The organism is Pseudomonas sp. NCIMB 10586 (genome assembly GCF_023127895.1).
Taxonomy (GTDB): domain Bacteria; phylum Pseudomonadota; class Gammaproteobacteria; order Pseudomonadales; family Pseudomonadaceae; genus Aquipseudomonas; species Aquipseudomonas synxantha_A.
Map to the genome: position 1 here is coordinate 1 of NZ_SPKQ01000006.1, position 115,343 is coordinate 115,343.

The 115,343-nt window shown below is 60.2% G+C and carries 99 protein-coding genes; 44 read left to right on the plus strand and 55 right to left on the minus strand.

From position 1 onward, the window contains the following. The first annotated feature begins 546 nt into the window (after window positions 1-546). The 5 genes from hsdR to E4P01_RS01525 all read left to right on the plus strand — a co-directional run bounded on the left by hsdR (window position 547) and on the right by E4P01_RS01525 (window position 9,618). The gene (hsdR, locus tag E4P01_RS01505; RefSeq protein WP_216092198.1) at window positions 547-4,011 is read left to right on the plus strand and encodes a type I restriction-modification system endonuclease; all 3,465 of its coding nucleotides are present in this window, start codon (window positions 547-549) and stop codon (window positions 4,009-4,011) included. Between the two features lie 93 nt (window positions 4,012-4,104). Then, window positions 4,105-5,616 (plus strand): RNA-binding domain-containing protein, encoded by a 1,512-nt coding sequence (locus E4P01_RS01510; RefSeq protein ID WP_216092113.1) that lies wholly within the window; start codon window positions 4,105-4,107, stop codon window positions 5,614-5,616. A gap of 66 nt (window positions 5,617-5,682) precedes the next feature. Next, window positions 5,683-7,224: an N-6 DNA methylase gene (locus E4P01_RS01515; RefSeq protein ID WP_216092114.1), complete on the plus strand. Its 1,542-nt coding sequence runs from the start codon at window positions 5,683-5,685 to the stop codon at window positions 7,222-7,224. Then, the gene (locus E4P01_RS01520) at window positions 7,221-8,657 is read left to right on the plus strand and encodes a restriction endonuclease subunit S (RefSeq protein ID WP_216092115.1); all 1,437 of its coding nucleotides are present in this window, start codon (window positions 7,221-7,223) and stop codon (window positions 8,655-8,657) included. The genes E4P01_RS01515 and E4P01_RS01520 overlap by 4 nt, the downstream gene beginning before the upstream one ends. A 25-nt stretch (window positions 8,658-8,682) precedes the next feature. Next, complete coding sequence (locus tag E4P01_RS01525; protein ID WP_216092116.1) at window positions 8,683-9,618, plus strand: restriction endonuclease; 936 nt, start codon at window positions 8,683-8,685, stop codon at window positions 9,616-9,618. A 344-nt stretch (window positions 9,619-9,962) separates the two neighbouring features. Here E4P01_RS01525 and E4P01_RS01530 read toward each other — a convergent pair whose 3' ends face one another. The 7 genes from E4P01_RS01530 to E4P01_RS01560 are packed head-to-tail and all read right to left on the minus strand — an operon-like array spanning window position 9,963 to window position 16,260. After that, window positions 9,963-11,333 (minus strand): ATP-binding protein, encoded by a 1,371-nt coding sequence (locus E4P01_RS01530; RefSeq protein ID WP_216092117.1) that lies wholly within the window; start codon window positions 11,331-11,333, stop codon window positions 9,963-9,965. Then, the gene (locus tag E4P01_RS01535; protein ID WP_216092118.1) at window positions 11,333-11,992 is read right to left on the minus strand and encodes a response regulator; all 660 of its coding nucleotides are present in this window, start codon (window positions 11,990-11,992) and stop codon (window positions 11,333-11,335) included. Before E4P01_RS01535 ends, E4P01_RS01530 begins: the two co-directional genes overlap by 1 nt. 11 nt (window positions 11,993-12,003) lie before the next feature. Then, complete coding sequence (locus E4P01_RS01540; protein ID WP_216092119.1) at window positions 12,004-12,648, minus strand: tetratricopeptide repeat protein; 645 nt, start codon at window positions 12,646-12,648, stop codon at window positions 12,004-12,006. Further along, window positions 12,645-13,454, minus strand: a complete 810-nt coding sequence (locus E4P01_RS01545; protein WP_148854382.1) for an SDR family oxidoreductase — start codon at window positions 13,452-13,454, stop codon at window positions 12,645-12,647. Before E4P01_RS01545 ends, E4P01_RS01540 begins: the two co-directional genes overlap by 4 nt. After that, window positions 13,441-14,115 (minus strand): iron-containing redox enzyme family protein, encoded by a 675-nt coding sequence (locus tag E4P01_RS01550; RefSeq protein WP_078822361.1) that lies wholly within the window; start codon window positions 14,113-14,115, stop codon window positions 13,441-13,443. Before E4P01_RS01550 ends, E4P01_RS01545 begins: the two co-directional genes overlap by 14 nt. Next, window positions 14,112-15,593 carry an AMP-binding protein gene (locus E4P01_RS01555; protein WP_216092120.1) on the minus strand — a complete coding sequence of 494 codons (1,482 nt, stop codon included), beginning with the start codon at window positions 15,591-15,593 and terminating at the stop codon, window positions 14,112-14,114. Before E4P01_RS01555 ends, E4P01_RS01550 begins: the two co-directional genes overlap by 4 nt. After that, on the minus strand, window positions 15,583-16,260 hold the full coding sequence (locus E4P01_RS01560; protein ID WP_216092121.1) for a thermostable hemolysin: 678 nt from the start codon (window positions 16,258-16,260) through the stop codon (window positions 15,583-15,585). Before E4P01_RS01560 ends, E4P01_RS01555 begins: the two co-directional genes overlap by 11 nt. Window positions 16,261-16,449: 189 nt before the next feature. Here E4P01_RS01560 and E4P01_RS01565 point away from each other — a divergent pair, with 189 nt between their 5' ends. The 4 genes from E4P01_RS01565 to E4P01_RS01580 all read left to right on the plus strand — a co-directional run bounded on the left by E4P01_RS01565 (window position 16,450) and on the right by E4P01_RS01580 (window position 20,770). Then, window positions 16,450-16,998, plus strand: a complete 549-nt coding sequence (locus E4P01_RS01565; protein WP_078822364.1) for a cytochrome b — start codon at window positions 16,450-16,452, stop codon at window positions 16,996-16,998. A 277-nt stretch (window positions 16,999-17,275) separates the two neighbouring features. Beyond that, window positions 17,276-17,794: a cysteine hydrolase family protein gene (locus E4P01_RS01570; protein ID WP_216092122.1), complete on the plus strand. Its 519-nt coding sequence runs from the start codon at window positions 17,276-17,278 to the stop codon at window positions 17,792-17,794. Between the two features lie 400 nt (window positions 17,795-18,194). Continuing rightward, window positions 18,195-19,220, plus strand: a complete 1,026-nt coding sequence (locus tag E4P01_RS01575; protein WP_216092123.1) for a hypothetical protein — start codon at window positions 18,195-18,197, stop codon at window positions 19,218-19,220. A 116-nt stretch (window positions 19,221-19,336) separates the two neighbouring features. Continuing rightward, entirely contained in the window at window positions 19,337-20,770 is a 1,434-nt protein-coding gene (locus E4P01_RS01580; protein WP_216092124.1) for a glycosyltransferase family 39 protein, read from the plus strand. A gap of 15 nt (window positions 20,771-20,785) precedes the next feature. On the opposite strand, the gene E4P01_RS01585 is transcribed toward E4P01_RS01580, so the two are convergent. Further along, a complete protein-coding gene (locus E4P01_RS01585; RefSeq protein ID WP_005791582.1) occupies window positions 20,786-21,274 on the minus strand; it encodes a TIGR00645 family protein in 489 nt (162 codons plus the stop codon). Between the two features lie 162 nt (window positions 21,275-21,436). On the opposite strand from E4P01_RS01585, the gene E4P01_RS01590 reads away from it, so the two are divergent. Next, window positions 21,437-23,260: a hypothetical protein gene (locus tag E4P01_RS01590; protein WP_216092125.1), complete on the plus strand. Its 1,824-nt coding sequence runs from the start codon at window positions 21,437-21,439 to the stop codon at window positions 23,258-23,260. A 6-nt stretch (window positions 23,261-23,266) separates the two neighbouring features. Here E4P01_RS01590 and E4P01_RS01595 read toward each other — a convergent pair whose 3' ends face one another. Together E4P01_RS01595 and E4P01_RS01600 are read right to left on the minus strand one after the other, a co-directional pair. Continuing rightward, window positions 23,267-23,584 carry a hypothetical protein gene (locus tag E4P01_RS01595; protein WP_005791586.1) on the minus strand — a complete coding sequence of 106 codons (318 nt, stop codon included), beginning with the start codon at window positions 23,582-23,584 and terminating at the stop codon, window positions 23,267-23,269. A 299-nt stretch (window positions 23,585-23,883) separates the two neighbouring features. Beyond that, the gene (locus tag E4P01_RS01600) at window positions 23,884-26,322 is read right to left on the minus strand and encodes an ATP-binding protein (protein ID WP_032879413.1); all 2,439 of its coding nucleotides are present in this window, start codon (window positions 26,320-26,322) and stop codon (window positions 23,884-23,886) included. Between the two features lie 265 nt (window positions 26,323-26,587). Here E4P01_RS01600 and E4P01_RS01605 point away from each other — a divergent pair, with 265 nt between their 5' ends. From E4P01_RS01605 to E4P01_RS01625, 5 genes are all read left to right on the plus strand, one after another. Continuing rightward, entirely contained in the window at window positions 26,588-27,076 is a 489-nt protein-coding gene (locus E4P01_RS01605) for a DUF3015 domain-containing protein (RefSeq protein WP_003194274.1), read from the plus strand. A gap of 92 nt (window positions 27,077-27,168) precedes the next feature. Further along, window positions 27,169-29,022, plus strand: a complete 1,854-nt coding sequence (locus E4P01_RS01610) for a DUF4105 domain-containing protein (RefSeq protein WP_216092126.1) — start codon at window positions 27,169-27,171, stop codon at window positions 29,020-29,022. Window positions 29,023-29,191: 169 nt separating this feature from the next. Further along, entirely contained in the window at window positions 29,192-29,497 is a 306-nt protein-coding gene (locus E4P01_RS01615) for a chorismate mutase (protein ID WP_032879411.1), read from the plus strand. Between the two features lie 92 nt (window positions 29,498-29,589). Further along, a complete protein-coding gene (locus E4P01_RS01620; protein WP_032879410.1) occupies window positions 29,590-29,946 on the plus strand; it encodes a hypothetical protein in 357 nt (118 codons plus the stop codon). A gap of 70 nt (window positions 29,947-30,016) precedes the next feature. Next, on the plus strand, window positions 30,017-30,514 hold the full coding sequence (locus tag E4P01_RS01625; RefSeq protein WP_032879409.1) for a GreA/GreB family elongation factor: 498 nt from the start codon (window positions 30,017-30,019) through the stop codon (window positions 30,512-30,514). On the opposite strand, the gene gdhA is transcribed toward E4P01_RS01625, so the two are convergent. Both gdhA and ettA read right to left on the minus strand, forming a co-directional pair. Further along, complete coding sequence (gdhA, locus tag E4P01_RS01630) at window positions 30,511-31,848, minus strand: NADP-specific glutamate dehydrogenase (RefSeq protein ID WP_032879406.1); 1,338 nt, start codon at window positions 31,846-31,848, stop codon at window positions 30,511-30,513. The genes E4P01_RS01625 and gdhA overlap by 4 nt on opposite strands. Before the next feature lie 348 nt (window positions 31,849-32,196). Next, window positions 32,197-33,861, minus strand: coding sequence for an energy-dependent translational throttle protein EttA (gene ettA, locus E4P01_RS01635; RefSeq protein WP_005791601.1), 1,665 nt, complete (start codon window positions 33,859-33,861; stop codon window positions 32,197-32,199). Between the two features lie 284 nt (window positions 33,862-34,145). Here ettA and E4P01_RS01640 point away from each other — a divergent pair, with 284 nt between their 5' ends. Both E4P01_RS01640 and glyA read left to right on the plus strand, forming a co-directional pair. Continuing rightward, a complete protein-coding gene (locus E4P01_RS01640; protein WP_216092127.1) occupies window positions 34,146-37,997 on the plus strand; it encodes a bifunctional diguanylate cyclase/phosphodiesterase in 3,852 nt (1,283 codons plus the stop codon). A 229-nt stretch (window positions 37,998-38,226) separates the two neighbouring features. Further along, window positions 38,227-39,480 (plus strand): serine hydroxymethyltransferase, encoded by a 1,254-nt coding sequence (gene glyA / locus E4P01_RS01645; protein ID WP_078822372.1) that lies wholly within the window; start codon window positions 38,227-38,229, stop codon window positions 39,478-39,480. 177 nt (window positions 39,481-39,657) lie between these two features. Here the strand turns inward: glyA and yjiA are convergent, their stop codons facing one another. The 3 genes from yjiA to E4P01_RS01660 all read right to left on the minus strand — a co-directional run bounded on the left by yjiA (window position 39,658) and on the right by E4P01_RS01660 (window position 43,086). Then, window positions 39,658-40,617: a GTPase gene (yjiA, locus tag E4P01_RS01650; protein WP_032879403.1), complete on the minus strand. Its 960-nt coding sequence runs from the start codon at window positions 40,615-40,617 to the stop codon at window positions 39,658-39,660. Between the two features lie 189 nt (window positions 40,618-40,806). Beyond that, window positions 40,807-41,004: a YbdD/YjiX family protein gene (locus E4P01_RS01655; RefSeq protein ID WP_003194308.1), complete on the minus strand. Its 198-nt coding sequence runs from the start codon at window positions 41,002-41,004 to the stop codon at window positions 40,807-40,809. Between the two features lie 15 nt (window positions 41,005-41,019). After that, window positions 41,020-43,086, minus strand: a complete 2,067-nt coding sequence (locus E4P01_RS01660; RefSeq protein ID WP_005791609.1) for a carbon starvation CstA family protein — start codon at window positions 43,084-43,086, stop codon at window positions 41,020-41,022. A gap of 173 nt (window positions 43,087-43,259) precedes the next feature. Between E4P01_RS01660 and E4P01_RS01665 the strand changes: the two genes are divergently transcribed. Beyond that, the gene (locus E4P01_RS01665) at window positions 43,260-43,628 is read left to right on the plus strand and encodes a PilZ domain-containing protein (protein WP_216092128.1); all 369 of its coding nucleotides are present in this window, start codon (window positions 43,260-43,262) and stop codon (window positions 43,626-43,628) included. Between the two features lie 143 nt (window positions 43,629-43,771). On the opposite strand, the gene radA is transcribed toward E4P01_RS01665, so the two are convergent. From radA to katB, 3 genes are read right to left on the minus strand one after another with little or no spacing between them, the layout of a single operon-like run. Then, complete coding sequence (gene radA / locus E4P01_RS01670; RefSeq protein WP_005791613.1) at window positions 43,772-45,139, minus strand: DNA repair protein RadA; 1,368 nt, start codon at window positions 45,137-45,139, stop codon at window positions 43,772-43,774. Window positions 45,140-45,174: 35 nt separating this feature from the next. Continuing rightward, the gene (locus E4P01_RS01675; RefSeq protein ID WP_078822375.1) at window positions 45,175-45,714 is read right to left on the minus strand and encodes an ankyrin repeat domain-containing protein; all 540 of its coding nucleotides are present in this window, start codon (window positions 45,712-45,714) and stop codon (window positions 45,175-45,177) included. A 57-nt stretch (window positions 45,715-45,771) separates the two neighbouring features. Beyond that, window positions 45,772-47,313 carry a catalase KatB gene (gene katB, locus E4P01_RS01680; protein WP_216092129.1) on the minus strand — a complete coding sequence of 514 codons (1,542 nt, stop codon included), beginning with the start codon at window positions 47,311-47,313 and terminating at the stop codon, window positions 45,772-45,774. Between the two features lie 287 nt (window positions 47,314-47,600). Between katB and mscL the strand changes: the two genes are divergently transcribed. Then, a complete protein-coding gene (mscL, locus tag E4P01_RS01685; protein ID WP_005791618.1) occupies window positions 47,601-48,020 on the plus strand; it encodes a large-conductance mechanosensitive channel protein MscL in 420 nt (139 codons plus the stop codon). Window positions 48,021-48,060: 40 nt separating this feature from the next. Here the strand turns inward: mscL and E4P01_RS01690 are convergent, their stop codons facing one another. Next, a complete protein-coding gene (locus E4P01_RS01690) occupies window positions 48,061-48,837 on the minus strand; it encodes a ferredoxin--NADP reductase (RefSeq protein ID WP_032879395.1) in 777 nt (258 codons plus the stop codon). Between the two features lie 458 nt (window positions 48,838-49,295). Between E4P01_RS01690 and E4P01_RS01695 the strand changes: the two genes are divergently transcribed. Together E4P01_RS01695 and E4P01_RS01700 are read left to right on the plus strand one after the other, a co-directional pair. Then, on the plus strand, window positions 49,296-50,006 hold the full coding sequence (locus tag E4P01_RS01695; RefSeq protein ID WP_216092130.1) for a LuxR family transcriptional regulator: 711 nt from the start codon (window positions 49,296-49,298) through the stop codon (window positions 50,004-50,006). A gap of 144 nt (window positions 50,007-50,150) precedes the next feature. After that, a complete protein-coding gene (locus E4P01_RS01700) occupies window positions 50,151-51,275 on the plus strand; it encodes a class I SAM-dependent methyltransferase (protein ID WP_216092131.1) in 1,125 nt (374 codons plus the stop codon). Window positions 51,276-51,341: 66 nt separating this feature from the next. Here the strand turns inward: E4P01_RS01700 and E4P01_RS01705 are convergent, their stop codons facing one another. From E4P01_RS01705 to E4P01_RS01715, 3 genes are read right to left on the minus strand one after another with little or no spacing between them, the layout of a single operon-like run. Further along, window positions 51,342-51,509, minus strand: a complete 168-nt coding sequence (locus E4P01_RS01705) for a DUF2474 domain-containing protein (RefSeq protein ID WP_078822377.1) — start codon at window positions 51,507-51,509, stop codon at window positions 51,342-51,344. A gap of 12 nt (window positions 51,510-51,521) precedes the next feature. Next, entirely contained in the window at window positions 51,522-52,529 is a 1,008-nt protein-coding gene (gene cydB / locus E4P01_RS01710) for a cytochrome d ubiquinol oxidase subunit II (protein WP_005791627.1), read from the minus strand. 1 nt (window position 52,530) lies between these two features. Continuing rightward, window positions 52,531-53,970: a cytochrome ubiquinol oxidase subunit I gene (locus E4P01_RS01715; RefSeq protein WP_005791629.1), complete on the minus strand. Its 1,440-nt coding sequence runs from the start codon at window positions 53,968-53,970 to the stop codon at window positions 52,531-52,533. 316 nt (window positions 53,971-54,286) lie between these two features. On the opposite strand from E4P01_RS01715, the gene E4P01_RS01720 reads away from it, so the two are divergent. Then, window positions 54,287-55,525 (plus strand): MFS transporter, encoded by a 1,239-nt coding sequence (locus tag E4P01_RS01720; RefSeq protein WP_005791631.1) that lies wholly within the window; start codon window positions 54,287-54,289, stop codon window positions 55,523-55,525. Window positions 55,526-55,662: 137 nt separating this feature from the next. Here E4P01_RS01720 and E4P01_RS01725 read toward each other — a convergent pair whose 3' ends face one another. From E4P01_RS01725 to E4P01_RS01740, 4 genes are all read right to left on the minus strand, one after another. Further along, the gene (locus E4P01_RS01725) at window positions 55,663-57,846 is read right to left on the minus strand and encodes a xanthine dehydrogenase family protein molybdopterin-binding subunit (protein WP_216092132.1); all 2,184 of its coding nucleotides are present in this window, start codon (window positions 57,844-57,846) and stop codon (window positions 55,663-55,665) included. Then, window positions 57,843-58,832: a xanthine dehydrogenase family protein subunit M gene (locus tag E4P01_RS01730; protein WP_078822380.1), complete on the minus strand. Its 990-nt coding sequence runs from the start codon at window positions 58,830-58,832 to the stop codon at window positions 57,843-57,845. The genes E4P01_RS01725 and E4P01_RS01730 overlap by 4 nt, the downstream gene beginning before the upstream one ends. Next, window positions 58,829-59,353 (minus strand): (2Fe-2S)-binding protein, encoded by a 525-nt coding sequence (locus E4P01_RS01735; RefSeq protein WP_005791634.1) that lies wholly within the window; start codon window positions 59,351-59,353, stop codon window positions 58,829-58,831. The genes E4P01_RS01730 and E4P01_RS01735 overlap by 4 nt, the downstream gene beginning before the upstream one ends. Before the next feature lie 96 nt (window positions 59,354-59,449). Then, complete coding sequence (locus E4P01_RS01740) at window positions 59,450-59,896, minus strand: DUF4879 domain-containing protein (RefSeq protein WP_005791635.1); 447 nt, start codon at window positions 59,894-59,896, stop codon at window positions 59,450-59,452. A gap of 188 nt (window positions 59,897-60,084) precedes the next feature. Between E4P01_RS01740 and E4P01_RS01745 the strand changes: the two genes are divergently transcribed. Together E4P01_RS01745 and trmA are read left to right on the plus strand one after the other, a co-directional pair. Continuing rightward, a complete protein-coding gene (locus E4P01_RS01745) occupies window positions 60,085-61,380 on the plus strand; it encodes an NCS2 family permease (protein ID WP_216092133.1) in 1,296 nt (431 codons plus the stop codon). Continuing rightward, on the plus strand, window positions 61,377-62,456 hold the full coding sequence (trmA, locus tag E4P01_RS01750; RefSeq protein WP_078822381.1) for a tRNA (uridine(54)-C5)-methyltransferase TrmA: 1,080 nt from the start codon (window positions 61,377-61,379) through the stop codon (window positions 62,454-62,456). The genes E4P01_RS01745 and trmA overlap by 4 nt, the downstream gene beginning before the upstream one ends. 70 nt (window positions 62,457-62,526) lie before the next feature. Here the strand turns inward: trmA and E4P01_RS01755 are convergent, their stop codons facing one another. From E4P01_RS01755 to E4P01_RS01795, 9 genes are all read right to left on the minus strand, one after another. Further along, window positions 62,527-62,982, minus strand: a complete 456-nt coding sequence (locus E4P01_RS01755) for a DUF2442 domain-containing protein (RefSeq protein WP_078822382.1) — start codon at window positions 62,980-62,982, stop codon at window positions 62,527-62,529. Beyond that, window positions 62,979-63,407: a DUF4160 domain-containing protein gene (locus E4P01_RS01760; RefSeq protein WP_216092134.1), complete on the minus strand. Its 429-nt coding sequence runs from the start codon at window positions 63,405-63,407 to the stop codon at window positions 62,979-62,981. The genes E4P01_RS01755 and E4P01_RS01760 overlap by 4 nt, the downstream gene beginning before the upstream one ends. A 135-nt stretch (window positions 63,408-63,542) precedes the next feature. Further along, the gene (locus E4P01_RS01765) at window positions 63,543-64,871 is read right to left on the minus strand and encodes a TolC family outer membrane protein (RefSeq protein WP_216092135.1); all 1,329 of its coding nucleotides are present in this window, start codon (window positions 64,869-64,871) and stop codon (window positions 63,543-63,545) included. Then, window positions 64,868-66,193, minus strand: a complete 1,326-nt coding sequence (locus E4P01_RS01770; RefSeq protein WP_216092136.1) for an HlyD family type I secretion periplasmic adaptor subunit — start codon at window positions 66,191-66,193, stop codon at window positions 64,868-64,870. The genes E4P01_RS01765 and E4P01_RS01770 overlap by 4 nt, the downstream gene beginning before the upstream one ends. After that, window positions 66,190-67,938, minus strand: a complete 1,749-nt coding sequence (locus tag E4P01_RS01775) for a type I secretion system permease/ATPase (RefSeq protein WP_216092137.1) — start codon at window positions 67,936-67,938, stop codon at window positions 66,190-66,192. Before E4P01_RS01775 ends, E4P01_RS01770 begins: the two co-directional genes overlap by 4 nt. Window positions 67,939-68,108: 170 nt before the next feature. Continuing rightward, window positions 68,109-68,729 carry a heme acquisition protein HasA gene (locus tag E4P01_RS01780; protein WP_032879376.1) on the minus strand — a complete coding sequence of 207 codons (621 nt, stop codon included), beginning with the start codon at window positions 68,727-68,729 and terminating at the stop codon, window positions 68,109-68,111. 81 nt (window positions 68,730-68,810) lie between these two features. After that, window positions 68,811-71,468, minus strand: a complete 2,658-nt coding sequence (locus E4P01_RS01785) for a TonB-dependent receptor (RefSeq protein WP_216092138.1) — start codon at window positions 71,466-71,468, stop codon at window positions 68,811-68,813. A gap of 222 nt (window positions 71,469-71,690) precedes the next feature. After that, window positions 71,691-72,689, minus strand: coding sequence for a FecR family protein (locus E4P01_RS01790; protein ID WP_103734833.1), 999 nt, complete (start codon window positions 72,687-72,689; stop codon window positions 71,691-71,693). A 63-nt stretch (window positions 72,690-72,752) separates the two neighbouring features. Next, entirely contained in the window at window positions 72,753-73,274 is a 522-nt protein-coding gene (locus E4P01_RS01795) for an RNA polymerase sigma factor (protein ID WP_032879370.1), read from the minus strand. Between the two features lie 205 nt (window positions 73,275-73,479). Here E4P01_RS01795 and aroQ point away from each other — a divergent pair, with 205 nt between their 5' ends. Together aroQ and E4P01_RS01805 are read left to right on the plus strand one after the other, a co-directional pair. Beyond that, window positions 73,480-73,926 carry a type II 3-dehydroquinate dehydratase gene (aroQ, locus tag E4P01_RS01800; protein ID WP_216092139.1) on the plus strand — a complete coding sequence of 149 codons (447 nt, stop codon included), beginning with the start codon at window positions 73,480-73,482 and terminating at the stop codon, window positions 73,924-73,926. After that, entirely contained in the window at window positions 73,923-74,774 is an 852-nt protein-coding gene (locus E4P01_RS01805) for a shikimate dehydrogenase (protein ID WP_216092199.1), read from the plus strand. The genes aroQ and E4P01_RS01805 overlap by 4 nt, the downstream gene beginning before the upstream one ends. Window positions 74,775-74,854: 80 nt before the next feature. Here E4P01_RS01805 and E4P01_RS01810 read toward each other — a convergent pair whose 3' ends face one another. Together E4P01_RS01810 and quiC are read right to left on the minus strand one after the other, a co-directional pair. Then, on the minus strand, window positions 74,855-75,520 hold the full coding sequence (locus E4P01_RS01810; protein WP_032879366.1) for a TetR/AcrR family transcriptional regulator: 666 nt from the start codon (window positions 75,518-75,520) through the stop codon (window positions 74,855-74,857). Window positions 75,521-75,595: 75 nt separating this feature from the next. Then, window positions 75,596-77,497 (minus strand): 3-dehydroshikimate dehydratase QuiC, encoded by a 1,902-nt coding sequence (quiC, locus tag E4P01_RS01815; RefSeq protein WP_032879364.1) that lies wholly within the window; start codon window positions 77,495-77,497, stop codon window positions 75,596-75,598. Window positions 77,498-77,723: 226 nt separating this feature from the next. On the opposite strand from quiC, the gene E4P01_RS01820 reads away from it, so the two are divergent. After that, complete coding sequence (locus tag E4P01_RS01820; protein ID WP_032879362.1) at window positions 77,724-79,058, plus strand: MFS transporter; 1,335 nt, start codon at window positions 77,724-77,726, stop codon at window positions 79,056-79,058. Between the two features lies 1 nt (window position 79,059). Here the strand turns inward: E4P01_RS01820 and E4P01_RS01825 are convergent, their stop codons facing one another. After that, window positions 79,060-79,938 (minus strand): DMT family transporter, encoded by an 879-nt coding sequence (locus tag E4P01_RS01825; protein WP_005791650.1) that lies wholly within the window; start codon window positions 79,936-79,938, stop codon window positions 79,060-79,062. Between the two features lie 184 nt (window positions 79,939-80,122). Here E4P01_RS01825 and E4P01_RS01830 point away from each other — a divergent pair, with 184 nt between their 5' ends. Genes E4P01_RS01830 through E4P01_RS01840 form a run of 3 tightly spaced genes read left to right on the plus strand, consistent with a single transcriptional unit; the run spans window position 80,123 to window position 82,441 of the window. Then, window positions 80,123-80,533 carry a membrane lipoprotein lipid attachment site-containing protein gene (locus tag E4P01_RS01830; protein ID WP_032879360.1) on the plus strand — a complete coding sequence of 137 codons (411 nt, stop codon included), beginning with the start codon at window positions 80,123-80,125 and terminating at the stop codon, window positions 80,531-80,533. A gap of 45 nt (window positions 80,534-80,578) precedes the next feature. Then, entirely contained in the window at window positions 80,579-81,466 is an 888-nt protein-coding gene (locus E4P01_RS01835; protein WP_078822392.1) for a neutral zinc metallopeptidase, read from the plus strand. Further along, on the plus strand, window positions 81,467-82,441 hold the full coding sequence (locus E4P01_RS01840) for an alpha/beta hydrolase (RefSeq protein ID WP_216092140.1): 975 nt from the start codon (window positions 81,467-81,469) through the stop codon (window positions 82,439-82,441). A gap of 132 nt (window positions 82,442-82,573) precedes the next feature. On the opposite strand, the gene E4P01_RS01845 is transcribed toward E4P01_RS01840, so the two are convergent. Genes E4P01_RS01845 through E4P01_RS01855 form a run of 3 tightly spaced genes read right to left on the minus strand, consistent with a single transcriptional unit; the run spans window position 82,574 to window position 84,635 of the window. After that, on the minus strand, window positions 82,574-83,161 hold the full coding sequence (locus E4P01_RS01845; RefSeq protein WP_078822395.1) for an HAD family hydrolase: 588 nt from the start codon (window positions 83,159-83,161) through the stop codon (window positions 82,574-82,576). Continuing rightward, window positions 83,158-84,027, minus strand: coding sequence for an acyl-CoA thioesterase II (gene tesB, locus E4P01_RS01850; protein ID WP_005791655.1), 870 nt, complete (start codon window positions 84,025-84,027; stop codon window positions 83,158-83,160). The genes E4P01_RS01845 and tesB overlap by 4 nt, the downstream gene beginning before the upstream one ends. A 38-nt stretch (window positions 84,028-84,065) precedes the next feature. Continuing rightward, a complete protein-coding gene (locus tag E4P01_RS01855; protein WP_078822396.1) occupies window positions 84,066-84,635 on the minus strand; it encodes a GNAT family N-acetyltransferase in 570 nt (189 codons plus the stop codon). 76 nt (window positions 84,636-84,711) lie between these two features. Between E4P01_RS01855 and E4P01_RS01860 the strand changes: the two genes are divergently transcribed. Together E4P01_RS01860 and E4P01_RS01865 are read left to right on the plus strand one after the other, a co-directional pair. Then, the gene (locus tag E4P01_RS01860; protein ID WP_005791657.1) at window positions 84,712-85,632 is read left to right on the plus strand and encodes a histone deacetylase; all 921 of its coding nucleotides are present in this window, start codon (window positions 84,712-84,714) and stop codon (window positions 85,630-85,632) included. A gap of 171 nt (window positions 85,633-85,803) precedes the next feature. Then, window positions 85,804-87,030: a TIGR03862 family flavoprotein gene (locus E4P01_RS01865; protein WP_216092141.1), complete on the plus strand. Its 1,227-nt coding sequence runs from the start codon at window positions 85,804-85,806 to the stop codon at window positions 87,028-87,030. Window positions 87,031-87,150: 120 nt separating this feature from the next. Here E4P01_RS01865 and E4P01_RS01870 read toward each other — a convergent pair whose 3' ends face one another. Beyond that, a complete protein-coding gene (locus tag E4P01_RS01870) occupies window positions 87,151-88,485 on the minus strand; it encodes a DEAD/DEAH box helicase (protein ID WP_078822399.1) in 1,335 nt (444 codons plus the stop codon). 48 nt (window positions 88,486-88,533) lie between these two features. After that, a complete protein-coding gene (yedA, locus tag E4P01_RS01875) occupies window positions 88,534-89,430 on the minus strand; it encodes a drug/metabolite exporter YedA (protein WP_005791660.1) in 897 nt (298 codons plus the stop codon). Between the two features lie 161 nt (window positions 89,431-89,591). Between yedA and E4P01_RS01880 the strand changes: the two genes are divergently transcribed. Continuing rightward, window positions 89,592-90,053: an Lrp/AsnC family transcriptional regulator gene (locus E4P01_RS01880; protein WP_005791661.1), complete on the plus strand. Its 462-nt coding sequence runs from the start codon at window positions 89,592-89,594 to the stop codon at window positions 90,051-90,053. Window positions 90,054-90,143: 90 nt separating this feature from the next. On the opposite strand, the gene E4P01_RS01885 is transcribed toward E4P01_RS01880, so the two are convergent. Beyond that, window positions 90,144-90,407, minus strand: coding sequence for an acyl carrier protein (locus tag E4P01_RS01885; RefSeq protein WP_078822400.1), 264 nt, complete (start codon window positions 90,405-90,407; stop codon window positions 90,144-90,146). Then, a complete protein-coding gene (locus tag E4P01_RS01890; protein WP_216092142.1) occupies window positions 90,397-90,963 on the minus strand; it encodes a hypothetical protein in 567 nt (188 codons plus the stop codon). The genes E4P01_RS01885 and E4P01_RS01890 overlap by 11 nt, the downstream gene beginning before the upstream one ends. A 489-nt stretch (window positions 90,964-91,452) precedes the next feature. Here E4P01_RS01890 and E4P01_RS01895 point away from each other — a divergent pair, with 489 nt between their 5' ends. Next, a complete protein-coding gene (locus E4P01_RS01895; RefSeq protein WP_216092143.1) occupies window positions 91,453-91,764 on the plus strand; it encodes a DUF3077 domain-containing protein in 312 nt (103 codons plus the stop codon). Between the two features lie 140 nt (window positions 91,765-91,904). Here the strand turns inward: E4P01_RS01895 and E4P01_RS01900 are convergent, their stop codons facing one another. From E4P01_RS01900 to E4P01_RS01910, 3 genes are all read right to left on the minus strand, one after another. Then, the gene (locus tag E4P01_RS01900) at window positions 91,905-92,516 is read right to left on the minus strand and encodes a 3'-5' exonuclease (protein WP_032879341.1); all 612 of its coding nucleotides are present in this window, start codon (window positions 92,514-92,516) and stop codon (window positions 91,905-91,907) included. A 31-nt stretch (window positions 92,517-92,547) separates the two neighbouring features. Beyond that, on the minus strand, window positions 92,548-93,024 hold the full coding sequence (locus E4P01_RS01905) for an NYN domain-containing protein (protein ID WP_005791666.1): 477 nt from the start codon (window positions 93,022-93,024) through the stop codon (window positions 92,548-92,550). 120 nt (window positions 93,025-93,144) lie between these two features. Next, a complete protein-coding gene (locus E4P01_RS01910) occupies window positions 93,145-93,870 on the minus strand; it encodes a DUF2076 domain-containing protein (RefSeq protein WP_078822404.1) in 726 nt (241 codons plus the stop codon). A 183-nt stretch (window positions 93,871-94,053) separates the two neighbouring features. On the opposite strand from E4P01_RS01910, the gene E4P01_RS01915 reads away from it, so the two are divergent. Together E4P01_RS01915 and E4P01_RS01920 are read left to right on the plus strand one after the other, a co-directional pair. Then, window positions 94,054-94,713: a YciC family protein gene (locus E4P01_RS01915; protein WP_005791669.1), complete on the plus strand. Its 660-nt coding sequence runs from the start codon at window positions 94,054-94,056 to the stop codon at window positions 94,711-94,713. A 41-nt stretch (window positions 94,714-94,754) separates the two neighbouring features. Next, complete coding sequence (locus E4P01_RS01920; protein WP_032879337.1) at window positions 94,755-95,843, plus strand: endonuclease/exonuclease/phosphatase family protein; 1,089 nt, start codon at window positions 94,755-94,757, stop codon at window positions 95,841-95,843. A 3-nt stretch (window positions 95,844-95,846) separates the two neighbouring features. Here the strand turns inward: E4P01_RS01920 and E4P01_RS01925 are convergent, their stop codons facing one another. Then, the gene (locus tag E4P01_RS01925; RefSeq protein ID WP_216092144.1) at window positions 95,847-96,614 is read right to left on the minus strand and encodes a TIM barrel protein; all 768 of its coding nucleotides are present in this window, start codon (window positions 96,612-96,614) and stop codon (window positions 95,847-95,849) included. A gap of 189 nt (window positions 96,615-96,803) precedes the next feature. Between E4P01_RS01925 and E4P01_RS01930 the strand changes: the two genes are divergently transcribed. The 4 genes from E4P01_RS01930 to E4P01_RS01945 all read left to right on the plus strand — a co-directional run bounded on the left by E4P01_RS01930 (window position 96,804) and on the right by E4P01_RS01945 (window position 102,440). Beyond that, entirely contained in the window at window positions 96,804-97,706 is a 903-nt protein-coding gene (locus tag E4P01_RS01930) for a GntR family transcriptional regulator (protein ID WP_005791674.1), read from the plus strand. A 219-nt stretch (window positions 97,707-97,925) separates the two neighbouring features. Then, entirely contained in the window at window positions 97,926-100,382 is a 2,457-nt protein-coding gene (locus E4P01_RS01935) for a membrane-bound PQQ-dependent dehydrogenase, glucose/quinate/shikimate family (protein ID WP_216092145.1), read from the plus strand. Window positions 100,383-100,714: 332 nt separating this feature from the next. Then, window positions 100,715-101,452: a TSUP family transporter gene (locus E4P01_RS01940; protein WP_005791677.1), complete on the plus strand. Its 738-nt coding sequence runs from the start codon at window positions 100,715-100,717 to the stop codon at window positions 101,450-101,452. Window positions 101,453-101,483: 31 nt separating this feature from the next. Further along, entirely contained in the window at window positions 101,484-102,440 is a 957-nt protein-coding gene (locus E4P01_RS01945) for a TauD/TfdA family dioxygenase (RefSeq protein WP_216092146.1), read from the plus strand. Window positions 102,441-102,524: 84 nt separating this feature from the next. Here the strand turns inward: E4P01_RS01945 and hrpB are convergent, their stop codons facing one another. After that, on the minus strand, window positions 102,525-105,035 hold the full coding sequence (gene hrpB / locus E4P01_RS01950; RefSeq protein WP_216092147.1) for an ATP-dependent helicase HrpB: 2,511 nt from the start codon (window positions 105,033-105,035) through the stop codon (window positions 102,525-102,527). Window positions 105,036-105,289: 254 nt separating this feature from the next. Between hrpB and E4P01_RS01955 the strand changes: the two genes are divergently transcribed. Further along, window positions 105,290-105,709: a hypothetical protein gene (locus tag E4P01_RS01955; RefSeq protein ID WP_005791686.1), complete on the plus strand. Its 420-nt coding sequence runs from the start codon at window positions 105,290-105,292 to the stop codon at window positions 105,707-105,709. Between the two features lie 9 nt (window positions 105,710-105,718). Then, a complete protein-coding gene (locus tag E4P01_RS01960; protein ID WP_103734846.1) occupies window positions 105,719-106,612 on the plus strand; it encodes a cation diffusion facilitator family transporter in 894 nt (297 codons plus the stop codon). On the opposite strand, the gene E4P01_RS01965 is transcribed toward E4P01_RS01960, so the two are convergent. Continuing rightward, window positions 106,609-107,565 (minus strand): DUF6515 family protein, encoded by a 957-nt coding sequence (locus tag E4P01_RS01965; RefSeq protein ID WP_216092148.1) that lies wholly within the window; start codon window positions 107,563-107,565, stop codon window positions 106,609-106,611. The genes E4P01_RS01960 and E4P01_RS01965 overlap by 4 nt on opposite strands. A gap of 416 nt (window positions 107,566-107,981) precedes the next feature. Between E4P01_RS01965 and E4P01_RS01970 the strand changes: the two genes are divergently transcribed. Next, window positions 107,982-108,461, plus strand: coding sequence for an Lrp/AsnC family transcriptional regulator (locus tag E4P01_RS01970; RefSeq protein WP_003194418.1), 480 nt, complete (start codon window positions 107,982-107,984; stop codon window positions 108,459-108,461). A gap of 193 nt (window positions 108,462-108,654) precedes the next feature. Continuing rightward, entirely contained in the window at window positions 108,655-108,864 is a 210-nt protein-coding gene (locus tag E4P01_RS01975; RefSeq protein ID WP_025999909.1) for a DUF2788 domain-containing protein, read from the plus strand. Here the strand turns inward: E4P01_RS01975 and E4P01_RS01980 are convergent. The 4 genes from E4P01_RS01980 to E4P01_RS01995 all read right to left on the minus strand — a co-directional run bounded on the left by E4P01_RS01980 (window position 108,859) and on the right by E4P01_RS01995 (window position 115,237). After that, a complete protein-coding gene (locus E4P01_RS01980) occupies window positions 108,859-109,491 on the minus strand; it encodes a pseudouridine synthase (protein ID WP_248129878.1) in 633 nt (210 codons plus the stop codon). The two genes, E4P01_RS01975 and E4P01_RS01980, sit on opposite strands and share 6 nt — an antisense overlap. 71 nt (window positions 109,492-109,562) lie before the next feature. Next, window positions 109,563-111,035 carry an AMP nucleosidase gene (gene amn, locus E4P01_RS01985; protein WP_164699529.1) on the minus strand — a complete coding sequence of 491 codons (1,473 nt, stop codon included), beginning with the start codon at window positions 111,033-111,035 and terminating at the stop codon, window positions 109,563-109,565. Between the two features lie 75 nt (window positions 111,036-111,110). Next, window positions 111,111-112,769: an acyl-CoA dehydrogenase family protein gene (locus tag E4P01_RS01990; protein WP_078822411.1), complete on the minus strand. Its 1,659-nt coding sequence runs from the start codon at window positions 112,767-112,769 to the stop codon at window positions 111,111-111,113. A 68-nt stretch (window positions 112,770-112,837) separates the two neighbouring features. Next, window positions 112,838-115,237, minus strand: coding sequence for a hybrid sensor histidine kinase/response regulator (locus tag E4P01_RS01995; RefSeq protein WP_078822412.1), 2,400 nt, complete (start codon window positions 115,235-115,237; stop codon window positions 112,838-112,840). Window positions 115,238-115,343: the final 106 nt, after the last annotated feature.

Genomic DNA, 115,343 nt, shown 5'->3' on the forward strand with positions numbered 1-115,343 from the left:
AAAGCGTTACGCAATGAGCTTGAAAGGTGTCTAGAAAATCCGGGGCGATTCAACATATAAAAAAATCTACTTAAAACAATAGTTTATTTAAATATTTTAAATCCCCCCGGCTCCACCAATTGAACGAAAAAAGACGCCTGAGAGCGTCTTTTTTTGTGCCTGGAATCCAGGAAATACGAGGACTTCAGCCTTCTTAGGTTTTTGGCATCCACCGAGTCCTGACCATTCGAGTATTCCAGCCCCTCCGGGGCTAATCGCAGGAATACCAAAACCGTGCCTGAGACCTCCCCTAGCTGTCACGAGCAAATACACGAAAGAGCGTGTCGAAGCGCGCGAACTGCTCGCGCAAGGCCTCAGACCCAAGGGCAGCGCAATGTGCTAATGAAGCCATGCGGCCCGAGGAAGCAGCCACCACACGGTAGACCGATAGCTGATAACGCTGGATCGACGACACGCAGTTATACACGCACGCCGCTTCGTCTGGCATTATGCCCTTATAGTGCCACCACTCTCGAAATGGTTGGTGACGAACTCAAGGGATGGAACATGGCCGAGAACAGCAACTTCGCCTTTTTCAAAGAACACGATCCGGTTTTTTTCCAACTTGCCAATGCGGCCGAGCGAGTATTTTCCAGTGATCCCAACACAACGCTGATCAAACTGCGCCAACTGGGCGAAGCGCTCGCCCAGGATCTGGCGGTAAGAGCAGGCATTGAGTTCGACGCCACCACGTCCCAAGCTGATTTGCTATTCCGCCTGAGCCGTGAAATCCAGCTCGACGGCAACATCCGTAACCTACTCCATACGCTGCGTATCGAAGGCAATAAGGCTACCCACGAATTCCGCACCCAGCATCGTGAGGCACTGGACGGGCTGAGGGTCGCACGCGCTTTGGCGATCTGGTATCACCAGTCATTTGGCACGGGCGGCAACACCTTCAAGCCTGGGCCATTCATGGTTCCGCCCGATCCGAGTGAGCCTCTACGTGAGCTGCAGGGGCAGATCGAAAAACTTCGTGCAGAGCTGGGCGACAGTCGCCAGCAATTGGAGAACAACCACCAATTAGCCGAGCTACTGGCGCAAGAAAAGCATGAGCAAGCCAGTCTTGTTGGGCAGATGAACGAGGAAGCTCGCGTCTACGAGCAGATTGCCCTTGAACGCGAGGCAGAACTATCGAAGGCCCGAGTCGATTTCGAGGCGCGGCTGAAAGTGCTGCAACAACAGCTTGAAGATCAGCCGCAAGCTGCCCAGCAGGTCACGCGTAAAACTCAGCAGGCAAGCAGCCAGTTCGACCTCAATGAAGACCTCACCCGTATTCTCATCGATCAACAGTTGAACGATGCCGGCTGGGAAGCCGATTCGCTCGATCTTACTTACAGCAAGGGCGCTCGGCCCGAAAAGGGCAAGAACAAGGCCATCGCCGAATGGCCAACCAGCAAGCCGAAAGAAAACGCTGATTACGTGCTATTCGCCGGCCTAATCCCAGTCGCCATCGTCGAAGCAAAGCGCAAGCGTGTCAACATAGCGGACCGCATTCCCCAAGCTGAGCGCTATTCACGTCAACTGATCGTTACCGACAATCTACAACCGGCCAGCCATAACACGGACTGGGCCGATGGCCAGGGCAGCCACTTCAAAGTCCCGTTTGCCTTTGCCTGCAATGGCCGGCCCTTCATTAAGCAGCTCGCTGAGCTGTCTGGCATCTGGTTTCGTGACTTGCGCAGCCCGGCCAACCTGCGCCGACCGCTGCAGGACTTCCACACGCCGGGCGGCCTACTCGACCTGCTCAAACGCAGCCGTGAGGACGCCGAGACGAAGCTACAGCAGGAAGGCTTCGCCTATCTCAAACTGCGTGACTATCAGGAAAACGCCATCCGCGCCGTTGAGCAGGCCCTAGCCGCCAATCGCCGCAACTGTCTGCTGGCCATGGCGACCGGGACCGGCAAAACGCGCACTATCATTGGCTTGATGTACCGCCTACTGAAGGCCGAGCGCTTTCGCCGTATTCTTTTTCTGGTCGATCGAAGCGCCTTGGGGGAACAGGCCATCGAAGCCTTCAACGAGGCGACGCTGGAACAAAACCATACGCTGGCGCAGATCTACGACGTCAAAGAACTAGGCGACATGGCTGCCGAAGCTGAAACACGGGTTCAGGTCGCCACTGTGCAGGCCATGGTCAAGCGCATCTTCCAGTCGGACACTCCTCCGCCCATCGATGCCTTCGACTGCATCATCGTCGACGAAGCCCACCGCGGTTACACCCTCGACCAGGAAATGACTGAAGGCGAGCTGGCAGTACGCGACTTCAACCAGTACCTGTCGCAGTATCGTCGCGTACTCGACTACTTCGATGCTTGCCGCATCGGGCTCACTGCTACGCCAGCCAAGCACACCAGCGAAGTCTTCGGGGCTCCGATATACACCTACAGCTACCGTGAAGCCGTAGCAGACGACTGGCTGATCGATCACGAACCGCCAATCCGTTATCAGACTCTGCTGAGCCAGAATGGCATCCACTTTGCCAAAGGCGAGAGCGTCAGCGTCATCGATACGAGTACTGGCGAAGTGGATGTCGCCGAGCTTGAGGACGAACTCGACTTCGAAATCGAGTCCTTCAATCGCCGCGTGATTACGCCCGGCTTCGACAAGGTCATCTGCGAGCAACTGGCACAAGAGCTCGACCCGTCGGGCGACGAAAAAACGATGATCTTCTGCGTAAACCAGGCCCATGCCGAGCGAGTCAAAAACCTCCTTGATGAAGCCTTCAAGGACGTTCACGGCGATGATTACAACCAGGCGGCTGTACAGATCATCACCGGGCAAAGTGACAAGGTCAAACAACTGATCCGCCAGTACAAGAACGAGCGCTACCCGAGCATTGCCATCACGGTCGACCTGTTGACCACCGGTATCGACGTACCGCGCATTTGCCACTTGGTGTTTATGCGCCGGGTGCGTTCGCGAATCCTGTACGAACAGATGAAGGGCCGCGCGACTCGCCGCTGCGATGAAATCGGCAAGACGGTATTCAAGATCTACGACCCTGTTGATCTGTACGCTGCCCTCGAACCAGTAGATACAATGAAGCCGCTAGTGAAAGACCCAAGCATTAGCCTCGAACAGCTGGTCAGCGAGCTAAACAACCCAGCCAGCCTCGATGCTCCTGGTAACCAGCCAGACACTAGTCATGCCCACGACGTCCTGGACCAGCTCAGCCAGCGGATCATGCGTATTCTGCGCAAGGCCAGCCATAAGGCCGAGCAAAATCCAACCCTAAAGGCCAGGCTCGCCGAGCTGGAAGACACCTGGGGAGTAGCCCCGGACAAACTGCATCAGCACCTGCACCAGCTCGGCCCACAACAAGCTGCCCGGTTCATCCAACAGCATGCCCAACTGCTCGATCAGCTCGCCACGGTCAATGCCCTGCTGGGATCGCTGAACTACCCAGTGATCTCCACTCACAAGGACGAACTGATGACCCGTGAGCAGAACTACGGCGATTACCCAAAGCCCGCGGACTATCTGGAAAGCTTCAACGACTTCATCAAAAATCAGTTGAACCAGTCGGTGGCCCTCGGTGTAGTGGTCAACCGCCCGCAAGACCTGACTCGTGAACAACTGCGCGAAGTACGCCTGCTGCTCGACGGGCATGGCTACAGTGAGGTGAACCTGCAAAGCGCCTGGCGCAACCAGACCAACCAGGAAATCGCTGCCAGCATCGTCGGTTTCATCCGCCGCGCCGCCCTCGGAGAGGCCCTGCTGCCATTCGAGCAGCGCGTAACCAAGGCGATGGAGACGATTTATACCCTGCAGCCTTGGACTCAAATTCAGCGTAAGTGGCTGGACCGCCTGGCCAAGCAGCTGGTGCACGAGGTCGTTATTGACAAGAAGCAGATTGGTGAAGCGTTCAAGAGCGATGGCGGCAGCACGCGGCTGGACAAAATGCTCGGCGGCAACCTGGGCGTAGTGCTGGATGCCCTGAATGACAACCTTTGGGCACAAACGGGATGAAATCGATCTACGCCGGATTGGCCAGCGCGCTCGTTCATAAGGGATAATGCCCCAGCTATACGACTTATCGGCCGCGATACCTAGAGACGCCTCATGACCCCTGCTGAGCTTCATCAGATCCTTGCCCGTGGTGAAGACAGTCGCCATCAGTTCAAGCGCGATTTCAGCAATATCGATGCCTTGGCAGCCGAGTTGGTGGCGTTCGCCAATACATGCGGTGGATATCTGCTGATTGGCGTAGACGACTCCGGCACGGTTAGCGGGCTGAGCAGCACCGACGTTGCGCGGCTCAATCAGTTGCTCTCCAATGCGGCCTCGCAGAATGTCCGCCCAGCCATTAACCCACTGTCCAGCAACCTTCAGACCGAGCACGGGCTTGTCATGGTGGTGACAGTCGAACAAGGGCTGAATAAACCCTATGTCGACAACCAGGGTCGCATCTGGGTAAAGAACGGCGCCGACAAGCGTCGGGTCACGGCCCGTGAAGAATTGCAGCGTTTGTTCCAGCAGGCAGGGCTGGTGTGCGCCGATACGGTACCGGTCGCAGGCAGCAGCGTGGCGGATATCGACGCCAAAGCACTTGGCGAGTACTTTCAAAGACGCTTTCGGCAGAGCCCAGAACAGATAGGTTTGGCAACCACCCGCATCCTGGAAAATCTTGGCCTCGCCAGTGGCGACACACCCAATTTGGCTGGTTTGCTGCTCTTCGGCCTGACGCCACAACGTCTATGCCCAGCGTTCGACATCAAGGCCGTGGCGTTTCCGGGTACGGTTCTGCATGACCGCCACTATCTAGACAGCGAAGATATCGACGGCAATCTGCAGGAACAGTACCGACGCAGCCTTGCCTTCATAAAGCGCAACCTACACCACGTGCAGCGCCAGCAGGGCTTCAATACCCTAGGCCAGCTGGAAGTGCCGGAGGAAGTGTTTGAAGAACTGCTGGTCAATGCCCTGATCCACCGCGACTACTTTGTCAGCGCCTCCATCCGGATCATGATCTTCGCCGATCGCATCGAACTGATCAGTCCCGGGCACCTGCCTGACGTGCTCGATACCGAAAAAATTCGATTCGGTCTGTCCAACCGCCGCAACCCGACGCTCACCTCCCATGCTGTGCACATCCTCCCCTATCGCGGTTTGGGCACCGGCATCCCGCGCGCTATCGATGCTTGGCCAATGATCCGGCTGGAGGACGACCGGCAGAGTAATCAGTTCAAGGTAGTGATTCAGCGCGCCGTTGAAAAAGGGCCTCTTTCGGGCCCAAGTGGGGACCAAGTAGGGACTGAGTCGGGACCAAGTAGCGACCAAGTAGGGACTGAGTCCGCTGCCGAGGGAGAACAAGCCGAAACTCGCCTGTCTTTGCAGCAAGAGCAGGTAACGCTGCTGTGCAAAATGACAGGTGATCACACTGCGTCAGAGCTAATGACCTTCGTCGGGCGCAGCAACCGCAGCAAGTTCCGCGAGCGAGTTTTGGCCCCACTACTGGTGCTTGGCGTGGTCGAGATGACCATTCCAGACAAGCCCAACAGCAGCAAGCAACGCTATCGCCTGACGGCGGCCGGCCGGGCGCTAAAGGCCGAACAACGCTCCTCGGACGACTGAGCCCAGATAACCATTTTTTTGCGCCAGCGCAATCTGGTGCTTCATACACTTCACCACAGGTACCCCATGACCAACTCCGATATCGTCCAGAAGCTCTGGAACCTCTGCGACGTCCTGCGCGACGATGGCATCAACTACAGCGACTACGTCACCGAGCTCGTGCTTCTGCTGTTCATCAAGATGGAATTCGAACAGGTGCAGAACAACGACAGCTTCGGCCACAAGCTGCCCGAAGGCGCGCGCTGGCCAGACCTGGCTGGCAAGTCCGGCGTTAACCTGCTCGATCACTACCGGCAGATGCTGCTGGACCTTGGCAAAAACCCGGACCCGCTGATCGCCGCCATCTACGCCGACGCTCAGACTCGTCTCAAGGAACCGCGCCATCTCGAGCAACTGATCAAGAGCCTCGACGGTATCGACTGGTTCAGCGCCCGCCAAGACGGCCTCGGCGATCTTTATGAAGGCCTGCTGGAAAAGAACGCCAGCGAGACCAAGTCCGGCGCCGGCCAGTACTTCACCCCGCGCCCGCTGATCGACAGTATCATCCGCTGCATTAAGCCGCAGCCGGGAGAGACTATTCAGGACCCGGCCGCCGGTACTGCGGGCTTTTTGATTGCTGCTGACGCCTATATCAAAAGTCAAACCGACGATTACTACGACCTCGACGCCAAAGCCCAGGCATTCCAGCGCAATCGCGCCTTTGTTGGCGTAGAACTGGTGCCCGGCACTCGCCGCCTGGCGCTAATGAACACCTTGCTGCATGGCATGGAAGGCGACGAGGAAGGTGTGGTGCACTTGGGCAACGCCCTCGGCCAGGCCGGCGCCAGCCTGCCCAAAGTGGACGTGATTCTCTCCAATCCGCCGTTCGGCACTGCCAAGGGTGGCGGTGGCCCGACTCGTGATGACCTCACCTACCGTACCAGTAACAAGCAGTTGGCCTTTCTCCAACACATCTACCGTGGCCTCAAGCCGGGCGGCCGCGCCGCCGTGGTGCTGCCGGACAACGTGCTGTTCGAGGCCGGCGTCGGCACCGAGGTACGTCGCGACCTGATGGATAAGTGCAACCTGCACACCATCCTGCGTTTACCAACCGGCATCTTCTATGCTCAGGGCGTGAAGACCAACGTGCTGTTCTTCCGTAAGGGCAGTGCCGACAATCCCCGCCAGGAAGAAGGCTGCACCAAACGCGTCTGGATCTATGACCTGCGCAGTAACATGCCCAGCTTCGGCAAACGCACCCCCTTCGGCCCCGCCCACCTCAAGCCGTTCGAAGATGCCTATGGTGAAGACCCGAACGGCGCAAGCCCGCGCGCTGAGAACGTCGAGGGCATTGGCGACGCCAGCCGCTTCCGCTGCTTTACCCGCGATTACATCCGCAATGAACGTGGTGACTCGCTGGACCTCAGCTGGCTAAAGGACGATAGCAGCCTGGATGCCACCGACCTGCCCGCTCCGGAAGTTCTGGCAGGTGAGGCCATGGCAGAACTGACCGAGGCGCTGCGTGAGTTGGAAGAGCTGATGAAGGCGCTAGGGGCGGGGGATGAGGTGGGGGCGCAGAAGCGGCTACTAGCAGAAATCATGGGTTTTTCTAGCGAGGAAGACGCATGACTAGTACTGATATTCCCGCAAACTGGTTAATCCTTGGATTCGACGAAGTATTTAGTCAGATCTCGATTTCCGGAAAAAAAGTAAAGTCAGCTGACGTTCTGACTGAGGGAAAGTTCCCCGTCGTAGATCAAGGACGAAACTTCATTTCCGGCTATTTGGATGATGCCAACCTTGTGGTATCTGAAAATAAGCCACTGATAATTTTTGGCGATCACACTCGCGAAGTTAAATGGATAGACTTTCCATTTATTCCAGGTGCAGATGGCGTGCAGGTTCTAAAGCCGCACCCTGAAATGGATACACGCTTCTTGTATTTCTTTCTGCGCAACCTTCCGATTGAAAGCAGAGGGTACGCAAGGCATTTCAAAATCGTGAAAGATGCAGCGTATCTGGTTCCACCGTTCGCCGAACAAACTCGCATCGCCGCCAAGCTCGACGAACTAATAGCTCAGGTCGATAACTTGAAAGCCCGCATCGATGGCATCCCTGCACTGCTCAAGCGCTTCCGCCAGTCTGTCCTCGCCGCCGCCCTTTCCGGCCGGTTGACGGAGGAATGGCGATCAAAAAATCTTGTACCGCGCGAGACGGGAATTCAGCTGATGGCGGAAACAGCCGACCGCAAGAGGGATTGGTCTGAGGACAATAAATCGCATAACGAAGTAGCTCGTGTGAAGAAACGTCTGTCTGAATTCGCGGAAAAAGAAATGGATCAGAATGATCTTCCTGCTTCTTGGTGCTGGGCAGAACTCGAAGATGTATCGCTGCTAATAGCTGACTGCCATAACAAAACCGCTCCATATGAGAAAGATGGTATTCCACTCATAAGAACAAGCAATATTCGCGACGGTAGTTTTCTATGGACAGACCTTCGTTATGTAAATGAAGACACCTATAGGTTTTGGTCTCGCCGCTGCGTTCCAGAGCCTGGAGATATTGTGTTTACCAGGGAGGCCCCTATGGGCGAGGCAGCAATAATCCCAGAAGGTAAAATAATCTGCCTAGGGCAGCGGACCATGCTTATTAGATGCATTGAAGAGTGCACCTCAGCAGAGTTCGTTCTTCTAGCCCTGCGCGACCCGAAGTTCAAGGTGCGTTCTGAGAAGCTTGCCGTCGGCACGGGAGTTAAGCATTACAGGGTCGGCGACGTAAGTGACTTATTGATCCCGGTTCCAACAAAGGCGGAGCAAACCGAAATTGTCCGCCGCGTCAAGAAACTATTCACCTTCGCCGACCAACTCGAAGCCCGTGCCAAAGCCGCGCAGACGCGCATCGACCGCTTAACCCAAACCATCCTAGCCAAGGCCTTCCGAGGCGAACTGGTGCTCCACGACCCGAATGACGAACCGGCCAGCGTGCTGCTGGATCGCATCAAGGCACAACGCGCCGCCGCGCCCAAGGCAAAGCGCGGTCGCCGAGCTGCTACGTTAGGCTAACCCTTTATCAGGAATAGAAAGAGCCATGTCCGTCCCGACCTACGACCAGTTCATCGAGCCCATCCTGCGTTTTCTAGCCGCCCACCCTGAGGGTGCCATTGCGGGCGAGGCCCACGAAGCGGCCGCCGTCACGCTTGTCCTAAGCGAGGCACAGCGGCAGGAAACCATCGCCAGCGGCCAGGCTACTTACAAGAACCGTTCCGGTTGGGCGCATGACCGGCTCAAGCGTGCCGGCTATTCCAGCAGCGCAAAGCGTGGCTACTGGCAGCTGACCGACACCGGCCGCGCATTCGCCCAAGCCAACCCGGCCCCGTTGAGCCCAGAGCAGGTCGAGCATCTAGCTGTGAACTTCATGAGCGTAAAGCTGAAGGCGGCGCCGGACGCCGCCTCGCTGGATGAAAGCAACGACACGTCAATGCCAATTGTCCAGACCGACCTCGCCACTAGCAGCCCGCAGGAACGCTTGAACCAAGCCATCCTCGAGCTGCGTACCAGCGTTGCGGGCGACCTGCTGGACAGCCTGCTGCAAGCGAGCCCGACGCGCTTCGAGCACATCGTACTCGATGTGCTGCACAGCCTTGGCTACGGCGCGAACCGTCAGGCGCTGCAGCAAGTCGGGGGTAGTGGCGACGGCGGCATTGACGGCGTGATCTCGCTGGACGCATTGGGGCTGGAAAAAGTCTACGTGCAGGCCAAGCGCTGGCAGAGCACTGTAGGCCGCCCCGATTTGCAGGCATTCTATGGCGCCCTGGCAGGGCAGAAAGCCAAACGTGGTGTATTCATCACTACCTCTGGCTTCACTGCCCAAGCGGTCGAGTTCGCGCTATCGGTTGAAGGGCTTGTACTGGTCGACGGTAAACGCTTGGTCAATCTGATGTTGGATCATGAGGTCGGAGTCAGCTCGCAGCTTTACAAGGTACCTAGGCTCGACAGCGATTACTTTGACGAGTCGCTCGGCTGAGTTCAAAAAGCACCATTCCATTTAAAGCCAGATCAACCAGCATTCCATCTGGTATTCCAAGCCATATATCTGATTGATTATTAGCCAGCAAAAACAGATGGGTACGGTATATTTTCAGCGCCTTCCGGCCCTACACTTCATCATCTAAAGACACCCCCAGACGTCTTTTTCCATCCCTAAAACCCAGTCCCCACAAGATTTTCACAGCTACGATAAACTTTGAAACCGTCCCGCATCCCAGCCGCTTCGTTATCCCAAGCGCCCCCCCCAACCTGCCCCCCCCCGCCCCGCAACATGTTTCACCGCCTATACAAAACAAAAATAATCGGCTGGATGCTTTGCAATTATTCCGTAGCTGGAATTGATAACGTCGCCCTCAACCCCCCTTCTGCCCGGTTTGCCAGTTCGATACGTCCATTCAAACGCGTGGCGATGGTGTTGACGATGGTTAGCCCTAACCCGGCTCCCTGCGCCGTGCCACGGCTGTAGAAACGCTCAAACAATCGCTCTCTAGATGACTCATCAATTCCCGGCCCCTGGTCGTCGACGGTCAAATGACAGAAGCCATCCGCCTGGCTCAGTTGCACAGTGATTGCGCCGTGTTCGGGAGAGAAATTGGCTGCGTTGGTGATCAGGTTGTTCAGCGCGATGTCGATGGCGGCGGGGTTGGCGAATACGTGAAAGGGCTGGTCGCTGACGTCGAATATCAGTTCAAGGTTTTTGCTCAATAACCACGGTGACAGTTGCACGAGGCTGTTGCGCACGGTTTCGCTGAGGTCGATGCGCTGCAGCGGTGACGGATTGGATTTGGGTTCCAGTCGCGCCATGGTCAGTAACTGGTTGACCAGTCGGCTGGTGCGGTCAACGCCTGAGATAAGGAATTCCAGCGATTCTCGACGCTCCTGTTCTGTGCCTGCCTCCAGCAGGTTTTGCGCGTGTACTCGCAGCACGGCGAGTGGTGTACGCATTTCGTGGGCTGCGTCGGCGATGAAGCGTCGTTCGCGGCCAAGCACTTCTTGAATCTGCGCGAGCATGCGGTTGAGCGCCGCTTGCATGGGCTCAAGTTCGCTGGGCAACGGTGCCAGTTGCAATGGCTCCAGTGAACCGCTGTGGCGGGCACGCAGGGTCTCGGCCATGTTTGCCAAGGGCTTTAAGCCCCAGCCTATAGCGAGCCAGACCATCGCCGCGAGCAGTAAACTGCCGACGATGTTCGGCCAGAGCGTATGACGCACGATGCGGTCGACCAGATCCGCGCGCACATCATCGCGCTCGCCAACCCAGATGCGCATGCCGTTTTGTGGGTCTTCAAGGAGGAAGGCGCGCCAATGTCGATGGTTCAAATCCACCACATCACTGAAACCCGGTTGCGTCGGCGGTGAACTGAAGGCGGGTGCGCTGGCGGTGTGCACCAACACCTCCCCGCCGGGGCTCCACACCTGAAAAGCAATTTTTCGTTCGTATGGATGACCATCGCCGCGCGGCACCGCTTCGCCCAGTGCGGTATTGAAGGCCCGGTACAGTTCGGCGTGCTGCTTGCTCGCCATTGGCATGCGCATCACGCCTTGCAATAAGCGCGCGTTCTGCGCCAGTTGAGCATCGTAAACCTCGGCGATTTCATGATTGCTATCGTGCAGGTTAAAGACGCTCAGCACCGCCAGACCGGCCAGCAGCAAACCAATGATCAGCGTTAATGTACGGCGGCGGATCGAAGTCATCAGCGCTCCTCCACCAGATAGCCCACACCTCGAATGGTACGGATCAGCTCAGTAGAGAACTTTTTGCGCAGGTGATGGATGTGCACTTCCAGGGTGTTACTTTCCGCTTCTTCATTCCAGCCATAGAGCAGTTGAATCAGTTGGTCTCGAGTCATCACCCGGCCCGGAGGTGAGAGCAGTTCATGCAGCAACTGATACTCCTTGGGCGTCAGTGCTACGAGATGGCCCTGGTAGCTGACCTGCTGGGTGCCGGGGTTGAGGATGATGCCGGCATGTTCGATCAGCGCTTGCGCGCGTCCGGCACTGCGCCGCAATAACGCTCGCAATCGCGCCTTGAGTTCGGCCAGGTCGAACGGTTTGATCAGGTAGTCGTCGGCACCGGCATCCAGGCCCGCGATGCGATCTTCGGTTGCATCGCGGGCGGTGAGAATCAACACCGGCAGGTTCGAGCCGCTGTCGCGCAGGCGCCGCAGTACTTCGAGACCGTCCATGCGTGGCAAACCGAGATCCAGCACAGCGACATCGAACGTTTCGCTGAGCAGGGCATGCAGCGCGCTGCTGCCGTCCTTGAGCCAATCGACGGTGTAGCCTTCGCGCCCCAGCGCTTGATGAATGCCTTCACCTAGCGCCACATCATCCTCAATCAGTAATAAACGCACGCGGACTCCTGTCAGTCGAGTTTCTTGTTGACGTCCACCAGCACAGTGGCGATCTCTTTGCGACGTCCCGCATCTGCCGTTTCACGGCCGGGACGCGGCGCCGCTTGCAGGGCTTTTTGCAGCGCTGCCTTAGCTTCAGCGTAGTGTTTCTGACGGTAGAGGTGATCGCCCCAGAAGTACAGGCTGTCGATGCCATCGGGGTTGAGTTGCAGCGCCTGCTTGAGCAGTTGTTCAGCTTTGTCGCTGTCGCCGAAACCGATGGGCCAGCCGGGCACACGATCATACAGCGCCGCCAGGCTGGTATAGGCCGAGCCTTGCAGAGCCTTGGGGTCGAGGGTCAGGGACTTCTCCAGGTCGGCCTTGGCTTCCTTGGCTTTGCCCAGCGCTCCGAGCCCTCCTTGGGCTCCGGCCCAACTGCTGGTGACAATGCCTTTCCAGATCCAGGCTTCGGCCACCAATGGGCGCTGCGCAGTGAACGACTGGGTTTCGCTGGACAACTGCTCGAACGCGGCGGCGCGCTGTTTTTCCGCCACTTCATATTGGATATGCGCCCAGCTTTGTTGAATGCTGCTCAGGCGTTGCTGGTCAGCGGCCTCCAGCGCCCAGACGCTTTGGCTGAGGGTGGCGATCAACAGGCACGCGAAGATTTTTTTCATGGCTTGAGGGTCTCGTTGTCAGTTTTTTCGCTAAAGCGCCGGATCAGGGGCAACTGCTTTCGCAAACCTCGATCGACCAGATGCGGCAGTAGATGGTTGAGGCGCACAAAGAAGCGTTCGGGCCAGCCCAGATACAGATCACGGCGGTCACCGGCAATTGCGTGCATCACCGCCGCGGCCACGGTTTGCGGATCATCGACGTTGGCCTTGAGCGCATCGTTGAGGGCTTGCGCCGCCGCGCTGTTCATCGACGTGCGGGTGGCCCGCGGTGCGACGTAGAGCACGCTGACCCGGGTGTCGGCCAGCTCTCGGCGCAACGCTTCGGAAAACCCGCGCAGGGCAAACTTGGTCGCGCAATAGCTGGCATAACCGGCATAGCCGATCGAGCCATAGGTCGAGCCGACGTTGACTACCATGGCGCTGTCGGCTTGCTTGAGTAACGGCAGCAGTAGCTTGGTCAGGCAGATCGGCGCGCTGATGTTCACCGCCAGCATCGTATTGATGTCACTGTCGTCGAGCTGTTCGAGCATGGCGAAGTGATTCACCCCGGCGGCGTTGATCAACAGATTGACTCCGCCAACCGCTTCGGCGGCAGCGAGTACTTTGCGTCGGTCGCTGAGAAACGTCAGGTCAGCCGCGACCCAGCACAGGGTGTCGGGGTAGCGTTTGAGCAGCGCAGCCAAGGCTTCCTGATGCCGCGCCACGGCCAATACTCGCGCACCCGCGGCGCACAGGGCTTCAGCGATAGCCATGCCGATACCGCCACTGGCACCGGTCAACACCACGCGCGCGTTACGCAGCTGCATGTTCAGCCTCCGCGCCACGCGGCAGGCCACGAAACATGTCGGTGTACAGTCGGTACACGACTTTTGATGCATGAATCACTGCCGCTTGATCCAGAGGATCGTCCAACTGGTTCATCAGGCGGCGGTAGGTTTGCATGTGTTCGATGTCGAGCGAACCGTGAGAACTCAGGTAACTGAAGGCGGTTTCCGGCAACGACAGATGCTCCCGAATGCTCCCTGCCGCGTGTGTGGCCAGGGCAATGCTGGTGCCTTCGAGCACATTGACCATGCCGAACAGCCCCACCGGGTTGCCTCGGGCGATCAAGTCATAAAGGTAGCTCACCATCAGCTCAATCGGCAGCGAGGGTTGGCCATCATGCACGGCCTTGCGATCACCTCCGCAGGCTGCAATGTCGTTGAGCACCCACTGTTCATGGCCGTATTCGTCTTCGATGTACTCGCACACCGCTTTGCGCAGCCATTCCAGACGTGTCGGTAAACGTGCGCCGCACGCCATCATCAACGGCACGGTGTGGCGCACGTGATAGTAGGCCTGTGCGAGAAAAGCCCGATAGCTGTCGAGGCTGACCTTACCGTGCAGCGCATCGAGGATGATCGGCAGGTTAAACAGCTCGTGGCGTTCATGCTGTGTGGCTTCTTGCAGGGTGTCGAAAAAACTCATGATGCGGATTCCTCCCGGACAACGGATTCGGTCAATTGGGCGTGGTACTGCGCGACGATGGCGTCGCGGCGTGGGCGGCCATTGGCGGTTAGAAAGCCATTGGCTGCGGTGAAGGGGTGCGGCAGGCGCGTCCACTGATGCACCTGGGCGTAATCGGGCAACGCCTCGTTGGCTTCGGCGACGGCAGCGGCTAGTTCGGCATCGGTGCAATCCGGGCGATGCGGCCAGAGCAAGGCGTGATTGCGCGGCATAGACTCGCCGTAAACGAACGCCTGGGCGATGTGGCGGCGCTGGGTCAGCTCGGACTCGACCCATTCCGGGTTGACGTTGCGCCCGTAACTGGTGACGAACTGATGCTTCTTGCGGCCCTTGAGATAAAGAAAACCCTGCGGGTCGAACTCGCCCAGGTCGCCGCTCGGCCACCACTCATCGGCGTACGGTGCTTCCCCTAGATAACCGAGCAGCATCGAGCCCTTGATCAGCACTTCACCGTCCTCTGCCAACCGCACTTCGACATGGGGCAGTGGCCGACCGACGCTGCCGAGGCGGTGCGCACCGGGGCGATTGAGGCACACCACCGAGGCGCATTCAGACAAACCGTAACCTTCAAAAACCGGTAAGCCGACCTGTTGTGCACGGTGCAGCAAGTCTTCGGACACACGTGCACCACCGACCGCCGCAAAGCGCAGGGTTTGCGGGGCAAAGGCTTGCTGTTCGGCGGCGCTGACCAGCATCAATAACAACTGTGGCACCAGAATAAGGCTCTGCGGCGCACGCCCGGCGAGATAACCCAGCAGGTGCGGGACATCGACGCCACTGGCGCCTTGGATGCCGAGGGTTTTCTGGCTCGGCAAACTGAGCATTGCACCGGCATACAGCGCGGCATAACAGCCCAGGTTCTCCAATAGAATGGCCAATGGCAGCAGTGCCAGGTGATGTTGCGGGCTGCTGGTTTCGCTCGCCTGATCCAACTCACGTGCGACCCGTAACAGGCTGTCGGCACTCAGGCAAACACCTTTCGGCGTGCCGGTGGTGCCAGACGTGAAGGTCAGCTTGGCGGTGCCCATCGGTATGCGTCTTTGGCCACTGAAGGCGCGGCACCAGAACTCGCCGCGTTGCTCATAGCCGGCAGCGCGCAGTTCGGGCTCCAGCTCCGGTTCGGCAATCACGCGTTCGGCCTGACTCTGCTCCAGACAATGGGCGCGTTGTGCCGCGCTGAAAAACGGCGGCAGCGTTACGCAGGTCAACCCTTCGAACAATACCGCCAGATCCCAGAGCATTGCGTCGACGCCGTTGTCCAGCGCCAGGGCGACGACTTGCACCTGCTCATCGCGCAGGCGCTCCTGGCGATACAGCACTTCTGCATACAGGGTGGCGTAATCGAGCTTCAGCGTATCGCCCCACAGCGAGGTCGCGTTGTCATTGCGCCGGGCATGTTCGCGCAAGGTTTCCTGAAAGCGTTGCAGTTCAAGCGACATGGCAGGCTCCTTCAATCGGGATCGGCAAACCCAGGCGGCTGAACAGGCCGATATTGCGCAGGTGGACGAACCCGGCGCGGATGTCGCCGACGTGCACCCAGGGTTTGCTCTCGTAATAACTGCCCCAATGTTGACGCTCGTCACCCAGTCGATCCGGATCAGCGGCGCACAATGTCACCGGTTTCAGGCCGAGACGACGGAAGCTGTTAACCAGCCCGATGTTGCCGGTGAACGTCACCCATTCCAGGCCACCCATGGCCAGTAGATAGGTGATGGCGATGATGCTCAGGCGCGCGCTGCCGGTATCGCTGGCCGCCAGGTTGCCAACCTCGACAATGGCATTTCGGTCTACCGCGTGATCAGCCGCCGCGCTGATCAATGGCTCGATCGGTTCGTCCAGATACCGCTCCAGAAACAGCGGCTCAAGGTGCGCGCGACGCACGCCGGCCACTGCGCACAACTGGCCTTCACCGTTATTCATACCGAACAGCTCGGGCATGAAGTGGCGGATGTCGGCGCCGTGGGCCTTGCGGAAACGCTGCTGGATAAAGGCTTCGAACTTCGCTCGCAAAGCGTCGTCCGGCAACGCACCCGTCAGGGTCAACGGCGGCGTTTCAGCTTGGCCGAAATGCAACGGCAGGGGTATGTTCCAGTCAAAATCGGGCATGGGCCGAACGCCTCCCTCAATGGGTTTGAGCGAAGTATCCAAGCCATTTCTTAACGAAGTCTGAAGGTGAAAGAAGGTCAACCTGAGAGTCGATCTTCAGACTCTCTTAAGACAGCACGAGCAGGGTGACGTGGCCGGTTCAAGGCAACCGGATCGACCGTCCATCACAATAATCAAGAGGCGCTTTTTATGACCCGCGACACCGTCGTCACCCGATATGGAAAGCTTTCAATAACCCTGCACTGGCTGATGCTGGCGCTGTTCATCGGCGTTTATGCCTGTGTCGAAATCAAGGGTTATCTGCCCAAAGGCAGCGAAGCGCGGGGTTTGCTCATGGGGTTTCACGGCTTGTTTGGTACAAGCATTTTCGCCCTGGTCTGGGTTCGTCTGCTCGGGCGCCTAAGCCCACGGCCACCGATCACCCCAAAACCACCGGCCTGGCAGACCGCTCTCGCGCATCTGACACACCTTGCGCTCTACGGGCTGATGATCGCCACGCCTATTCTCGCCTGGCTGATGCTCGCCGCTGGCGACAAACCGTTCCCGTACTTCGGCTTTCACGTGCCGGCACCGGTAGCCGTCGACCCGGACTTCGCCAAACAGCTCAAGTACTGGCATGAGCTGATCGGCACTACGGGGTATTGGTTGATTGGTTTGCATGCGGCAGCGGGGCTGTTCCATCACTATTGGATGAAGGACAACACGCTGGAAAGGATGTTGATTGAGCGAAAGTCATGACGAACCGCCGCGAGGTGCCTGATCGTACACGGCTGGCCTATTCAGATTACCCCGGTGCCCCGCCCAGGTTTCTGCCTTGTCAGCCCGCGGCGATATTGCTAGTGTCGATGCATGACTACCTCTTGCCTCACCTCGACAACCACCACCACGACCGCTTCAAGCGGAGCGTGCGAGGTTTCGTGAGCCACTAGCAAACGAATTTCAAAGGCCCGCCAGCGATGGACAGGGCCTTTTTTATGCCCTTGTGTCGCTGGTTCACACGCAAGGAGATGCACCCATGTACGCCCTGTTGATACTGGACATCCAAGTCGGACTCATCCACGGCCCGGAGAAACCCTGGCGCTGCGACGAGCTGTTGGAAACGCTCAACACCCTGATGGGCAAGGCCCGTAGCGCAGGCGCGCCGATTTTTCTCGCTCGCCACATCGGCCCCGCTGGCTCGCCAATCGAACCAGGCAGCCCGCTTACGCTGATTGCAGAGGAACTGAAGTTGCAGGGTGAAGAAGTGGTGTTCGAAAAGCGCCGGCCTAACGCTTTTGCAATGACTGACCTGGCTGACCATCTGCGCTCCAGCGGCGCCACCGGCGTGGTAGTCACTGGGATGAAAACGCAATACTGCGTCGACAGCACCTGCCGTGCCGCGCGTGATCTTGGCTTCGATGCGGTGCTTATCGCCGACGGTCATACCTGTTCTGATACGCCCTTGATGAAAGCCGAGGCCATCGTGGCTCATCACAATGCCACGCTCAACGGGCCGTTCTGCCAGTTGGTTCAGGCTGAGGACTGGAGCTTTTAACAGAGCCTGACGACGGGGAGGTCAACAGGGCCGGGCTTCGGAACTTTCCTGCAAGATGCCGCGCTGTCGGTGAACTGGCGCACCCCAACCAACAAGCCTAGCCTTCCCCTGTCGCTGCAAAATCAGCGACCGGGTTTAGCAGCTCGGTTGATATCAAGGCCTGCAAAGCCACCATCCGTTCGAGCGATGCTTTCAGCATCCGCTGGTTCGTATCATGGCGGCTGTGCGTGGGGCACTTTCGGGTGCGCCGGGCTCCTTGATTCCTGGTCTGCTAACCCGCGTACGGTCGCCACCCTATAAAAAGGGCGAGAAGCCTCAACGCCCACCTCGCCCGCTGGCATCCCCTCATACTTCCCATTACCCTGACGGCCTTTATCAGACAATCGGAAGTCAGATACCCGTGCTCAAGCCTTTCGCCGTCATCGCCCTCGCCTTCATCCCTTCATTCGCCACCGCTGCCGAGCTGGATGGGGTCTGGCAAGGCACCTTGGGCAAGTCCGCTATCACCGTCTGTTTCAACGGCGCCGACGGGGAGCATGGCAGTTATTACTACCAGCGCATCCGTACCCCGATTCAACTGACCCAGGCCAACGACAACGCCCCTTGGGTAGAGGAAGGAAACACCGGTTTCTGGGCCCTGCAAAAACCTCAGGCCGATACCCTTTCGGGTGCCTGGAGCAAAATCGATGGCGGTACGCCGCTGCCACTGGCCCTGCGTCGCATCGGCACGGACGGCTGCGGCAGCGATGCCTATAACGCGCCCATGGAAGCCGCGCCGCTGCCGATCAAGACTGAGAAGAAGACTTTCCACAACCATCCCTACCTGCTCAAGACCCAAGGCCCCCGCGTCACGCTCAAGCTGGAGGGTGACAGCCCGGCGGTGCAGAAGATCAACCAGCAACTCGCCGCTCTGGCCGTCAATGACGAAGATCTAACCGACTATTTTTATGAGCGGCGTGAATACCTGGGTCGAAACGGCTCGGTCTATACCAGTGAGATCGAGGTTGAGCCCGCCTATTGGTCATCGCAATTTCTCACCGTGCGGTTCTACCGCTGGGCCGCAGGCCAAGGCGCCATGGGCATCAGTTGGGGCCTGCACTCCTGGAACCTGCAAACCGGTGAATCGGTTGACCCATGGACCTGGCTCGGCGGCCATCAGCAATGGTATGACGCCTATTCCGGCCACTTGAAGCTGCCGGCCGCCTTCAGTACCTGGCTGGCCAAGCAAACCACCACCGACGAGGGCTGCCCCGCGATCACCGATTACTCCAACTTTCACCTCAGCTTCAACACCCAGGGCCTGCAACTCTCGACACCTGCCAATGGTGACGGCTGCGACAACGACTTGGCCTTTACCTGGGAGCAGTTGGAGCCGGTGCTGACCGCACAAGGCAAAGCGGCAGTGCCCAGCTTGAAACTGCCTTGATCCGCCGGAGAAAAACCCCACGGCCGTTCACCAAAGGTTAAGAATCGCGCTCGTATACTCCCTGACTACCCATGACCGGTCGCCCGATCGGTCTCATGCCCCGGTAGCCAGATTCCATGACGCGTCCCGCTCCCCTGCTGCTCCTGCTTGCTGGTCTGTTGTTCTTCTTCGCCCTTGGCAACCACGAGCTGCAAGGCTCCACCGAGGCCCGGGTGTCCGGGATCGCCATGGCAATGCACTTGGACGATGACTGGGTGGTGCCGCGCCTGTTTCGTGAACCCTTCCTGGAAAAACCACCCCTGAGCCTGTGGCTGGATGCCGGTGCGATTCGCTTGTTCGGCGCCAGCACCGGGGCGGTGCGCCTAGCGTCGGCGTTTGCCGGGTTGTTCAGCGTGATGCTGCTGTACGGGATGCTGCGTCGCTTCAAGCGGCCGCAGACGCTGGCGTTCAGTGCCGCACTGATTCTGGCGACCATGGCCAGTTACTGGGGCAATGTGCGGGGGGTGGGTGAGGATTCGTTGCTCAGCCTCGGTGTGACCATGGCATTGCTGGGGTTCTACCAGGCTGTGCGGCCCGAGCGCGACAGCTCCAGTGTGTGGGCGTGGGCGTTGTTTACCGCTGGCATGGTCATCGCCACCCTGAGCAAGGGTGTGTTGGGCCTGGCGCTGCCGGGGATCGTGATCTTTGTGTACCTGCTCAGTACCAGTCTGATGGATAAACGCCTGCGCATCGGCGACTGGCTCAAGCCGGCACTGTTCACGCTGCTGGCCTTGGTGCCGCTGTTGATCTGGCTGGGGTTTCTGTTTCAGCGCGGTGGGATGCAGGCGGTGGGCGAGGTGTTGTGGACCAATAGCGTCGGGCGCTTCAGCGGTTCGTTTGTCGAAGCCGGGCATTACGAACCGTTCTACTATTACCTCGCGAAACTGCCCGAGGCCTTCCTGCCCTGGAATATCCTGGTGTACCTGGGCTTGTGGCATTTCCGCAAAAGCCTGGTGCGCAACCGCTACCGCCTGTTTTTCAGCGTGTGGCTGGTGGCGCAGTTCACCCTGCTGACCCTGGCTTCCAGCAAACGCACGGTGTATTTGATGGCGCTGACGCCAGCCGCGGCGGTGTTGGCCGCCGAATATGCGCGGGTGCTGCTGGAGTGGGCCAAAAACCGCAAGCCGGCGCTGTACCGCTACCACCGCCAGATCATCGGCGGGTTTTTCACCCTGGCCATCGCCTGCTACCTGAGCGCAGCGTTCTGGTTTGCACCAAAAGCCGATGTGCGCCAATCATTCGTACCGGTGATCAGCCAGGTCCAGACCCTGCAAGACGAAGGCCGAACGGTGGCGATGTTTCAGCCCAACGAGCGGATCGCCGGCGCCAGCGTGTTCTACCTGCAAGCCTACCTGCCGATCCTCAAGACCGAACCCGAGTTGCGCGCCTTCCTCACCGCCAAGCCCGGCAACGTTGCGCTGACGGACCACACCGACCGACTGAAAGAGCCGGTCACGGTGATCAAGCAAATGGCGATCAACCGCCAGCCTTACTACTTCGTCGAGCAGTAAGGCCGGCGCGGGGCATCAGTGCTTGGTGAGCTTGTCCAGGTAGCCCATGGCAAACGCCGAGACCACGAACGTCATGTGGATGATCACGTACCACATCAGGTGCTGTGGATCGACGTTCTTGGCGTCCATGAAGATGCGCAGCAGGTGGATGGAGGAAATCGCCACGATGGAAGCCGCCACTTTCATCTTCAGCGACGAAGAGTCCATGGTGCCCAGCCAGTTGAGCTTTTCCTTGTTTTCATCGATATCCAGCTGCGAGACGAAGTTCTCGTAGCCGGAAATCATCACCATCACCAGCAAGCCGCCAACCAGGGCCATGTCGATCAACGACAGCAGCAACAGGATCACTTCCGCTTCCAACATGGTGAAGATGTTGGGAATCACGTGAATGATTTCCTGGAAGAATTTCAGCGCCAGTATCAGCAAGCCCAGGGACAGCCCCAGGTAGATCGGCGCCAGCAGCCAACGCGAGGCGTACATCGTATTTTCGATAAAGCGTTCCATTGAATCTCACACAGCTTGGCTAAAAATGGCGCCGAGTATACCAGCCGCCACCCGGCCCCTGTCACCGCGAGAAAACTGACCCAAGTGGCATCTGTAAGAGAATTTTTCTGCTAGTGTCGAGGCCATTAACTCGGCTCGATGATGTCGGACAGGAAAACTCAGATGATGGATGTGCGATCCCCTTTGGCCACTCTCGGCCTGTGTGCGGCGTTGCTGATGGCCAGCGGCTGCTCCCCCAAAGAAGAGCAGAAGCAGGCGACCCTCGAAGAGAAAACCGCGAAGTTCGAACAGTCCCTGGACACCATCCAGGACCCCAAGCTGCGCGATGCCATCGCGGATCTGGGCGGCTCGCTGCTGTTGCTGGAACGTGCGCGCCTCAAGCTCGCCACCAAGCCCATCGAGGCCGAGTACGGCGAAGACACCCTGGCCTTGCTCAAGCACTACCCCACGCCCCAGGCACTGGTGGATACCTATATCAATGGCCTGTTCGTGCTGCGCAAAAGCTCTCATTCGGACTATCTGACGGATTTACAACCGGTCTTCCCGTTCAATTTCAACGCCCCTGACCAGTTCCCCTTCCCCCATGGCCTGGAATGGCAGTCGGTGACACTGAGCAACAACAAAGTCATTCCCTTCCAGCCGGAATGGTCGGAAACCGACCCGGGCATCCAATTGAGCCCCAGCAGCTCCAACCTCACCAACCCCGATGACCTGACGGTGACCTACCCGTTTATCGAAGGCATCGAGACGGAAAACAAAAGCCAGCCGCAGCCCGTCAGCCTCAAGGGCGCGGTTGAAGTGATCACACCGGGCAAGGTGCTGACCTTCGACCTGAGCAAAAAGGACGTGGGCCATAAACGCACCGAGGGCAACATCACCCTCAACCTGCTGACGCTGGAAAAGAACTACGCCGAGATCGAGCTGACCAACAGCGCCCCCCTGGCCGCAGACGTGGGCGACGAATCACCGAACCCTTTGCTGGTGCAGGCGCGGGACACTACCGGGCAATTTCTGACCCGTTCGGGCTCGATCAACGAGAGTGCCGCGCAAGTGGCGTTCTACGAGAAGCAACTGGCTGAAATGCACAAGCAAAAAGCCTGGTCCGACGCCTTCGAGAAACAGCTCACCGATGAGCAAAAAGCCTTCGAACACAAACAAACCAGCCATTACGCCAAGGTGTATTTCAACGGGCTGATCGACAACCTGCAGGTCAATGTCCTGGATTTCTCCCAGGCCACGGTTACCCACAGAGACCTGGATCTGCCGGTATTACGCTTCGACAGGAACAGCCTGCAAACCACGGTGCAGGCCCTGCCGATGCCGGTCACGGTGTATGACGACGGCGCCGCCAGCTGGCTCAAAGATGCCTCGATGACCGAGGACCAACTCAAAAGCAGCGTGACCATCAGCCAATCGACCGAAGACGCCAGCGCCGCGAAAATCATCTTTGACCACCCTTTCACCTTCAACGACGACCTGGTCGGCGCCGAGCGTAACAACAGTGATGCGCCTATCACCTTCTTCACCGCCGATGACAAGGGCGAGCGCGGCGAGCCCATCGAGCTGCCGACCGAGGCTTTCGAGCTGAACGCAGTAAACGGCACACTGACTTACGACCTCAACCTGTTCCCGGAAACCCCGGCGTTTGTGGTGGGCTCGGTGCCGCTGTTCCTGGCGACTATCGAGAAAGCCGTGATTGATGTCGCCAAGCTGCCCAAGGGCCTGTCGCTGAAGGACAACGCGCTGATCGTCGATCAAAAGGACTTCCCCTCCGACAGCTGGCGCTTCTACGCCAAGGACGCCAGCGGCAATTACCTCAAGGAAATCCTCAATGTCAGCCACCGCGCCGAGGAGTACGGCACCGCGCTGTTCGACGTGCATTACTTCTACGGCCAGCCGACTACGCTGGAGAGTTACCAGCGCACCGACCTGAGCACCGTGCAGTACGGCTTCGAGGTCAAGCTGGACAAACCAGAGAGCAAATAGCCGGCGCTAAAGGGCCAACTGCTCCTGGCCGCCATTGAGTTGGCGCAGATGAGCTTGCAGGTGCAGGCACCAGATCTGCGGCTCGTCCATTTGCTCGTAGCCATGCAAGGTCAGGCTATCAACGATGGTGCCCAGCATTCTTTCGGCCACGAAGGGCCCATGGAACGGGCCCTGGGATTTGATGGTGGAAGGCTGCTCGCCCGACATCCCGGCGGCAAACAATAGCGTCCACATGCCGTTATCCCCGGCGAGGGGGCGAATGGAGCATTCGATACGGGTGACCAGGCCCAAGCACTGGCGGGTAAGGCAAAGGTTGCGCGACATGGCGGCGCCCCTCGGTAGATCGGTGTTCAGCCCCAGCGCAGGGCGAGGCTGTTTCTATCCTGCGACTCCTGTGGATATCCCTGACTCTGAGAATAGAAGAAAAACACCACAAACCAAGGTTGTAGGGACCAACGGACGTCGGTCCCCGAGAATGGAGTCAATTTTGTGGCATAAACAATTCTAAATGTGGGAGGGGGCTTGCTCCCGATTGCGGTGTGCCAGTCTAAGTAATTTTGACTGACCCACTGCTATCGGGAGCAAGCCCCCTCCCACATTTGATTCCCATTGAGCTTCAGGGATCAGCTTGGCTTGGCTTCTGCCAACGCCTGCTGCGCCAGCTCTTTCTCCGCCTCCTTCAGATCTTCTTCGCTGATCATCTCGGCAATCGCCCGCAAACGCTCCACCACCCGCGCATTCACGGTGCCTTCCGGAAATTGCCCCTCGGCGTCCGGCTCACCGGCATCCTCGCCCACCAACAGGCTCAACGCCTCATCGGCCTGGCGTACCGCATAGATGTGGAATTGCCCGGCGCGCACGGCCTGCAGCACCTTCTCGTCGAGCATCAACGTCGCGACGTTGGCCTGAGGGATGATCGCACCCTGCTCACCGGTCAGCCCGCGTGCTTCGCAAAGGCGGAAGAAACCTTCGATCTTCTCGTTGACCCCGCCCACCGCCTGCACTTCACCAAACTGGTTGATCGAGCCGGTGATGGCAAAACACTGCTTGAGTGGCGTCTTCGACAAGGCCGAAATCAAGGTGCACGCCTCGCCCAGGGAGGCACTGTCGCCGTCCACATAACCGTAGGACTGCTCCAGGGCGATACTCGCGGAGATCGCCAGCGGGAATTCCTGGGCATAACGGCTGCCCAGGTATCCGGTGAGGATCATCACGCCCTTGGAGTGAATCGGCTGGCCGAGGTTGACTTCACGCTCGATGTCGACAATGCCGCTGCCCCCCGGGTACACCGTGGCGGAAATCCGCGCCGGTACGCCGAATGCCGAGTCGCCGACCTCCAGCACCGTCAGGCCGTTGCACTTGCCCACAGCGGCGCCGGCGGTGTCGATCAGGATGACGCCGGCGAGCATGTCGTCGAGAATCCGCGCCGACACGCGACCGGTGCGTGTGGCTTTGGCCTTGAGGGCGCGCTCGATATGCCCGGCATCGGTCATTTCGTCGCCGGCCAGGTGGCGAATGAAGTCCGCCTCGCTGACCAACTGGAACAGGTCGCCAATACGCGCCGACAAGCGGCCCTGATGTTCGGCCAGGCGTGCGCTGTAAGTCGCCAGGCGCGCGACCGCATCCGAGGTCAGCGGCGCCATGCCTTCTTCCGAAGTACGAGTTTTGAGCAACTGGGCGAACTGCTCCAGGCTTTCGTCGACCATGGGGATGTCTTCGTCGAAGTCCACCAGTACGCGGAACATCTCCTGGAAGTCCGGGTCGGCGTCTTGCAGCGCGTAATACAACTGGCGCGAGCCGATGATGATCACCTTCACCTGCAAGGGGATCATTTGCGGGTTGAGGGTCACGGTGGCCAGGCGGCCCAGTTCGCCCAGGGGCGACTCCATCTTCAGCTTGCGCGATTGCAGGGAACGCTTGAGCGCATCCCATACAAACGGCTCGCTGAGCATTTTTTCGGCTTCCAGAATCAAAAACCCGCCATTGGCGCGGTGCAAGGCGCCCGGACGCAACTGGCGATAGGTGGTGTAAAGCGCGCCCTGGTCGGTGCTGTATTCGATACGGCCGAACAGGTTGTCGTAGGTCGGGTGGGGTTCAAACACCACTGGCGCACCACCGTTGACCGGGTGACCCACCACCAGGCTCGGGCAGTACTGCTCTTCAAGCAGCTTGCGCGCCTGGGCGTCGGTCTTGGCGTCGTCCACCAGTTGCTCGACCACGGTTTTAAGCAGGTACACCTGCATCGCTTGCAGATAGCCGCAAACGCCGGCGTTTTCTGCATACTTTTCCGACAACGGTGCCAGCAACGGCTGCAGGGCCAGGGTGATGGTTTCTTCGTTGAACTGGCGCAGCTGGTTGTTGGACTCGCGCTTCCACTGCGGCAGGCTGGCCAACTCTTCGTTGAGGCGCTCTTCCAGCTCGGAAATATCGTTATGGAAACGCTCGCGATCGGCTTCCGGCAGCTGCGAAAACTCGGCTTCGTCCAGCGCCTTGCCGTCGAGCATCGGCGTAAAGGCGATGTTGGAGCTGTCGCGGTACAACGCCACGTCTTTTTCCAGCGCCAGGCGTTCGATCACATCCAGCGCCTTGTCGTAGCGCTGGTTGAAGGCCCGGTCGATGGCGCTTTTGCGCTGTTGATAAGTGGGGTGTTCAAACACTGCCGGAAAGGTGGCTACGAGGTTGTCGACCAACCCGTTGATATCGGCGATAAACGCCGCGGCGCCGCCCCCCGGCAATTCCAGGGCGCGGGGCTCGCGTGGCTCATCGAAATTATTCACATAGACCCAGTCCGCCGGGGTCTGCAGGCGTTTGCCTTCGGCTTTGAGGTAGCGTTTGACGAACGAAAAGCGGCCGGTGCCGGGCTCGCCCATCACAAACACGTTGTAACCGGGGCGTGGCATGGCCACGCCGAACTGCAAGGCTTCAACCGCACGTTCCTGGCCAAGCACACCGCGAAAGGGCTCCAAATCATTGGTGGTCGAGAAGCTGAACTGTTCAGCGGAGAAAGGGCGAGTCAGCGCTTCGGGCGCTAGACGCAAGCTGGCAGCAACAGGATCAGGCATCGGGCTTCCTTACATCAGGCGGGGCAGATGGGGGCATTCTGGCTCCGGGTTGAGCGCTCTGGCAAGGCGCGCTTTCGGGAAAGCATAGCCACCGCACGCGTCCTACAAAAAAATCGCCTGAGACTTAATGTTTATAAAAAAACACGGAACCCTAGGAACGTGCCTAAACTCCAAACTGCGCGGGTTGGACTAATAACTGGCCCCTAGGGTGCTGAGAAGCACCTGAACCCTTGTCCATTGGTTTGCACACAAAGAGAACAAAGCTATGAAACGGATCCTTCTTGGTACTCTCTTCACCGTCGTCTCCCTCAATGCAATGGCAGAAGCACCAGGTGGCCCGAACTGCGGTTGGGGCAACATGTTGTTCGAAGGCCAGCGCGGTACTCCGGCTCACTTCCTCGCTTCCACCACCAACGGCACCTCGGGTAACGCCACCTTCGGCATGACCTCGGGCACCAATGGTTGCAGCACCAACAGCGCCCTGACCTACGGCGGCAAGTCCTGGATTGCCATGAATGGCATGATGAACGAGCTGTCCGAAGACATGGCCAAAGGCAACGGCGAAGCACTGACCACCTATGCCGTGGTACTGGGTGTTGCCCCGGAAGATCGCGATCACTTCGCGGCCGTGACCCACGAGCACTTCCAGCAGATCTTCAGCAAGGCTGACGTGACCGCTGACGACGTGCACAACAACACCATTGCTGTACTGAAAAGCGATGCCCGTCTGGCGAAATACGCTACCCAGGCTTAAGCTCGACCCGCCCGCGTCTTTCGAGGCGCGGGTTTTATTTTTTCGACCTGCCCCCCTTGGGTCTTTTTTTCAGTCCGACTTAAGTAGCCCCCATGCTCAAACGCCTCGCTTGCCTGGCTCTCTTCGCCTGCGCCCCGCTGCATGCGGCACCGCACCTCGACGATCAACGTTTGCAGCAACTGGCCAATGATCCGTTCTGGCTGTCGCTGGGGCATTACGAAGCCGGCAAGATCAGTGGCTGGCGCAGCTATGTCAGCGACAAGAAATTCTTCCTCGCCGCCGACGGCGCCCATCACCCGGACGCCGAACTCAAGGCCACCGTGCAAGCGCTGTATGCACCGGCCAGCCTGGGTGAGAAGCACGCCCAGTGTGTGTACCCCGCACGTACCCGCTGGCTCAAGGATCAGTTGCACCTGACTGACCTGCCCGCCCTGGACTGCAAAGAATTCACCCAATGGTTCAAGGACGTCGCCCCCCATAGCGCGGTGATGATCTTCCCCGCGGCCTATCTCAACAGCCCGTCGTCGATGTTCGGCCACACTTTGCTGCGGATCGACCAGGCAGATGTGCAAAGCAACAACACTGCGCTGCTCAGCTACGCGATCAACTTCGGCGCCTATATCGAAGGCTCCGACAACAGCATCCTGTATGCCTGGAAGGGCCTGATGGGCGGCTACCCCGGCCTGTTCGCCCTGGTGCCCTATCAGGAGAAACTCTCCGAATACCGCAGCCTGGAAAACCGCGACCTATGGGAATACCGCCTGAACCTCACCGAGGTCGAGACCAAGCGCATGGTCGAGCACGTGTGGGAGCTCAAGCAGATCCAGTTCGACTATTTCTTCTTCGACGAAAACTGCTCCTATCGCCTGCTGGAACTGCTGCAAGTGGCCCGCCCCGGCCTGCGCCTGACCGAGCAATTCCCGCTCACCGCGATCCCTACCGACACGGTCAAGGCCGTCAAGGAAGCGGGCTTGGTGGAGAAGATCGACTATCGGCCCTCCCGTGAACGCGAGTTGCTCGAACGCGCTAAACCTTTGGATAGTGATGAGCAGCAATGGGTACTGAAAATCAGCGACGATCAGAAGCAACTGCAAGAGCCGGCCTTCAAGGCTCTGGCGCGTGATCGCCAGGCACTGATTGTGGATGCCGCCTATCGCCTTGGCCGCTACCGCGCCAACGGCCTGGAGCGTGACACCGCACGCTCCCAACGTAGCTTCGAACTGCTGCGCGCGATCAACCAGAACCCTGCGCCAGACCTCAAGATCACGCCGCCTGGTTTGCCGGAAAACGGCCACCAGTCACGCACCTGGCAAGCCGGCATCGGCACCCGTGGCGACAAAGCTTTTGGTGAATATGGCCTGCGCATGGCCTATCACGACCTTAACGACAACGCCGAAGGCTTCCCCCTGGGCGCCCAGATCGAAATCCTGCAAATGAAACTGCGCCAGTACGAAGGCAATCACTGGCAGTTGCAACAACTGGACCTGGCCACCATCCGCTCGCTGACGCCGCGTAACGCGCTGCTGCAACCCTGGTCATGGCAAGTGACTGGCGGCCTGGAACGGGTACCGGGCAAGCACGACGACGAAACCCTGGTCGCCCACGTCAACGGCGGCGCCGGCGGCACCTGGCAACTGAGCGACGACACGCTCGGCTTCGCCCTTGGCACCGTGCGCGTGGAACACAACAACGATTTCAGCGAAGCCATCTCGCCCGCCGCCGGCTTCAACACCGGCGTGCTGTGGAAAAACCCACTGGGCAACCTGAGCCTGGAAGCCAAGGGGGATTTCTTTACCAATGGTGAAGTGCGGCGCAGCATCAGCCTCAACCAGCAGTGGGAACTGTCGCGCAACCTGGGCCTGCGCCTGAGTGCGCAGCGTGAATACAGCCACTTATCCACGCCTGTGAATGAAGTGATGCTTGAAGTGAAGTGGTACCACTACTGACATAGGCCTGGCGAAGATCAAAATGTGGGAGGGGGCTTGCTCCCGATGGCAGAGTGTCAGTCACCGAATACGAGGCTGAAACAACGCTATCGCGGGCAAGCCCGCTCCCACACTTGACCGCATGCTTTCAAAACCATCGCGTTGCCTGTCCAATAGGAGCTCTATCAACATGGCCGTTAATTGCACCACCCTCGAAGAAGTCCGCGAAAACATCGACCACCTTGACCAACAAATCGTCACCCTGCTCGCCGAGCGAGGCCACTACGTATCTCAAGCAGCGCGCTTCAAAAAAGATTCGGATAGCGTCAAGGCGCCGCAACGAGTTGAACAGGTGATCGCCAAGGTGCGGGGGTTGTCCGAGGTAGTAGGCGCTAACCCAGAGGTAACTGAGCAGGTGTATCGCGCGATGATTGCGGCGTTTATCCAGCAGGAGTTGGCTGAACATGCCGCTCTGACGGTCAACGAGGCCTTTTAACCCAACACATTTCTCACCGTCCTTTCACACCGCCCCCACAAATCACTGACTAGACTCCCCTTATCAGCCGTGAATCGGCCAGGGAGTACGCCATGTGGCGGTATGCGGTAATGCTGTGTGCAATGGTGTGTTTGTCAGGCTGCCAATCCACTCACCAAGAGTTGCTGGCCAAGGGTTATCCACCCGCCTTCGCTGACGGCTTTGACGACGGTTGCAGCAGCGGTCGCCAGGCCGCTGGGGTGATTACCGGGGAGTTTCGCAAGAACGTTCCACGCTATTTGAAAGACCGGCAATACGCCGAAGGCTGGGAAGACGGGTTTCGCCAGTGCAAAGCCATGCGTGAGAACGAAGAACTGCGCGACTACCAGGAAAACCGCAACAACGACCGCGAGCGCGAGTGGCAGCAGGAAAAAGACCGCGATGCGGCCAAGGCGTATCGCTCGCAGTAGGTCGTTTGCAGACATCCATCGAAACTAAAGCACGGCGAACATGGCCCAAATGCCATAAAGGGAGAACACCATGAGCCGAGCTTTTGTAAATGAAGACAACGCCGCCGCCCAGGCCGATCAGCCGGTGGAGCGTCAGGTCAGCGAACAGCCCAACCGCCTGACCGCGCAAGGGTTGGCGCAGTTGCAAGCCAAGGTGGCGCAATTGCAGCTTGAGTACAGCGCCGAGTCCGCCAAGGGTGAGCAGGCCGATAAGCAGCGCCAGGCGGATCTTGAGCGGGACCTGCGTTACTTCAACCAGCGGGTGCAAAGCGCTCAGGTGGTCGCGCCGGCGACAGCCACCGACAAGGTGCAGATCGGCAGCTGGGTCACGTTCGCCAATGAGCAGGACGAGCAACAGCGCATTCAATTGGTAGGTGAGGATCAAGCCGACGCCAACGCCGGTTTGATCAACTGGGGCTCGCCTCTGGGCCGCGCCTTGTTGGGGGCCCAGGTGGGCGACGAGGTGCTGTGGAAGCGCCCCGTAGGCGATCAGTTGATCGAAGTGCTGAGCATCGAGCCCGAGGTTTAGACGATGCCCTGGGCCAGCATCGCGTCAGCCACTTTCACGAAGCCTGCGATGTTGGCGCCCTTGACGTAGTTGACCCGGCCGTTTTCCTCACCGTAATGCACGCAGGCATGGTGAATCGACTGCATGATGTTGTGCAGTTTGCTGTCCACTTCCCCGGCGGTCCACAGCAGGCGCATGGCGTTCTGCGACATTTCCAGGCCGCTCACTGCCACACCGCCGGCGTTGGACGCCTTGCCAGGCGCAAACAGGATGCCCGCGTCGATGAAGATATCCACAGCCTCCAGGGTGGTCGGCATGTTGGCGCCTTCGGCCACGCAAATGCAGCCGTTGCGCAACAGCGTGCGTGCGGCTTGGGCGTCGAGTTCGTTCTGGGTGGCGCATGGCAGCGCGATATCGCACGCCAGCTCCCAAGGGGTTTGGCCTTTGCGGAATTCCAGGCCGAAACGTTCAGCCAGTTCACTGATACGCCCGCGCTGTACATTTTTCAGCTCCAGCAGGGCCGACCATTGTTCTTCGGTCAAACCACTTTCGGCGTACAGGGTGCCTTCGGAGTCCGACAGGGAAACCACCTTGCCGCCCAGGTCCATGACCTTGCGCGCCGCGTATTGCGCCACGTTGCCGGAGCCGGACACCGCCACCCGCTTGCCTTCGACCCGCTGACCTTGGCGCTTGAGCATTTCCTCGGCGAAATACACACAGCCGAAACCGGTGGCTTCCGGACGAATCAGGCTGCCGCCATAAGTCATGCCTTTGCCGGTCAGCACTGAAGTGAATTGATTGCTCAGGCGCTTGTACTGGCCGAACAGAAAGCCGATTTCCCGTGCGCCCACACCGATATCGCCGGCCGGCACGTCGACGTCCGCACCGATGTGGCGGTACAACTCGCTCATGAACGCCTGGCAGAAGCGCATCACTTCGGCATCGCTCTTGCCCTTGGGGTCGAAGTCCGAGCCGCCTTTACCGCCGCCCATGGGCAGCGAGGTCAGGGAGTTTTTGAAGGTCTGCTCGAAGGCGAGGAATTTCAGCACGCCCAGGTTGACCGAAGGGTGAAAGCGCAAGCCACCTTTGTACGGGCCGATGGCGCTGTTCATCTGGATACGGAAACCGCGATTGACCTGAACCTTGCCGTGATCATCCACCCACGATACCCGGAAGGTGATGGCGCGTTCCGGTTCGCAAATGCGCTCCAGAATGCCCGAGGTCAGGTAGTGGGGGTTGGCTTCAAGAAAGGGCCACAGGCTGCGCAGGACTTCTTCTACAGCCTGGTGGAATTCCGGCTGGTCGGGGTCGCGTTTCTTGAGGCGGGCCAGGAAGGATTCGACGGATTCGATCATGAAAAGTCTCGGCAAATTGATTGTTGTTAAACAGAGAATGAGCCGGACTTTATCAATTCATTTCGCACCGTGACAGGGCAAAATGTCGCTTTTGTGAATTTAAATGGTGCATTGGATATAAATAATCAGGATTTTTGCCCTCTAACAGGGATTTCAACGCGAGATATGCACCAATAGTTAAACCGCTATCGCAGGCAAGCCAGCTCCCACATTGGACCGTGTCGTAGCAGAGGTACTCGATCTAATGTGGGAGCTGGCTTGCCTGCGATGAAGTCGCCTCGGCCCACCTGAACAGCGCCAAAAAAAAAACGGAGCCCGAAGGCTCCGCTTTTTTCAAACCAGCCCGAATCAGGCCAGTTTTTTGTGACGCACACGGTGCGGCTGGGCAGCTGCTTCGCCCAAGCGCTTTTTACGGTCGGCTTCGTACTCGGTGTAGTTACCTTCGAAGAACACCGCCTGGGAGTCATCTTCGTACGCCAGGATGTGGGTCGCGACGCGGTCAAGGAACCACCGATCGTGAGAGATCACAATGGCGGCGCCCGGGAAGTCCAGCAGGGCTTCTTCCAGGGAACGCAGGGTTTCAACGTCGAGGTCGTTGGACGGTTCGTCGAGCAGCAACACGTTGCCGCCCTCTTTCAAGGTCAGGGCCAGGTGCAAGCGACCACGCTCACCACCGGACAGGTCCTTGACGAACTTCTGCTGATCGCCGCCCTTGAAGTTGAAACGGCCGACATAGGTGCGCGACGGGATTTCATAGTTGCCGATACGGATCTGGTCGGAGCCGTCGGAGATCTGCTGGAATACAGTCTTGCTGCCGTCGAGGTCGTCGCGGCTCTGGTCTACACAGGCCAGTTGCACGGTGTCGCCGATCTCGATGCTGCCGGAGTCCGGCGTTTCCTTGCCCATCAACATGCGGAACAGCGTGGACTTACCCGCACCGTTACCACCAATGACGCCGACGATCGCGCCTTTTGGCATGGAGAACGACAGGTTGTCGATCAGCACGCGGTCGCCATAGCCCTTGGATACGTTCTTGAACTCGATGACCTTGTCACCCAGGCGCGGACCGGCCGGGATGTAGATCTCGTTGGTTTCGCTGCGCTTCTGGAATTCCTGCGACTGCATTTCTTCAAAGCGTTGCAGACGGGCCTTGGATTTGGACTGGCGGGCCTTGGCGCCTTTGCGCACCCACTCCAGCTCTTCCTTCATGGCTTTTTCGTGGGCCGATTGCTGCTTGGATTCGGCGGCCAGACGGTCGGACTTGGCTTCCAGCCAACCGGAGTAGTTGCCCTCGTAAGGGATACCGGCGCCGCGGTCGAGCTCGAGGATCCAGCCGGCAACGTTGTCCAGGAAGTACCGGTCGTGCGTGATTGCAACCACGGTGCCCGGGAAATCGTGCAGGAAGTGCTCCAGCCAGGCGACGGAATCGGCGTCCAGGTGGTTGGTCGGTTCGTCGAGCAGCAGCATATCGGGAGCCGACAGCAGCAGGCGGCACAGGGCCACACGACGTTTTTCACCACCAGACAGGTGCTCGACCTTGGCGTCCCACGCCGGCAGGCGCAGCGCATCGGCGGCGACTTCCAGTTGGCGCTCCAGGTTGTGACCGTCGCCAGCCTGCAGGATGGCTTCGAGCTTGGCCTGCTCGGCGGCCAGCTTGTCGAAGTCGGCATCCGGTTCGGCGTAGGCGGCATACACCTCGTCGAGGCGCGCCTGGGCGTCCTTGATCACGCTGACGGCCTCTTCAACCACTTCGCGCACGGTCTTGGTCGGATCCAGGATCGGCTCTTGCGGCAGGTAACCGATATTCAGGTCCGGCATCGGGCGGGCTTCGCCTTCGAACTCGGTATCGACGCCGGCCATGATTTTCAGCAGCGTGGACTTACCCGAGCCGTTGAGGCCGAGCACGCCGATCTTGGCGCCTGGAAAGAAGGACAACGAAATGTTTTTCAGGATTTCCCGCTTCGGCGGAACAACTTTTCCCAGCCGATGCATGGTGAAGACGTATTGAGCCATGGTGAACCTAGCGTCAGTTACTGATGAATTAAGCGGACGAAGCCCGTGCCAGGCCATGCGCCGCGCGGGCCTTTGACTATCATCAATGCCTGCGTGGGGAAAAAGCCTGAATGTCTGGGGCTGGAACGCCCCCGCGTAACCGGCAAAGCTACCTGAATGCGCTGGGGCAGTCCAGCCAGGGAGGACTGGCACTTTGCCACAACTCAAGGCATGCTAGCCGCCCTCCGGGCGTCCGGCTTATAGTGCACGTCGCGCGCCAGTCCAGCCAACCGCAGGATCACAGCTTGTCCAAAGTCACGCCGCCCACTCCCTTGCGCGCCGCTCATATTGCGCCGGGAGCGCCCCTGCACGGTACCTTGAAGGGCGCATTGGCGACGCTTGTGCTGATGTTGCTCGCGTTATTGTTCTGGCAACTGCTTGACCAGTTGCAGCAAAACCAGAAAAACCAGCAGCAATACACCATCGACTACAGTGCTGACTTGGCCGAGCAGATCAGCCAGAGCATGGCACTGAGCGCGCAGATCGCCCTGAACCTGCTGCCCATTGTCGAGCCGCCGCGCAATGCCGAACAGCAGCAGGCCTTGATGCGCACGTTGCAGCGCTCGTTGCCGGACCTACGCAGCTTCGCCCTGCTCACCCCCAACGGCGCACTGATCAGCGACACTGCCGAAGGCAGCCAAGACAGTGCCCTGCTCGAAGACCTGGTCAAGCGCAGTCACGCCCAGTCTTACTACCTGAGCAACGACAATGACGGCACGGTCATCTATCTGTTGCTGCACCAACCCAGCGGTGGCTCCAAGGTGTACTGGGCCTTGCGCCTGGCCCCCAATTACCTGGCCAACCTCACACGGCAGGACATTCAGGGCCAGCGCCCGATGTGGGCGATCGAGAACAGCCTGAACCATCGTGTGGTCAGCCGTGACAGCGGGATGCCCGCGCAGTGGCCCAGCGCCCTGACGCCGGAAGAATTGAACCGCAGTGTGCTGGTCACGCCCTTGAGCAAAAGCGACTGGCAACTGCGCGGCCTGTTTGACCGCAGCGCGGTGCTGGAACAACTGCTGCCTGCCTTTATCGGCAAGTGCCTGCTGGGCCTGGCATTTTCGCTTGTCCCGGTGATCGTGCTGCTCAACATGCGCCGCCGCCAACGCCAGGTGAATGAAGGCCGGCGACGCTATCAGGACATCTTCGAAGGCACAGGCGTGGCCTTGTGCGTGCTTGACCTGGCGGGGCTCAAGGCGTTTTGCAACAAGACCCAGGTACAAAGCCGCGAACAGTTGCACGCCTGGTTGCAGGCCAACCCCGCCGAGCGCAAGCAACTGCTCAGGGAGTTGCGCGTCACCGAGGTCAACCAGATGGCCGTGCGCCTGCTCAACGTCGCGTCCTGCGAGCAGGCGTGGGAACGCCTGATCGATGATTGCCCGCGCAATGCCACGTCCATCGGCTATCAGGTGCTGGAAGCTGTACTGACCCGGCAAAAACAGCTGGAGCTGGAAATCCAGCTCAACGACGTGGCCGGCAACGAACAGTACCTGTGGCTGGTGATGCGTTTGCCGGAGCAGCAGGATGACGTCAAGGCCGTGATCCTCAGCATCAGCGACATCACCAGCCGCAAACTGATCGAGTTGTCGCTGGTGGAGCGCGAGAGCTTCTGGTCGGATGTGGTGCGCACCGTGCCCGATCACCTGTATGTGCAGGACGTGATCAGCCAGCGCATGATTTTCAGCAACCATCATCTGGGCCACACCCTGGGCTACAACAAAGCCGAACTGCAGCAAATGGGTGAGTACTTCTGGGAGATCCTGCTGCACCCCGAAGACGCCGAGCACTACCACGACTCGCGTGAACAGCAACGCCAGGCCGCTTACACGACCCAGTTGCACTGCCAACTGCGCTTTCGCCACCGCAATAACCAATGGCGCCGCTTCGATATTCGCGAACAGGCCCTGGCCCGGGATACGTCCACGGTGGTCACTCGGATCATCGGTGTGGCCAAGGACATTACCGACCAGATCGAAGCCAGCGAATCCCTGCGCGACAGCGAACAGCGCTACCGCATGTTGGCTGAAAGCATCAGCGACGTGATCTGCTCTACCGACAGCCAACTGGCTCTGAATTACATCAGCCCATCGGTCAACACCGTGCTGGGCTATGACGTGGATTGGGTGTTCAAGCATGGCTGGCAGTCGATCGTTGCCAACCCGCAACAGTTGACCGGCATTTATAGCCTGATGGAACAGGTCAGTCGCGCCCTCGGCAACCCCGAGGAGTTGAACACCTTGCGCGATGAAGTCCAGACCCAACTGTTCCTGTTCGACTGCCTGCGCGCCGACGGGCGCAAAGTACCGATCGAACTGCGCCTGGTGCTGGTGTGGGATGAACATGGCGCCTTTGAGGGCATCCTCGGCGTGGGCCGCGATATCAGCCAGCAACGCCGCGCCGAAAAAGACCTGCGCATGGCGGCCACGGTCTTCGAGCACTCCACCTCGGCGATCCTGATCACCGATCCGGCCGGCTATATCGTGCAAGCCAACGAGGCGTTCAGCCGGGTCAGCGGGTATGAAGTGGCGGACGTGCTCGACCAATTGCCGAACATGCTCACCGTCGACGAGCAGCAGGAAGCCCACCTGCGTTATGTGCTCAAGCAACTGCACCAGCACAGTACCTGGGAAGGCGAAGTGTGGCTCAAGCGCCGCAACGGCGAGCATTACCCGGCCTGGGTCGGCATTACGGCGGTGTTCGACGATGAAGGCGACCTGGCCAGCTATGTGTGCTTCTTCAGCGATATCAGCGAGCGCAAGGCCAGCGAACAGCGCATCCACCGCCTGGCCTACTACGACGCCCTGACCCACCTGCCCAACCGCACGCTGTTCCAGGACCGTCTGCACACGGCGTTGCAATCGGCAGAACGGCAGAAGTCGTGGGTGGTGTTGATGTTCCTCGACCTCGACCGCTTCAAGCCGATCAACGACTCCCTCGGCCACGCCGCCGGCGACCGTATGCTCAAGGAAATGGCGACGCGCCTGCTCGGTTGCGTGGCCGAAGACGACACCGTGGCGCGCATGGGCGGCGACGAGTTCACCCTGCTGTTGCAACCACGGGTCAGCCGCGAAATGGCGCTGAACCGCGCGATTCATGTGGCCGAGCAGATTCTGGCCAGCCTGGTGAAGCCATTCGTGCTCGAAGGCCGCGAGTTCTTCGTGACCGCCAGTATCGGCATCGCCCTCAGCCCCCAAGACGGCAACGAGCTGAGCCAACTGATGAAAAACGCGGATACGGCGATGTATCACGCCAAAGAGCGCGGCAAGAACAACTTCCAGTTCTACCAGGCCGACATGAACGCCAGCGCCCTGGAGCGCCTGGAGCTGGAGAGCGACCTGCGCCACGCCCTGGACCAGAACGAATTCGTGCTGTATTACCAACCGCAATTCAGCGGCGACGGCAAACGCCTGACCGGCGCCGAGGCCCTGCTGCGCTGGCGCCACCCGCGTCGCGGGCTGGTGCCGCCGGGGGATTTCATTCCGGTATTGGAAGAACTCGGGCTGGTGGTGGACGTGGGCGATTGGGTGATCAGCGAAGCCTGTCGCCAACTCAAGACCTGGCACCAGAACAAGGTGCGGGTGCCCAAAGTCTCGGTGAACATCTCGGCGCGACAGTTCTCCGACGGCCAGCTGGGCACGCGCATCGCCACCATCCTCAAGGACACTGGCCTGCCGCCAGCGTGCCTGGAGCTGGAACTGACCGAAAGTATCCTGATGCGCGAAGTCAACGAAGCGCTGCAAATCCTCGCCAGCTTGAAGAACCTGGGCCTGAGCATCGCGGTAGACGACTTTGGCACTGGCTATTCATCGCTTAACTACCTCAAGCAATTCCCCATCGACGTGCTGAAGATCGACCGCACCTTCGTCGATGGCCTGCCCTCCGGTGAGCAGGACGCACAGATCGCCCGGGCGATCATTGCCATGGCCCACAGCCTGAACCTGGCGGTGATCGCCGAAGGTGTGGAAACCCACGAGCAATTGGACTTTTTGCGCGAGCATGGCTGTGATGAGGTCCAGGGTTACCTGTTCGGGCGGCCGATGCCGGCGAATCGGTTCGAGGCGCAGTTCAGCAATGATGCTCTCTTCATGTTCGACTGACCTGCTGTTGTGAAGCTTATGGCTCCATCGGGAGCAAGCCCCCTCCCACCTTTGAACTGTGAATACCTTCGAATGTGGGAGGGGGCTTGCTCCCGATGAGGCCAGCACAGTCACCACTCATCCCCAGATGAGCCCCACTTGTCCGCGACATGATGTCCTTTCATATGCCATCCAAAACCCATTGGGTTAGAATGCCCTCCTTTTCTGCCCCCGATCCTTGAGGACCGCCATGTTCAGCCGTGATTTGACTATTGCCAAGTACGACGCCGATCTCTTCGCCGCCATGGAGCAAGAAGCCGTGCGCCAGGAAGAGCACATTGAGCTGATCGCTTCGGAAAACTACACCAGCCCTGCGGTGATGGAGGCTCAAGGTTCGGTTTTGACCAACAAGTACGCCGAAGGCTACCCGGGCAAGCGCTACTACGGTGGTTGCGAGTACGTCGACGTGGTTGAGCAGTTGGCCATCGACCGTGCCAAGGAGCTGTTCGGCGCCGATTACGCCAACGTCCAGCCACACGCCGGCTCCCAGGCCAACAGCGCCGTGTACCTGGCCCTGCTGCAAGGCGGCGACACTATCCTGGGCATGAGCCTGGCCCACGGCGGTCACCTGACCCACGGCGCCAGCGTTTCTTCCTCCGGCAAGCTGTACAACGCCGTCCAGTACGGTATCGATGCCAACGGCCTGATCGACTACGACGAAGTCGAGCGCCTGGCGGTCGAGCACAAGCCAAAAATGATCGTGGCTGGGTTCTCTGCCTACTCGCAGATCCTGGATTTCCCACGCTTCCGTGAAATCGCCGACAAGGTCGGTGCCTACCTGTTCGTCGACATGGCCCACGTGGCCGGTCTGGTGGCAGCGGGCGTGTACCCGAACCCAGTGCCTTACGCTGACGTGGTGACCACCACTACCCACAAGACCCTGCGCGGTCCACGTGGCGGCCTGATCCTGGCTCGCGCCAACGCCGAGATCGAGAAGAAGCTCAACTCCGCGGTATTCCCCGGCGCCCAGGGTGGCCCGCTGGAGCACGTGATTGCCGCCAAGGCGATCTGCTTCAAGGAAGCACTGCAGCCTGAGTTCAAGACCTACCAGCAACAAGTGGTGAAGAACGCCCAGGCCATGGCATCTGTGTTCATCGAGCGCGGTTTTGACGTGGTGTCCGGCGGTACTGAAAACCACCTGTTCCTGCTGTCGCTGATCAAACAGGACATTTCCGGTAAAGACGCTGACGCCGCCCTGGGCAAAGCCTTCATCACCGTGAACAAGAACTCCGTGCCGAACGACCCACGTTCGCCGTTCGTCACCTCCGGCCTGCGCTTCGGCACCCCGGCTGTGACCACCCGTGGCTTCAAGGAAGCAGAGTGCAAGGAACTGGCCGGCTGGATCTGCGACATCCTGGCTGACCTGAACAACGAAGCCGTGATCGACGCGGTACGTGAGAAGGTCAAGGCCATCTGCAAAAAGCTGCCGGTTTACGGCGCTTGATTGCAGTTGCTTGAATGAAAAGCCCGGCTCTTGAGCCGGGCTTTTTTATTTCAATTTGAAATGCATTCAATTGTGGGAGGGGGCTTGCTCCCGATAGCAGTGTGTCAGTCACTTATATGTTTACTGACCCACCGCAATCGGGAGCAAGCCCCCTCCCACAGTTGATCGCATTTCAAGTCAGGCTTGGTAGACCTTGGCAAAACCTTCGCGGATCTTGTCCTCCGGCAACTCATCGGCAATAAACACGATTACACTCTCCCGCGCCTCGCCCTCGGCCCATTCGGTGTCCCAGTCAAAACCATAGAGTTTCAGCACGCCCTGGAACACCATGCGTCGATCCTCCCCGGCAATATTCAGCACGCCCTTGTAGCGCAGCAGCTGCTTGCCGTGGTCTTCCAGCAGTTCGTTCATGAACTCACTGAGGCGGTCGATATCCAGCGGTTGGTCGGTGCGCAGCACCAGGCTGGAAATACGGTCGACCGATGGCGCAGCGCTGACCGGGCGCAGGCTCATGCCGGCATTGAGGTTGAAGCCGCGCACATCCAGCAACTCAGCCAAGTCGATCTTGCCGTGATCCACCACACGGATCGGCGCACGCCGGTTGATACGGGTCAGGCGCTGACTGAGGGCGTCGAAGGTGGCGTTGTCCACCAGGTCGCGCTTACTCACCAGCAGGCGGTCGGCAAAGCCGATCTGGGCCTGGGCGATGGTCTGGGTCAGGTGATGCTCGGCGTGGGCGGCGTCCACCAGGGTAATGATGCCGTCGAGGATGTAGCGCTCGCGCAGTTCTTCGTCGATGAAAAAAGTCTGGGCCACTGGTGCCGGGTCGGCAAGGCCGGTGCATTCGATCACCAGGCGGTCGAAGGCGATTTCGCCACTGTCCAGACGCTCAAGCAGCAGGTACAGGGCCTTGGTCAGGTCGGTGTGGATGGTGCAGCACACGCAGCCGTTGGACAGGGTCATGACTTGTACCGGCTCGTCGCCCAAGAGCTGGGTGTCGATGCCGGCGTCACTGAATTCGTTTTCGATCACGGCGATTTTCAAGCCGTGCTCGGCCTTGAGCAGATGGCGCAGCAAGGTGGTCTTGCCGGCACCGAGGAAGCCGCTGAGGATGGTGACGGGGATGGGAGAGGACAAAACTATTCTCCTGATAACTGAATAAACACAAAACAAATGTGGGAGCAAAGGCCCCTGTGGGAGCTGGCTTGCCTGCGATGCAGACAACTCGGTGCTTCAGTCAGACCGAGGTGATGCTATCGCAGGCAAGCCAGCTCCCACAGAAAGCCCTGCTCCCACAGGGGTATCGCATTGGCCTGCGTTACCGGGTCAACAGCACTTGGGACCACCCTTGCCGCCGTAACGGGCCTCCTGGCGTTCGCGGAAGAACGCCTTGTAGTCCATCACCGGCTTGTCCGGGTGTTTGGTTTGCATATGCTCGACGTAGGTGTCGTAGTCGGGCATGCCGACCATCAGGCGCGCGGCCTGACCGAGGTATTTACCGAGGCGACTGATGTCATTGAACATAGTGGCAATCCTCGCTTATGCGTCCGGTACGGCCTGGAATGGCGCTTCTTTATCCGTACGCTCTTTGTTGCCCCAGGCGGCTACGCCGACTTTGAGCGCATAGAACAGGATGCTGAATACCACGAACAGGAACAGCGCCGTCAGCGTTGCGTTGGTGTAGGCGTTCCAGATCACGTGCTGCATCTGGTCGATGCTCTTGGCCGGGGCGAGGATCTGACCGTTGGCCAGGGCATCGCTGTATTTCTTGGCCAGCGACAGGAAGCCGATCGCCGGGTTGGCGTCGAACAGCTTGATGAAGCCCGCGGTGGTGGTGCAGATCAGCAGCCAGACGGCCGGCAACATGGTCACCCAGATGTAGCGCTGGCGCTTCATCTTGATCAGCACAACGGTCGCCAGCATCAGCGCGATACCCGCCAGCATCTGGTTGGAGATACCGAACAGCGGCCACAAGGTGTTGATACCACCCAGCGGGTCGATTACGCCCTGGTACAGCAAGTAACCCCACATCGCCACGCAACCGGCCGTCGCGATCAGGTTGGCGGTCCAGGACTCGGTGCGTTTGAGCGCAGGCACGAACGAACCCAGCAGGTCCTGCAGCATGAAGCGACCGGCACGGGTACCGGCATCGACCGCCGTGAGGATGAACAGCGCTTCGAACAGGATCGCAAAGTGGTACCAGAACGCCATGGTGTTTTCACCTGGCAGCACACTGTGCAGGATCTGTGCGATACCGACTGCCAGCGTCGGCGCACCGCCGGCACGCGCCAGGATGGTGGTTTCACCGATATCGTGGGCAACAGCCGACAGCGCTTCAGGGGTAATTGCAAAACCCCAGCTGCTGACGGTTTGCGCCACGGTGACCACGTCAGTACCGACAATCGCCGCCGGGCTGTTCATGGCGAAGTACACGCCAGGCTCGATCACCGAAGCGGCAACCATCGCCATGATGGCCACGAACGACTCCATCAACATGCCGCCATAACCGATGTAACGGGCGTGGCTTTCACTGGCGAGCAACTTGGGCGTGGTGCCCGAAGAGATCAGCGCGTGGAAGCCCGAGACCGCGCCACAAGCGATGGTGATGAACAGGAACGGGAACAGGCCGCCCTTCCACACCGGGCCAGTGCCGTCGATGAACTGGGTCAGTGCTGGCATTTTCAGATCAGGCATGGTGACCAGGATGCCGATCGCCAGAGCGATGATGGTGCCGATTTTCAGGAACGTCGACAGGTAGTCACGCGGCGCCAGGATCAGCCATACCGGCAGAACAGCGGCAACGAAGCCGTAGCCGATCAGCATCCAGGTGATCTGGATCCCGGTGAAGGTGAAGGCTTTGGCCCAGACCGGGTCAGCGGCAATCTGCCCGCCCAGCCAGATCGAACCCAGCAGCAACAGCACGCCGATGATCGAAATTTCACCAATGCGGCCCGGGCGGATGTAGCGCATGTAGATGCCCATGAACATCGCAATCGGGATGGTCGCCATCACCGTAAAGATGCCCCACGGGCTCTCGGCCAGGGCCTTGACCACGATCAGCGCCAGCACCGCGAGGATGATGATCATGATCAGGAAGCAGCCAAACAGGGCGATGGTCCCGGGAATGCGGCCCATCTCTTCGCGAACCATGTCACCCAGGGAACGCCCGTTGCGACGAGTGGACAGGAACAGGATCATGAAGTCCTGCACCGCACCCGCCAGCACCACACCGGCAATCAGCCACAGGGTGCCGGGCAGGTAGCCCATCTGCGCCGCCAGCACCGGACCGACCAACGGGCCTGCACCGGCAATCGCCGCAAAGTGGTGACCGAAAAGGATATGTTTGTTGGTCGGCACGTAGTCCAGACCGTCGTTATTGACCACTGCGGGGGTGGCCCGCCGAGGGTCGAGTTGCATCACGTTATTGGCGATGAACAGACTGTAGTAACGGTACGCAACCAGATAGATGGCCACAGCAGCGACCACAATCCACAAGGCGTTGATCGCCTCGCCGCGGCGCAAGGCCACTACGCCCAGGGCGCACGCTCCTACGATTGCCAGCACCAGCCAGGGTAGGTGGCGTAGCAGGCTATTATTATTTTTCATTTTTGTATTCCAGCCAGGGTGGACAGAAAGGACAGCCAGCCCGAGTTTAGCGCTGTTGGCCTCAAAGACCAGCCCCCTACGTTGGTCTAGAGCCTTCTATGCGGCAAAAAAACGAAATAAATGCCAAATGATGGCGCAAGGCTACAATCCTCCTATTCACCGAGGGCTTCACCATGACTGAGCAACCGTCTGATCGCCGCCGTTTTCGCCGGATTGCTTTTGATGCCAAAACCGAAATTCGGCAAAACGGATGGGATTTTCCGGTGAAACTGGTGGATCTCTCGCTAAAGGGTCTACTGGTCGAGCGCCCCGAAGACTGGAAGGGGAACAAGGCGCTGCCGTTCGACGTAGACATACGCCTGGATCCGAAAGCGCATATAAAGATGCAAGTGAAGCTGAGCCACGAGGATCAGGGGCAGTTGGGCTTCGTGTGCCAACATATCGATCTGGATTCGATCAGCCATTTGCGGCGACTGATTGAGTTGAACCTGGGGGATGAGGAAGAGCTACACAGAGAGCTGGCGGCATTGCTGGAAATCTAGAAGCCAACACAACTCAAATGTGGGAGGGGCGGTGCGACGATTCGACTTGCTCCCGATTGCGGTGGGTCAGTCAGCCTATCTGTTACTGATCCACCGCAATCGGGAGCAAGCCCCCTCCCACATTGGATCTGCAATGCTGGTGATTATTCGAACAGTGCATCCAACGCCTGCTCCAGGCGCGTCACCCCAATCACCTGCAAACCTGCCGGCATTTCCTTCGGCGCATTGCCCTTGGGCACGATCGCCCGCTTGAACCCATGCTTGGCCGCCTCCTTCAACCGCTCCTGCCCACTGGGCACCGGGCGGACTTCACCCGACAGGCCGACCTCACCAAACACCAGCAGATCATGGGGCAGCGGCCGATTGCGCAGGCTGGACATCACCGCCGCCATCAGCGCCAGGTCGGAGGCGGTCTCCAGCACCTTGACCCCGCCCACTACGTTAAGGAAAACATCCTGGTCATGGGTCGGAATGCCGCCGTGACGGTGCAATACCGCCAGCAACATCGCCAGACGGTTCTGGTCCAGGCCAAGCGTGACCCGCCGCGGGTTGGCCAAATGGCTGTCATCCACCAGCGCCTGGACTTCCACCAGCATGGGCCGGGTACCCTCCCACGTCGCCATCACCACACTGCCCGGGACTTCTTCCTGGGCGCGAGTGAGAAAAATCGCCGAGGGGTTGGAGACTTCTTTCAGCCCACGGTCAGTCATGGCGAACACACCCAGCTCGTTCACGGCGCCAAAGCGGTTTTTTACCGCCCGCAGCAAACGCAGGCGGCCATCGGACTCACCTTCGAAATACAGCACGGTATCCACCATGTGCTCCAACACCCGTGGCCCGGCCAGCGCGCCTTCCTTGGTCACGTGGCCGACCAGGAAGATCGCCGTGCCGCTCTGCTTGGCGTAGCGCACCAACAGCGCCGCACTTTCGCGCACCTGGGACACGCCGCCCGGCGCCGATTGCAGTTGCTCGGTGAAAATCGTCTGGATCGAGTCAATCACCATGACCTTGGGCTTTTCAATCCGCGCCGTGGCGATGATGCTTTCGATGCAGGTTTCGGTCATGACCCGCAGCTGGTCCTGGGGCAGGCCCAAGCGGCGGGCGCGCATGGCCACTTGCTGTTGGGATTCTTCACCGGTGACGTACAGCGCCGGCATACGGCTGGCGATGCTGCACAGGGTTTGCAAGAGGATGGTCGACTTGCCGATGCCCGGGTCACCGCCGATCAGCACCACCGATCCATCGACCAGGCCACCGCCAAGTACGCGGTCCAGTTCGCCGGACGCGGTGGAGAAACGCGGGATCTCTTCGACGCTGACCTCGGCCAGGGTCTTGATCTGTGCCTGTTGCCCGGTCCAGCCGGCGCGGCCGGTGGGGGCTGCGGCACCACCGCTTTCAATCATGGTTTCAGTCAGGGTGTTCCACGCACCGCATTCGGAGCACTGGCCCGCCCATTTGGGAAAGGTCGCGCCGCACTCCGTGCAGCCGTACATGCGCTTGGCCTTTGCCATGTGAGAACCTCCAACCGAAAAACCGCGATGATAGCTCAGCGCGACGCCGGGGTCCGGATTTCGCCACTGGCCAAACGTGAAGCACTGTTACCGACGGGGTCCTCGGCGTTCAGGTCTGCGCCTTTGGCTTGCAGTTCACCCAGCAACTCGACGCGTTTGAACAGCCCAGCGTACATGGCGGCAGTCTGTCCCGCGCCATTGCGTTGGTCCGGGTTGCAGTCGGTGGCCAGCAGGCGCTGGGCGATTTTCAGCTCACCCTTGAAGATCGCGCCCATCAGCGCCGTGTTGCCGCGTTTGTCCTGTACGCAGGCGTTGGCACCCGCGTCGAGCAGACGCTCCACGTACGAGCCCTGGCCGTGATAAGCGGCGAGAATCAGTGCCGTGTAGCCTTTGTCATCCTGGATGTTGAGGCTGTAGCCGGAGTCGATAAAGGTATTGAGCATGTCGAGGTCGCCACGGCGAGCGGCGTCGAAGTAGTAATCCTGCAACTGGGCTTTGAGCGCCACCGGGTCGGGAGACTCCGCATGGGCGACAAAGGCCAGCATGGCCATCAGTAAACCGATAGAGATACGCATAGGGGCTTCTCCTGCCAAAGGTCGACGCCCGTAGAGGCGCCGACCGCAACCAACGAATCAGTCAGTCAGTTTTTGCGCCAGCGCCTTCACGCGAGCCAGATCACCTTTGGCCACCTTGGTCACGCCGGTGCCGTATTCCGGATCAGCCTTGTAAAGGAACGACAGGATGATGTGCTTGCTCTCGTCATCGGTGGTGGCCAGCGAGCCGCCGAAATTGTCGATCAAGTCCTGACGCTCTTTCTTGGTGTAGGAGCGGTACAGGTCACCGGCCTGTTTGAAGTTCTGCTCGCGCTGGATCTTCGCCTGCTGGGTGCTGCCCGACAGCGGCGACTGGCTGTAGCGCGCGGTTTGCGGCTCTTCGCGTGGCAACAGCCGGCTTGGCTGGTAGTTCACGCCGGTGGTGGTCTTGCCGAAGTTCATCGCACCGTCCTGGTTACCGTTGTTGACGGTGACCCGTGGAGCGTTGATCGGCAGTTGCAGGGCGTTCGCACCCAGGCGGTACATTTGCGTATCGGCATAGGAGAACACCCGGCCTTGCAGCAGGCGGTCTTCCGACGGCTCGATGCCCGGCACCAGGTTGGCAGGCGCCATCGCGACTTGCTCGGTTTCCTGGAAGACATTGGCCGGGTTGCGATTGAGCACCATCTGCCCGACTTTACGCTCCGGTACATCCGGCCAGATCTTGGTGGCATCCAGGGGGTCGAAATCAAACTTGGCCAAGTCCTCGGGCTTGAGCACTTGCACATACAAGTCCCACTTGGGGAAGTCGCCCTTGTTGATATGGGTGACCAAGTCGTTGGTCATATGACTGTAGTCACGACCCTGTACTTCGGTGACTTGCTTGGGATCCAGGTTCTTGATGCCTTGCAGGCTCTTCCAGTGGAACTTGACGTAGTGCACTTCGCCCTTGGCGTTGATCAACTTGTAGGCATGTACGCCATTACCGTCCATCTCGCGGTAACTGGCCGGGGTACCGGAGTCCGAGTACAACTCGGTCAACGTACGCGTGGCTTCGGGAACATGGGAGAAGAAGTCGAAACGGCGCGAGTCGTCATCCAGGTTGGTGCGTGGGTCGGGTTTGAAGGCATGGACCATATCCGGGAACTTGATGGCATCGCGGATAAAGAAGGTCGGGAAGTTATTGCCAACCAGGTCCCAGTTACCTTCGGCGGTGTAGAACTTGGTGGCAAAACCCCTTGGGTCACGCAGGGTTTCAGGGGAATGGTTACCGTGGACGACCGCCGAAAAGCGTACGAACACTGGCGTGGTTTCACCGGCGGCGAACACCTTGGCCTTGGTCAGGTCGCTGAGGTTGTCGGTCACCGTGAAGGTGCCATGGGCGCCGGTACCGCGGGCATGTACCACACGCTCGGGGATGCGTTCGCGGTCAAAGCGCTGCAACTTCTGGATCAGCTGAACGTCCTGCAACAATACCGGGCCGTTCGCTCCGGCCGTTTGCGAGTTCTGGTTATCACCGACGTTGGCCCCGTTATCGCGGGTCAGGTTGGCGGCTTGCACGGAGAGGGACAGCAGGCTGGCGGTCACCAGTGCCAACGCGTGACGCGCGGACACGGGCCTGCGGCGGATTGGAGTGTTCATCGAGGTTTCCTCTGGTTTTTTTAGCGCACATTCTGTTGTGCTTGTCAGAGGCTAGAGACCTGCGAGTCAGAAGATAAATAGAAAAACGCCACAGGCCCGATTAATAAAATAATCTGGTAACTGGCTGAAATGACGGTTAATTCGCGCGCGACTGGTGGCACTTTGCAAACTATTTGCGTTTTAATGTGTCGATAAAAATCGACAGTGTTAACAGTTGTGTCGAGCAAGCCTTGTACGACTGAATTACACTGACCTCCACCCTTCTCAACTGTAACAAGGAATAACCTATGGGCGTGATCAGTGAGTTCAAGGCCTTCGCGGTCAAAGGTAATGTGGTCGACATGGCCGTCGGTATCATCATCGGCGCCGCCTTCGGCAAAATTGTTTCCTCGTTTGTAGGCGACGTGATTATGCCGCCTATCGGTCTGCTGATCGGGGGTGTGGACTTTGCCGACCTGGCGATAACGCTCAAGGCCGCGCAGGGTGACGTACCGGCGGTGGTGCTGGCTTATGGCAAGTTCATCCAGAGCATCATCGACTTCGTGATCGTTGCTTTTGCGATCTTCATGGGTGTGAAGGCCATCAACCGCCTGAAGCGAGAAGAGGCCGTAGCCCCTAGCTTGCCACCGACGCCGACCAAGGAAGAAGTGCTGCTGGGCGAGATCCGCGATCTGCTCAAGGCTCAAAATAACAACAAACCGCTTTAATCAGCGGTTGCAAAAAGGCGCCTCGTGAGGCGCCTTTTTTCTACCAGTAATTTTCTACTGCAACCTGACCAGGGCGTCGACTCAGGCTCAGTTGCATGTCCCGTTGCTTGAGTAGCTGGCGGGTGTCATCGACCATCTGCGGATTACCGCAAATCAATACGCGGGAGTGTTCCGGCGTTAACTCAAGGCCGGCCGCACGCTCCAGTTCGCCATTTTCTATCAGCGTGGTAATGCGCCCGTTGAGCGCACCCGGATATTGCTCGCGAGTGACGATGGGGATGTAGGTGAGTTTATGCGCGTACTCGGCCAAGTACTCGCGCTCCCCCAGTTCCTTGATCAGCGCCTGGTAAGCCAGCTCTTTCGCTTCCCGCGCGCTGTACACCAGAATGATGCGTTCGAATTTTTCCCAGACCTCAAAGTCCTGCAGGATCGACAGGAACGGCGCAACCCCTGTGCCGGTGCCCAGCAGCCACAGGTCGCGCCCGTCGACAAAGCGATTAAGGGTCAGGAAGCCGGTGGCCTGGCGCTCTACCAACAAGGTGTCGCCAACCCGCAGCCGGCTGAGTTCGCTGGTGAACTCCCCGCCAGGGACAACGATGGAAAAAAAGTCGAGATGCTCATCAAAAGGCGATGACACCACAGAGTAGGCACGCCACACGGTGCTGCCATCGGCCTTGGTTACACCCAGGCGCACGAACTGGCCGGCGGTAAAGCGAAAGCCTGGGTCGCGAGTGGTGCGCAGGGTGAAGAGGCTGGGGGTCAGCGATTGCACGTCGAGCAAGGTCTGGCGGGTAAATTTCTCAGCACTGGCCGTCATGGGAGGCTCCGTTTTGCACAGGCCGCTAGTGTCTCTCAAAGCAGATGACGCAAACACCGTTGATTTGTACTGGCATTGCATTTACCCATCGCGCACCGCCTGTCAGTGACGCAAGTGAGCCAGCGGTTCACCCGCAATCCGCAGCAAACAACGCGCCGCACACTCATACTAATCATTTGGCTATTAACCCAACCGGAATGCGCCACAAGATGAAACTACGCCGTCCGAAGACGTCATTTTGATATCACCTGCAAGTCATTAAAACCAGTGCAAAAAAAATGTCCCAGCGGTTTTTTCATACAAACCAATAACGCTTGTACATATCTGAAACCCGAAGACCAACCACTTGATGAATTTTTTTTCAGACTAGCTTGTACGACGTGTCCTACACTTGTTTTCGTGTTGGATTGGGGATCAGGAAGTACCCAAGTCACAAAGAAACCCATGGAGAGTTACCGATGGTCAATTGGCACAATTCACGGCTGCCCAAGCTGGAAGGCGAGAGCGAAATCACCACCGTGTATGAAATGGTGATCAACCGCACTCAGGAAATGGGGTTCAAATATTGCTCGTTCACAATGAGTACTCAATCCGAAAATACCCAAGCAAAGCCTTTCAACTGCAACAACTACCCAAATGAATGGAACAAAATCTATCAACAAGCAGGTTTCTTCGACAAAGATCCGGCTGTAGTTCACTGCAAGCACTCTGTACTGCCCATCCTCTGGGAGAAGCAAGCCTTCGGTAACGCACCTGAACTGTGGGACTTGGCTGAGTCATTTGGGGTGCATATGGGCTGGTCCCAGGCGGTGCATGATTTCAAGGGTGTATTCAGTATGCTGACCCTGGTGCGTGACAAGGGTGAGGTCAGCCCTGAAGAGCTTTACGAAAAAGCCGGTCAAGTATTGTGGCTCTGCCATGCGATGCATGCGGTCGTCGCGCTTCAATACACCGGCGAGCCCATCGACGAGGCGCCATTCAAGTTAACGGCCCGCGAAACGGAGATTCTCAGATGGTGCGCCATGGGCAAGACTGCCGCGGAGATCGCTCGCATTCTGTGCCTGTCCGAGCGCACGGTGGGTTTTCATATCGGCAGAGTACTCAGCAAATTGAAGGTCACCAGTAAGATCCAGGCTGTGCTCTGCCTCGCCAAAGCCGGAATGCTCTAATCGTCAATTAAACACCCCATGTCATTGCGTAAAAAAAAACGTAACATTTACGGCCAATTCTGAGTGTTGATGCCACCCCCTTCAGTGGGTCGCGTCGCCGTTCACTCAGACGGTTCCGTCGATTACCCAGAGCATTCTTCCCCCATGCCCCTGCTTGACAGCCCCTTCGCCCAGCTCGATCTGATTCGTCAGCCAGAGCAACACAATGATCCGCTGCAAGCCTTCGATGCCGCCGACGAGTACCTGCTCAACCACCTTGGCGCACAGCAACCCAATGCGCTGACCCGCGTGCTGGTACTCAATGACAGCTTCGGTGCCCTCGCGGCCAGCCTTGCGGGCCAGATGTTGGTGACCTCCAGCGGCGACTCGTTCCTCGCCGCCCAAGCCCTGGAGAAAAACCTGGTGCGCAACGGCAAGGCGTTTGATGCCGTGCCGTTCGTACCCGCCAGCACCGCGCCGGTGGGGCCCTTCGATCGGGTGCTGATCCGTGTGCCAAAAACCCTGGCGCTGCTGGAAGAACAGTTGATCCGCCTGCAAGGGCAATTGGCGCCGGGCGCCGAGGTGATCGCCGGGGCGATGGTCAAGCACTTGCCCCGCGCCGCCGGTGAACTGCTGGAGCGTTACATCGGGCCGATGCACGCGACGCTTGCGGTCAAAAAGGCGCGATTGCTGATCGCCACCGTGGCAGATCGTCCTGTCGCCGTCTCGCCCTATCCCACCCGCTACAGGCTGGACGCGCCAGCCATCGAGTTGCTCAACCACGCCAACGTTTTCTGCCGCGAGGGCCTGGACATCGGCACCCGCGCCTTCCTGCCGCACCTGCCGAAAAACCTTGGCAGCGCCCGCGTGGCAGACCTGGGCTGCGGCAATGGCGTATTGGCGATTGCCAGCGCTCTGCAAAACCCCGACGCGCAGTACACGTTGGTGGATGAGTCCTATATGGCCGTGCAATCGGCGACTGAAAACTGGCAAGCCGCTCTGGGCAATCGCGACGTTATTGTACGTGCCGATGACGGCCTGGCCGGTCAGGAGGCGCAATCGTTGGACGTGGTGCTGTGCAACCCACCGTTTCATCAACAACAAGTGGTGGGTGACTTCCTCGCCTGGCGCATGTTCCAGCAGGCACGCGAAGCCCTGGTAGTGGGCGGCGCGTTGTATATCGTGGGTAATCGCCACCTGGGCTACCACAGCAAGTTGGCGCGATTGTTCCGTGGCGTCGAACAAGTGGCGGCCACACCAAAGTTCGTCATCCTCAAAGCGCGCAAATAAAAAAGCCCTGCCCTTCCAATAGAAGAGCAGGGCTTGCCTCTCACGCTGGCAGGCCGGTTCGGTATGTCAGTGCGTGGTCAGGCCCGCCGCATTCATGAACATGCGCATCAGGCTGGCCACCACGAACAGGGCCAGCACGCTGCCCACCCAGATCCCCGCCAGCCATCCCAGGCGCCGCCACAATGGCTGCTTCTCGGCCTGTTCAATCTCGTGCAGTGAAGGTTTACCGGACATGTTTCAACCCTCCTAGTGGTAGCCGTCTTCGTGGGTGACCTTGCCGCGGAACACGTAGTAGCTCCAGAAGGTATAACCCAGGATGAACGGGATGATGAACAACGTGCCCACCAGCATGAAGCCCTGGCTTTGCGGCGGTGCCGCAGCGTCCCAGATCGACACGGACGGCGGGATGATATTGGGCCACAGGCTGATGCCCAGGCCGCTGTAGCCCAGGAAGATCAACACCAGTGTCAGCAGGAACGGCGTGTAGTGCGCATGACGGGCCACGGCGCGGAACAGTCCGTACATCGTGACCAATACCAGAACCGGCACCGGCAGGAACCAGAACAGGTTCGGCAAGGTGAACCAGCGCGAAGCGATTTCCGGGTGGGTCAGCGGCGTCCAGATACTGACGATACCGATCACCGCCAACACCACGAAAGCCAACGGCCGCGCCAGGTTATGCATCTGCTCCTGCAACTTGCCCTCGGTCTTCATGATCAGCCAGGTGCAGCCGAGCAAGGCATAGGCCACGATCAGCGCCACGCCGCAGAACATCGTGAACGGTGTGAGCCAGTCCAGTGAACCACCGGCAAACTGGCGGTCCACCACCGGGATGCCATCGATAAAGGCGCCCAACGCCACGCCCTGGAAGAAGGTTGCTGCCAGCGAGCCACCGATAAACGCCTTGTCCCACAGGTGACGCTTGTGGTCCTTGGCCTTGAAACGGAACTCAAAGGCCACGCCGCGGAAGATCAGCCCGATCAGCATCAGGATCAGCGGCAGATACAACGCCGACAACACCACCGAATACGCCAGCGGGAACGCGCCAAACAACGCCGCGCCGCCGAGTACCAGCCAGGTTTCGTTGCCGTCCCATACAGGGGCCACGGTGTTCATCATCACGTCACGGTCGACTTTGCCGGGGATAAACGGAAAGAGGATGCCGATACCCAGGTCGAAGCCGTCCATGACCACATACATCATGATGCCGAAGATGATAATCACGGCCCAGATCAGCGGAAGATCAATACCCATCTCAATTCCCCTTGTGCTGGATGTGGTCGTGGTCGTTATCGCTGCCATCGTCGGCGGCAGACAACGGACGCGCCGGGGTGCGTTTCTGACCAGGGCCACCATGGGCCGGTTCGGTACTGTCGTGAGTCACAGGGCCCTTGCGCACCAGGCGCATCATGTAACCCAAACCGGCACCGAACAGCGCGAAGTACACCACCACGAACAACACCAGGGTAATGGTCATCTGCGCCAGGCTATGCCCGGACGAGGCATCTGCGGTGCGCATCAGCCCGTAGACCACCCAAGGCTGGCGGCCGATTTCAGTGGTGAACCAACCAGCAAGAATCGCAATCAAGCCCGACGGGCCCATCCACAGCGCCAGGTACAGGAACGGCTTGGATGTGTACATCTTGTCGCCACGGCGCAGCCACAGGCTGAACAGACCGGTGAAGATCATCAGGAAACCCAGGCCAACCATGACCCGGAACGACCAGAACACGATGGTCGAGTTGGGGCGGTCCTCAGGCGGGAACTCCTTGAGGGCCGGCACCTGCTTGTCCAGGGAGTGGGTCAGGATCAGGCTGCCCAGGTACGGGATCTCGACCGCATACTTGGTCTTCTCGGCTTTCATGTCCGGCCAGCCGAACAGGATCAACGGCGTCGGCTCGTTGCCGATGTTTTCCCAGTGGCCTTCAATCGCAGCGATTTTTGCCGGTTGATGCTTGAGGGTATTGAGGCCATGGAAGTCACCGATCACCGCCTGGATGGGCGCGACAATCAGCGCCATCCACATAGCCATGGAGAGCATTTTGCGGATCGCCGGGTTGTCCTTGCCGCGCAGCAAATGCCAGGCCGCCGACGAGCCGACGAAGAATGCCGTGGCAACAAATGCAGCCGTGGCCATGTGCATCAGGCGATAGGGGAACGAAGGGTTGAAGATCACCGCCAGCCAATCGGTGGGAATCACCCGACCATCAATGATTTCAAAGCCCTGTGGCGTTTGCATCCAGCTGTTGGAGGCGAGAATCCAGAACGTGGAGATCAACGTCCCCACGGCCACCATCACCGTGGAGAAAAAGTGCAGCTTGCGCCCCACCTTGTTCCAGCCGAACAGCATCACACCGAGGAAACCGGCCTCAAGGAAGAAGGCCGTGAGCACTTCGTACGTCAGCAATGGCCCGGTGACAGCACCGGCGAAGTCGGAGAAACGGCTCCAATTGGTGCCGAACTGATAGGCCATGACCAAGCCGGAGACCACACCCATGCCGAAGTTGACGGCAAAGATCTTCGACCAGAAATGGTAGAGGTCACGGTAGGTATCGTTATGAGTCTTGAGCCACAAGCCCTCCAGCACCGCAAGGTAACTGGCCAGGCCGATGGTGATCGCCGGGAACAGGATGTGAAACGAGATGGTGAACGCGAATTGAATTCGGGCGAGATCTAGCGCCTCCAAACCGAACATAAGTCTTCCTCTGTCAGGTAATACCGGCTGCTGGCTGGGAGCCTGCACCCACTGCCCCCACGGATATGGAGTGTGGCGAATTTCAATTCGTTTCTTTTTTTACCCATCTCGTGGGGATTCTGGCCTTGCGGCCGCCAGAGCAATTCCGGGGCAGGTTTTGATCTGGATCAAGCATCGTTGAAAGAGTAGTCCCATTTTTGCTGTAGGACTGTGTGGTCTTTTGCCGCGTGACAGCTTGCCTCAGCCCTGTTCTTGCAACTATTTGTTACAGCTTGATGCTAATCTCGCCATTCCCCCGCTGCCGACCTGATTGCCGATGCCCAGTGAACCCGCGTTGCTGTTACGTCACCACCGCCCTTTCATCGCGTTCTGGCTGGCGCGGATCTTTACCGCCAGCGGTTTCCAGATGCTCACCGTGGCGATCGGCTGGAACCTCTACCAACTGACCGGCAACGTGCTGGACCTGGGGCTGGTTGGCCTGGTGGAATTCGTACCGCGCGTGCTGTTCATGCTGCACACCGGGCATGTAGCCGATCGCTATGAGCGACGCAGGGTCGCCGCCATTTGCCAGACGTTACAGGCGCTGATTGCCTTGTCCCTGGCCATCGGCGGCCTGACCGGCAACGTGACCCGCGAGATGATCTTTATCCTAGCCTTCCTGCTGGGCGCTGCGCGCTCATTTGAAATGCCCACCACCCAGGCGCTGCTGCCGAGCATCGTGCCCAGCGCGTTGTTCCCACGGGCCGTGGCGGCATCGCAATCGGCCCAGCAACTGGCGACCATCGTCGCACCCGCCGTTGGCGGTTTGCTCTACGCGTTTGGTAGCGTGTGGGTGTACGGCCCAACCGTGGCGCTGTACCTGATTGCCTGCGTCCTGACCTTGAACCTGCCCGCCCGTCAGACGCCGCTCAACAAAGCCAAGGCCACGATGGACTCGCTGCTGGCCGGCATCCGCTTTATCCGCAGCCGCCCGGACATCCTCGGCGCCATCTCCCTGGACCTGTTTGCCGTACTGCTGGGCGGCGCCACCGCGTTGCTGCCGGTGTTCGCCAAGGACATCCTGCTGACCGGCGCCTGGGGCCTGGGCCTGCTGCGTTCGGCACCGGCGGTGGGCGCCTTGCTGATGTCGCTGTGGCTGGCGCGGTTCTCGGTAGACCGCAAGGTAGGACGCGTGATGTTCACCGCCGTCGGCGTATTCGGCGTGGCGACCATTGCTTTCGGCCTCTCGACCTCGTTCTGGTTCTCCCTCGCAGTGCTGGTAGTGCTCGGCGCGGCGGACATGATCAGCATGGTGATCCGCGCGTCGTTCGTGCAACTGGAAACACCGGATGAGATGCGTGGGCGAGTCAGCGCGGTCAATGGCCTGTTTATCGGTGCATCCAATCAACTGGGCGAGTTCGAGTCCGGGATAACCGCTCATTGGTTCGGCACCGTGCCGGCGGTGGTAATGGGCGGGATCGGCACCCTGGTGGTGACCGGGGTATGGATCAAGTTGTTCCCGACCCTGGCCAATCGCGATCGTATGCATGTGCCGGTGGAAGAAACCAAGCCATAAGCTTAAGCGTTGTACCCTGTGGGAGCCGGGCTTGCCCGCGATAACAGTGTATCAGGCAACTCTCTGGTGGCTGAGGCACCGCTATCGCAGGCAAGCCAGCTCCCACAGTTGGAGCTTCGGTGTTTGGAAGGCCGGTGCTAGAGCACTTTATCCAAGGTGATCGGAAACTCCCGCACCCGCTTGCCGGTGGCATGGTAAATCGCATTCGCCACTGCCGCCGCCACGCCGACAATGCCGATCTCCCCCACGCCCTTGGACCCTAGTGCATTGACCACATCGTCGTGTTCTTCGACAAACAGCACGTCAATCTCGCCGATATCGGCGTTCACCGGGATGTGGTACTCGGCCAGGCTGTGGTTCATGTAGCGTCCCAATTGATGGTCGACCTGGGTCTCTTCATGCAGCGCCATGCCAATGCCCCACACCACGCCGCCAAGGATCTGGCTGCGGGCCATCTTCGGGTTGACCACGCGCCCCGCAGCAATCGCGCTGACCACACGGCTGACCTTGATGGTGCCCAGGTCTTCATCCACCCGCACTTCGACGAACACCGCCGAGTGCGTAGCGCTGGCATAACCCTCGCGCTTCTTGTCGGGCTCGCTGTCGACCTGTACCTGCAAGGCGTCTTCACCGCTGTCCTTGACCAGTTGCGCCAACGACACGCTCACGTCACCGCTGTGTAGCTGGCCGTCTTCAAACCGAACCGAATCGGCATCCTTGAATACCGGGTAAGTCTGCCGGGCGATCTCCAGCAATTTGGCATTCAGCGCTTCGCACGCTTGCTGTACAGCGGTGCCGACGGAAGACACGGTAAACGAACCGCCCTGCAACGGCGCCGTGGGCAATGACGAATCACCCAGTAGAAAGCTGATATCGGCCATCGCCACGCCACTGGCCTGAGAGGCAATCTGGGTCATCACCGTGTAGGTGCCCGTGCCAATGTCGGTGGTGGCACTGCTGACAGTGAGTTTGCCGCTGCTATCGATGCGTGCCTTGGCGCTGGCCTTCATCTGCATGGCTTCCCACACCCCACCGGCCATGCCCCAGCCGATCAACTGGCGACCGTCGCGCATACTGCGCGGTTCCGGGTTGCGCTGGCTCCAGCCGAAACGTTCGGCGCCTTCGCTGTAGCATTCGCGCAGGGCTTTGCTCGACCAGGGTTTGCCTTCGTTCTGGTTGCGCTCGGCGTAATTGATCAGCCGCAGTTGCACCGGGTCGATGGCCAAGGCGCAGGCCAGTTCATCCATGGCACATTCCAGGCCGTTCACGCCCAGCGCAGCACCGGGGGCGCGCATGTCCAGCGGGGTAAAGACATCCAGCGGCACCAGCTTGTAGGTCAGTTGCACGTTGTCGCAGTGATAGAGCATGCCGCTCCACTCCACCACGTGCTCGCTGAAATCCTCGAAGCGCGAGGTCTGGCCAATCGCGGTATGCCCCAGGGCCAGCAAGCGCCCATTGGCGGCGGCACCCATCTGCAAACGCTGCAAAGTGCGTGGGCGATAGCCGAAGGTGAACATCTGCTGGCGAGTCAGGGTCACGCGCACCGACCGCTTGAGCGCCAGGGACGCCATCACTGCCAGTGGTAGTTGATACTGCGGGCGCAGGCCAGAACCGAAGGCGCCACCGACAAAGGCAGCAAAGATGCGCACCTGGCTTTTATCCAGGCCGAACACTTTTTGCACGTAGGCTTGGCAGTTCTGCGGGCCCTGGGTTTTGTCATGGATATGCAACGTGCCGTCCGGCTGATACAGCACGGTGCTGGCATGGGGCTCCATGGGGTTGTGGTGTTCGATGGGGGTGCTGTAATGCAGATCGAGGCTGATCGCCGCACCGGCCCACTCGGCCTGAAAGTTGCCGCGTGGCTCGGGCGGTGTCTGCGGTGAAGGGTAGGCCCGTTCCTGCTGGGTGAGCAGGTCCGTTTCGAAATCTTCAGGCGCGTATTCGATGTGCACCAGTGAACCGGCGTGCCGGGCCAGTTCCAGGTTATCGGCGATCACCAGGGCCAGGGGCTGGCCGCTGTAAAGCACGCGGTCGTTGTACAGCGGGCGAAAGGGTGAGCCGTCGGCGGCATCATCATCCTGGAAGGCGTCGTCGTAACTGGCGATTCTGGGGCGATTGAGGTGATCAATGACCTCGACCACGCCGGGCAAGGCCAGGGCCTTGGAGGCATCGATCTTTATAACGCGGCCTTTGGCGATGGTGCTGGAGACGACGCTGCCATGCAGCAGGCCATCCTCAGGGAACTCACCGGCATAACGCGCCTGGCCTGTGACCTTGAGCAGACCGTCGACACGGTCCAGGGGTTTGCCGATGGCACTCATGGCTGTTCTCCTGCGACAGCGGCGTCGCTCAAGGCACGGATGATTGCGCGTCGTGCCAGTTTGATCTTGAAGCCGTTGTGCTCCAGCGGCTCGGCGTCTTGCAATAGGGCATCGGCAGCGTTGCTGAAGGTTTCGCGGCTGACGGTCTGACCGACCAATGCCGCTTCCACTGCGCGGTCGCGCCAGGGTTTGTGCGCCACCCCGCCAAGGGCCAGGCGCGCATCGATGATGGTGTCGCCGTCCAGTTCCAGCGCCGCAGCCACCGACACCAAAGCAAAGGCATACGAGGCCCGGTCGCGGATTTTCAGGTAGTGGCTGTGCCGGGCCAGATGGTCGGCAGGCAGTTCGATCGCGGTGATCAGTTCGTCATCGGCCAATTGGTTGTCGCGCTGTGGCGCATCGCCGGGCAGACGGTGGAAATCGGCGAACTCGATGACACGTGCCCCCCCACGCCCTTCTACATGCACCCGTGCCTGGAGCGCCGCCAGGGCCACGCACATGTCCGAGGGATGCGTGGCCACGCACTGCTCACTGGCGCCAAGGATCGCATGGATGCGATTCAACCCCGTACGCGCCGGGCAGCCGCTACCGGGCTCGCGCTTGTTGCACGGCACCGTAGCGTCATAGAAGTAGTAGCAGCGGGTGCGCTGCAACAGGTTGCCACCGGTACTGGCCATGTTGCGCAATTGCGGCGAGGCCCCCGCCAGGATCGCTTGGGACAACAATGGGTAACGCTGTTCGATCAGCGGGTGCCAGGCCAGGTCGGCATTGCTCACCAACGCGCCGATCCGCACGCCGCCGTCGGCGGTTTCTTCAACCTCGTGCAAGGGCAAGCCGGTGATATCGATCAAGTGTTCCGGGCGGCTGATGTTTTCTTTCATCAAATCGAGCAGGTTGGTGCCCCCGGCAATGAAGCGCGAGGCCGCGTTGCTCAGGTGCACCGCCTCTTGAACATCGGCAGGCTTGCTGTAATGGAAGGGGTTCATTGTTCACCTCCCGAGCGGTGGCACGCCGGCAGCGCCTCTTCGATGGCGTCGCGGATATTGCTGTAGGCACCGCAGCGACACAGGTTGCCGCTCATCAGTTCCTGGATCTGCGCACGGTCGTGGGCGCGGCCTTCATTGGCCAGGCCCACGGCGGAACAGATCTGCCCGGGGGTGCAATAGCCGCACTGGAAGGCGTCATGCTTGATGAAGGCTTGCTGCATGGGGTGCAACTGGTCGCCTTCGGCCAGCCCTTCGATGGTGGTCAACTCGGCGCCGTCGCACATCACGGCCAGGGTCAGGCAGGCATTTACGCGCTTGCCGTCACGCAATACGGTGCAGGCACCGCACTGACCGTGGTCGCAGCCCTTTTTGCTGCCGACCAGGTCCAGCTGTTCGCGCAGCAGGTCGAGCAAGGTGGTCCAGGGCAGCACATCCAGTTGGCGCGGCTGGCCGTTGAGTGTCATGCGTATCGGGTGGCGGGCAAACGGCTGGGCCGCCGCGCCATTGGGGTTTGCGCTCATAAACACCTCACGGGTTGAAGTACATCCGCGGCGTTCAGGAAAATCGCCGTCTTAGGGGTACGACTTCCCGGGATTTTGAGCGTTCAAGATGATTGATCAGCGGATATTGAGCTGGGCTTTCAAGGTGTTTTGCGGGGGGTTGATCGAGGTATTGGTGAATTCGAACCAGCCCTGGGCCTGGACATTCAGGTCGAACACATAGATGTAGCCCATCAAGGTGCCCACGCCGTTGCACGCCTCACTGATGTTGCCCACCTGGCACACCGCCGTGCGTTGCCCGTTCAACTCTGCGCCATTGAAGCGGCCCATCGGGCTGTTGCCCAGGCCGACTTCCATGACCGACACCTGGGTGGGCCCACGGTGTTCGCACATCTGGGTGGTGTTCACCCGTTCGGGGATGGTTTCGCTGCATTTTGCCGATTCCACCTTGAACACCCGCACCTCGCTCAACGCCGGTGCAGCCGCGCCCCACGCCGGTGCTGCGCCCAGCCACAGGCTGATACTGGCGATCAGAGCTAGACTCCACGCGTTGGCTTTTTTCATGCTGGCAATGACCCGGTATTGAACGTCGGCGCAGTATGCCTCAAGGCCATGCGCCACACAGCCTCGGCTGCTGGTATGATGCGCCGCTTTTTCCGATCCTCTCTGAAACCACAGGCGCTTGGCGCAGTTTGTGCTTTGACTTAGAGGTCAACAAATAACGACGCACAATAGCGTCACAGGGAGCCGGCATGCTGGAAAAGCTGTTTCAACTCAAAGCCCACAACACCAATGTGCGCACCGAGATTCTTGCGGGGATCACCACCTTCCTGGCCATGGCCTACATCCTGTTCGTGAACCCGAGCATCCTCGGCGAAGCCGGCATGGACAAAGGCGCGGTGTTTGTCGCGACCTGCCTGGCGGCGGCCATCGGTTCCACCGTGATGGGCCTGATCGCCAACTACCCGATTGCGCTGGCGCCGGGCATGGGCCTCAACGCGTTCTTCACCTACACCGTGGTCCTGCACATGGGCCACACCTGGCAGGTGGCGCTGGGCGCGGTGTTCATTTCGGCGGTGCTGTTCTTCCTGCTGTCGATCTTCCGCATCCGCGAGTGGATCATCAACGCCATCCCACTGCCTCTGCGCTCGGCAATTGCTGCCGGTATCGGCCTGTTCCTGGCGCTGATTGCCCTGCATAACGCCGGGATCGTGGTCGCCAACCCGGCCACCCTGGTGGGCCTGGGCGACTTGAAACAACCGGCGCCAATCCTGGCGACGCTGGGTTTCGTCCTGATCGTCGCGCTCGAAGCCCTGGCCGTACGCGGTGCGGTGCTGATCGGTATCCTGGCGGTGACCATCGCCTCCATCGTATTGGGCTTCACGCCCTTCATCGGGGTGACCTCGGTGCCACCTTCGCTGGCTCCGACGTTCCTGCAGCTGGATATCAAGGGCGCGCTGGATATCGGCCTGGTCAGCGTGATCTTCGCCTTCCTGTTCGTCGACCTGTTCGATAACTCCGGCACCCTGATCGGCGTCGCCAAGCGCGCCGGCCTGATGGGCAAGGACGGCCATATGCCGAAAATGGGCCGTGCGCTGATCGCCGACAGCACCGCCGCCATGGCCGGCTCGCTGCTGGGTACTTCCACCACCACCAGCTACATCGAATCGGCCGCAGGCGTGAGCGCCGGTGGCCGCACCGGCTTGACCGCCATCGTGGTCGCGATCCTGTTCCTGCTGGCGCTGTTCTTCTCGCCGCTGGCCGCCAGCGTGCCCGCGTATGCCACCGCGCCAGCCCTGCTGTTTGTAGCGGTGCTGATGAGCCAGGGCCTGGCCGAAATCGACTGGGATGACATTACGGTTGCAGCGCCGGTGGTGATCACTGCCCTGGCAATGCCCTTCACTTACTCCATCGCCAACGGCATCGCCTTCGGTTTCATCGCCTGGACCGCCATCAAGCTGCTTTCGGGCCGCTACCGTGAGCTGAACCCGGCACTGGTAATCCTGTCGATTCTGTTTGTGATCAAGCTGGGCTGGTTCAACGCATGACTTTTGACGCCGCAAGCTACACCGCTCAACTGCAAGACAAGGTCACGCGTTTGCGTGACCTGCTGGCACCCTTCGACGCGCCCGAACCGCAGGTCTTCGATTCGCCCTTGCAAAACTTCCGCCTGCGCGCGGAGTTCCGCCTGTGGCGCGAAGGCGGTGATCGCCATTACGCAATGTTTTCCCAGGACGACAAGCGCACGCCGATCCTGATCGAAGCGTTTCCGATTGCCAGCCAGCGCATCAACCAGTTGATGCCGCAACTCAAGGCCGCCTGGCAAGCCAGCGCCGCCCTGAGCCATAAGCTGTTTCAGGTGGAGTTCCTCACCACCCTGGCCGGCGACGCGATGATCACCCTGTGCTATCACCGCCCGCTGGACGAGCATTGGCACACCGCCGCGAACAAGCTGGCGGCTGAGCTGAATGTGAGCATCATCGGCCGCTCCAAGGGCAAGCGCGATGTGATCGGCCAGGACTACGTAGTGGAGAAACTCGAGGTCGGTGGCCGCACCTTCAGCTACCGCCAGCCCGAAGGCGCCTTCACCCAGCCCAACGGTACGGTGAACCAGAAGATGCTCAACTGGGCATTTGAAGCCTTGGGCGACCGCCCGGACGATTTACTCGAACTCTACTGCGGCAACGGCAACTTCACCCTGCCGCTGGCCACTCGCGTGCGTAACGTGCTGGCCACCGAGATCAGCAAGACCTCGGTGAACGCGGCCTTGAGCAACCTCGATGAAAACGCGATCGGTAACGTCAAGTTGGTGCGCCTCTCCGCCGAGGAACTCACCGAGGCGCTCAATGAAGTGCGCCCATTCCGCCGCTTGCACGGCATCGACCTGAAAAGCTATGAGTTTGGCAGCGTATTCGTCGACCCGCCCCGCGCCGGCATGGACCCGGACACCTGCGAACTGACCCGGCGTTTCGACAATATCCTGTACATCTCCTGCAACCCGGAGACGTTGGCCGCCAACATCGCGCAACTGCATGACACGCACCGGATTACCCAATGTGCGATGTTCGACCAGTTCCCGTGGACGCACCATATGGAATCGGGTGTGTTGCTGACCCGCCGATAAAACCGCGGGGCATCGACCCAATAATGTGGGAGAGGGCTTGCTGTGGCGAGCCCCCTCCCACAGGGGTTACTCATGTGTCTGGTGTTTCTGGTACGTCCTTGCGTGGCCGCCCGCCCTTCTTGCCATTGGCGCGGGCGGCGGCGGATTTGGCCGCGCTGCTTTTGCGACCATTGCGCGATGCCACCAGGCTGGTTGCCAGGTCCATCAGCGGCTGGCTTGTAGCGATCAGGCCGGTAATCGAAACGTCCAGGTCCTGAGCTTCACAGCTTATCGCTTTGCCACCGAACGTCACTTCCAGTTGCTGAAAGTCTTTCTCTGAAAACCCCTCGAACTCCGGAAGGCCAGCCACCGGCAACACCACGCGGCTGCCATCGCTGAAGCCGATGGAGAGGCAGTCGTTTTCATAACGCACATTGCTGGCGTTGGCGTACAGGCGCTTCAACCTGCGCCCTCGGGCGATTGCCTTGTCAACGTCGGCCTCAGTGAGAGGTACATAAGGTTTGACCTTAGCTTTTACGATCTTCATAAATTAATCCCCACGCAATCTGGCGCTCTTACCAGATTCAAAATAGTCCGTTGCTCGACAACGTCGTGCCGGGCGCTTGCGATGACGTAGACGCCCGGTCGAATGACCAATCCTGGAACCAACTCACCAGCGTCCCAATCCCAGGAATGATTCTCCAGGCAAACCGTCTGCAGTTTTTCCCACCAAATCCTGCGTGCCCGCGCCAGGTAGTGCCGCTGCATGATCGCCTCGCGTATTTCCTTCAGTACCGACATGGGTGGCCGCCTCCGTTCAGGCTCTACGTCCCACAACTCAACATCCCCACCCAAAAAACTGAAGCGAAATCGTGCATCCCATCCCTTGCCCCTGACATACACATGGGGCGGGCAATGCTCATCCCTGATAAACACTGAAATCACGTAGCCTTTGTAAGCACCTACTCTCATCGTAACCCATCCGTTAGGTTATTTTCCGCCAGGTAACAATTTCCCTCTGCCACCCGACAACCGGCTCCTGATTCCCGAAGCTGTTTCACAGACTAGTAACCACAAAAAACCCGGCGAATGCCGGGTTGTAACCACTCATGCCGAGGGCCGGAAATACCCGGCCAACGCCCGCAAGTCCTGCTCGCTCAGCAACCCCGCGTAATACTTCAACTGAATGCGCGCCAGCAGGTACGCGTGGCGTGCATTGGCCAGGTCACGGCGGGCGGTGAACAGTTGTTGTTCGGCGTCGAGTACATCAAGGTTGACCCGCTCGCCGCCACTGACGCTTTTCTTCGTGGCGCTCACCAGCGCCGTGGCGGAACTCACTGCCATTTCATAGGCCCGCACCTTGGCCGCGCCGCTGGTGTTGAGGTTGAATTGCTTGCGCAACTCCACCAAGGTTGCGGCGGTTTGCGCGTCCAGCTCGTATTGAGCCTGGGACAATTGGTTGGCCGCCTGACGGGTAGAGGCTGAGACCGAGCCACCGGCAAACAGCGGCAGGCTGATCTGAATGCCGACGCTGTTGGTGTCGTACTTCTGGTTGTAGCTGCTTTCTGAGTCGGAACTGGTTTTGCGACTGGTCGCGAACAGGCTGACCTTGGGCAAATGCCCGGCGCGCTTGCGCTCCACTTCATAAGAGGCCACGTCGAGCGCGTGGTGCTGGGACTTGAGTTCGGGGTTGTTGGCCATGGCTAGTTCACGCCAGGTTTCGAAACGGTTGGGCTCAAGCGGCGCGATCTCGAATGAGCGGGCCAGGGGTGCCAGTTCTTCGATGTGCAGCGGCTGGCCGACAATGGCTTCCAACTCACGCAAAGCGCTGTCCTGGGCATCCACGGCTTCGATCTCTTCGGCCTGGGCCAGGCTTAGGCGCGCCTGGGTTTCGAGTACATCGGTCCGCGTGCCTTCACCGCCTTTGAGCAGGCGGTCATTGAGTTGCAGGCGCTCGGCAAACGCCCGTTTCTGGGCGCGGCTCAACTCGATGCGCTCTTGTGCCAGCAATGCCTGGCTGTAGGCGCTCAACACCCGCACGGCCAACTCCTGGCTCTTGCCGCGAAAGCGCTCGTCGGCCATCAACGCCTGGGCAGTGCCTTGGCGAAAACGCGCATAGGCTTCGTAATCGAGCAGCGGTTGCTGCAAGGTCAGGGCCGAGGCGTAGCTGCGGTAATTGCGGTCGCTGGTGACATTACCCACCGCCGTACTCTGGGTGACTTCGGACTCATTGCGCGAGTTGTTGTAGCTCCATGACAGGTTCGGCAGCAACGCGGCTCGACCAATCACGCGGTTTTCTTCACCGGCCTCACGCTCCTGGATCGCCGCCTGAAAGGTCGGGTCGTTGCGTAGCGCCAAATCATACACATCCAACAGACCCAGGGCGTTTGCCGCTGGCGTGCAACTTAAACAGAGGGTAAACAACAACGCCTTCATTCTTCCACCAGGGCCATATGGGTACGGTCCAGCAAGGGTTTGAACAGGTAGTTGAGCATCGAGCGCTCGCCGGTCTTGACGAAGGTTTCCACCGGCATCCCCGGACGGATCTGCACGCCGTCCAGTTGCTGCATACCCGCTGCGCTGACCTGGGCCCGTAGCGTGTAATACGGCTCATCGGTACGCTCATCGACCTGGCGGTCGGCCGAGACCAACGTGACCTCGCCCGCCACCCGTGGCGTGGTGGATTGGTTGAATGCCGAAAACATCAACTCAACCGGCAAGCCCGGGTGCACCTTGTCGATCATCTGTACCGGCACCCGCGCCTCCACCCACAACGGCTCTCCCTGGGGCACGATGTCCATCAGGGCCTCACCGGGCTTGATCACGCCGCCCTCGGTGTATACCTGCAACCCCACCACCACGCCGGATGCCGGAGCACGAACCAGGCTGTTGGCCAGTTCGAACTCGGCGGAGGCCAGGCGATTGCGCAAGTCCTCGCTGCGGGTGCGAGTCTCGGCCAACTGGGTGCGCAGGTCTTTCTGGAAGTCTTCGCCCAACTGGCGGATGCGCAAACGCAACTCCAGCACCTGGCGCTGCAACTGGCCGATACGCCCGAAATCCTCAGCGATAGCGCCGTCGATTTGCGCATACAGCCGCTCGCTGTCGAGCAGGCGATTGCGTGGGATGTAGCCGTCACGCGCCAACTCGCGCAGGCCCTGAAGCTGCTCATTCAACGCCGCCCGCTGTTGCACTTTGCTCGCTTGGGAGGCCCGCGTGCCGCGCAACTGCGCCTCAAAGCCGGCGATGGTTTCGCGCAGGCCCGCCTGTTCGGTGGCCAGGGCCTGGGCACGGCTCTGGAATAACTGGCGTTGCAGGGTCAGGGTGTTTGCGACGTCGGGATCGGCCAGCAGCTCGGGGCCAAATGCAATGGCCGGCAAGCCTTCGCTCTCGGCACTCAAGCGCGCTTCGCTGGCCAGCGACGCCAGGTATTGGCTGCGCAGTGACTGCATCTGCCCGCGCAACGGTGTTTCTTTCAGGCGCAACAACACCTGGCCTGCGCGTACCCGGTCACCGTCACGCACTTCAATACGCTCCACGATCCCGCCCGCCGGGTGTTGCACCGTCTTGCGATGCCCCGACACCATGACCTTGCCCGGCACCGCCACGCCCTTGTCCAACGGTGCCAGCGCCGCCCAGCCAAGAAAGCCGGCAAAGCCTCCAAGCACCAGCCACCACCCCAGGCGCGAGTATTTTTTGTCATCCAGCGCCAGCACGTTGTGTGGCTGGTCGCTGATCAACGCAGGTTTGCTCTGGTTCATGCGGGTTTTCCTTCACCGAAGCGGTAGCTCATGCTCATGCTCGACACCGGCTTGCTGGCCACAGGTTTTTGCCGCGCCTCCAACACCCGCGCCGTCGGGCCGAACGCCTGCATCTGGCCGTCCTTGAGGATCAGCAACTGGTCGGTCAGGCTCAGCACGTTGGGTTTGTGGGTGATCAGAATCAGGGTGCGGCGCTGTTGCTTGAGCAGGGCGATGGCTTGCAGCAGCGCCTGCTCGCCCACTTCGTCGAGGTTGGCATTGGGCTCATCCAGCACAATCAGCGCCGGCAGGCCGTACAGCGCACGCGCCAGGGCCACCCGTTGTTTTTGCCCGCCGGACAAGCCTGCGCCGCCCTCGCCCAGTTGCGTGTCGTAGCCTTGCGGCAGTTGCAGGATCAGCTCGTGCACGCCGGCCATTTGCGCCGCAGCGAGGACTTTGTCGGCCTCCACCGTTTCAAAACGCGCGATGTTTTGCGCAATGCTGCCCGCGAACAGCTGGATGTCCTGGGGCAAGTAACCGATATGCGGGCCCAGTTGCTGTTTGTCCCACACGGCCAGGTCGGCGCCATCCAAGCGCACCTTGCCGGCCAGCGGGGCCCAGGCCCCCACCAGCACCCGCGCCAGGGTGGACTTGCCGCAGCCCGAGGGGCCGATCACACCGAGCACGTCACCCGCCGGCAGGCTGAAGCCCAGGTTGGCCAGCGCGGGCCGGCGGCTGCCGGGGGCGCAGGCGCTGATCTGCTCCAGGCTTACCTGGCCCTTGGGCACTGGCAGGCTCATGCGTGCCGGTCGCGCCGGGTTATCCTGCAGCAACAACGACAAACGCTCATAGGCCAGGCGCGCCGAACCCCACTGCCTCCACACGCCGATCAACTGGTCGATGGGGCTGAGCACGCGCCCCATCAGGATCGACCCGGCAATCATCATCCCCGGCGTAATGTCGCCGTTGACCGCCAACCAGGCGCCCAAACCCAGCACCAGCGATTGCAGGGCCAGGCGTACGCCCTTGGACCAGGCTGTGACCACCGCAGTCTTTTCACTGGCCAGGTTCTGCTGCACCAGAAACGCCTGGTGCTGGCTGAACCAGCGCCCGCGCAGTGTGGCGAGCATACCCATGGCCTCGATGGTGTCGGCATTGCGCAGGTTGGCCGTGGCCTGCTGGCTGGCACTGATCGACAGTTGGCTGGCCAGTGCCATCGGCGCCTGGCTGACATGGTGGTTGGCCCACGCCAGCGCGATCAGCAGCAGCGCACCACCCAGCGCCAGCAGGCCCAGCCAAGGGTGGAACAGGAAGATCACCAGCAGGTACACCGGAAACCACGGCGCATCGAAAAAGGCGAACAGCGCCTGGCCGGTGGCGAACTGGCGCAAGGTGGTCAGGTCGTGCAGGGCCTGGCCCGCGGCCTGGGTGCCGCCCTTGAGTTGCGCTTCATAAGCGGCGTCGAACACCCGCTGGTTCAAACGCATGTCCATTTGCGTGCCGAGGCGAATCACCACTTGGCTGCGCACCCACTCCAACGCCCCCATCAAGGCGAACAGGCCGAGGATCATCAGCGTCAGCATCAGCAGGGTCATCTGGTTGCCGGAAGCCAATACCCGGTCGTACACCTGCAACATGTACAGCGCCGGGGCCAGCATCAGCAGGTTGATCACCGCTGAGAACAGGCCGATGTTGAAGAAGGCGCTTTTATAGGCCGTGAGTGCAGCCAGCATCTCATTCGCGCGCTTGGCACCGGGCCGAGTCATGGAGGTTGTCCCATTGAAGAGTCAAGCAAGGGCTCGCCCGGTGCGTTGACAGCACCTGCGGCGCACCCACAGAATTTGCCCCCGCCGCCGCACTGGCCTTCGAAAACTCGGGCGGCGACGGGGTTTCAACCAGGCCGGTGAAGGCGTGAGCTTTCATCGGCTTTTTTGCATCAGGCGGCCAGGGCGAAGTCTTGCGGCGCATCCTGAATCCCGACCAGGCCCACATCGGCAGCGGCGAACGCAGCCGAATCCTGATGCGCCACACCGGCGGCGGCCAGTTGGTCGAAGGTGGAGTTGACCGACAGGCTTGGGTCGATGCCCTTGAGCAAGGTGTCGATTGCCGAGGCCAGCGCCGAACTGTCACCGCTCATCAGGCCGTACACGATTTTGTGCACCTGGCCGTCACGGCCTTCGGATTGCAGACTCGACAGGCCCAGGTTGGTGAAGCTGACTTCCTGGTTGGCGATGCTGTAGCCACCGCTGGTTGCGCCACCGGCAAGGGTATCGCCCAGGGTCAGGCCATCGAGCGAGCCCCACAGGGTGTGGGTCGGCGGATTGAACAAGGTGTAATGCAGGCTGCCTTCGGCAACCACTGCCGCATCACTGACGCTGCTCGAAACGCCATATTGGGTGCCGTCGAACGGCCCAGGATTGAAACCACCGGTGTTCACACCCTCTTTGACCGAACCTTCACGGTGGTTGAGATCACCGAAGTAGGCCGACCAATCGCTCAGGTACTGGGCGACGGTGCTAGCGGCGTAGGTCGTGCTGTATGAAATAGAAATGCTCATGCAAAACTCCAAGTCATTGGGTGGTCACTCCCCAGCAAGCCAGTGCCTGCTGTGGTTTTGCCCGTTACTGGGCAAAAGCGGTCAGAACTGATATTCAACGGTGCCCTGCAACGTGCGCCCACGGCCCAGGGTGAAGGCCAGCACGTCGCCCAACGGCACCAGGTAGGCGCGGTCGGTGACGTTTTCCATGGCCAGGCGCAGGGTCAGTTGATCGGTGGCGCGGTAACTGCCGTAAAGGTCATAGACGGTGTAGGGCTTCCAGTCGGCGGGGTAGACGCCGGTTTGCGCGGTGGTCACCCCGGCGGCGCCTTTGACGTAGTAGCCCGCGCTGTAGCGAGCGCGCACGCCCACATCCAGCTTGCGCTCAAGGAACCGTGCGCCCAGGGTGGCGGTGCCACGGTCCATGGGCATGTGTTCGGAAGAGCCCAGGATCGCGCTGCAACCCACGCCGGCATTGGCCGCATCGTCCGGTACCATCGCATCCACCGGCGCCCGGTTGCCGGGCCGCTTCTGGGTTTTGGTCACGCCGCCGAGCCAGGCGGTTTTGCTGCAAAACTTGTTGCTGCCGAGCATCCGCGTGTAGTTGAACTGGCCGTAGGCAAAGCCGGCGTCGTAATCGAGCTGGTACTCAAGGCCACGAAAACGCGTGGTTTCCAGGTTGTTGACGTAGGCCGCACTGCCGATATTGACGTTGCCATAGCCGGGTGGCTGCACGCCCAGGGCCATATAGGAAAAGTCATCGACCCGGGTGTTGAAGTACGACACTTTCATGCCCGCGCGATCATCGGCGAACAGCAGGTCTTGCTTGAGCACATTGAACCCGACTTCCCACGCAGTGGATCGCTCCGGCTTGAGGTAGGGGTTGGGGAGAATCGACTCCGAACCACCGCCATGGGGCCGGCCGCTGACCAGGGCTTCGGTCACCGCCGGCGGACGCCAGCCCTTGCCGTAGGTGGCGAAGAGCTGCAGCCAATCGACGCCGGGCTTGATCGACAGCCCGAAGGTCGGGGAGAAGCGGCCCTCCTCGCGATCCACGTCGTAATTGACCGGCACCCCAATCTGGCGGGTGGTGCCGAGGATGAACGTGCGGGTGTTCAAGCCGGTTTCGCCGCGCAGCCGATAGCGGTCATAACGCAAGCCGGCGTTGAGGTTCAGCCAACCGTCGTAGTCCAGATCCAGGCGCCCGAACACGCTGCCCATCGCGCGGTCGCCTTTGGGCGTGATGCTTTCCGCCGCCGACGCCGTCAGCGCCGAGCCGGCTTCTACGGCCTGGTTGGAATCGGGCCGAACCTTATCGTAGAAAAACTCCAGCCCGTAGTTGGCCTTGAGTGCGGCCAGCTCGGTCAGGGCGAAGGTCGAGATGTTCTGCGCCTGCACGCCATAGGTATTGGTTTGATAGGTAACGTCGTAACCCTTGCTGATCCCCCTGGCCAGCGTGGATTGGTCATTGCGGGTATCCACATGGTAAAGCTTGGCCTTGAAGTCGATCAGCGGGTTGTCGGGTGCATAGCTGTAATCCAGCGCGAAGTTCTGCGCCTTGACGTTGCTGCTGCCGAGCTTTTCCCACAACTGGGGCTTTTCGGCGGTCATCATGTTGACGTCGTCGTAGTCGACCTCGGTGACCAGGTAGCTCAGTTGCAGACGCTGATCAACTGGCAGGTTGAGCCCCAGCTTGAGCAGGCGCGAGCGCATCACCGAGCCTGAATAGGCGACCGTGCTGTGCTTGATGCGCTCTTCACTGGCCGGCATGTACGCCGCACCGGTACGCAGCTCGCCGATGCTGCCCTTGGTGCCGGGGTTGTAATCGCCCAGGTGACGCTCACTGGCGGCCACCAACATGTCCCACACGTCGGTCCCCACGGCAAACGCCGAACTGCCGATAAAGTGCGTGCCGTTGCTGCGCCCGCCCAACCCGGTGGTGAGGCGAATGCGCCCGCCGATTTGCTTGCCGTCCTTGAGCAGGTCGGCGGCCTCCACGGTACGGAAATTGGCCACCCCGCCAATCACGCCAGCCCCGCCTTGGGTTGAGGTCGCGCCCTTTTCGATCACCACTTCGGACAACAACTCTGGGTCGACATACAGCGTGCCATTGCGTTGCTGGTGGCCGCTCTGCTGGTAATTCTGGCGCATGCCATCGACCGACATATTGACCCGGCCATAGTCCTGGATACCGCGGATATTCACGGACAGGCCAGGGTCTTGCTGGCTGACGGCGGAGTAGACGCCGGGCGCCTCTTCGAGCATCTCGGCAGCATGGCGTGGCGGGTTGCGGTCCAGTTGCTCGCGATCGACCACGCTGACCGAACGTGGTGTTGAATACACCCAGTCCTGCTTGTGCAGGCCGGTGATGGTGGTGGTGCCCAAGGCCAGCGCTCCGGCCTGTTGCTCGACGCGGGTCAAGGTGACCTGGCGCTCGCCGGTGAAACGATATTCAACCGGTGCGGCACCCAGCAGGCGGCCAAGACCTTCCTGCACGTCGAAGCTGCCCTTGAGCGCGGAGCTGCTCAACCCTTGCAGGCGCTGGCTGTCGAACAGCACTTGCAGGCCCGCCTGATCGGCGAACGCCAGTACTGCACTGCCCAGGGATTGCGCAGGAATGTCGAACCTCAACACAGCAGATTGGGCTGCGCCAGCCGCAGGCTGCACGGCATGCACCGGCGCGGCGACGGCAAACAATCCCAAGTGAATGGCCAGGGCCAACCGGCTGCCGGTGATACGCCCCTTGGTGAGTGCTGACATGTATGGTTATCCCTGCGCTAAGCGTTTTTTGTTTATGCGAATGCTTCTCACCTAGCAAGACGCGCGAGACGCGAGAAGTCAGTAAGGCTTTTTAGAAATTTTTAATGAGGGTTTGAAAACCAGCCCGCGTGTGGCGGGGGGGCTTGCTCCCCTTCGACTGCGCAGCAGTCGCAAGCAAGCTTGCTCGCCACAGGACAGAGCTGCTGCCGATAACGCGAAAGGTCAATAGATCAGGCTGAGGCCGGCCAGGTCCAAGCGTTGCACTTGAAGTTCCTGGGTCAGGGTGGCGAGTGCGCTGTCGAGCATGTCCAGGCGGAAGACACCGCTGACTTCGCGCTCACCCAAGGCCGCGTCGGTCAACACTACCCGCCCGGGGCGGTAACGGTTGAGTTGCTCGATAACCTTGGCCAACGGCTGGCGGTCGAAGATCAACACACCGCGCCGCCAACTGGTGGCGCGATCCACATCAAACTGATCAAGGCTGACCACGCCGTCACTTAGGCTGTAACGCGCAGCCTGGCCTTGCTGCACAACGCGCTCGACCGGGCCTGTGGTCGGTGAGGCCTGCATAGACACCTCGACGCTGTGCTGCAGCACACCGACCCAGGCCTGGCTCTGGCCCTCACGCTCGACCACAAACCGCGTGCCCAGCGCCCGGGTCTGGCCCCCGGCGCTGTGCACCACGAACGGCCGGGTTTCTTCGCCTTTCATCGGCGCCACATCAAAAACCGCCGAGCCCTGGAGCAGGCTGATACCCCGCTGCACGCCATCGTAATCCAGGCGAATGGCGCTGGCGGAATCCAGTTCCACCCTACTGCCGTCCGCCAGGTGCACCGTGCGCACCTCTCCCTTTTGCGTGACGTAGTCGGCCTGCATGTGCAGCAACACGTCGGGCCCGCGTAGCCAGCCGACGCCGGCCACCACCACGACCAGCGCCACAGCGGCTGCACGTTGCCACGGCCTTCTGCGTTTGGTGCGGCGCACGGGCGGGGTCGGCGCGGCTGGCCGTTGTCGGTGTACGGGCTCGTCCTTATGTACTTCACCCAATGCCGCCCAGGTCTGCTCGGCAAACCGCAGCGCCCCTTCGTGACGGCTGTCGCGGGCGATCCACTGGCGCAACTCGGCCTGCTCCTGTTCGCTCAGGGCACCGGCGTGCAGGCGCACCGCCCATTCGGCAGCCGCCTCGGTAATGCTGTGCTGTTGCGGACCCTGGCTATTCACGTGTGAATCTCGAATTTTCGTTATATAGACGCTCTGACGTCTGGCCTGGCATTTTTCGGTAATTCATTCGTCGGATGGCGCCACCTCGCCTTCCTGCAAGCGCTGCATCACATAGGCCAACGCCTTGGCCAGATGCTTTTGCACTGAGCTGTCGGAGATAGCCAGGTGCCGGGCGACCTGGGCGTGGGTCATGCCTTCGATACGGTTCAAGCGAAAAATCTGCTGGGTGCGCTCCGGCAGTTCCGCCAGCGCCTGCTTCAATGCCTGTCGCTGTTGCTGCGCCATTGCCTGAGCCTCCAACCCGGCCACGTCATCTTCAATCTCGGCCAGCGCCTCATGGGGCACGGTGTCGGTCTTGCGCCGTGCTTCCTGACGAATATGGTCGATCAGCAGATTGCTTGCCGTTCGATAGAGATAGCCCTGGGAGTTGTCGATGCGCTCACCGGCCGGTTTTTCCGCCAGCCGCAGGAAGCTCTCCTGCACCAGGTCTGCGGCCAATTGCGGGTCCCGTACCTTGCGCGCCAGATACCCGCGCAGGGTATCGGCGTGCTTGAGAAACAGGCCCTTGAGATCCACGTCCGACAAACCGACTCCCTGGAATGTATAGGAAACAGGCGGGCATCTTAAGCGTTGTCGAGAATGATTTTCAATTGATATCTAATCTGATCGGGCCGTAAGAGGTTGTTGATAACAGTTCGATAACCGCACAGATCCGCTGCGATCAATTGACCAAACTAACCAACCAGTACATTTTACCCACATAACCAATAAGAACTGTGGAGATCCCGCTATGCCGCCCATCGTGCTGGTGCTCAACGGCCCCAACCTCAACCTGCTCGGCACCCGCGAGCCGGCCACTTATGGCCATGAAACCCTGGCTGACATCGCCGCCCTGTGTGGTCGCAGCGCTACTGAACTCGGGCTGAAAATCGAGTTTCGCCAGACCAACCACGAAGGCGAACTGCTCGACTGGATCCACGGCGCCCGTAACCGTTGTGCGGGTATCGTGATCAACCCGGCGGCCTGGACCCACACCTCGGTCGCGATCCGCGATGCGCTGGTGGCCAGTGAAGTGCCGGTGATCGAAGTGCATTTATCCAACGTGCACGCGCGCGAAGCGTTTCGTCAGCATTCATTTGTATCGCCCATCGCCAAGGCCGTGCTGGCCGGGTTTGGCAGCAACGGCTACCACCTGGCGCTTGAGCACTTCAGCCAGACACTCAAGGGACGCGCCTGATGAAACCGCGCATTCTCGCCGGCCTGATCGGCGCCGGTATCCAGGCTTCCCGCACACCTGCCCTGCATGAACACGAGGGTGACGCCCAGGGCCTACGCTACCTGTATCGCCTGATCGACCTGGAGCCGCTGCGCCTGGACCTCAACGCCCTGCCGGAATTACTGCGGGCCGCCGAGCTGATGCACTTCAACGGGTTGAACATTACCTACCCGTGCAAGCAGGCGATCCTGCCCCTGCTTGATGACTTGTCCGACGAGGCCCGGGGCATTGGTGCAGTCAACACCGTGGTGTTCAAGGACGGTAAACGGATCGGCCACAACACCGATTGCCTGGGCTTCGCCGAAGGGTTTCGCCGCAACTTGCATGACGTTGCCCGCCGACACGTGGTGCAGATGGGCGCCGGTGGCGCGGGCGCAGCGGTGGCCCATGCGCTGCTGGCAGAGGGGGTCGAGCACTTGAGCATTTTCGACGTGGACGCCTCCCGCGCCCGCGACCTTGTGGATAACCTCGCGCAGCGCTTCGGCCCTGGTCGTGCCCAGGTCGGCACTGATCTGAAAAATGCGATGGCCGAGGCCGATGGTTTAGTCAATACCACGCCGATGGGCATGACCAAGCTGCCCGGCACACCGGTCCCCGCTGCGTTGTTGCGGGCAGGGTTGTGGGTTGCGGAAATCGTGTATTTCCCGCTGGAAACCGAACTGCTGCGCGACGCCCGCGCATTGGGTTGCCGCACCCTGGATGGCGGCAACATGGCGGTGTTTCAGGCGGTGAAGGCGTTTGAGTTGTTCAGCGGTGAAGTGGCGGATGCAGACAGGATGCTGGCGCACTTCCAGAGCATGAATGGCTGACTGCCGAAACAGAGTTCAAATGTGGGAGGGGCGGTGCGACGATTCGACTTGCCCCCTCCCACATTGGCCCTGCGCTGAACTCAGGCTTGCAGGTAGCGCAACACCGACTCGCAGATCATCTCCCGGTGCCGGTGCTTGATCGCCTCGTCCGACAGTTCGATCTGGAATATCTCGCTGAAGGTATGCCGGTTGGAGACCCGGTAAAAACTGAACGAGTTGATCAACAGGTGCACGTCCAACGGCTCCAGCCCTTCGCGAAACAGCCCCAGTTCGGCGCCACGGCGCAAGGTCTCGCCCAGCCCTTCGAGGATCTTGCTGTTCATCGCCTTGATGGTCTCGGTGCGTTTGACGTACTCGGCGTTGTGGATATTTTCGATGCTGACGATGCGCACGAAATCCACGTTCTGGTCATGGTGATCGAAGGTGAATTCCACCAGCCGGCGAATCGCCTCACGCGGCTCCAGGGCCGTGAGGTTCATGCGGGTTTCAGTGTTGCGGATATCGCCGTAGAGCTTCTCCAATACCTCGACGTATAACTGCTCTTTACTGCCGAAGTAGTAATAGATCATGCGCTTGGAGGTGTGGATGCGCTCGGCGATGGCGTCCACGCGAGCGCCGGCCAGGCCCTGTTGAACAAACTCGACAATGGCTTCCTGGAGAATATTCTCGCGGGTCTTTTCCGGATTGTTCTTGCGACTCTTGCGCGGTGCGTCAGCTACCGCGGGGAGATCGGGACTCGGGGTCATGGTGCGCTCACGGCCATTGTTTGCAAGCGCTGATTATGGGCCGCGGCGCTTCCCGAAGGAAGCACCTGCCTGCGGTTATAGCCGGGCCTGGCGTACCGCCCCACTGCGCGACTTGGCCATCGCCGCCAGACGCACCGCTACGTTGGCCGCGCCGTAGCCGGCATAGCCGTTCTTGCGCTGGATGATCTCGAAGAAAAACCGCCCTTCGAACGCCTCGGTGTACACATGAAACAACTCACCGCCCTGGGCGTCGCGGTCGTACAGCACGTTGTAATACGCCAGCTCACTGAGGAACTCATCGTCGAAATCGAAGCGCGCCGCCAGGTCGTCGTAATAGTTGAGTGGAATATCCAACAACGGCACGCCGGCCTCTTTGGCCCGGCGCACCTCGGCGAAAATATCCGCACAATCGAAGGCAATATGGTGCACGCCCGAACCGCGATAGCTGGAAAGCGCGTGGGAAATCGCCGTATTGCGGTTTTCGGAGATGTTCAGCGGCAGGCGAATCGAACTGCAACGGCTGCGCAACGCACGGCTCTTCACCAAGCCGTAGGGGTCGGGCAGCACCACTTCGTCATCGGCTTCGAAATCCAGCAGGCTTTTGTAGAACAGCACCCAACTATCTAGGCTGTCCGCCGGCAGCGCCATGGCCATATGATCGATGCGCAACAAGCCACCGCTGGCGGGTGTGGCCACTTGCAGGTTGAAATCGGTGTCGTACAGCCCGCCTTCGCTGGGGTCCACCAGGTAGATCAGGCTGCCGTCCGGCGCACGCACCGCGGCCAATTCCAGCTCGTTGGGGCCGACCAGGCCGCGATAAGGCTGGCCCTTGTAGGCCACCGCCCGCTCCAGGGCCTTGGCGCTGTCTTTGACCCGAATCGCGGTGGCGCACAGCGATGGGCCATGGGCCTCGAAAAAGTTGTGGGCGAAAGAATAGGGTTCGCAGTTGAGGATCAGGTTGATGTCACCCTGGCGCAACAGGCTCACATTCTTCGAGCGATGCTGACCGGCCTTGGCGAAACCCAGGCGCTCCAGCCAGTGGGTCAGTTTGGCGCCGAGGCTTTCATCCACGGCAAATTCAAGAAACTCGATACCGTCATATTCGCTGGCCGCCGGGGTTTCAAACAGGATGTCCACGGGCGCAGCGGGGGCTTGTTCAGCCAGGCGTTGGCGGGTTTTTTCTTCCAGGTATAACAGTGACCGCAAGCCATCCGCCGCATTCGCCCGAGTCGGCGCGGCGCGGAAACCGTCGTTGAAAATTTCCAGGGACAACGGCCCGGTGTAGCCACTCTGGATGATTGGAGCAAGAAAGCCCGCCAGGTCGAACTCGCCCTGCCCCGGGAAGCAGCGGAAATGCCGGCTCCACTCCAGCACATCCATGGCCAGGATCGGCGCGTCGGCCATTTGCACAAAGAAAATCTTGTCGCCGGGGATCTGCGCAATGGCGCTGGGGTCGCCCTTGAGCGACAAGGTGTGGAAGCTGTCGAGCAACACGCCCAGGCTTGGGTGATCGATCTGGCGCACCAGGTTCCACACCTGCTGCCAGGTGTTCACATGCTTGCCCCAGGCCAATGCTTCATAGCCGATGCGCAGGCCGCGCTTGCCCGCGTGTTCGGCCAGCAGGCTCAAGTCATCGAGCAGAATACGTTCGTCGCCCACGCTGTCGGCCGAGGCATTACTGCACACCAATACCAGGTCGGTTCCCAGCTCTTGCATCAAGTCAAACTTGCGCTCGGCGCGCTCCAGGTTGCGCGCCAGGCGGTCGCGGCGGCATCCTTCGAAGTCGCGAAACGGTTGGAACAAGGTGATGGCAATGCCCAGGTCGGCGCACATCTGCCTGACTTCCCGGGGGCTGCCGTCGTAATACAACAAATCGTTCTCGAAGATTTCCACCCCATCAAACCCGGCGGCGGCAATAGCCTCAAGCTTTTCCGGCAGGGTGCCGCTCAAGGACACAGTGGCAATAGAACGTTGCATGGAAGACTCCCGGCAATTGTTGTTTGTGGCAAATTATTCGCTCCCAGCCTACAGGCAGCAATTAAAATGTACGAACCGGTTAGTTTTTGGTGCGATTATCGAACACTATGCCCGTTTGGCGAATTGACGACTTTTTAACCACTGCGCACCATCGACCGGGCAATTCGTTCACGTAACAAAGACCCAGAACACACCATAAGAATTTCAAAAAAACGGGTACGACCTCATGCCTCTGCAAAATCCAGCCCTGGCCACGCGCCCGGGCAACCCGCACGCCGGCATCGGCGACAAGATCCGCGGTGCCCTGGCCGTGGGTAAAACGCGCTGGGGCATGCTGGCCCTGGTGTTTTTTGCCACCACCCTGAATTACATCGACCGCGCCGCCCTGGGCGTGATGCAACCGATCCTGGCCAAAGAAATGAGCTGGACGGCGATGGACTACGCCAACATCAACTTCTGGTTCCAGGTCGGCTACGCCATCGGCTTTGTGCTGCAAGGTCGCCTGATCGACCGCGTAGGCGTCAAGCGCGTGTTCTTTTGCGCCGTGCTGCTGTGGAGCCTGGCCACCGGCGCCCACGGTCTGGCCACTTCGGCGGTGGGCTTTATGGTCTGCCGGTTTATCCTCGGCCTGACCGAAGCCGCCAACTACCCCGCCTGCGTCAAGACCACACGTTTGTGGTTCCCGGCGGGTGAACGTGCGGTGGCCACCGGCATCTTCAACGCCGGCACCAACGTCGGCGCGATGATGACGCCGATGCTGCTGCCGTTGATCCTGCACGTGTGGGGCTGGCAGGCGGCGTTCCTGTGCATGTCGGCACTCGGTGCGATCTGGCTGGTGTTCTGGGGGTTGAAGTACTACAACCCGGAAGACCACCCAAGCGTTAAACAATCGGAACTGGACTACGTGCAACAGGAAGTCGAGCCCGAACAGCCCCGCGTGCCGTTCAGCCGCATCCTGCGTATGCGTGGCACCTGGGCCTTCGCCATCGCCTACGCGCTGACTGCGCCGGTGTTCTGGTTCTACCTGTACTGGCTGCCGCCGTTTTTGAACCAGCAATACAACCTGGGCATCAACGTGACGCAGATGGGCATTCCGCTGATCATCATTTACCTGACCGCCGACTTCGGCAGCGTGGGAGGCGGGATTCTGTCGTCATTCCTGATCGGCCGCGGGATGAACTCGATCAAGGCGCGGCTCTTGTCGATGCTGCTGTTCGCCTGCTGCATCGTCGGTGTGATCATGGCGGCCGGCTCCAGCCAGCTGTGGGTCGCGGTGTTCGCCATCTCCCTGGCCATCGGCGCCCACCAGGCCTGGACCGCCAACATCTGGAGCCTGGTGATGGACTACACGCCCAAGCACATGATGAGCACGGTGTTCGGCTTCGGCGGCATGTGCGCGGCCATCGGCGGCATGTTCATGACCCAGATCGTCGGCCATATCCTCACGGTGACCAACAACAACTACACAGTGTTATTCACCCTGATCCCGGCGATGTACTTCATTGCGCTGACCTGGATGTACTTCATGGCACCGCGCAAGATTCCTACCGTCGACCTTTGACCTACCTGCGCCGCTGCTGCCAGGCAGCGGCCAACCCGCTCATGCAGATCACCCCGATACCGACCACCGTGGTTGTATCGGGGGTATGGCTGAACACCAGCCAGCCCAACAACCCCGCAAACACAATCTGGCAATAGCCAAACGGCGCCAGCAAGGCCGGCGCCGCAAAGCGGAACGCCTGGGTGAGCATCAGGTGTGCCGTCATCCCGCAGGTCCCCAGTGCCAGCATCAGCACGCCATGCCACAGGCTCGGCACCTGCCAGAAGAACGGCACCATGGCGCTCATGACCAGGGTATTGCACAGCCCGGCGAAGAAGTTGCTGGTGGTCGGCGTATCGAACTTACTGAGGATGCGCGTCAACAGTTGGTAAAAACAGAAGAACGTCGCCGAACACAACGGCAACAGCACCGCCGGCGTGAACAGTTCGCCTCCGGGATGGATGATTACCAACACCCCGATAAAGCCGCAGATCACCGCCAGCCACTGGCCGCGTGTCACATGTTCGCCCAACAGCGGCACCGACAGCGCTGTCACCAGGATCGGCGCGAGGAAGTTCACCGCCGTGGCCTCGGCCAATGGGATGTAGTGCAATGCGGCGGTGAAAAACAGGCTGGTGCCCAACAGGCACAAGGCACGTACCACCTGCATACCCGGGCGCTTGCTGCGCAGCACGCGCAAGCCTGATTGCGGCAGGAAGATCCCGGCCATCAGCAGGGTGTGCACCAGGTAGCGCGCCCACACCACCATCACAATGGGGTAGAACCCGGCCAGGTATTTGGACAAGGCGTCGTGGCTGGAGAACAGGAACGTCGCCACCACAATCAGCAGGATGCCTTTGAAGGGATGGTTGACGCCTGAGAGGGGGGTACTGACAGTCATGGAATTCTCTTGCTGGCGGGCTGAACGCGATGGTACTCAACCCGGTAATCTAGCAGCCGGGCCAGCGCCTGCTCCAAGAGCATAACCAAACAGCGGGCGAACAGCGCACTAAATCACTGGAATCGAGTCCAACCCTGCACGCTCGCCCAGGCGTTGCACACTTTTTAATCAAGGCCTTGCCGCTATGAAAAAAATCCTGTTTGTTCTGTCTGCCCTCGCCCTGCTTACCGCCTGCGATAAAGCCAAGGAAGCCCCCAAGCCCGCGCCGCCGTCTGTACAGGCGACCCTGGTGCCGCAAACGCCGCCCACCGATCAATGGGTCGGCAAATGGATCGGCGTCGAAGGCTTGCACCTGACCATCGCCAAGGACGACAGCATCGGCCGCGGCCACTACCTTCTGACCATGCAATACGGCCTCGACGCCGACAGTTCCGGCACCTTCAAAGGTGAAGCGAACGAAGATGGCATCGCCTTCACCCGCCCCGACGGCCCGCAGCTGTTGCGCGCCGGAGACGGCGCCGCCACCGGCCTGAAATGGCTGGCGGATAAAAAAGACTGCCTGATCGTGACCACCGGCGAAGGCTATTGCCGTTAATACCGACCATAATCAATCACGGTTAGCACACAGAGGAATGCTCCCATGCTATGGAAAAAAGGCCGACGCAGCGACAACGTGGTGGATGCCCGCGATGACAGTGGCGGCGGCGGTGGCGGTATGCGCTTTGGCGGCGGCAAGGGCCTGAGCCTGACGGCCATTGTGCTGGTCGTAGGTATTGGTTGGCTGACCGGCCAGGACCCGATGCAGATCCTTGGCCAGTTGACCGGCCAGATGGAACAGGCGCCGTCGGTGAGTTCGCAATCGCGCCAGGCGCCACCGGCCAATGATGAGCACGCCGACTTTGTGCGGGCGGTGTTGGGTGATACCGAAGACACCTGGGGCCAGGTGTTCCAGGAAAACGGCCTGGCCTACAAGAACCCCAAGCTGGTGCTGTTCCGTGGCCGGGTGAACTCCGCCTGCGGTGGCGCCACCTCGGCCAGCGGCCCGTTCTATTGCCCGGCTGACCAGCAGGTCTACCTGGACCTGGATTTCTTCCGGGAAATGTCGCAACGCTTCCAGGCCGCCGGCGATTTCGCCCAGGCCTACGTGATCGCCCACGAAGTCGGGCATCACGTGCAAACCCTGCTCGGCATCTCGTCCAAGATCCAGGCGGCGCGCCAACAGGGTCGGCAGATGGAAGGCGATGGCGGCCTGCTGGTACGCCAGGAGCTGCAAGCCGACTGCTTTGCCGGGGTGTGGGCCAATCGGGCGCAAAAACGCCTGAACTGGCTGGAGCCCGGCGATATCGAAGAAGCCCTGAATGCCGCCAACGCCATTGGCGATGACCGCTTGCAGCAACAGGGCCAAGGGCGCGTGGTGCCGGACTCGTTTACCCACGGCACCTCCGCGCAACGGGTACGCTGGTTCAAGACCGGCTTCGCACAGGGCCAGATCACTCAATGCGATACCTTCGCGGCCAAGAGTCTCTAAATGATCAAACGATTGGGGGTGCTGCTGGGTGTGTTCGTGTCCTGCTGCACCCTGGCGGCTGAACACGGCGTCAAGGTGGTCAGCCCCGATCGCTTTCATCTGGAGGCCGGCGACCTCAGCCTTGGCGTAAGCCAGGACTGGCGCCAGCCGCTGCCCAAGGTCACGCGTGCGCTGATCATCGTGCACGGCCGCCTGCGCAATGCGCAGACCTATCTGCAAAGCGGTATCGACGCCGCCACCCATGCCGGGGTCGGCGGCACTACGCTGGTGATCGCGCCGCAGTTTCTGAATCAATCGGACGTGAAGCGTAACCATCTGGGCAATCAGGTATTGCGTTGGAAGGGCAACGACTGGATGGCTGGCGAAGCTTCCACCGCGCCTGGGCAGGTCAGTTCTTATGGCGCTCTGGACCAGATCATCAAGCACCTGGGCAACCGCAAGCTGTTCCCGGCGCTGAAGGAAATCGTGATCGCCGGGCATTCCGGTGGCGGCCAGGTCGTCCAACGCTTCGCCCTCACCGGCCATGACCACCCATTGCTGCACAGCGAAGGCATCAGCCTGCGGTACGTGGTGGCCAACCCATCGTCCTACGCCTACTTCAGCCCGCAGCGGCCGGTGCCGTTCGATACGGCCAGTTGCCCAAGCTTCAACGACTGGAAATACGGCATGCAAAAGCTGCCCGATTACGTGGGTGACCGAGGCGCCCAGCAACTGGAAAAAGCCTACGTCTCACGCGACATCACTTACCTGTTGGGCCAGCAGGACACCGACCCCAACCACCCGGCACTGGATAAAAGCTGCGAGGCCGAAACTCAGGGTGCGTATCGGCTGATTCGTGGGCACAACTACTTTGACTACCTCAAACTGCGCCATCCGCAGTTGAGTCACAAGCTGGTGGAAGTGCCAGGGGTGGGGCATGACGGGGATAAGATGTTTACCTCGCCAGAGGGAGAAAAGGTGCTGTTTGCCCAGTAGCACCTGAAGGAACCCAATCAAAATGTGGGAGGGGGCTTGCTCCCGATAGCGGTGTGCCAGCTAAACATAGGCTGGCTGACACACTGCAATCGGGAGCAAGCCCCCTCCCACATTTGATCTCCGTCGCCTGGGTTAGATCATTCGGCGCAGCGCCGCACAATCCTCGGCATGCCAATCCGCCAACTCCGGCCACGGGTTATCCGGCAAGTTCACCAACACCGTCCTGGCCCCCGCCGCCCGGCCACAATCCAGGTCAAAGCGATAATCCCCGACCATCACCATCTCGCTCGGCGCTACCCCCCACGCCGCCGCCAGTTTCAACAGCCCCCCCGGATCAGGCTTGTGCGGCGCGTCATCACGCCCCAGCACATCCTCAATGGCAAAGCAGTCCGCCAAGCCAATCGCTTGCAGAGTGATATGGGCCAATTCCCGCGCATTACGGGTCAGGATGCCCAGGCGATAACCACGCCCGGCCAATTCCCTTACCAACTCAACGGCACCTTCGGCCGCGACCGACCCCAGCGCCAACTCGCGCTCATGCTCCAGCAGCCAGGCATGTTTGGCTGCCGCGACATCCGCCGGCAATGCAGCCAGGTGCGTGAGGATGTCGTCCTCAGGCGCAATCTCCAACGCCACGCGAATGGCGGCAAAGTCATGCACTGCCACCGTCAGCGTGCCGTCCATGTCGAACACCCAATGTTTAACGTCTGACAGGCTCATGCCCAGTCCTTGCGATGGCGGATCAAGCCTTCCTGGGTCACCGATGCCACCAGTTGCCCGGCGCGGTTGTACACGCTGCCGCGGGAGAAACCCCGGGAATTGCCGGCCCATGGGCTATCCATGGCGTACAGCAACCAGTCATCGGCACGCAGGTCAGCGTGGAACCACAGCGCGTGGTCGAGGCTGGCCACCTGCATGTCTTTTTGCCACACGGTCTTGCCGTGGGGCAGCAACGAGGTGGTCAACAGGCCGAAGTCCGAGGCGTAGGCCAGCAAGTACTTATGCAGCGCCGGCGAATCCGCCAGGGCGCCGTCGGCACGAAACCACACGTACTTGACCGGGTCGGACGGCTGCGGGTTGAACGGGTCTTTTTCGGTGACCGGGCGCACTTCGATGGGCTTGGGGCACAGCAGCTTGTCGCGCATGTGCTCGGGGATCAGGTGCGCACGCTGTTGGGTCAGCTCCAGCTCCGACGGCAGATTCTCCGGGCCCACCACCACCGGCATGGTGGTCTGGTGCTCGAAGCCAGCTTCGTCGTACTGGAACGAGGTGGTACAGGTAAAGATCGGATGGCCCTTTTGAATCGCGGTGACACGGCGCGTGCTGAAGCTGCCGCCATCGCGCACGCGGTCCACCGAATACACCACCGGCAACGCGGCATCGCCAGGGCGCAAGAAATAACCGTGCAGGGAATGCACATGCCGCGCTTCTTCTACGGTCTGGCTGGCCGCCGACAACGACTGGCCCAGCACCTGGCCGCCGAACAACTGGCGAAAGCCCAGGTCCTGGCTGCGGCCGCGAAAGAGGTTCTCCTCGATCGGCTCCAGGGTCAGCAAGTCCACCAGATCTTCCAATACTTGGCTCATAGAGCAACTCCTACAATCAATAGGGCATTCCGGGCTGCTTATCCGTGCAGCGTGTCCAACCATTGGGCGCGGGTGATGCGGTACAAAACATGCGGGCGCAGCGGGTCACCGGCTGCGACTTTGGGGTGTTCGAAATCTGCCTGCGGATCGTAATGCATACCGATGGCCTGCATGACTTTTTGTGACGGCAGATTGGCCTCGGTGGTAAAGGCGACGACTTCGTCCAACTGCAAGCGATCAAAGCCGCAGCGCAGTGCGGTCCAGGCCGCCTCACTGGCATAGCCCAGGCCCCAATGCTCACGGGCCAGGCGCCAACCAATCTCCACCGCCGGGGTGAAGCCCGCTTCGAAGCTGACATTCGCAAGGCCCGTCACGCCGATAAATTCACCGGTGTCTTTGCGCTGCAACGCCCAGAAACCAAAGCCATATTCAGCGAAATGCCCGCGAATCCGGCCGATCAGCGCGGCGCTTTCCAAGTGGCTCAATTTAGCCGGAAAGTAGCGCATCACCTGCGAGTCAGCGCACATGCGCGCAAATTCCGGCAGGTCGCTGTCGCGCCATTGACGCAGCACCAGCCGTGCACTTTCCAATTCCAGTATCGGCTCCATGGGTCCCCCTGCCTTGCCATGTGCGTGAGTGTACAGCGCTGTTAAGATCCTTCGCAGGTTCCCGTCAGAAAATCCCATGCCCTTGCCATTGATCTACCACGAAGACTACAGCCCTGAGTTCCCGGCGGACCACCGCTTCCCCATGGACAAGTTTCGCCTGTTGCGTGACCACCTGGTGGACAGTGGCCTGACCCAGGACAGCCAATTGCTGCGCCCGCAGCTGTGCCCGGCAGACATCCTGGCCCTGGCCCATGAACCTGGGTATATCGAACGCTACATGGGCGGCGAACTGTCTCGCGAAGACCAGCGCCGCCTCGGCCTGCCCTGGAGCGAAGCCCTGGCGAGGCGCACCGTGCGTGCGGTGGGTGGCTCGATACTGGCGGCTGAACAGGCCCTCGAACATGGCCTGGCCTGCCATTTGGCCGGTGGTACCCACCATGCCCATTACGATTATCCGGCGGGATTCTGCATTTTCAACGACCTGGCAGTGATCAGCCGCTATCTGCTGGCCAGCGGCCGGGTCAATCGCGTGCTGATCTTCGATTGCGACGTGCACCAGGGCGATGGCACTGCACGCATCCTCCACGACACACCGGAGGCCATCACCGTGTCGCTGCACTGCGAAAAGAACTTCCCGGCACGCAAGGCCCAAAGCGACTGGGACATCCCGCTGCCCATGGGCATGGGCGATGCCGACTACCTCAAGGTAGTGGATGACGCGCTCAACTATTTGCTGCCGCTCTACCAGCCCGACCTGGTGCTGTACGACGCTGGCGTGGATGTACACAAGGACGACGCCCTCGGTTACCTCAAGCTGACAGACGCAGGCGTCGCCGCCCGCGATGAGAGCGTGATGCGCCACTGCCTGGGCCGCGACATACCGGTGATGGGCGTGATCGGCGGCGGTTACAGCAAAGACCGCCCCGCCCTCGCCCGTCGTCACGGCATCCTGCATCACAGCGCGCAACGGGTGTGGACGTCATCAGGCTGTCATTGAACTATGGGCGTTACCCACAATGCCTGTGGAACGGCCTGTGGATAACTTGAGCGTAAGCGGCTGCACGCGAGTGGCCGCATGGCCTGTAGGAAAGTGTACGTTTTTTGATCAGGCAGCGGCGTCGTGGTCGGGTAGAATGCTCGGCCTATTCACATCACCGTAGCCCTGCCCATGCCTCAGACTTCTGCCCACCACGTCTCCATTATCGGCGGTGGCCCTGCCGGGCTGATGGCTGCCGAAGTCTTGAGCCAAGCGGGCGTGCGGGTCGACCTGTACGACGGCATGCCTTCGGTGGGGCGCAAGTTCCTGCTGGCCGGTGTCGGCGGCATGAACATCACCCACTCCGAAGCCTACCCCGCGTTCCTGTCGCGCTATGCCGAACGCGCCCCGCACATGGCGCCGCTGTTGCGCAGCTTTGGCGCCGAGGCGTTGTGCGAATGGATCCATGGCCTGGGTATCCAGACCTTTGTCGGCACCTCCGGCCGCGTATTTCCTACCGATATGAAAGCCGCACCGCTGTTGCGCGCCTGGCTCAAGCGCCTGCGGGATCAAGGTGTGGTTATCCACACCCGGCATCGTTGGACCGGTTGGAATGCCGAAGGCGATTTACTTATCCACAGCCCGGACGGCGACAAAGTTGTCCACAGCGACGCGGTGTTGCTTGCCTTGGGCGGCGGCAGTTGGTCACGCCTGGGCTCTGACGGTGCCTGGCTTAACCTGTTTGAAGGCAAAGGCCTGCCCTATGTGCGCCTGCAACCGAGCAACTGCGGGTTCGAAGTGTCGGCGTGGAGCGAGTTGATGGTCAGCAAATTCGCTGGCGCACCGTTGAAAAACGTCGCCATTGGCTTGGGGGATGACAAGCCTCGGCTGGGTGAATGCGTGATAACCGCCACCGGTATTGAAGGCAGTTTGATTTACGCCTTGTCGGCGCCAATTCGCGAAGCGATCAACCGCAGCGGTGCGGCCAAGGTGCATATCGATTTGCTGCCGAGCAAGCCGCTGGACAAAGTGCAGGCCGCATTGGCCAAGCCCCGGGGTTCGCGGTCGATGAGCAAGCATTTGCACAGTCAGTTGGGGTTGGATGGCGTGAAAGCCGCCCTGCTGCGCGAGCTGACGCCCGCTGAACACTTCACCGATCCGGCGCAGTTGGCAGTGGATATCAAGGCGTTGCCGCTGACATTGGTGAGGACGCGGCCGATGGATGAGGCGATCAGCACAGCGGGGGGTGTGCCGTTTGAAGCGCTGGATGAGCGGTTGATGCTCAAACCATTGCCTGGAGTGTTTTGTGCGGGGGAAATGCTGGACTGGGAGGCGCCCACTGGTGGGTATTTGCTGACGGGGTGTTTTGCCAGTGGCAGAGCGGCTGGGCTGGGGATGTTGGAGTGGCTTAATCGCTGAGAGCCGCGCTGGATTCAAGGCCGCCATCGCAGGCAAGCCAGCTCCCACCTTTGACTGTATTCACAATTTAAAGGTGGGAGCTGGCTTGCCTGCGATGAGGCCATCAGCCACAGCGCAAAATCACTTCTTCTTACGCGGCCCGGTATTGAAAACCGGCACCTTGCGCACCGGCTTGATCGACGGCTCAGCCGGCGCCACGTCACCACTGTCCACCCACTTGCCCAGGTTGCGCTTGCCGCCACCACCGGACGTTTTAGGTTTCTTCGGTTTTTTCGGCTTCTTCACCACCTGCCCGCTGGCATCGGTATCCGGTACACGATGCTCCGGCTCGAAATCCGCTTCCATTTTGCGGGTAAGGGTCTGGCGGGTCAGCATCTCGATCGCCGAGAGCATGTTCACCTCATCAGCGCACACCAGGGAAATCGCCTCCCCAGTGTTGCCCGCACGCCCGGTACGGCCGATACGGTGGATGTAGTCTTCGGCCACGATCGGCAGGTCAAAGTTGACCACCAGTGGCAGGTCTTCGATATCCAGGCCACGGGCCGCCACATCAGTGGCCACCAGGATTTGCACCTCGCTGGTCTTGAAGCGGTCCAGTGCGCGTTGGCGGGTAGCCTGGGGCTTGTCGCCATGGATGCCGTCGGCGTTGATGCCCAGGCCCTGCAACTTGTCCACCAGGGCGTCCACGCCGTTGCGGGTCTTGGCGAATACCAATACCTGCTTCCAACGGCCCTTGCGCATCAGGTGCACAAACAGTTCCGGCTTGCGCTTCTTGTCCACCGGCACCACCCACTGCTTGACGGTGTTGGCAGCGACGTTGCGCGGGCTGACTTCGATGCTCAGCGGGTCGTTGAGCATCTGCCCGGCCAGCAGGCGGATGTCATCGGAGAAGGTCGCGGAAAAAAGCAGTGTCTGGCGCTTTTTCGGCAACATGCGATAAATGTTGGCAAGCTCTTCGGAGAAGCCCAGGTCGAGCATACGGTCGGCTTCATCCAGCACCAGGGTTTGCAGCTGGTTGAGCTTCAGCGCGTTCTGGCGGAACAGGTCGATCAGGCGGCCAGGGGTGGCGACCAGAATGTCGACGCCTTTGCGCAGCTTCATCATCTGCGGGTTGATGCTTACCCCGCCGTACACCGCGTAGGTGGTCAGCGGCAGGTGCTGGGCATATTCAGCGACGCTGGCGTGAACCTGCTCGGCCAGTTCGCGAGTCGGGCACAGGATCAGCGCACGCGCCGAGTTGGCGGCGACTTTCGGCCCTTCCATGGTCAGCAGTTGCAGCAGCGGCAAGGCGAAACCTGCGGTCTTGCCGGTGCCGGTCTGGGCCGCGGCCATCAGGTCGCGACCGGCCAGCACCGCCGGAATGGCTTGCGCCTGCACCGGCGTCGGGGTCTGGTAGCCAAGCGTCTCAAGGGCGCGCAGCAAGGGTTCGATCAGGCCAAGGGTGGCGAAAGTCATGTAGTTACCGTAGGAAAAATTCAGCGCAAGGGCGTAATGCGCGGCAGTTTACCTTATTTCCGGCTTGGGCTTGCGCCACTGGGGCAGGCTGATCAGCAACACGGCGCTGATGATCACCAGCATCGCCAAGGCTTCTTCCAGGCCGATGGTCTCACCGACGAATACAATCCCCAGCAACACCGCCACAGCCGGGTTCACGTAGGCATAGCTGGTCGCCGCTGCCGGACGCACATGCTTGAGCAGATACATGTAGGCGTTAAAGGCGATGATCGAACCGAATACCGTCAAGTAGGCCAGGGCCAGCCAGCCTTCCAGCGGCGGCATGGCCTGCAGGTGCTCGCCCGACAGCGCGCTGACAATCAGCAGCGCCACGCCGGCCACGAGCATTTCTGCGGCACTGGCCATGGCGCCCTGGGGCAGTGGCAGGTGGCGGCTCCACACCGAGCCGAAAGCCCAGGAGGCCGCCGCAACCAACAGCAAAACTGCACCCGATGGGCTTGATTGCAAGGTACTGCCCATATTGAGCATGGCGATGCCGATGATGCCCAGGATCACCCCGGCCCATTCCAGCCGCGTATTACGCGCGCCCCAGAAAAACCCGCACAGCAGGGTAAACAACGGCACGGTCGCCACGGCCAATGCCGCCACACCGGACGACACGCCCATATGTTCGGCCACGCTGACACCACCATTGCCCACGGTGAGCAACAAAATGCCGATCATCCCGGCGGCCTTCCACTGCGGCCAGGTTGGCGCCGGCACCCCGCGCCACCTGAGGAAGCCATACATCAACACACCCGCCGTGCAAAACCGAATCCCCGCCAGCAACAGCGGCGGCCAGTACTCCACGCCGATGCGGATCACCAGGTAAGTGGAACCCCAGATCACATACAACGCAAAAAAGGCGGCGATCAACGGTAAGGGAAAGCGACGTGGGCCAGGCATTGGGCGGCTCTAATGGCAGGAAAAGGGAGACTTATTCTAGAAACGAAGGTGGATAAACTTAAGTTACAAAACCTGTTTAAACCGCCCATACACTTTTCAAACCATGGTTATGAGGGCTATAACCCGTGCTTTCGAAAGCCACGCGCCACCGGAGCCTTACCATGGACAAATACGACCGAATGCTGCTCAGCGCCCTGCTTGAAGATGGCCGTGCTTCCTACGCGCAACTGGCGCGCACCGTGAACCTCTCCGCCCCCGCCGTGGCCGAACGCGTGGCCAAGCTTGAGGCCAGCGGAGTGATCACCGGGTACCAGGCCAAAGTGGATCTATCCAAAGTCGGTTTGCCGATTCAGTGCGTAATTGAACTGCGGCTGACCAATCACGGCAGCCAGAAGGTGTACGACGCCCTGGCGCAAATTCCCGAACTGACCGAATGCCACCGGGTCACGGGCGACCCGTGCGTGATCATGCAAGCGGCGGTAGGCACCATGCCGCAGCTGGAAGACCTGATTAATCGAGTGGCGAAGTTCGGGTTCAGCAAGACCTCGATTATTTTGTCCAGCGCCATAGAACGGCGGGTGCCGTTGGGGCAGTTGGAAGCCAATGGGAAAAATGGTGGCTGAGCGATCGCCATCGCGGGCAAGCCCGGCTCCCACAGGGATCGCGTACTGCCAACTGTGGGAGCTGGCTTGCCTGCGATGGCGTCAGTGGCCTCACCGAAGAGTCGAACGCTGAACAATCAAATCGACTACCTGCTCAATCGTAGTGATGTGTTCCCAATCCTCCTGCGTCGCTTGCAACTTGAACTGCCACTTGATCTGCATGACAAAGCAGGTCAGGTCGTCATCAATGATGTCGAAGTCATGGATGAAATCGGTTTGCTCCGTCACTTCGCTTCGGTCGATAAAACCGATGATATCGACGAATAGCTGGATCACTTTTTTGCTGATGTCGGCTCTGGTCAGGCTACCTTCCATTTCTCGCCTCATAGGCACACTTACCAATACTGACTAGGTCAAAGACTGCAAGCCCGGCAGCGACGAAGGGGATGCCTCGCCCGATGATGCCAAATACCCGGACCGTGCCAAACGTTGCCTTTGCCATTCTGGCCATGGAGGGTTGCTTGATCAACGTACGAGGGAAAAAGCGCATTCCGATCAGGCTAGCCAGGTTCGTGGTTTTGCTGGAGCCGACGTGAACCCAAGCACCCACCGCAATTTTGCTTATCGGTATACCCGCCGCACCAGTGATCACCGTTGCTGCCGTGAGGCCGTAGTATTGCTGTGTACATTTCCAGAGTTCATCAAACGTCGTATCGGGCACAGCGGGGTCAGCGTGAATCGGCTTGAGTAACTGGTAATGAGGGCCATGACTCCAACCTGGCGAACTCGGCAACGCTATGACTGCCGGGCAGCTTGTCATCGTGTTCCCCACATGAAACGCCATGCTTGAACTGGAACCCAGATCAATGCCATTTGATTCGAGCTCCAACTTGCTTCGCACGATCGCTGTATGAAGGTCGCTTTCCTGCATGTTCTTTGTCCCTGTGCGTGAATGACACACAGGATGGTAGGCCGCAGTAAAACTCGATGGATGAGTAAAGAGGAAAACCAGAAAGGTCCTAGATCATAGCCGGATTTGGCCTACCGACCATTCAGCGCCCAGGTGAAAGAGACCTCAAAACCCCAGTGTTTCAGTGGCCAGCAAGACCAATCCCTTTCATTTGCGGGACGTTTCCTAGAGAATCCCACGGCCTTGTTTCCGTCGCATCAAGTAGCTAGTCTCGCTGCTTCATCGAATGTTCGGTGAACGGACGTGCAAGTCCGACGACGGTAATACGCAACAGCCCTAGCTCCCAACGCCTGGTTTTAGTCCACGCGTTATGCGTTATGGCAGCTGTACGCGGGAGATCTTCGGATCTACCGGACTCCGTCTCGGTCTTGCACACCTGCGTACTGCTGCCACCCTAATTCGTGTGCAAGCGAACGGTTGCAGCTTCTTACCTGACGGAGAAGCTTCACCATGGCCAAAAAAGTCACCCCCGACCCACCCAAGTCCAAAACCGACTTCCTCAGCGAAGACGCCCTGCTCCACCGTCGTGCCATCGACTACTACCTCAAGGCATCCGCCCCGGGTGCGCCGATTTTTATCCTGAATGACAACCTGAGCTTCGAAGACGCCCTGGCTCATGCGGCGGATTTGTTGCATTGCGCGGTGGAGACGGCACATGCCTCGGGAGAGGTGATGAAGACGCCGCAGCGGGCGGTGATGCATTTGGTGGAGATGGCGAAGGGAGTGGTGGACCAGGCGTTGGCGTGCACACAGCCTCGATAGGCGCCGCATCACTAAATGTGGGAGGGGGCTTGCTCCCGATGGCGGTGTATCAGCCAGCTTATTTTTAGCTGACACACTGCTATCGGGAGCAAGCCCCCTCCCACATTTGGATCTTTGGTGTGCTTGAGAGGGTGGCTGGTTTAGAACCCGCGATGCTTTTTCAGGTGCTCATTGATTTTGGCGGCAGGCACTTTCTGCAAGGTGCATAACAGGTCATGGGACAGTTCGCGCAGGCCGTGGGTCTGGCGCAGTTGCTGGGCCAGGTGGGCCGTGAGGTTGGCGGCCATTTCCGCATCCGCCAGCGCCCGGTGAGCCTGGCCGGTGTGGGGCAGTTTGGCGTAGGCGTTGAGGGTGCCGAGCTTGTGGTTGGGCGCAGCCGGCATCAGGCGGCGGGCCAGCAGCAGGGAGCAGGCGAATTTCTGCAGGCGGGTGCGGCGGATCAGGCCGAGCTCATAGTCCCAGAACTTCTGGTCGAAGGCGGCGTTGTGCGCCATCAAGGGCGTGGTGCCGACGAACTCATTGACCTCGTTCATCACTCGCTCAGCCGGTGGCGCACCGCGCAGCATGGCGTTGCTGATGCCGGTGAGCTGTTCGATAAAGGCCGGTACGCGCACACCGGCGTTCATCAGGCTCTGGTAGCGGTCCACGATTTGACCGCGCTCGAGGATGACCACGCCAATCTCCGTGGCCCGGCATTGGCTGCTGGGGGTGATGCCGGTGGTTTCAAAGTCGATGACCGCTATACGTTCCAAACCTGCTCCAACTCCATTCAACAATCTATTTCTATTTGAGCAACAACGCGCCTTCGATCGGCACGTAGTGGCTGGCGGCGCGTATCAATGAGTTGGCCGTCAGCCCCGGCACGCCGTAGGCCACGGCCCGCACGCCATGCTTTTGGATGATGCGTTCGAGCAGCATGTCGAAGTCGCCGTCACCGGAAGCCAGTACGATTTCGTCGACATGGTCGGCGGCGTCCATGATGTCGAGGGTGATGCCCACGTCCCAGTCGCCCTTGGCCGAGCCATCGCTGCGCTGGATATACGGCTTGAGTTTTACCGTAAAGCCCAGGTTGCGCAGGATCTGCTGGAATTGCTGCTGCTTGCTGTCGCCGCGATCAATGGCATAGGCATAGGCCTCGACAATCTGCCCGCGAGCGCTGATGTCAGCCCACAGGGCGGCGTAGTTGAAGTGGCAGCCATAGGCTTGGCGCACGGTGTAGTAGAGGTTTTGTACATCGGCGAACACTGCAATTTTCTTCACCGCACTTCCTCATGGACAGCCAGGCGCCAGCGCCCGGAAAGGGCGCCAGTATGCCAGCCAAGGGAGCGTTTCCGGGAAAAAATCAGACCGGAGCGCCGTGGCGCCCCGGGCCAAGAGGTGTCAGACGAAAGAATCGTCGTCGCCAAAGGAAGAGGAATCGTCGGAATAATCGCTGTCAGCGAAGCTGTCGGCATTGTTGCTGCCCCAACTGTCATTGCCGGCAAACTTCTGGTCATCGTTGCCCCAGTCACCCTGGTCGCTGGCCGGTGCCGGTTGTTCGATGATTTCTTCCACCACCTGTGGTTGCGAGTTGTGATGGAACAGGCTGCTGATACCTTCGGCGAGCAACACACCACCGGCCACACCGGCAGCGGTCTTCATGGCACCGCCGAGGAAGCCGCTGCCCACGGGTGCGCCAGCCGGTGCTTGCGGCGGTTGATAGTTTTGCTGCGGTGCTGGCTGGTTGAACGACGGCCGCGCCGGCTCACGCCAGCCGCCACCGGAGTTGTTCGGCGCAGGCTGTGGCTCGCGGGAGCTACCGCCAAAGATGCTCGACAGGAACCCACCACCACTGGCCGGCGCCGGTTGCGCCGACTTGGCCCGCTGCAGTTCGTCCTGCAATTGCTGGATCTGTTGCGCCTGCTGCTTGTTCTGCGCATCCAGAGCCTGGAGCGCATGTTCCTGCACCAGCAATGACTGGGTCATGTAGTACCCGGCGGCGGGTTGGCGAGTCATGTGCTCCTTGATCCGCGCTTCGGCCTGGGCGTCGCGGGGGGCTGAGTCCGTTTCGGCTTGCTGCAACCGTGAAAACAGTCCATCGATCAGGGTTTGCTCTTCGCTGTTCATGGCGACCTCGTTAGATTGCCGATAAAAAATTCCGGTCCCGCCTGTGATCAGGCCGGGTGCCTTCCAGTTATGGGGATGTTACGAGTTGTTTCAATGGTCTTTACTCAAGGTTTACGTTTGCGCCCCTTTGGACCCTGATCGGTTAAAGTGTGGCCCTCTGCTTCCAGGCCTGTGATGACCCTGATGAATCCGTTAGACGTTTTGCGCGACTCCTTGCGTTTTACCCAGCGCAACCTGGGCGCCATCGTGCAGTTGTGCCTGCCGTTGGTGATCCTTGAAGCCCTGCTGCAACAAATACTGGACCACACGCTGGGCCCGGATGCGTTTCCCGGCTACAGCGTGGTCGTGGGTTTATTGGTGTACCCGCTGTACACCGGCGCCCTGATCCTGTTTCTCGACGCCCGCACCCGTGGCGAGTCACCACGCACCAAGGATGTATGGGCCATGGCATTGAGCCTGTGGCCGCGCTTCGCCCTGCTGACGGCCATGAGCACGTTGTTGATATTGCTGGGCCTGTCGCTGTATTTCCTGCCGGGCTTGTGGCTGATGGTGGTGTTGGCGTTTGCCGAATACCTGCTGGTGCTGCGCGGTATGCCGGCCCTGGAGGCGATGAAGGAGAGTTTTCGCCTGACCCGCGGGCATTTCTGGCGAATCCTGGTGTGCCTGCTGTGCGTGATGACGCCGTTGTGGCTGCTCAAGGGTGCCAGCGTGGCGGCGTATCCCGAGCCCGCGCCGCTGCTGGGGCTGTTGATGGACAGTGCGCACAGCTTCCTGCAGTTGTTTACCAGCGTGGTGCTGTTCCGTTTATTCATGTTGATCGGTGGCGACGCCGACGCGCGGTGATATGCTCCGTGCCTCTTCTGACACGCATATAAGCCGAGCCGATGACCCGTTTATTGCGCATCACCCTGTTGAGCCTGTTGATCATCGCCGGCCTGCTGGCCGCGCTGATCTACAGCCTGACCTGGCGCCCTGCCGACAAAGAAACCCTGCCCGTCAGCTGCGTGGCGCCCCGTGCGCCGACGCTGCTGCCGGGGCAGGCGCTCAAGGTCATGACCTGGAATGTGCAATACCTGGCCGGAAAGAACTACGTGTTCTGGTACGACACCCCGGACGGCAGCGGCCCGGACGATCGCCCGACCGTCGAAGACATGGCCTTCAGCCTCGACGAAGTGGCCCGGGTGATCCGCGACGAACAACCCGACATCCTGCTGTTGCAGGAGCTCGACGAAGGCGCCAAACCGTCCCACTATCAGGACCAGCTTGCGCTGTTGCAGGAGCGTCTGGTCGACCTCTACCCGTGCAGCGCCCAGGCCTTCGACTGGAAAGCCGACTTTGTGCCCAGCCTGCATATCTTCGGCAGCGTCGGGCGCAAGCTGGCGACACTCAGCCGCTACCAGATCGAGCACGCCGAGCGCCTGCAACTGCCGACCGCCGATGCCAACGTCATCAGCCGCCAGTTCCAACCCAAGCCAGCTCTGCTGCTGACATATCTGCCCTTGAGCGATGGCGGCCAACTGGCGGTGCTCAACACCCGCCTGGACGGCGGCGCACCAGGGCGCAGCGCGGTGCAGGAGCAAGTGGCAAGCACGGTAAAGCTGCTGGATAAACTTGAAGGTCGCGGCACGCCCTGGTTGATTGGCGGGGATTTCAACCTGCTGCCACTGGGCCAGTTCCTGCGCCTGGACGCGGGCAAGCGTGGCCAGTACTCGCCGGACAGTGAGTTGCATCTGCTGTGGGACAAATACCCGATGATCCCCAGCAACAGCCAATCCAGTGGCATCGACCGTGAGAAATGGCTGACGCACTTCCCCAACGACCCAAGCCTTGATGGCCCGGATCGCACCCTGGATTACCTGTTCTACAGCTCGCGGATCAAACGCGTGGAAGCGAAGGTGCGCCAAGACGATACGTTGCGTATTTCCAACCACCTGCCGGTGATCGCCCGCTTCCTGCTGCCTGCCGCACAATAACCCCTAGGGTTTCAACACCTGGGCCCGCAGCGGCTTAAGCCACTCAAGGCTTTCAACCGTGGTGCCGGATGGGCGGTATTCACAGCCGATCCATCCTCGGTAGCCACGCTGCTCCAGCGCCGCGAACAAGGCGGCAAAGTCCATGCTCCCGGTGCCCGGCTCGTGACGCCCCGGGTTGTCGGCGATTTGTACATGGACGGTCCTGTCGTAAAACTGCGCCAGTACCCCGGCTGCGTCGCCGGTCAAAAGCTGGGCATGGTAAAGATCCAGAATCAGCCCGACACTCGTAAAGGTTTCCAGCACCTGTTGCGCCTTGCTGAAGTCAGACATGTAATAGCCGGGCATCGCCTGCGGGCAGATGACTTCAATAAGCGCGCGCAAACCCTGATCTTCGAGGTACTTGACCGCGTATTCCAGGTTACTTGCGTAGGCAGGCGCGCTCTCATCCTGGGGCGTGGTCACGCCAGACATGATGTGCACATCCGAGCAGTTCAGCGCCTTCGCATAGCGGGCCGCCTCGCGCAGCCCATCGCGAAATTCCTGCTCCTTGCCCTGCAAGGCAGCGATGCCTTTGGTAACACCTGCCGGCGCTGCGAACTGAATCAACGGCAGGTTGTATTGAGCCAGGTGATCGGCGAGCAGGCTGGCGTCAAATTCATAGGGCGATGGGAACTCCACCGCCCTGAAACCGGCAGCGGCGGCGGCTTCGATGCGTTGCAGAAAAGGCAATTCGTTGAACTGGAAACCGAGGTGAGCATTGAATTTGAGCATGGGTAACTATCCATCCTGGGAATAAACAAATCATCAGCCTGGAGCCTCATTCGCGGCTCCAGCGCCACGCTATTGAAAGTGGTCAGTGCAAATACTCATGCTCTTCGTATGGTATTTTCCCACTCCAGTGCGGTGGGGGCATCTGCCCCGACGGGAACGGACTGAAGCTAACCATTCGGAATAAAACCTGTGATCAAGAAAGACCTCGCCCTGCAGTTGGCCCCACGCGTCATCGACATGGTTCGCGCCCGTTCGATGAAAGCCGGTGAGCCCTTGCGCGAGCAGACATTTGCGCAAGCGCTCGGGGTGTCGCGCTCGCCGATCCGGCGGGTTTTTGCCTTGCTCGCCGAGTGGGACCTTGCCATTCAAGAGCCCAATCGTGGCTATTTCCTCAAACAAGGTGCCGGGCAGATTCAGGAAGCCGCAGTCCCTTGCGCCAGCGATCCGTTCGAGGACTTTTACCTTCGCGTGGTCGACGACATTCTGAGCGGAGAAATACCGGCGCACTTTTTCGAAGCGCAGTTGTTGCGACGCTATGAGGTGCCCCGGGGGCAGTTGCTCAAGGTGCTGAACCGGTTGGCCGGCGAAGCCATGGTGGAGCGTAAGCCAGGCCAAGGGTGGGGCCTCAAGGACTTCGTGCATAACACGCAGGCGCATATTCATAGCTACCGTTTCCGGATGGCCATCGAACCGGCAGCGCTGCTTGAGCCCGGTTATCAGGTCAATCACGCCGCGTTTGCCCAGGCCAGGCAACAGCAACAGGCCTTGATCGACGGCGAGATCCAGACCTTGTCCCGCGCGCAACTGTTCCAGCTGGGGGCCCAGTTTCACGAAATGATCGTGCAGTGCTCCGGCAATGTTTTTTTCATCGACGCCATACGCCACCAGAATCAGCTCAGGCGCTTTATGGGCTACAAGGCCAACATTGATCGCACGCGTCTTAAGGCGCAATGCCAGGAACACATCCATTTGCTCGACCTCATCGAGTCTGATCGGCGTGAAGAAGCCGCACAGTTTCTCTGGCGCCACCTGGATCAAGTAGGCCGACTCAAGACTGATCAACGCGCAGTGCCAGAAGAAAGCCAAATCTAGAGCACGTCACTGACTACCCGTCAGTGCCGCAGCTTCGCCATCACCGCGCCCAATAACGGGCCAAGCAGCCTAGCACAATTGTTTCTGATCAAAACAGAATACAAAAAAATCACCAAACAGTTAATTTTTTCACTACATATTGTATTTCGTTACAACAATAGGCAATCATGCGCGCCGCTCGGACTCGGATCCGTAACGAATCGCACAGGGATGGTGGCCATGAACGAAAGGACGTTGGGTAGTGCAGCGGGAGTCTCAAACCTGCTGTTCGGGGTGTACAACACAGTGGTTGCCCTGCTTGGCGTGATGCTGGCCTATAAAGGCGGCGTGCTGATGGCCGCGGGCGGGTCACCCTATTACGCGATGATGGGCACCGCGCTGTTGTTATCGGCCATCCTCTTGGGCCTGAAAAAGTCCCTGGGCCTCTACCTTTATGGCGCAGCCTCTGTGGCCACCTATGCCTGGGCGGTGTGGGAGTCTGGTTACGATGGCTGGGCCTATATTCCACGCCTGGCCTGGCTGGCGGTTCTCAGCGTGCCGTTCCTGGCGTTCTGGCCCGTGGTACGGCGTGATTTTGCCAACGTCAGAAAAAGTCATTACTTCACCATTATGGGTGTGCTGCCGCTGGTGATGGGGGCTACCATCCTGGTGCCGCTGTTCTTCCCCACAAGCGTTCACCTTGCCGACTCGACGCTTGCCACCACACGCCCCGCCGCCGCCTTCAGCCGCAGTTCTGTCGCCTCTCCAGACGGCAATATTGCCGCGTCACACACCGAGACCAACTGGACCGCCTATGCAGGCTCCAACCTGGGCAACCACTATTCAGCCGCGTCGCAAATCACGCCTTCGAATGTGTCGGGCCTGGTCAAAGCCTGGGAATACCACCACGGCGACGTGAAGCAACCCGGTGAGAAAACCAAGTACTTGAACGAAGCCACGCCGATCAAGGTGGGTAACTCGCTCTACACCTGCACCCCCAAGCAAATCATCATTTCCCTGGATGCCACCACTGGAAAGGAGAACTGGCGATTCGACTCCAAAGTCGACCCGGACTACTTCGCCAATGGCGGCGCCTATTGCCGTGGTGTCTCTTATTTCGAAGTCCCCAATGCCAGTGGCTTGTGCGCCTCGCGCATCATTTGGGGCACCAATGATATTCGCCTCGGCGCGGTAGACGCCCTGACCGGCCAGGCGTGCCCCGACTTCGGCAACGCAGGCTTTGCGGATTTGAAAGACGGGCTGGGCACTTTCAGAAAAGGCTCGACGGGTATCACGTCTGCCCCTCTGGTCATTCGCGGGGTGGTGATCACCGGTGGCCGAGTACTCGACTCGGATGTGCGCCCTGCCCCCTCGGGCGTGGTGCGCGCCTACGATGCAGTGACCGGCAAACAGAAGTGGGCCTGGGATTTGGGCCGGCCAGACACCAACGCCCCCGCGGGTAACAACGAGACCTACACCCTCAGCACCCCCAACTCGTGGGCACCGCTGTCGGCCGACGATGAACTGGGCCTGGTGTATGTCACCACCGGCAACGCAGCGGGCGACTTCTATGGCGGCACCCGCACAGCACAAGAAGACACGTTCAGCTCGTCCCTGGTCGCACTGGACGCCACCACCGGTAAAGTCCGCTGGCACTTCCAGACAGTCCACCATGATCTATGGGACTACGACCTGAGCCCGCAACCCAGCCTGATTGATTTTCCGACGGCTGCCGGGCCACGCCCGGCCGTGATCCAGGCGACCAAATCCGGCCAGTTGTTCGTGCTTGACCGCGCCACCGGCGAACCACTGGTGGATGTCGTGCAAGCTCCTGTCCCACAGGGCACCGCCCCGGGAGACTACACCGCAGCCACCCAGCCACTGTCCCCGGATATGCCGAGCACCATGGGGCGTCCATCAAAAACACCGGAAGTACTGACCGAAGCCAATGCCTGGGGCCTGACGCCTTTCGATCAGATGCAATGTCGCCTCGAATTTCGCCAGGCACGCTACGAAGGGATCTTCACCCCGCCGGTCGTGGGCCAGCAAAGCCTGATCTTCCCCGGCCATCATGGCGGCTTGAACTGGGGCGGTGTGATGGTCGACCTCAAGCGAGGGCTGCTGATCATCAATAACCAGCGCCTTCCTTATATGCAGGGGCTGGTGCCTCGCGAACAACTCGACGCCATCAATGCCAAGTCGTTCCAGGAGTCGCCGGGCAATGCCCAAGGCTTCCGCGTCCAGGCCGGCCTGCCTTACGGCGCGATTAAAGATCCGTGGATGTCATCCCTGGACCAGCCTTGCATTGCGCCACCCTGGGGCTTTATCTCCGGTATCGACCTGCGCACTCGCGATGTCGTGTGGAGCCGCCCGTTCGGCACAGGCTATGACAGTGGACCTTGGGGGATCGCCTCCAAGATGCGCTTCGAAATCGGTACGCCGAGTGATGCAACCGGCGTGACAACCGCTGGCGGCGTGACGTTCATCGGCGCCGCTATTGACCGGTTCATGCGGGCTTACAACAGCGAAAGCGGCGAACTGCTCTGGGAAGAACGCCTCCCGGCAGGCAATCAGGCTTCGCCCTTGACCTACATGAGCCAGGGTCGACAGTACGTGGTGGCGGTGGTTGGCGGTCATGACCGAATCCCAACCAAGTTAGGTGACAGCATCATCGCCTGGGCCCTGCCTGAGCAGTAAAAATCGAGTGCTGTAAGAGAGGCTCGCCATGAGCGTATCGGTGGGTAAAACATATACATGTTCTACCCCCCTCAGTCATGGCGTAGTTTCTGGCACATATCGCATCACTTCAGAGTGATGACAGGCTAATGACTTATCGCGGGAATTTTATAAGTAGCGGCCATCACTGCTGCCCTTTATTCACGTAGCAATACCCACTTCTACGCCAGATTCAAAGCGCCTGACTCTCTCAGCGCGCTCGCAGGCGATTGCGCCCGGTTTACTCAGCCGGTGAGAAGCCTGCGCATCGATATATATGCTTTACGTTTTATAAAATTGGATAGGAATTAACAATGCTCGAACTTTCTGATGGTTTGTATCTATTGGTGGGCGTCAGTTTTATTACGTCATTCATGACGGCTGCCATTGGCGTGGGCGGCGGGATTGGACTGCTTGCGGTTATGCCTCAATTCATCCCCATTTCTGCGGTTGTACCGGTTCACGGCTTGATTCAAATGGTCAGCAACGCCAGTCGATTCGCGTTTGACTTCAAAAGTGCAAAAGTGGAAATCCTGCCTAAATACGTTATCGGCTGCCTGGTCGGCGCGTTCATCGGTTACTTCTTCATCGGCAAATTTCCCGAGCAATATTTATCACTGATTCTCGGCTTCTTCATCCTGGCCATCACCTGGACCAAGATCGTCGCACGCCTGGGTTTTATATTTAAAAACTTTGCCCTGGTGGGCTTTTTTCAAACCTTCCTTTCACTGTTCGTGGCCGTAACCGGTTTGATATCGCAGCCCATCCTGATGAAGATGAATATTAATAAAAACGAAGTAATTGTCACCCACGCCATGCAAATGAGCGTACTGCACGGGCTCAAGGTCGCCGCCTTTGTTATTGCAGGTTTTGCGTTCATGGATTACGCCAACCTGATCATCATCATGATTACCGCCTCTACATTGGGTTCGTACTTGGGCGGCTTTCTCAGAGACCGTATATCGCAGCGTGTCGGCGCAATGCTGTTAAAGGCAGGGGTGACGTTTTTTGGTTTGAAGATGATCTTCGATCATTTTTTCAACGGCCTGTAAAAAGTTCTTCCAATAAAACAAGGAGCGTGAAATGAGCATACGTAAGTTTGATTTTTTTGAAACCAAAGAAATCTCAACGTTTCTGAAAGAGCATGGATATTGCGTTATCAAGCCTCAAGACCACTCTCTGGAAGCCTTTAGAGAGACCGCCGGCAAGTTCGGGCTGATTCAGTTTCATACCAAGTCCGATGAACATGGCGTGGTGGGCGGTGGCGAGCCGATCAACAAGGACTGGCAACGCTTCAAGGATGATTATCATGGCGAACTGTCGAGCGATTTTTTCCCGCATACCGATGGGTCATTCTTGAATGGCATCGCCTACGTAGAGGGCACTGCGAAAAAAATCACGCCACCCAAATTCGTCATTCTCCAGTGCGTTTCAAAGCCTGAATTTGGCGGCGACAACTTTCTGGTGGATGGGCAGAAAATCTACAATGACCTGCTTGCCAATCACGCTGATACATTAAAAATATTGATGACCAGCGGCAGTGTCACTTACTGCCGCGACGACTTGTTGTCCATCGATTGCGCAGTCTTTGAAAAAATCGATGACGAAACGTTAAGAATTCGCTACCGGTATGACAGCACTGCGTTTATTCCCGAATGGGCCAACGCGGCGTTTAAATACATCCAGACCCACTACTCCACCAACGAGCGTTACATTACCCCCATCAGCCTTGAGCCAGGGGACATCCTGGTGATGGATAACCTGCGGGTCCTGCATGCCCGGCATAAATTCATCGATGGCAACCAGCAGAGAAAAGTAAGAAGGCTGTGGATCGCTGATGACGCGAGCACCACATTCAAGAACATCCTGGATCAGTCGCCGGTGCGCAGGGCCATGCTGCCCTTTCAGAACTACAATATTGCCCAGTCTGAAACCGCCGGGCATTCGTTCATCGAGTACACCTGCGGCATCCACGCCCAAGCGAGCAAATCGCTGCCAGACGCGCATAAGCAATTTGACAGTGCGCTTGAAGCGCTTTAAGCCCTTCAAGACAACCACCTTGCTCTGATTCAACGCTTTCAGGTAACCCCCCAGTCATCAAAACGACTGGGGAGTTACTTACATTCAAAGCTTTCTGGGTTTGATCCGGGCCGTAGCTTCGGCCACCAACGGGTCATCCGGCCAGTAATGCTTGGGGTAGCGCCCTTTCAAATCCTTCTTCACCTCGGCATAGGTACTGCGCCAGAAGTTCGCCAGATCCTGCGTGACCTGCACCGGCCGCCGCGCCGGGGACAGCAGGTGCAACTTCACGGCCAGGCGCCCGCCGGCGATACGCGGGGTGTCTGCCAGCCCGAACAATTCCTGCAAGCGCACCGCCAGAATCGGCGGCTGCTCGCTGTAGTCCAGGCGTACCGATGATCCCGACGGCACTTTCACATGCTGCGGCGCCAACTCTTCCAGGCGTTGGGGCAATGGCCAGGGCAGCAGGTTATGCAGGTAGCTGGAAATATCCAGGTTGGCGAAATGGCTGAGGCGCGAGACCTTGCCCAGGTAAGGCATCAACCAGTGTTCGAGGCTGGCCAGTAGCGCCTTGTCGCTGATGTCGGGCCACTCGCTGGTATTGCCGGCGTCGAGTTGGCGCAACAGCATCACACGGGCTTGCCACTGACGCAGTTCCGGAGTCCAGGGCAGCAGTTCCAGGCCTTTGCGGCGCACGAGGTTGACCAGCGCCTGGCTGCGGGCGGATTCGTCGAGGCCGGTCAGCGGTTCGCGGCTGAGTACCAACTCACCGACTTTGCGTTGGCGCTCGGCACGCAAGACGCCTTCGCGTTCGTCCCAGTCGAGTTGGTCGACATTGCGCACTTGCTCGGCCAGCACGGTGTCGAACAACGCCGGATCAAAATCCGCCGCCAGGTAGATGCGTTCTTCGCGCTGGCCCTGGCGGCTGCCCAGGTCGGCGATCACCAGCCAGGGTTGTTTCATCAGGCTGTCGGCTTCGGCAAACAGCGCCGCGCGACCGTTGGCCAGGCGATATTCAGCGCCGCCGGGGCGACGTTGCTGGGCGACGCGGTCCGGGTAGGCCAGTGCCAGCAAGGCGCCGAGCCAGCGCGGGTGGTCGGGATTGTCCACCGGCTGGGTCGCCTTGCCGCGCAGGTAGCCACGGTATTGCCGTGCCAACTGCTTGGCGCGCTGCACGCCACCCTGAGTGCCGCGTGCGCGTTCTTCACCGGCCATCAGCGCCAGGCGGCTGTGCAAGTCGGCACCGCCGCCGCGCAGGATATCGCGCTCGCCCAACAGGGCTGCCACGTCACAGGCCATGGCAGCCAGCCCAAGGTCCTGGCCACGCAATAACAGATGGGCAATACGCGGGTGGGCCGGCAGCTCGGCCATCTTCTGGCCATGGCCGGTGAGGGTTGCTTCGTTCAATGCACCCAGGCGTTGCAACAGCTCCTGAGCCTGGGCATAGGCGGCAGTCGGTGGGATGTCCAGCCAAACCAACTGGCTGGGCGTCACGCCCCAACGCGCCAGTTGCAAGGCCAGCCCGGCCAGGTCGGCGGCGAGAATTTCCGCACTGCCATAGGCGGCCAAACCGTCATGCTGGTCTTCGGACCACAACCGATAACACACCCCCGGTTCCAACCGCCCTGCCCGACCGGCGCGCTGGGTGGCGCTGGCACGGGAGATGCGCTGGGTGTCGAGGCGCGTCATGCCGCTGCCCGGGTCAAAACGTGGCACCCGCGCCAGCCCGGCGTCGATCACCACGCGCACGCCGTTGATGGTCAGGCTGGTCTCGGCGATATTGGTGGCCAGCACTACTTTGCGCTTGCCGGCCGGCGCCGGGTCGATGGCGGCGCGCTGGGCGTTGAGGTCCAGCTCACCGTGCAGGGGGCATAACAGCACATCAGGGCGATCACCCAAGGCCTCGGCCAGTTGCTGGTTGACCCGGCGAATCTCCGCTTGCCCCGGCAAAAACACGAGCACGCTGCCGGTCTCGTCATGCAGGGCTTCGAGGACGGTATGCACCACGCGCGGCTCGATAAACTCCCCGGCCTGGTACGGCCGGCCCCAGCGCATCTGCACCGGGAACATGCGCCCTTCACTGCGCAGAATCGGCGCGTCATCCAGCAAGCCCGCCAGGCGCTCGCCTTCGAGAGTGGCGGACATCAGCAGGATCTTCAGCGGCTGGTCGTCGCGAAACAGCTCGCGCCCGTTAAGGCTCAGGGCCAGCGCCAGGTCGGCGTCGAGGCTGCGCTCGTGGAATTCGTCGAAGATCAACAGGCCCACGCCATCCAATGCCGGGTCGTCCTGCAGGCGGCGAGTGAGGATGCCTTCGGTCACCACCTCGATACGCGTGTTGGGGCCGACTTTGCTGTCCAGGCGAATGCGGTAGCCCACGGTCTCACCGACCTTTTCGCCCAGCTCGCTGGCCAGTCTTTCGGCGGCAGCCCGTGCGGCCAGGCGCCGGGGTTCGAGCATCAGGATGGTTTGCCCGGCGAGCCACGGCTCATGCAACAAGGCCAACGGCACGCGGGTGGTTTTACCGGCGCCAGGCGGCGCTTCCAGCACGGCTTCATGGCGATGCGCCAAGGCGTCACGCAGGGCGGGTAAAACATCATCGATCGGCAACGAATTCATACTGGCTCCAAAGCAGAGCGGCGAGTATAACGGCGAACTGCCGGATGCCGATGCGGGTCTCAAAAACACCCACGCTTTGGGCTGTGAATGCAGTCGAGGGTGGGAGCTGGCTTGCCTGCGATAGCGGTGTAACAGTTGCCGCTGTATTCCCCGAGCCGACGCAATCGCAGGCAAGCCAGCTCCCACATTGGTTCATCGGCGTCTGGCCGATCTGGCTTATAGTCACCCTTAAATAGTGTTCAGGAGACTTTTTCATGCGTATCGCTTCCCGTGTCATCGGCGGTGTCCTCGCCGTCACCCTGCTGAGCCAACTCACCGCCTGCGGCTCGATTTTCTACCCCGACCGCCGTGGCCAGATCGACGGCAAGATCGACCCGGCCATTGCCGTGCTCGATGCCGTCGGCCTGCTGTTCTACGTGATCCCGGGCCTGATCGCGTTTGGGGTCGACTTCGCCACGGGCGCGATCTACTACGAACCCGGCAAGACCGCCCAGGTCGCGCCCGAGAAATTGCACGAAGCCATCGGCGCCGACGGCAAGGTCGACAATGCCAAGCTGCAAAGCATCATTGAGAAGGAAACCGGCCGCAGCTTGCCGCTGGACGACCCGCGTCTGATCCAGTTCAAGGGCAGCGTGCAACAACTCGCGTCCCTGGGCCTGCAGCCCGCCGCGTAAGGACAGCCCATGACCAGCAGTCCCGAACACGCCAGGCTTCTGCGCCTGGCCACCCGCGCCTCGGTGGGCGTGGCCAGTGTGCTGATTATCACCAAGGCCATCGCCTGGTGGCTCAGCGGCTCGGTGAGTATGCTCGCCGGGCTGACCGACTCGCTGCTCGACGGCGTGACCTCGCTGTTGAATCTGCTGGCCGTGCATTACGCCCTGCGCCCGGCCGATGACGATCACCGTTACGGGCACGGCAAGGCGGAGTCGCTGGCGGGCATGGCGCAAGCCTTGTTTATTGCCGGCAGTGCGGTGCTGATTGCGCTCCAGGCCTTTGAACGGCTCAAGCATCCGGAGCCGGTCGGCGCACCGTGGCTGAGCATTGGCGTGATTATCCTGTCGCTGGCGCTGACCGTGGCCCTGCTGATGCTGCAACACCGCGTGGTGCGCGAGACCGGCTCCAACGCGGTGCGCGCCGACTCGCTGCACTACCGCTCGGACTTGCTGCTCAACGGCAGCATCCTGATTGCGCTGGTGTTGGCCGGTTTTGGCTTTCATCAGGTCGATGCCTGGTTTGGCCTGGGTATCGCCGCCTATATTCTGTGGAGCGCGATCCAGATCGCCCGCGAAAGCTTTGCGGTGTTGATGGACGAAGAGTTACCGTCAGATGTCAGCCAGCACATGCTGGAACTGGCTCGTGGCGTACCCGGCGTGCTGGGTGCCCACGACTTGCGTACGCGGGTTTCCGGCAACCACTGGTTTGTGCAGCTGCACCTGGAGTTGCCGGGGGAATTGACGCTGTCGGTGGCTCACGGCATCAGCGACCAGGCCGCCGACGCCATTCACCGGGAATACCCGAAAGCCGAAGTATTGGTGCACGCCGACCCGCTGGAAGTGGTCACCGGCAACAAAACCTAGTACTGCACCTGATACCCACGACTGCCCAGGCAGTTGCCCTGGGCCTGGCGGTAGGTTTGCACCACCGCCGGGTCCGGGGCGTAGGTGACGGTGCGCGGGTCGAAGCCGCTTTGCTGCACCGCCCAGCGATAACAGTCGTAGCCGTCCTGCTGCACCTGCGCCGGCGATTGGCCGTTGGCAGGGTAGGCCACTACGTCATAGCCGTTGCCTTGCGGCGCCGGCTGGGGCGATGGCACTTGCGCAGGAGGCTGCACCACCACGTATTGCTGGGTGCTTTGCTCATAGGCGTAGTACGCGCCAGCGGCAAGGAACAACAGCGAACCCCCTACCCATACTTCACGCGCATAGTCCGGCAGGTAATGCACGCGGATGCCATAGGGTGGCGTCACCACCACGTAGCGTGGACCTTGGGGGCGATACCAGTAGCCGCCGGAGAAAAAGTAGTCCTGGCCACGGTAAGGCACGCGGTAATTGCGGTCGGGAAAACGGTCGATGACATAACCAGGGCGATGTTGCGGGCCCGGACCCCAGCCGTTGCCATGCCCGTCGGGGCGGCCTGGCCAGCGGTTATCACCGGGGCGATCGTTACCCGGACGCGAACCGGGGCCGCCAGCCTCCCAATGCCGATTGTCATCGGGGCGCCTGGGGATATCACGGTAATAACCCTGGCGCGGTTCCTGGGTCTGGCGCACCGTGTCGGGCTGGCCCTGGATCGGCAGGTTATTGGAAGGTTGCGGTGCAGGTCGCCCTGGCTCATGACCTTGCGGGCGACCTTGCCATTGGCCACCCTCGTGCTGGCCGCCGCGATCATCCTGCGGGTTTTGTGGACGTGGCTGATTGTGCTCAGGCCGTTGACCCGGGCCCGGTGAGTTATCGCGCTCGTCGGCCATTACCTGCGTGCCGACGCTTGCCACCAGCAAACCAACACCTGCCATACGCCAGATGCGCTTCATGCTTTTCCTCACTGCGGATTAGGGCCTACACATGAGACTGGAAAAGCCTCACCCGGTTCTCACGCAGGTTATCAGTCGTGGGCACTATTTTCTCAAGGCAAAAGAAAAGGGGTGACCCGTCGGCCACCCCTTGAGAATTTCGTCCGTGCTCAACGCTTTTGACGTTGGCTCACCTCACGCCGTCTTGTGGACAGTGTGCAGCCTGGAGGCCGGCTCAACCCTGCTGGGGCGGCGGCCGCAGCGGGCCTGATTGGGCGCGCTGCTGTGGACTGTTGTCCAGGCGGTGATTCTGTTGGTAATCATAGGCGTGCCGGGCGGACAGATGATTGCTAAGATTGCGTCAATAAACAGTGCTTGCGCAATTTTTAACCCTTCATGGATAATTCACCGCAATAGTTACGACAAAGGCCAACCCAATGAGCAAGCTTGACCGATACGACCTGAGTATTTTGGCGGAATTGCAGCGCGACGCGAGGATCTCCAACCAGGAGCTGGCCGAACGCATCGGCCTGTCGCCTTCGCCCTGCTCGCGCCGGGTCAAGCAATTGGAAGACGACGGCTATATCGCCCGCCAGGTCGCCCTGCTGGATCGCAAGATGCTCGGCCTTAGCCTTACAGCCTACGTATTGATCGGCATGGACCGGCACACGCCGGAGCGTTTCGAGAATTTTGAAGCCGCCATTCGCACCTTGCCGCAAGTGCTGGAATGCAGTTTGGTGACCGGGATGGATGCGGACTACCAGTTGAAGGTGGTGGTGCCGGATATGGACCATTACCAGAAACTGCTGCTGGGCCATCTGACCCGCATCGAAGGGGTGACCAGCGTGCGTTCCAGCTTTGTGCTCAACCAGGTACTCAACAGCACCGAACTGCCGCTGACCCACCTGCGCACCTGAGAACACTGAGATTCAAATGTGGGAGGGGGCTTGCTCCCGATAGCGGTGGGTCAGTTGATAAATAACTGACACTCAGTCATCGGGAGCAAGCCCCCTCCCACATTTGGATTGTGCTTCGACTCAGGTCAATGTTGCGTCTGTAACGCTGCCGTATACTGCTCGCTTGTCTTGCTGGAAGAGCCCCATGAACAACATCGACCCCGCCCTGTTTGAAGAATGGATGATGACCGGCCTGGTCACTATCCTCATCATTTTCATGGGCTTTATCGTCTGGGACCTGGCGAAGAAATCCAAGGCCGGGCGCTTTGGCTCATTCATTCTGTTTTTCGTGCTGGGCCTGGGCGTGGCCGCGTTCATCATCAAGAGCGTGGTGATCGGCTTGATCGAGTCCGGCGCTTTATAGGCGCGCCGGTACTGCTTTCCATTGGCCTTGATCCAGGCCGTCGATAGACCAGTCACCAATGCGCACGCGCACCAGGCGCAGCGTCGGCAGGCCCACCGCTGCGGTCATGCGCCGTACCTGACGGTTGCGCCCTTCCCGAATCACCAATTCCAGCCAATGGGTGGGCACGCTTTTACGAAAACGTACCGGCGGGTTGCGCGGCCATAATGCCGGCTCCTCCAGTTGTCGGGCCTCGGCAGGCAAGGTCATGCCGTCGTTCAGCTCGACGCCATCGCGCAGGCGTTGCAGTTGTTCTTCGGTCGGCTCGCCTTCCACCTGCACCCAGTAGGTTTTCGCCAGCTTGTGCTTGGGGTCGGCGATGCGCGCCTGAAGCTGGCCATCGTTGGTCAACAGCAGCAAGCCTTCGCTGTCACGGTCCAGGCGCCCGGCCGGGTAAATACCGGGAATGTCGATGAAATCCTTGAGGGTCGCGCGACCGCCTTCGTCGCTGAACTGGGTCAACACGTCGAACGGCTTATTGAACAGGATCAGCTTCGGCTCGGCCGGTGGCGCCTTGGCGACACGCCGAACAGGCTGCGAAGGTTTCACGCCTGGGCGGCGCGAATCGGGACGGGTAGGACGGGACATGGCAAAGAAACATCTAACGGTCAGGACCGACAATGCTAGTGGCCTGACCGCCAAATGACCATCCCAACCGCTTAGCGGAACGGCGGCTCGTCGAAGCTGCGCAGTTTGCGCGAGTGCAACGAGTTGAGTTCGGTGCGCAACAGGTCGACCGCCTCGATGCCGATCTTCAAGTGCTGGCTGACCGCACGCTCGTAGAACGCGTTGGCCGAACCCGGCAGCTTGATCTCGCTGTGCAAGGGTTTGTCGGATACGCATAACAAGGTGCCGTAAGGCACGCGCAAACGGTAACCCTGGGCGGCGATGGTGCCGCTTTCCATGTCCACGGCCACGGCGCGGGACAGGTTGATCAGCGGCCGTTCCTGGGCCCAGCGCAATTCCCAGTTACGGTCGTCATAGGTCAGCACGGTACCGGTGCGCAGGCGTTTTTTCAGCTCTTCGCCTTTTTCGCCAGTGACGTGGGCCGCCGCTTGCTGGAGCGCCAACTGCACCTCGGCCAGGGCCGGGATCGGGATGTTCGGCGGTACCACGCGGTCAAGAATCCCGTCACGGCGCATATAAGCGTGGGCCAGTACGTAGTCGCCGATGGTCTGGGATTGGCGCAGGCCGCCGCAGTGGCCGATCATCAGCCAGCAATGCGGGCGCAACACGGCCAGGTGGTCGGTGATGTTCTTGGCGTTGGACGGGCCCACGCCGATGTTCACCAGGGTCACGCCGTGGCCGTCACTGGCTTGCAGGTGATACGCCGGCATCTGGTAGCGATGCCAGACCACGCCGGCGGCAATCGCCGAAGCTTCGCCGTGGTCCATGCTCTTGTCGATGACCACGTTGCCCGGCAGCACCATGCGGATAAAACGCGGGTCGCTGCGCAGTTGTTCCAGGCCGTGCAGGATGAACTGGTCAACGTAGCGGTGGTAGTTGGTCAGCAGGATCCACGGCTGTACATGGCGCCAATCGCTGCCGGTGTAATGCACCAGGCGGCGCAGGGAAAAGTCCACGCGCGCCGCGTCGAACAATGCCAGGGGCAGCGGGTCGGTGTTTTCCCAGTCGTAAAGGCCATCGGCAATGCCGTCGGTGGCGGCGGACAGGTCGGTACTGGGGAATACGCGGGCCAGGGTCGCGGCGGTCACGCCGGAGCCGGCGAGTTCGTCGCCCTGCTCCACCACGTACGGGTACGGAATGTTCTGCTGGCTGACGCCCACTTCCACCGTGACGGTGAAGTCGTGCATCAGCGGCACCAGTTGCTCCAGCAGGTACTTACGAAACGCGGCGGGGTGGGTCACGGTGACGCTGTAGGTACCCGGCAGTTGCACCTTGGCATATGCACGGGTGGTCTGTGGGACTTCGCCATGGCAGTGGTAGGTCAGGCGCAGTTCCGGGTAGCGAAACAGTGCGCGTTGTGCGGCGTCGGGCTCGACGCGGTCCTTGAGGTATTGCTTGAGGGCTTGATTGAGCGCGCCGGTGGCTTGCTCATGCAGAGCCGCCAGCCGGTCCACGGCTTCTTCGGCGGTTTTAACGACAACAAAAGCTTCGGTCACGGTAAGCATCCTGTGTTCTGGACTTGCAGGCCTTTATCTTGCCTGTATCCCGGCCTCACCGAAACAGCCGGATTGGAATGCACCTTAAAATATGGGAGATGGCGGGGTTGAGCGCGCGACTATGGCTTCTACATCCACCCCACGCGGCAAGGTGCCATATACCCGCCCCGACGATTCGCCCAACCGGCTGGCGATAAACCCGTCGCTGACCGCCGCATTTCCTGCTTCCAGCAATAACTTGGCCTGCAACGCCACGGCAATATCCTCGGTCAACTGCCGCGCACGGTACTGAATGTCCTGGGTGTCCATAAACGCCGACTTCAACTGCTCGATATGCCGCGCCAGTTGCTTGTCACCATGGCCGTCTCCCAACTCAACAAACAGCACCTCCAGCACGCCCGGCTCTTTGGACAAGGCGCGGAGTACGTCCAGGCATTGCACATTGCCGGAACCTTCCCATGTCGAGTTCACCGGCGCCTCACGGTAAAGACGCGGCAGGATGCTGTCTTCCACATACCCGGCGCCGCCCATGCATTCGGCGGCTTCGTTGATCATCGCGGGCGCTCGCTTGCAGATCCAATACTTGCCGACCGCCGTGACCAGCCGAGCGAACTTGGCTTCCTGTTCATCTTCAAGATGATCCAGGGCGCGCCCCATGCGCAGGCTCAAGGCCAGGGCCGCTTCGCTCTCCAATGCCAGGTCGGCCAGGACGTTCTGCATCAGCGGCTGCTGGTTGAGCACGCGGCCACCGACCAGGCGGTGCGCGCAGTGATGACTGGCCTGGGTCAGTGCCTGACGCATCAAGGCGCTGGAGCCGACCATGCAATCGAAGCGGGTCATGGCGACCATTTCGATGATGGTCGGCACACCCCGGCCCTCTTCACCGACCATCCAGGCCAGGGCGCCGCGAAACTCTACTTCGCTGGACGCGTTGGAGCAGTTGCCGAGTTTGTTCTTCAAGCGCTGGATATAGAACTCGTTGCGCGTGTCATCCGGGCGGTGCCGGGGCAGCAGGAAACAGGTCAGGCCCTTGTCGGTCTGGGCCAGGGTCAGGAAGCCATCGCACATCGGTGCCGAGCAGAACCACTTGTGGCCCACCAGTTCATAGGCCTGGCCGGGCCCACCCGCGCCCACCGGATAAGCGCGTGTGGTGTTGGCCCGCACGTCGGTGCCGCCCTGCTTCTCGGTCATGGCCATGCCGATGGTGGCGCCGGCTTTGTGGGCAATGCCGACGTTGCGTGGGTCATATTGGGTCGAAAGGATTTTCGGCAACCAGCGATCTGCCAGGTCCGGTTGCAGGCGCAAGGCCGGAACGCAGGCGAAGGTCATGGTCAGCGGGCAACCGGTGCCGGCCTCGGCCTGGCTGTGCAGGTAGGTCATTGCCGCACGGGCCACATGGGCGCCGGCCTGCGGGTGAGCCCAGGGCAGCGACGGCAGGCCATGCTCAACGGCAGTGCGCATCAGTTCGTGATAAGCCGGATGAAACTCCACCAGGTCAATGCGATGACCATAACGGTCATGGCTGCTGAACACCGGTTTGTTCTGATTGGCCAGGAACCCGGCTGCCATCAACGGCCCTCCGGCCAGCGCGCCGTAGGCATCGATACGCGATTCGGCCCAGCCGGCGCCAAAGCGACGCGACCATTGCTGCAGGGGCAAGTCGATGCGATACAGGTTGGTGCCGTCCAGGGACGGTGGCTGATTGGTGACGTCGTGGGTTTCGGCAAACTGATGCAGGTTCATGACGGGCCTCCTGGAAAAAGGCCACGTGAAAGAGGGGCCTTGAATTCAGTTAAGCACCGACCTCACGCTTAAAACAGTGGCATACCCGCCGAATGCCCGGCGCTTTCGCCCTCACCCAAGCGCAACACGCGGCGCTGCAGCACCCCTTGCAGGGCTTCGAACCGCACCGGTTTAGCCAGGCGATCAGTCATGCCGACGCCATGGCAGCGTTCACGCTCTGGTCCATCACTTGAGCTACTCAAGGCGATCACCGGCAACTCACCACAGTCGGGCAGTGCACGAATCTGACAGCACAATGAGAAGCCGCCCTCCGGCACGTCGAGCAGCACCGCATCGAAGCGATTGCCTTGTAATGCCGCCAGTGCCGCCGGGCCGTTATCTACGGTTTTCACCCGGTAGCCGAGTTTGAGCAACATGCCACGCACCGCCAACTGGCCGACGCTGTTGTCGTCCACCAGCAACACGGTGCAATCCTGGGGCGCACGCTGCCTGGGCTGCGCTTGCCCGCTCGGCTTGGGTTGCGCAGGCACCACGCTGACGTCCACCTCCAACTGAAAACGGCTGCCCTTGCGCGGCTCCGAATGATGGGTCAGGCGCCCACCCAACAGCTCGATCAACTGCCGGCAAATCGCCAAACCAATGCCCAGGCCGCCGTATTCGCGAGTCATCGAGCCATCAAGCTGGAAGAAGCGCTGGTACAGCGTGGCCTCATCGAGAAAGGCGAAGCCGATACCGGTGTCGGTGACAATAAAGCTCAGGTGCAATGCACCCTCCCCTTCGGGCACCCCGACCACGCGCAAGCGCACAGCGCCGAGTTGGGTAAATTTGAATGCATTGTCCAGCAGGCAATCCAGGCATTGGAGCAGTTTGTCGGCATCGCCGATCACCCGGTCCGGCAACTCATCGGCAACATCAATGGAAAACGCCAGGCCCTTGCTCTGCGCGCTGGGGGTGAACTGCTGGCGCAAGGTGTCGAGCACACCGCGCAGGCTGAACGCTTGCGGCTGGGCCACCATCCGACCGGCCTGCAACTCGGTCAGGGTGAGGATACCGTTGACCATGCGCATCATGTCCCGCGCCGAGCCCGCGGCGGTTTGCTGGTACTGCGCCAGGTCCTCGCCCAACGGCACGGTCTGCATCAATTCCAGGGAACCAATCACCCCATTCATCGGCGTGCGCAGTTCGTGGGTCAGGGTGGCGAGAAACTCGTCTTTGAGGCGATTACTGCGGGCCAGTTGCTGGTTGAGCGCTTCGAGCTTCTGGCTGGCGTCGAGGAGGATTTGCGCCTGCTGTTCGCGCATACCGTTGATGCGGTCGGCCAGGGCCAGGGACAGCAGTGCCACTTCAATGGCCGAGCCGAGCTGGCTGGCGTACATGGTCAGGAACACGTTGGGCAGGTAGCCCAGCACCATCAGCGTATTGACCACTCCGCCCAGCAGAAACGCCGACCAGGCGATGATGAAGTAGCGCGCCATGCGCTGCCCGCAGTACCAGGCCTTGATCGCGGCGACAAAGATGGTCACGGTGAACACCAGCGCCAGGCCGGTGGCCAGGCGCAGGGCCACGGCGTAGCTGGTCAACAGCGCCAGCGCCATCACCACGCCGCCGCAGGCTGCCAGCGCCAGCAGGATCCGGTCGATCCAGCGGCTGTGCTGCACGGTGTGCAGGAAGCTGCGAGCGAACAGGCTGCCGAACAATGCCGCCGATCCGATCAGGAACGGCACCGCCGCATTCGCCCACCACGGGTTGTTCGGCCAGAAGTACTGCACCGCGACGCCATTGACCGACAGCTGGTACAAGCCGAACGATGCAATATAGAGGATGTAATAGAGGTAGCTGGTGTCGCGCACGCTGAGGTAAATGAACAGGTTGTAGATCAGCATGCCCAGCAGCACACCATAAATAGCCCCGAGTACATACAAGCGCAGCGGTTGTTCTTCCAGGTACGCCGTGCCCGCCCACAGGGTCAGCGGCGCCTGGATCGAGCCCTGGCTTTGCAAGCGCAGGTACAGGGTCTGCTGCTGATCGGGCGCAAAATTGAGCTTGAACAGGTAATTGCTCTGGCTCACCTCACGGCTGGAAAACGGTAATGCACTGCCGGTGCGGGCGGTCAGGCGGTAGTGACCGGTGCCGTCGCTCTGATACAGGTCCAGGCGATTGAGCGGCGGATAAGCCAACTCCAGAAACCAGGTGCGCGGTGCACGGGGATCTGTTGCGCTGTAATGCAGGTTGACCTTGAGCCAGAACACCGAGCGCGAATAGCCGGCGTTGAGAGTGGCTTTGTCATGGGTCTTGAACTGGGCGGCGTAGGCGGGGGAACTGACATCGGCAATGGTGAGGGCATCGGTTGGGTCTTCGAGCACTTGCATGACCTGGCCCAGCGGCAGGCTTCGCGTGTCCTGGTTGAACTCGACGGCGCCGGCGAGCAAGGGTAGCCCGCACAATATAAAGATCAGCAAATAGCGCATAGAGCCCCAGCGTGGCCTGTCCGGTTATGTCAAAAGCCCCCCATCCTTTTGAGAAGACGTACACCGGCGATACAGTAAGTTGTTTGAATGCACTTTAGCATAGCCA

Coding starts and splice junctions, on each gene's coding strand:
- E4P01_RS01595 (WP_005791586.1), bottom strand. CDS start 23,584: ATGTCGCGCAACCTTTGCCTTACCCGCCAGTGCTTGGGCCTGGTCACC.
- E4P01_RS01890 (WP_216092142.1), bottom strand. CDS start 90,963: ATGCAGGAAAGCGACCTTCATACAGCGATCGTGCGAAGCAAGTTGGAG.
- E4P01_RS01760 (WP_216092134.1), bottom strand. CDS start 63,407: ATGAGAGTAGGTGCTTACAAAGGCTACGTGATTTCAGTGTTTATCAGG.
- E4P01_RS01835 (WP_078822392.1), top strand. CDS start 80,579: ATGCTATGGAAAAAAGGCCGACGCAGCGACAACGTGGTGGATGCCCGC.
- E4P01_RS01565 (WP_078822364.1), top strand. CDS start 16,450: ATGACCCGCGACACCGTCGTCACCCGATATGGAAAGCTTTCAATAACC.
- E4P01_RS01960 (WP_103734846.1), top strand. CDS start 105,719: ATGACCAGCAGTCCCGAACACGCCAGGCTTCTGCGCCTGGCCACCCGC.
- E4P01_RS01515 (WP_216092114.1), top strand. CDS start 5,683: ATGACCAACTCCGATATCGTCCAGAAGCTCTGGAACCTCTGCGACGTC.
- E4P01_RS01590 (WP_216092125.1), top strand. CDS start 21,437: ATGATGGATGTGCGATCCCCTTTGGCCACTCTCGGCCTGTGTGCGGCG.
- E4P01_RS01660 (WP_005791609.1), bottom strand. CDS start 43,086: ATGAAAAATAATAATAGCCTGCTACGCCACCTACCCTGGCTGGTGCTG.
- E4P01_RS01695 (WP_216092130.1), top strand. CDS start 49,296: ATGGTCAATTGGCACAATTCACGGCTGCCCAAGCTGGAAGGCGAGAGC.
- E4P01_RS01885 (WP_078822400.1), bottom strand. CDS start 90,407: ATGGAAGGTAGCCTGACCAGAGCCGACATCAGCAAAAAAGTGATCCAG.
- E4P01_RS01615 (WP_032879411.1), top strand. CDS start 29,192: ATGGCCGTTAATTGCACCACCCTCGAAGAAGTCCGCGAAAACATCGAC.
- E4P01_RS01830 (WP_032879360.1), top strand. CDS start 80,123: ATGAAAAAAATCCTGTTTGTTCTGTCTGCCCTCGCCCTGCTTACCGCC.
- E4P01_RS01925 (WP_216092144.1), bottom strand. CDS start 96,614: ATGCTCAAATTCAATGCTCACCTCGGTTTCCAGTTCAACGAATTGCCT.
- E4P01_RS01675 (WP_078822375.1), bottom strand. CDS start 45,714: ATGCGTATCTCTATCGGTTTACTGATGGCCATGCTGGCCTTTGTCGCC.
- hsdR (WP_216092198.1), top strand. CDS start 547: ATGGCCGAGAACAGCAACTTCGCCTTTTTCAAAGAACACGATCCGGTT.
- yedA (WP_005791660.1), bottom strand. CDS start 89,430: ATGCCTGGCCCACGTCGCTTTCCCTTACCGTTGATCGCCGCCTTTTTT.
- E4P01_RS01780 (WP_032879376.1), bottom strand. CDS start 68,729: ATGAGCATTTCTATTTCATACAGCACGACCTACGCCGCTAGCACCGTC.
- E4P01_RS01720 (WP_005791631.1), top strand. CDS start 54,287: ATGCCCAGTGAACCCGCGTTGCTGTTACGTCACCACCGCCCTTTCATC.
- E4P01_RS01745 (WP_216092133.1), top strand. CDS start 60,085: ATGCTGGAAAAGCTGTTTCAACTCAAAGCCCACAACACCAATGTGCGC.
- E4P01_RS01945 (WP_216092146.1), top strand. CDS start 101,484: ATGAGCATACGTAAGTTTGATTTTTTTGAAACCAAAGAAATCTCAACG.
- E4P01_RS01765 (WP_216092135.1), bottom strand. CDS start 64,871: ATGAAGGCGTTGTTGTTTACCCTCTGTTTAAGTTGCACGCCAGCGGCA.
- radA (WP_005791613.1), bottom strand. CDS start 45,139: ATGGCAAAGGCCAAGCGCATGTACGGCTGCACGGAGTGCGGCGCGACC.
- E4P01_RS01690 (WP_032879395.1), bottom strand. CDS start 48,837: ATGACGGCCAGTGCTGAGAAATTTACCCGCCAGACCTTGCTCGACGTG.
- E4P01_RS01970 (WP_003194418.1), top strand. CDS start 107,982: ATGAGCAAGCTTGACCGATACGACCTGAGTATTTTGGCGGAATTGCAG.
- hrpB (WP_216092147.1), bottom strand. CDS start 105,035: ATGAATTCGTTGCCGATCGATGATGTTTTACCCGCCCTGCGTGACGCC.
- E4P01_RS01785 (WP_216092138.1), bottom strand. CDS start 71,468: ATGTCAGCACTCACCAAGGGGCGTATCACCGGCAGCCGGTTGGCCCTG.
- E4P01_RS01870 (WP_078822399.1), bottom strand. CDS start 88,485: ATGACTTTCGCCACCCTTGGCCTGATCGAACCCTTGCTGCGCGCCCTT.
- E4P01_RS01845 (WP_078822395.1), bottom strand. CDS start 83,161: ATGAGCCTGTCAGACGTTAAACATTGGGTGTTCGACATGGACGGCACG.
- katB (WP_216092129.1), bottom strand. CDS start 47,313: ATGAACACTCCAATCCGCCGCAGGCCCGTGTCCGCGCGTCACGCGTTG.
- E4P01_RS01990 (WP_078822411.1), bottom strand. CDS start 112,769: ATGAACCTGCATCAGTTTGCCGAAACCCACGACGTCACCAATCAGCCA.
- E4P01_RS01550 (WP_078822361.1), bottom strand. CDS start 14,115: ATGAGTTTTTTCGACACCCTGCAAGAAGCCACACAGCATGAACGCCAC.
- ettA (WP_005791601.1), bottom strand. CDS start 33,861: ATGGCTCAATACGTCTTCACCATGCATCGGCTGGGAAAAGTTGTTCCG.
- tesB (WP_005791655.1), bottom strand. CDS start 84,027: ATGAGCCAAGTATTGGAAGATCTGGTGGACTTGCTGACCCTGGAGCCG.
- E4P01_RS01825 (WP_005791650.1), bottom strand. CDS start 79,938: ATGACTGTCAGTACCCCCCTCTCAGGCGTCAACCATCCCTTCAAAGGC.
- E4P01_RS01995 (WP_078822412.1), bottom strand. CDS start 115,237: ATGCGCTATTTGCTGATCTTTATATTGTGCGGGCTACCCTTGCTCGCC.
- E4P01_RS01920 (WP_032879337.1), top strand. CDS start 94,755: ATGACCCGTTTATTGCGCATCACCCTGTTGAGCCTGTTGATCATCGCC.
- E4P01_RS01605 (WP_003194274.1), top strand. CDS start 26,588: ATGAAACGGATCCTTCTTGGTACTCTCTTCACCGTCGTCTCCCTCAAT.
- E4P01_RS01770 (WP_216092136.1), bottom strand. CDS start 66,193: ATGAACCAGAGCAAACCTGCGTTGATCAGCGACCAGCCACACAACGTG.
- gdhA (WP_032879406.1), bottom strand. CDS start 31,848: ATGATCGAATCCGTCGAATCCTTCCTGGCCCGCCTCAAGAAACGCGAC.
- E4P01_RS01600 (WP_032879413.1), bottom strand. CDS start 26,322: ATGCCTGATCCTGTTGCTGCCAGCTTGCGTCTAGCGCCCGAAGCGCTG.
- E4P01_RS01775 (WP_216092137.1), bottom strand. CDS start 67,938: ATGACTCGGCCCGGTGCCAAGCGCGCGAATGAGATGCTGGCTGCACTC.
- E4P01_RS01940 (WP_005791677.1), top strand. CDS start 100,715: ATGCTCGAACTTTCTGATGGTTTGTATCTATTGGTGGGCGTCAGTTTT.
- E4P01_RS01955 (WP_005791686.1), top strand. CDS start 105,290: ATGCGTATCGCTTCCCGTGTCATCGGCGGTGTCCTCGCCGTCACCCTG.
- E4P01_RS01755 (WP_078822382.1), bottom strand. CDS start 62,982: ATGAAGATCGTAAAAGCTAAGGTCAAACCTTATGTACCTCTCACTGAG.
- E4P01_RS01730 (WP_078822380.1), bottom strand. CDS start 58,832: ATGAACCCCTTCCATTACAGCAAGCCTGCCGATGTTCAAGAGGCGGTG.
- E4P01_RS01540 (WP_216092119.1), bottom strand. CDS start 12,648: ATGAAAAAAATCTTCGCGTGCCTGTTGATCGCCACCCTCAGCCAAAGC.
- E4P01_RS01700 (WP_216092131.1), top strand. CDS start 50,151: ATGCCCCTGCTTGACAGCCCCTTCGCCCAGCTCGATCTGATTCGTCAG.
- E4P01_RS01740 (WP_005791635.1), bottom strand. CDS start 59,896: ATGAAAAAAGCCAACGCGTGGAGTCTAGCTCTGATCGCCAGTATCAGC.
- amn (WP_164699529.1), bottom strand. CDS start 111,035: ATGCTTACCGTGACCGAAGCTTTTGTTGTCGTTAAAACCGCCGAAGAA.
- E4P01_RS01725 (WP_216092132.1), bottom strand. CDS start 57,846: ATGAGTGCCATCGGCAAACCCCTGGACCGTGTCGACGGTCTGCTCAAG.
- E4P01_RS01560 (WP_216092121.1), bottom strand. CDS start 16,260: ATGCCCGATTTTGACTGGAACATACCCCTGCCGTTGCATTTCGGCCAA.
- glyA (WP_078822372.1), top strand. CDS start 38,227: ATGTTCAGCCGTGATTTGACTATTGCCAAGTACGACGCCGATCTCTTC.
- E4P01_RS01915 (WP_005791669.1), top strand. CDS start 94,054: ATGAATCCGTTAGACGTTTTGCGCGACTCCTTGCGTTTTACCCAGCGC.
- E4P01_RS01530 (WP_216092117.1), bottom strand. CDS start 11,333: ATGACTTCGATCCGCCGCCGTACATTAACGCTGATCATTGGTTTGCTG.
- E4P01_RS01580 (WP_216092124.1), top strand. CDS start 19,337: ATGACGCGTCCCGCTCCCCTGCTGCTCCTGCTTGCTGGTCTGTTGTTC.
- E4P01_RS01980 (WP_248129878.1), bottom strand. CDS start 109,491: ATGTCCCGTCCTACCCGTCCCGATTCGCGCCGCCCAGGCGTGAAACCT.
- E4P01_RS01610 (WP_216092126.1), top strand. CDS start 27,169: ATGCTCAAACGCCTCGCTTGCCTGGCTCTCTTCGCCTGCGCCCCGCTG.
- E4P01_RS01705 (WP_078822377.1), bottom strand. CDS start 51,509: ATGTCCGGTAAACCTTCACTGCACGAGATTGAACAGGCCGAGAAGCAG.
- E4P01_RS01625 (WP_032879409.1), top strand. CDS start 30,017: ATGAGCCGAGCTTTTGTAAATGAAGACAACGCCGCCGCCCAGGCCGAT.
- E4P01_RS01620 (WP_032879410.1), top strand. CDS start 29,590: ATGTGGCGGTATGCGGTAATGCTGTGTGCAATGGTGTGTTTGTCAGGC.
- E4P01_RS01555 (WP_216092120.1), bottom strand. CDS start 15,593: ATGTCGCTTGAACTGCAACGCTTTCAGGAAACCTTGCGCGAACATGCC.
- quiC (WP_032879364.1), bottom strand. CDS start 77,497: ATGCAACGTTCTATTGCCACTGTGTCCTTGAGCGGCACCCTGCCGGAA.
- E4P01_RS01840 (WP_216092140.1), top strand. CDS start 81,467: ATGATCAAACGATTGGGGGTGCTGCTGGGTGTGTTCGTGTCCTGCTGC.
- E4P01_RS01655 (WP_003194308.1), bottom strand. CDS start 41,004: ATGTTCAATGACATCAGTCGCCTCGGTAAATACCTCGGTCAGGCCGCG.
- aroQ (WP_216092139.1), top strand. CDS start 73,480: ATGCCGCCCATCGTGCTGGTGCTCAACGGCCCCAACCTCAACCTGCTC.
- cydB (WP_005791627.1), bottom strand. CDS start 52,529: ATGGGTATTGATCTTCCGCTGATCTGGGCCGTGATTATCATCTTCGGC.
- E4P01_RS01715 (WP_005791629.1), bottom strand. CDS start 53,970: ATGTTCGGTTTGGAGGCGCTAGATCTCGCCCGAATTCAATTCGCGTTC.
- E4P01_RS01525 (WP_216092116.1), top strand. CDS start 8,683: ATGTCCGTCCCGACCTACGACCAGTTCATCGAGCCCATCCTGCGTTTT.
- E4P01_RS01520 (WP_216092115.1), top strand. CDS start 7,221: ATGACTAGTACTGATATTCCCGCAAACTGGTTAATCCTTGGATTCGAC.
- E4P01_RS01665 (WP_216092128.1), top strand. CDS start 43,260: ATGACTGAGCAACCGTCTGATCGCCGCCGTTTTCGCCGGATTGCTTTT.
- E4P01_RS01895 (WP_216092143.1), top strand. CDS start 91,453: ATGGCCAAAAAAGTCACCCCCGACCCACCCAAGTCCAAAACCGACTTC.
- E4P01_RS01855 (WP_078822396.1), bottom strand. CDS start 84,635: ATGGAGCCGATACTGGAATTGGAAAGTGCACGGCTGGTGCTGCGTCAA.
- E4P01_RS01935 (WP_216092145.1), top strand. CDS start 97,926: ATGAACGAAAGGACGTTGGGTAGTGCAGCGGGAGTCTCAAACCTGCTG.
- mscL (WP_005791618.1), top strand. CDS start 47,601: ATGGGCGTGATCAGTGAGTTCAAGGCCTTCGCGGTCAAAGGTAATGTG.
- trmA (WP_078822381.1), top strand. CDS start 61,377: ATGACTTTTGACGCCGCAAGCTACACCGCTCAACTGCAAGACAAGGTC.
- E4P01_RS01810 (WP_032879366.1), bottom strand. CDS start 75,520: ATGACCCCGAGTCCCGATCTCCCCGCGGTAGCTGACGCACCGCGCAAG.
- E4P01_RS01865 (WP_216092141.1), top strand. CDS start 85,804: ATGCCTCAGACTTCTGCCCACCACGTCTCCATTATCGGCGGTGGCCCT.
- E4P01_RS01735 (WP_005791634.1), bottom strand. CDS start 59,353: ATGAGCGCAAACCCCAATGGCGCGGCGGCCCAGCCGTTTGCCCGCCAC.
- E4P01_RS01820 (WP_032879362.1), top strand. CDS start 77,724: ATGCCTCTGCAAAATCCAGCCCTGGCCACGCGCCCGGGCAACCCGCAC.
- E4P01_RS01570 (WP_216092122.1), top strand. CDS start 17,276: ATGTACGCCCTGTTGATACTGGACATCCAAGTCGGACTCATCCACGGC.
- E4P01_RS01510 (WP_216092113.1), top strand. CDS start 4,105: ATGACCCCTGCTGAGCTTCATCAGATCCTTGCCCGTGGTGAAGACAGT.
- E4P01_RS01860 (WP_005791657.1), top strand. CDS start 84,712: ATGCCCTTGCCATTGATCTACCACGAAGACTACAGCCCTGAGTTCCCG.
- E4P01_RS01910 (WP_078822404.1), bottom strand. CDS start 93,870: ATGAACAGCGAAGAGCAAACCCTGATCGATGGACTGTTTTCACGGTTG.
- E4P01_RS01880 (WP_005791661.1), top strand. CDS start 89,592: ATGGACAAATACGACCGAATGCTGCTCAGCGCCCTGCTTGAAGATGGC.
- E4P01_RS01545 (WP_148854382.1), bottom strand. CDS start 13,454: ATGCAGCTGCGTAACGCGCGCGTGGTGTTGACCGGTGCCAGTGGCGGT.
- E4P01_RS01965 (WP_216092148.1), bottom strand. CDS start 107,565: ATGAAGCGCATCTGGCGTATGGCAGGTGTTGGTTTGCTGGTGGCAAGC.
- E4P01_RS01585 (WP_005791582.1), bottom strand. CDS start 21,274: ATGGAACGCTTTATCGAAAATACGATGTACGCCTCGCGTTGGCTGCTG.